This window comes from Enterobacter sp. E1 (assembly GCF_016809815.1).
GTDB lineage: Bacteria > Pseudomonadota > Gammaproteobacteria > Enterobacterales > Enterobacteriaceae > Enterobacter > Enterobacter adelaidei.
The window spans coordinates 57,672-173,014 of the sequence record NZ_JAFBJM010000004.1 but is presented as its reverse complement, the minus strand read 5'-3'; the positions used below and the strand labels follow the sequence as shown (position 1 = coordinate 173,014).

The 115,343-nt window shown below is 53.2% G+C and carries 106 protein-coding genes and 2 pseudogenes (1 of these 108 only partly in view); 61 read left to right on the top strand and 47 right to left on the bottom strand.

All coding sequences use genetic code 11. From position 1 onward, the window contains the following. From JGF26_RS12570 to JGF26_RS12545, 6 genes are all read left to right on the top strand, one after another. On the top strand, positions 1 to 385 hold the 3' portion of the coding sequence (locus tag JGF26_RS12570; protein ID WP_108089799.1) for a VOC family protein. It extends 71 nt beyond the left edge of the window; the window shows 385 of its 456 coding nt (coding positions 72-456); its start codon lies off the left edge, out of view; the stop codon is at positions 383 to 385. A gap of 10 nt (positions 386 to 395) precedes the next feature. Continuing rightward, positions 396 to 944, top strand: coding sequence for a GNAT family protein (locus JGF26_RS12565; RefSeq protein WP_134708218.1), 549 nt, complete (start codon positions 396 to 398; stop codon positions 942 to 944). Between the two features lie 125 nt (positions 945 to 1,069). Then, a complete protein-coding gene (locus tag JGF26_RS12560; RefSeq protein ID WP_134708139.1) occupies positions 1,070 to 1,519 on the top strand; it encodes a hypothetical protein in 450 nt (149 codons plus the stop codon). A 267-nt stretch (positions 1,520 to 1,786) separates the two neighbouring features. Beyond that, positions 1,787 to 2,818 carry a methyltransferase gene (locus JGF26_RS12555; RefSeq protein WP_128347605.1) on the top strand — a complete coding sequence of 344 codons (1,032 nt, stop codon included), beginning with the start codon at positions 1,787 to 1,789 and terminating at the stop codon, positions 2,816 to 2,818. A 91-nt stretch (positions 2,819 to 2,909) separates the two neighbouring features. Further along, positions 2,910 to 3,107 carry a hypothetical protein gene (locus tag JGF26_RS12550; RefSeq protein ID WP_028018848.1) on the top strand — a complete coding sequence of 66 codons (198 nt, stop codon included), beginning with the start codon at positions 2,910 to 2,912 and terminating at the stop codon, positions 3,105 to 3,107. 3 nt (positions 3,108 to 3,110) lie between these two features. After that, a complete protein-coding gene (locus JGF26_RS12545; RefSeq protein ID WP_134708140.1) occupies positions 3,111 to 3,518 on the top strand; it encodes a GFA family protein in 408 nt (135 codons plus the stop codon). 290 nt (positions 3,519 to 3,808) lie between these two features. On the opposite strand, the gene ompC is transcribed toward JGF26_RS12545, so the two are convergent. Both ompC and nifJ read right to left on the bottom strand, forming a co-directional pair. Beyond that, positions 3,809 to 4,918, bottom strand: a complete 1,110-nt coding sequence (ompC, locus tag JGF26_RS12540; protein WP_028018850.1) for a porin OmpC — start codon at positions 4,916 to 4,918, stop codon at positions 3,809 to 3,811. 389 nt (positions 4,919 to 5,307) lie between these two features. Then, a complete protein-coding gene (gene nifJ, locus JGF26_RS12535) occupies positions 5,308 to 8,832 on the bottom strand; it encodes a pyruvate:ferredoxin (flavodoxin) oxidoreductase (protein WP_134708141.1) in 3,525 nt (1,174 codons plus the stop codon). Positions 8,833 to 9,103: 271 nt separating this feature from the next. On the opposite strand from nifJ, the gene JGF26_RS12530 reads away from it, so the two are divergent. After that, on the top strand, positions 9,104 to 9,370 hold the full coding sequence (locus JGF26_RS12530; protein ID WP_025759109.1) for a DUF333 domain-containing protein: 267 nt from the start codon (positions 9,104 to 9,106) through the stop codon (positions 9,368 to 9,370). On the opposite strand, the gene hslJ is transcribed toward JGF26_RS12530, so the two are convergent. The 4 genes from hslJ to JGF26_RS12510 all read right to left on the bottom strand — a co-directional run bounded on the left by hslJ (position 9,371) and on the right by JGF26_RS12510 (position 12,474). Continuing rightward, positions 9,371 to 9,808, bottom strand: a complete 438-nt coding sequence (gene hslJ / locus JGF26_RS12525) for a heat shock protein HslJ (protein ID WP_028018852.1) — start codon at positions 9,806 to 9,808, stop codon at positions 9,371 to 9,373. 127 nt (positions 9,809 to 9,935) lie between these two features. Continuing rightward, positions 9,936 to 10,064: a DUF2474 domain-containing protein gene (locus tag JGF26_RS12520; RefSeq protein WP_032666970.1), complete on the bottom strand. Its 129-nt coding sequence runs from the start codon at positions 10,062 to 10,064 to the stop codon at positions 9,936 to 9,938. Further along, positions 10,064 to 11,074: a cytochrome d ubiquinol oxidase subunit II gene (gene cydB, locus JGF26_RS12515; protein ID WP_134708142.1), complete on the bottom strand. Its 1,011-nt coding sequence runs from the start codon at positions 11,072 to 11,074 to the stop codon at positions 10,064 to 10,066. The genes JGF26_RS12520 and cydB overlap by 1 nt, the downstream gene beginning before the upstream one ends. Beyond that, entirely contained in the window at positions 11,074 to 12,474 is a 1,401-nt protein-coding gene (locus tag JGF26_RS12510) for a cytochrome ubiquinol oxidase subunit I (protein WP_128347616.1), read from the bottom strand. Before JGF26_RS12510 ends, cydB begins: the two co-directional genes overlap by 1 nt. A 393-nt stretch (positions 12,475 to 12,867) precedes the next feature. Here JGF26_RS12510 and JGF26_RS12505 point away from each other — a divergent pair, with 393 nt between their 5' ends. The 9 genes from JGF26_RS12505 (at position 12,868) to JGF26_RS12465 (ending at position 21,386) form a co-directional block, all read left to right on the top strand. Further along, a complete protein-coding gene (locus tag JGF26_RS12505) occupies positions 12,868 to 13,056 on the top strand; it encodes a hypothetical protein (protein ID WP_032666971.1) in 189 nt (62 codons plus the stop codon). A gap of 82 nt (positions 13,057 to 13,138) precedes the next feature. After that, on the top strand, positions 13,139 to 14,548 hold the full coding sequence (locus JGF26_RS12500; protein WP_134708143.1) for a PLP-dependent aminotransferase family protein: 1,410 nt from the start codon (positions 13,139 to 13,141) through the stop codon (positions 14,546 to 14,548). 273 nt (positions 14,549 to 14,821) lie between these two features. Then, positions 14,822 to 15,967: a putative ABC transporter substrate-binding protein YdcS gene (ydcS, locus tag JGF26_RS12495; protein ID WP_028018856.1), complete on the top strand. Its 1,146-nt coding sequence runs from the start codon at positions 14,822 to 14,824 to the stop codon at positions 15,965 to 15,967. Between the two features lie 17 nt (positions 15,968 to 15,984). Beyond that, complete coding sequence (locus JGF26_RS12490; protein WP_028018857.1) at positions 15,985 to 16,998, top strand: ABC transporter ATP-binding protein; 1,014 nt, start codon at positions 15,985 to 15,987, stop codon at positions 16,996 to 16,998. 1 nt (position 16,999) lies between these two features. Beyond that, on the top strand, positions 17,000 to 17,944 hold the full coding sequence (locus tag JGF26_RS12485; protein ID WP_134708144.1) for an ABC transporter permease: 945 nt from the start codon (positions 17,000 to 17,002) through the stop codon (positions 17,942 to 17,944). Continuing rightward, positions 17,934 to 18,740 (top strand): ABC transporter permease, encoded by an 807-nt coding sequence (locus JGF26_RS12480; protein WP_108089803.1) that lies wholly within the window; start codon positions 17,934 to 17,936, stop codon positions 18,738 to 18,740. Before JGF26_RS12485 ends, JGF26_RS12480 begins: the two co-directional genes overlap by 11 nt. A gap of 24 nt (positions 18,741 to 18,764) precedes the next feature. Beyond that, complete coding sequence (gene patD, locus JGF26_RS12475; RefSeq protein WP_134708145.1) at positions 18,765 to 20,189, top strand: aminobutyraldehyde dehydrogenase; 1,425 nt, start codon at positions 18,765 to 18,767, stop codon at positions 20,187 to 20,189. A gap of 181 nt (positions 20,190 to 20,370) precedes the next feature. Further along, a complete protein-coding gene (locus JGF26_RS12470; RefSeq protein ID WP_013096478.1) occupies positions 20,371 to 20,544 on the top strand; it encodes a GhoT/OrtT family toxin in 174 nt (57 codons plus the stop codon). Positions 20,545 to 20,630: 86 nt separating this feature from the next. Next, positions 20,631 to 21,386 carry an alpha/beta hydrolase gene (locus JGF26_RS12465; RefSeq protein WP_134708146.1) on the top strand — a complete coding sequence of 252 codons (756 nt, stop codon included), beginning with the start codon at positions 20,631 to 20,633 and terminating at the stop codon, positions 21,384 to 21,386. A gap of 31 nt (positions 21,387 to 21,417) precedes the next feature. On the opposite strand, the gene JGF26_RS12460 is transcribed toward JGF26_RS12465, so the two are convergent. From JGF26_RS12460 to JGF26_RS12450, 3 genes are read right to left on the bottom strand one after another with little or no spacing between them, the layout of a single operon-like run. Continuing rightward, positions 21,418 to 23,595, bottom strand: a complete 2,178-nt coding sequence (locus JGF26_RS12460; protein WP_128347621.1) for a virulence factor SrfC family protein — start codon at positions 23,593 to 23,595, stop codon at positions 21,418 to 21,420. Further along, positions 23,592 to 26,573 (bottom strand): virulence factor SrfB, encoded by a 2,982-nt coding sequence (locus tag JGF26_RS12455; protein ID WP_129325158.1) that lies wholly within the window; start codon positions 26,571 to 26,573, stop codon positions 23,592 to 23,594. The genes JGF26_RS12460 and JGF26_RS12455 overlap by 4 nt, the downstream gene beginning before the upstream one ends. A 4-nt stretch (positions 26,574 to 26,577) precedes the next feature. Then, positions 26,578 to 27,930, bottom strand: coding sequence for an SrfA family protein (locus JGF26_RS12450; RefSeq protein WP_134708147.1), 1,353 nt, complete (start codon positions 27,928 to 27,930; stop codon positions 26,578 to 26,580). Between the two features lie 283 nt (positions 27,931 to 28,213). Between JGF26_RS12450 and JGF26_RS12445 the strand changes: the two genes are divergently transcribed. Together JGF26_RS12445 and JGF26_RS12440 are read left to right on the top strand one after the other, a co-directional pair. Next, a complete protein-coding gene (locus tag JGF26_RS12445; protein ID WP_049007332.1) occupies positions 28,214 to 29,812 on the top strand; it encodes an ABC transporter substrate-binding protein in 1,599 nt (532 codons plus the stop codon). 56 nt (positions 29,813 to 29,868) lie between these two features. Further along, on the top strand, positions 29,869 to 30,102 hold the full coding sequence (locus tag JGF26_RS12440; RefSeq protein ID WP_028018866.1) for a YdcY family protein: 234 nt from the start codon (positions 29,869 to 29,871) through the stop codon (positions 30,100 to 30,102). Between the two features lie 3 nt (positions 30,103 to 30,105). Here the strand turns inward: JGF26_RS12440 and JGF26_RS12435 are convergent, their stop codons facing one another. Then, positions 30,106 to 30,555 carry a DMT family transporter gene (locus tag JGF26_RS12435; RefSeq protein WP_028018867.1) on the bottom strand — a complete coding sequence of 150 codons (450 nt, stop codon included), beginning with the start codon at positions 30,553 to 30,555 and terminating at the stop codon, positions 30,106 to 30,108. Continuing rightward, on the bottom strand, positions 30,552 to 31,070 hold the full coding sequence (locus JGF26_RS12430; protein ID WP_028018868.1) for a GNAT family N-acetyltransferase: 519 nt from the start codon (positions 31,068 to 31,070) through the stop codon (positions 30,552 to 30,554). Before JGF26_RS12430 ends, JGF26_RS12435 begins: the two co-directional genes overlap by 4 nt. A 148-nt stretch (positions 31,071 to 31,218) precedes the next feature. Here JGF26_RS12430 and JGF26_RS12425 point away from each other — a divergent pair, with 148 nt between their 5' ends. From JGF26_RS12425 to JGF26_RS12415, 3 genes are all read left to right on the top strand, one after another. After that, the gene (locus JGF26_RS12425; protein WP_134708148.1) at positions 31,219 to 31,794 is read left to right on the top strand and encodes a helix-turn-helix domain-containing protein; all 576 of its coding nucleotides are present in this window, start codon (positions 31,219 to 31,221) and stop codon (positions 31,792 to 31,794) included. Between the two features lie 65 nt (positions 31,795 to 31,859). Beyond that, the gene (locus tag JGF26_RS12420; RefSeq protein WP_129325155.1) at positions 31,860 to 32,900 is read left to right on the top strand and encodes an NADP-dependent oxidoreductase; all 1,041 of its coding nucleotides are present in this window, start codon (positions 31,860 to 31,862) and stop codon (positions 32,898 to 32,900) included. Between the two features lie 252 nt (positions 32,901 to 33,152). Next, complete coding sequence (locus tag JGF26_RS12415; protein ID WP_128347626.1) at positions 33,153 to 33,821, top strand: GntR family transcriptional regulator; 669 nt, start codon at positions 33,153 to 33,155, stop codon at positions 33,819 to 33,821. A 119-nt stretch (positions 33,822 to 33,940) separates the two neighbouring features. Here the strand turns inward: JGF26_RS12415 and pqqU are convergent, their stop codons facing one another. Then, positions 33,941 to 36,049, bottom strand: a complete 2,109-nt coding sequence (gene pqqU / locus JGF26_RS12410) for a TonB-dependent receptor PqqU (protein ID WP_128347627.1) — start codon at positions 36,047 to 36,049, stop codon at positions 33,941 to 33,943. A gap of 242 nt (positions 36,050 to 36,291) precedes the next feature. On the opposite strand from pqqU, the gene JGF26_RS12405 reads away from it, so the two are divergent. Continuing rightward, a complete protein-coding gene (locus JGF26_RS12405) occupies positions 36,292 to 37,353 on the top strand; it encodes a YncE family protein (protein ID WP_134708149.1) in 1,062 nt (353 codons plus the stop codon). Positions 37,354 to 37,394: 41 nt separating this feature from the next. Here JGF26_RS12405 and ansP read toward each other — a convergent pair whose 3' ends face one another. Then, a complete protein-coding gene (gene ansP, locus JGF26_RS12400) occupies positions 37,395 to 38,891 on the bottom strand; it encodes an L-asparagine permease (protein ID WP_028018874.1) in 1,497 nt (498 codons plus the stop codon). Between the two features lie 401 nt (positions 38,892 to 39,292). Between ansP and JGF26_RS12395 the strand changes: the two are divergent. Beyond that, positions 39,293 to 39,452 (top strand): annotated as a pseudogene (locus JGF26_RS12395) (cupin domain-containing protein); the annotation flags it as partial. On the opposite strand, the gene JGF26_RS12390 reads toward JGF26_RS12395, so the two are convergent. Next, the gene (locus JGF26_RS12390; protein WP_128347629.1) at positions 39,449 to 40,984 is read right to left on the bottom strand and encodes a PAS domain-containing methyl-accepting chemotaxis protein; all 1,536 of its coding nucleotides are present in this window, start codon (positions 40,982 to 40,984) and stop codon (positions 39,449 to 39,451) included. The pseudogene JGF26_RS12395 and the gene JGF26_RS12390 sit on opposite strands and share 4 nt — an antisense overlap. A gap of 487 nt (positions 40,985 to 41,471) precedes the next feature. Here JGF26_RS12390 and JGF26_RS12385 point away from each other — a divergent pair, with 487 nt between their 5' ends. From JGF26_RS12385 to JGF26_RS12335, 10 genes and pseudogenes are all read left to right on the top strand, one after another. After that, complete coding sequence (locus tag JGF26_RS12385; RefSeq protein ID WP_128347630.1) at positions 41,472 to 42,473, top strand: LLM class flavin-dependent oxidoreductase; 1,002 nt, start codon at positions 41,472 to 41,474, stop codon at positions 42,471 to 42,473. Beyond that, positions 42,470 to 43,591, top strand: a complete 1,122-nt coding sequence (locus JGF26_RS12380; RefSeq protein WP_028018877.1) for an amidohydrolase — start codon at positions 42,470 to 42,472, stop codon at positions 43,589 to 43,591. The genes JGF26_RS12385 and JGF26_RS12380 overlap by 4 nt, the downstream gene beginning before the upstream one ends. A gap of 16 nt (positions 43,592 to 43,607) precedes the next feature. Next, positions 43,608 to 45,871: pseudogene (locus JGF26_RS22410) on the top strand (NtaA/DmoA family FMN-dependent monooxygenase). 9 nt (positions 45,872 to 45,880) lie between these two features. After that, positions 45,881 to 46,390, top strand: coding sequence for a GNAT family N-acetyltransferase (locus JGF26_RS12365; protein ID WP_028018880.1), 510 nt, complete (start codon positions 45,881 to 45,883; stop codon positions 46,388 to 46,390). Between the two features lie 9 nt (positions 46,391 to 46,399). Further along, positions 46,400 to 47,326, top strand: coding sequence for an amino acid ABC transporter permease (locus tag JGF26_RS12360; RefSeq protein WP_134708151.1), 927 nt, complete (start codon positions 46,400 to 46,402; stop codon positions 47,324 to 47,326). Beyond that, positions 47,310 to 48,083, top strand: a complete 774-nt coding sequence (locus tag JGF26_RS12355) for an amino acid ABC transporter ATP-binding protein (protein ID WP_134708152.1) — start codon at positions 47,310 to 47,312, stop codon at positions 48,081 to 48,083. The genes JGF26_RS12360 and JGF26_RS12355 overlap by 17 nt, the downstream gene beginning before the upstream one ends. 9 nt (positions 48,084 to 48,092) lie before the next feature. Beyond that, entirely contained in the window at positions 48,093 to 48,980 is an 888-nt protein-coding gene (locus tag JGF26_RS12350; RefSeq protein ID WP_134708153.1) for an ABC transporter substrate-binding protein, read from the top strand. Positions 48,981 to 49,029: 49 nt separating this feature from the next. Further along, positions 49,030 to 49,647, top strand: a complete 618-nt coding sequence (locus JGF26_RS12345; RefSeq protein ID WP_134708154.1) for a glutathione S-transferase family protein — start codon at positions 49,030 to 49,032, stop codon at positions 49,645 to 49,647. A 37-nt stretch (positions 49,648 to 49,684) separates the two neighbouring features. Next, on the top strand, positions 49,685 to 49,915 hold the full coding sequence (pptA, locus tag JGF26_RS12340) for a tautomerase PptA (protein ID WP_134708155.1): 231 nt from the start codon (positions 49,685 to 49,687) through the stop codon (positions 49,913 to 49,915). Positions 49,916 to 50,098: 183 nt separating this feature from the next. Next, positions 50,099 to 51,100: a Kdo(2)-lipid IV(A) acyltransferase gene (locus JGF26_RS12335; protein ID WP_128347633.1), complete on the top strand. Its 1,002-nt coding sequence runs from the start codon at positions 50,099 to 50,101 to the stop codon at positions 51,098 to 51,100. Positions 51,101 to 51,147: 47 nt separating this feature from the next. Here the strand turns inward: JGF26_RS12335 and JGF26_RS12330 are convergent, their stop codons facing one another. Together JGF26_RS12330 and JGF26_RS12325 are read right to left on the bottom strand one after the other, a co-directional pair. Continuing rightward, complete coding sequence (locus tag JGF26_RS12330) at positions 51,148 to 52,833, bottom strand: NAD-dependent malic enzyme (RefSeq protein WP_129325144.1); 1,686 nt, start codon at positions 52,831 to 52,833, stop codon at positions 51,148 to 51,150. A gap of 32 nt (positions 52,834 to 52,865) precedes the next feature. Then, positions 52,866 to 53,813 (bottom strand): AEC family transporter, encoded by a 948-nt coding sequence (locus JGF26_RS12325; protein ID WP_134708156.1) that lies wholly within the window; start codon positions 53,811 to 53,813, stop codon positions 52,866 to 52,868. Between the two features lie 409 nt (positions 53,814 to 54,222). Between JGF26_RS12325 and JGF26_RS12320 the strand changes: the two genes are divergently transcribed. Further along, complete coding sequence (locus JGF26_RS12320) at positions 54,223 to 55,548, top strand: 2-hydroxycarboxylate transporter family protein (protein ID WP_028018889.1); 1,326 nt, start codon at positions 54,223 to 54,225, stop codon at positions 55,546 to 55,548. A 34-nt stretch (positions 55,549 to 55,582) separates the two neighbouring features. On the opposite strand, the gene JGF26_RS12315 is transcribed toward JGF26_RS12320, so the two are convergent. After that, positions 55,583 to 56,044: a helix-turn-helix domain-containing protein gene (locus JGF26_RS12315; RefSeq protein WP_028018890.1), complete on the bottom strand. Its 462-nt coding sequence runs from the start codon at positions 56,042 to 56,044 to the stop codon at positions 55,583 to 55,585. Positions 56,045 to 56,104: 60 nt separating this feature from the next. Here JGF26_RS12315 and JGF26_RS12310 point away from each other — a divergent pair, with 60 nt between their 5' ends. Then, a complete protein-coding gene (locus JGF26_RS12310; protein WP_028018891.1) occupies positions 56,105 to 56,341 on the top strand; it encodes a tautomerase family protein in 237 nt (78 codons plus the stop codon). Positions 56,342 to 56,436: 95 nt separating this feature from the next. On the opposite strand, the gene JGF26_RS12305 is transcribed toward JGF26_RS12310, so the two are convergent. Beyond that, on the bottom strand, positions 56,437 to 57,915 hold the full coding sequence (locus tag JGF26_RS12305) for a PLP-dependent aminotransferase family protein (protein ID WP_134708157.1): 1,479 nt from the start codon (positions 57,913 to 57,915) through the stop codon (positions 56,437 to 56,439). 148 nt (positions 57,916 to 58,063) lie between these two features. Between JGF26_RS12305 and JGF26_RS12300 the strand changes: the two genes are divergently transcribed. Beyond that, positions 58,064 to 58,519: a GNAT family N-acetyltransferase gene (locus JGF26_RS12300; protein WP_049007310.1), complete on the top strand. Its 456-nt coding sequence runs from the start codon at positions 58,064 to 58,066 to the stop codon at positions 58,517 to 58,519. A 53-nt stretch (positions 58,520 to 58,572) separates the two neighbouring features. On the opposite strand, the gene JGF26_RS12295 is transcribed toward JGF26_RS12300, so the two are convergent. Then, positions 58,573 to 58,872 (bottom strand): helix-turn-helix transcriptional regulator, encoded by a 300-nt coding sequence (locus tag JGF26_RS12295; protein ID WP_028018894.1) that lies wholly within the window; start codon positions 58,870 to 58,872, stop codon positions 58,573 to 58,575. Between the two features lie 159 nt (positions 58,873 to 59,031). Between JGF26_RS12295 and fusA the strand changes: the two genes are divergently transcribed. Then, positions 59,032 to 61,134: an elongation factor G gene (fusA, locus tag JGF26_RS12290; protein ID WP_028018895.1), complete on the top strand. Its 2,103-nt coding sequence runs from the start codon at positions 59,032 to 59,034 to the stop codon at positions 61,132 to 61,134. A gap of 40 nt (positions 61,135 to 61,174) precedes the next feature. On the opposite strand, the gene JGF26_RS12285 is transcribed toward fusA, so the two are convergent. From JGF26_RS12285 to JGF26_RS12275, 3 genes are all read right to left on the bottom strand, one after another. Continuing rightward, on the bottom strand, positions 61,175 to 61,627 hold the full coding sequence (locus JGF26_RS12285; RefSeq protein ID WP_108089822.1) for a DUF3828 domain-containing protein: 453 nt from the start codon (positions 61,625 to 61,627) through the stop codon (positions 61,175 to 61,177). Position 61,628: 1 nt separating this feature from the next. Then, on the bottom strand, positions 61,629 to 61,988 hold the full coding sequence (locus JGF26_RS12280) for a CHAP domain-containing protein (protein WP_108089823.1): 360 nt from the start codon (positions 61,986 to 61,988) through the stop codon (positions 61,629 to 61,631). 126 nt (positions 61,989 to 62,114) lie between these two features. Further along, positions 62,115 to 62,687 (bottom strand): flavin reductase family protein, encoded by a 573-nt coding sequence (locus tag JGF26_RS12275; protein ID WP_108089824.1) that lies wholly within the window; start codon positions 62,685 to 62,687, stop codon positions 62,115 to 62,117. A 108-nt stretch (positions 62,688 to 62,795) separates the two neighbouring features. Here JGF26_RS12275 and nhoA point away from each other — a divergent pair, with 108 nt between their 5' ends. Continuing rightward, positions 62,796 to 63,641, top strand: a complete 846-nt coding sequence (nhoA, locus tag JGF26_RS12270; protein WP_128347639.1) for an N-hydroxyarylamine O-acetyltransferase — start codon at positions 62,796 to 62,798, stop codon at positions 63,639 to 63,641. A gap of 37 nt (positions 63,642 to 63,678) precedes the next feature. Here nhoA and JGF26_RS12265 read toward each other — a convergent pair whose 3' ends face one another. Further along, positions 63,679 to 64,608, bottom strand: coding sequence for a LysR family transcriptional regulator (locus tag JGF26_RS12265; RefSeq protein ID WP_049007304.1), 930 nt, complete (start codon positions 64,606 to 64,608; stop codon positions 63,679 to 63,681). 154 nt (positions 64,609 to 64,762) lie between these two features. Between JGF26_RS12265 and JGF26_RS12260 the strand changes: the two genes are divergently transcribed. The 12 genes from JGF26_RS12260 (at position 64,763) to JGF26_RS12205 (ending at position 78,043) form a co-directional block, all read left to right on the top strand. Then, entirely contained in the window at positions 64,763 to 65,851 is a 1,089-nt protein-coding gene (locus JGF26_RS12260) for a 4-oxalomesaconate tautomerase (RefSeq protein ID WP_134708158.1), read from the top strand. Between the two features lie 76 nt (positions 65,852 to 65,927). Beyond that, a complete protein-coding gene (locus tag JGF26_RS12255; RefSeq protein ID WP_108089827.1) occupies positions 65,928 to 67,172 on the top strand; it encodes an MFS transporter in 1,245 nt (414 codons plus the stop codon). Positions 67,173 to 67,243: 71 nt separating this feature from the next. Further along, entirely contained in the window at positions 67,244 to 68,107 is an 864-nt protein-coding gene (locus tag JGF26_RS12250) for a fumarylacetoacetate hydrolase family protein (protein WP_128347641.1), read from the top strand. Between the two features lie 18 nt (positions 68,108 to 68,125). Further along, positions 68,126 to 69,193, top strand: a complete 1,068-nt coding sequence (citC, locus tag JGF26_RS12245) for a [citrate (pro-3S)-lyase] ligase (protein WP_134708159.1) — start codon at positions 68,126 to 68,128, stop codon at positions 69,191 to 69,193. 24 nt (positions 69,194 to 69,217) lie between these two features. Further along, on the top strand, positions 69,218 to 69,508 hold the full coding sequence (gene citD, locus JGF26_RS12240; RefSeq protein WP_108089830.1) for a citrate lyase acyl carrier protein: 291 nt from the start codon (positions 69,218 to 69,220) through the stop codon (positions 69,506 to 69,508). After that, the gene (gene citE, locus JGF26_RS12235) at positions 69,508 to 70,383 is read left to right on the top strand and encodes a citrate (pro-3S)-lyase subunit beta (protein ID WP_108089831.1); all 876 of its coding nucleotides are present in this window, start codon (positions 69,508 to 69,510) and stop codon (positions 70,381 to 70,383) included. Before citD ends, citE begins: the two co-directional genes overlap by 1 nt. A 30-nt stretch (positions 70,384 to 70,413) precedes the next feature. Continuing rightward, positions 70,414 to 71,934, top strand: a complete 1,521-nt coding sequence (gene citF, locus JGF26_RS12230; protein ID WP_134708160.1) for a citrate lyase subunit alpha — start codon at positions 70,414 to 70,416, stop codon at positions 71,932 to 71,934. Positions 71,935 to 71,939: 5 nt separating this feature from the next. Beyond that, the gene (gene citX, locus JGF26_RS12225) at positions 71,940 to 72,479 is read left to right on the top strand and encodes a citrate lyase holo-[acyl-carrier protein] synthase (protein WP_128347645.1); all 540 of its coding nucleotides are present in this window, start codon (positions 71,940 to 71,942) and stop codon (positions 72,477 to 72,479) included. Continuing rightward, positions 72,454 to 73,329 carry a triphosphoribosyl-dephospho-CoA synthase CitG gene (gene citG, locus JGF26_RS12220; protein ID WP_134708161.1) on the top strand — a complete coding sequence of 292 codons (876 nt, stop codon included), beginning with the start codon at positions 72,454 to 72,456 and terminating at the stop codon, positions 73,327 to 73,329. The genes citX and citG overlap by 26 nt, the downstream gene beginning before the upstream one ends. A 20-nt stretch (positions 73,330 to 73,349) precedes the next feature. After that, the gene (locus tag JGF26_RS12215) at positions 73,350 to 73,898 is read left to right on the top strand and encodes an alpha/beta hydrolase (protein WP_108089835.1); all 549 of its coding nucleotides are present in this window, start codon (positions 73,350 to 73,352) and stop codon (positions 73,896 to 73,898) included. Between the two features lie 17 nt (positions 73,899 to 73,915). Then, the gene (locus JGF26_RS12210) at positions 73,916 to 76,510 is read left to right on the top strand and encodes a bifunctional aconitate hydratase 2/2-methylisocitrate dehydratase (RefSeq protein WP_134708162.1); all 2,595 of its coding nucleotides are present in this window, start codon (positions 73,916 to 73,918) and stop codon (positions 76,508 to 76,510) included. Positions 76,511 to 76,603: 93 nt separating this feature from the next. Continuing rightward, positions 76,604 to 78,043, top strand: a complete 1,440-nt coding sequence (locus tag JGF26_RS12205) for an anion permease (RefSeq protein ID WP_134708163.1) — start codon at positions 76,604 to 76,606, stop codon at positions 78,041 to 78,043. A gap of 97 nt (positions 78,044 to 78,140) precedes the next feature. Here the strand turns inward: JGF26_RS12205 and JGF26_RS12200 are convergent, their stop codons facing one another. Further along, positions 78,141 to 79,109 (bottom strand): alpha/beta hydrolase, encoded by a 969-nt coding sequence (locus tag JGF26_RS12200; protein ID WP_065422676.1) that lies wholly within the window; start codon positions 79,107 to 79,109, stop codon positions 78,141 to 78,143. A gap of 311 nt (positions 79,110 to 79,420) precedes the next feature. After that, a complete protein-coding gene (locus JGF26_RS12195; RefSeq protein ID WP_134708164.1) occupies positions 79,421 to 79,996 on the bottom strand; it encodes a TetR family transcriptional regulator in 576 nt (191 codons plus the stop codon). 115 nt (positions 79,997 to 80,111) lie between these two features. On the opposite strand from JGF26_RS12195, the gene JGF26_RS12190 reads away from it, so the two are divergent. After that, the gene (locus tag JGF26_RS12190; RefSeq protein ID WP_134708165.1) at positions 80,112 to 81,599 is read left to right on the top strand and encodes an MFS transporter; all 1,488 of its coding nucleotides are present in this window, start codon (positions 80,112 to 80,114) and stop codon (positions 81,597 to 81,599) included. An 89-nt stretch (positions 81,600 to 81,688) separates the two neighbouring features. After that, positions 81,689 to 83,572 carry a KUP/HAK/KT family potassium transporter gene (locus JGF26_RS12185; RefSeq protein WP_134708166.1) on the top strand — a complete coding sequence of 628 codons (1,884 nt, stop codon included), beginning with the start codon at positions 81,689 to 81,691 and terminating at the stop codon, positions 83,570 to 83,572. A 39-nt stretch (positions 83,573 to 83,611) separates the two neighbouring features. On the opposite strand, the gene JGF26_RS12180 is transcribed toward JGF26_RS12185, so the two are convergent. The 7 genes from JGF26_RS12180 to JGF26_RS12150 are packed head-to-tail and all read right to left on the bottom strand — an operon-like array spanning position 83,612 to position 90,063. Beyond that, entirely contained in the window at positions 83,612 to 84,838 is a 1,227-nt protein-coding gene (locus JGF26_RS12180; RefSeq protein ID WP_134708167.1) for a Zn-dependent hydrolase, read from the bottom strand. Next, positions 84,835 to 85,317: an L-2-amino-thiazoline-4-carboxylic acid hydrolase gene (locus tag JGF26_RS12175; protein ID WP_134708168.1), complete on the bottom strand. Its 483-nt coding sequence runs from the start codon at positions 85,315 to 85,317 to the stop codon at positions 84,835 to 84,837. The genes JGF26_RS12180 and JGF26_RS12175 overlap by 4 nt, the downstream gene beginning before the upstream one ends. Positions 85,318 to 85,335: 18 nt before the next feature. After that, positions 85,336 to 86,493, bottom strand: a complete 1,158-nt coding sequence (locus JGF26_RS12170) for a branched-chain amino acid ABC transporter substrate-binding protein (RefSeq protein ID WP_108089843.1) — start codon at positions 86,491 to 86,493, stop codon at positions 85,336 to 85,338. Between the two features lie 28 nt (positions 86,494 to 86,521). Further along, positions 86,522 to 87,241, bottom strand: a complete 720-nt coding sequence (locus JGF26_RS12165; protein WP_134708169.1) for an ABC transporter ATP-binding protein — start codon at positions 87,239 to 87,241, stop codon at positions 86,522 to 86,524. Beyond that, on the bottom strand, positions 87,234 to 88,001 hold the full coding sequence (locus tag JGF26_RS12160; RefSeq protein WP_028018908.1) for an ABC transporter ATP-binding protein: 768 nt from the start codon (positions 87,999 to 88,001) through the stop codon (positions 87,234 to 87,236). The genes JGF26_RS12165 and JGF26_RS12160 overlap by 8 nt, the downstream gene beginning before the upstream one ends. Beyond that, positions 87,998 to 89,104 carry an ABC transporter ATP-binding protein gene (locus JGF26_RS12155; RefSeq protein WP_049007294.1) on the bottom strand — a complete coding sequence of 369 codons (1,107 nt, stop codon included), beginning with the start codon at positions 89,102 to 89,104 and terminating at the stop codon, positions 87,998 to 88,000. The genes JGF26_RS12160 and JGF26_RS12155 overlap by 4 nt, the downstream gene beginning before the upstream one ends. A gap of 8 nt (positions 89,105 to 89,112) precedes the next feature. Next, positions 89,113 to 90,063 carry a branched-chain amino acid ABC transporter permease gene (locus tag JGF26_RS12150; RefSeq protein WP_108089847.1) on the bottom strand — a complete coding sequence of 317 codons (951 nt, stop codon included), beginning with the start codon at positions 90,061 to 90,063 and terminating at the stop codon, positions 89,113 to 89,115. 170 nt (positions 90,064 to 90,233) lie between these two features. Here JGF26_RS12150 and JGF26_RS12145 point away from each other — a divergent pair, with 170 nt between their 5' ends. Continuing rightward, positions 90,234 to 91,172 (top strand): LysR substrate-binding domain-containing protein, encoded by a 939-nt coding sequence (locus tag JGF26_RS12145; protein WP_028018911.1) that lies wholly within the window; start codon positions 90,234 to 90,236, stop codon positions 91,170 to 91,172. On the opposite strand, the gene JGF26_RS12140 is transcribed toward JGF26_RS12145, so the two are convergent. The 3 genes from JGF26_RS12140 to yddG form a co-directional block, all read right to left on the bottom strand. Further along, on the bottom strand, positions 91,167 to 91,607 hold the full coding sequence (locus JGF26_RS12140) for a GFA family protein (RefSeq protein WP_049007291.1): 441 nt from the start codon (positions 91,605 to 91,607) through the stop codon (positions 91,167 to 91,169). The two genes, JGF26_RS12145 and JGF26_RS12140, sit on opposite strands and share 6 nt — an antisense overlap. 79 nt (positions 91,608 to 91,686) lie before the next feature. Next, on the bottom strand, positions 91,687 to 92,769 hold the full coding sequence (locus tag JGF26_RS12135) for a porin OmpD (RefSeq protein WP_028018913.1): 1,083 nt from the start codon (positions 92,767 to 92,769) through the stop codon (positions 91,687 to 91,689). A gap of 631 nt (positions 92,770 to 93,400) precedes the next feature. Further along, on the bottom strand, positions 93,401 to 94,279 hold the full coding sequence (yddG, locus tag JGF26_RS12130) for an aromatic amino acid DMT transporter YddG (protein ID WP_134708170.1): 879 nt from the start codon (positions 94,277 to 94,279) through the stop codon (positions 93,401 to 93,403). 221 nt (positions 94,280 to 94,500) lie between these two features. Here yddG and fdnG point away from each other — a divergent pair, with 221 nt between their 5' ends. Genes fdnG through fdnI form a run of 3 tightly spaced genes read left to right on the top strand, consistent with a single transcriptional unit; the run spans position 94,501 to position 99,090 of the window. Then, positions 94,501 to 97,548, top strand: a complete 3,048-nt coding sequence (fdnG, locus tag JGF26_RS12125) for a formate dehydrogenase-N subunit alpha (RefSeq protein WP_167587197.1) — start codon at positions 94,501 to 94,503, stop codon at positions 97,546 to 97,548. An 11-nt stretch (positions 97,549 to 97,559) separates the two neighbouring features. Then, positions 97,560 to 98,441 carry a formate dehydrogenase subunit beta gene (gene fdxH, locus JGF26_RS12120; protein WP_108089851.1) on the top strand — a complete coding sequence of 294 codons (882 nt, stop codon included), beginning with the start codon at positions 97,560 to 97,562 and terminating at the stop codon, positions 98,439 to 98,441. Then, on the top strand, positions 98,434 to 99,090 hold the full coding sequence (gene fdnI, locus JGF26_RS12115; RefSeq protein WP_028018918.1) for a formate dehydrogenase-N subunit gamma: 657 nt from the start codon (positions 98,434 to 98,436) through the stop codon (positions 99,088 to 99,090). The genes fdxH and fdnI overlap by 8 nt, the downstream gene beginning before the upstream one ends. 51 nt (positions 99,091 to 99,141) lie before the next feature. Here the strand turns inward: fdnI and JGF26_RS12110 are convergent, their stop codons facing one another. The 3 genes from JGF26_RS12110 to ppk2 all read right to left on the bottom strand — a co-directional run bounded on the left by JGF26_RS12110 (position 99,142) and on the right by ppk2 (position 100,574). Further along, complete coding sequence (locus JGF26_RS12110) at positions 99,142 to 99,465, bottom strand: CcdB family protein (RefSeq protein ID WP_128347660.1); 324 nt, start codon at positions 99,463 to 99,465, stop codon at positions 99,142 to 99,144. Further along, a complete protein-coding gene (locus JGF26_RS22535) occupies positions 99,465 to 99,653 on the bottom strand; it encodes a type II toxin-antitoxin system CcdA family antitoxin (RefSeq protein ID WP_049006512.1) in 189 nt (62 codons plus the stop codon). Before JGF26_RS22535 ends, JGF26_RS12110 begins: the two co-directional genes overlap by 1 nt. 102 nt (positions 99,654 to 99,755) lie before the next feature. Continuing rightward, positions 99,756 to 100,574 carry a polyphosphate kinase 2 gene (gene ppk2, locus JGF26_RS12100; protein WP_049006511.1) on the bottom strand — a complete coding sequence of 273 codons (819 nt, stop codon included), beginning with the start codon at positions 100,572 to 100,574 and terminating at the stop codon, positions 99,756 to 99,758. A 159-nt stretch (positions 100,575 to 100,733) separates the two neighbouring features. Here ppk2 and JGF26_RS12095 point away from each other — a divergent pair, with 159 nt between their 5' ends. From JGF26_RS12095 to araJ, 5 genes are all read left to right on the top strand, one after another. Then, positions 100,734 to 101,102 carry an NlpC/P60 family protein gene (locus JGF26_RS12095; protein ID WP_128347661.1) on the top strand — a complete coding sequence of 123 codons (369 nt, stop codon included), beginning with the start codon at positions 100,734 to 100,736 and terminating at the stop codon, positions 101,100 to 101,102. Next, positions 101,102 to 101,620 (top strand): YbjP/YqhG family protein, encoded by a 519-nt coding sequence (locus JGF26_RS12090; protein ID WP_128347662.1) that lies wholly within the window; start codon positions 101,102 to 101,104, stop codon positions 101,618 to 101,620. The genes JGF26_RS12095 and JGF26_RS12090 overlap by 1 nt, the downstream gene beginning before the upstream one ends. A 271-nt stretch (positions 101,621 to 101,891) precedes the next feature. Continuing rightward, positions 101,892 to 102,083: a hypothetical protein gene (locus JGF26_RS12085; RefSeq protein ID WP_238934216.1), complete on the top strand. Its 192-nt coding sequence runs from the start codon at positions 101,892 to 101,894 to the stop codon at positions 102,081 to 102,083. Between the two features lie 18 nt (positions 102,084 to 102,101). Next, on the top strand, positions 102,102 to 102,608 hold the full coding sequence (locus JGF26_RS12080) for a YbjP/YqhG family protein (protein WP_134708173.1): 507 nt from the start codon (positions 102,102 to 102,104) through the stop codon (positions 102,606 to 102,608). 155 nt (positions 102,609 to 102,763) lie between these two features. Beyond that, the gene (gene araJ / locus JGF26_RS12075) at positions 102,764 to 103,939 is read left to right on the top strand and encodes an MFS transporter AraJ (protein WP_134708174.1); all 1,176 of its coding nucleotides are present in this window, start codon (positions 102,764 to 102,766) and stop codon (positions 103,937 to 103,939) included. Positions 103,940 to 103,944: 5 nt separating this feature from the next. Here the strand turns inward: araJ and JGF26_RS12070 are convergent, their stop codons facing one another. The 9 genes from JGF26_RS12070 to tssD form a co-directional block, all read right to left on the bottom strand. Beyond that, positions 103,945 to 105,036 carry an alkylhydroperoxidase domain protein gene (locus JGF26_RS12070; protein ID WP_134708175.1) on the bottom strand — a complete coding sequence of 364 codons (1,092 nt, stop codon included), beginning with the start codon at positions 105,034 to 105,036 and terminating at the stop codon, positions 103,945 to 103,947. A gap of 10 nt (positions 105,037 to 105,046) precedes the next feature. Next, positions 105,047 to 106,036, bottom strand: coding sequence for a putative FMN-dependent luciferase-like monooxygenase (locus JGF26_RS12065; RefSeq protein WP_134708176.1), 990 nt, complete (start codon positions 106,034 to 106,036; stop codon positions 105,047 to 105,049). Then, positions 106,033 to 107,640, bottom strand: coding sequence for an ABC transporter ATP-binding protein (locus JGF26_RS12060; RefSeq protein WP_134708177.1), 1,608 nt, complete (start codon positions 107,638 to 107,640; stop codon positions 106,033 to 106,035). The genes JGF26_RS12065 and JGF26_RS12060 overlap by 4 nt, the downstream gene beginning before the upstream one ends. Then, complete coding sequence (locus tag JGF26_RS12055) at positions 107,637 to 108,488, bottom strand: ABC transporter permease (RefSeq protein ID WP_134708178.1); 852 nt, start codon at positions 108,486 to 108,488, stop codon at positions 107,637 to 107,639. The genes JGF26_RS12060 and JGF26_RS12055 overlap by 4 nt, the downstream gene beginning before the upstream one ends. Next, positions 108,485 to 109,429, bottom strand: coding sequence for an ABC transporter permease (locus JGF26_RS12050; RefSeq protein ID WP_134708179.1), 945 nt, complete (start codon positions 109,427 to 109,429; stop codon positions 108,485 to 108,487). The genes JGF26_RS12055 and JGF26_RS12050 overlap by 4 nt, the downstream gene beginning before the upstream one ends. Positions 109,430 to 109,439: 10 nt before the next feature. Further along, the gene (locus JGF26_RS12045) at positions 109,440 to 111,059 is read right to left on the bottom strand and encodes a TIGR04028 family ABC transporter substrate-binding protein (protein WP_108089859.1); all 1,620 of its coding nucleotides are present in this window, start codon (positions 111,057 to 111,059) and stop codon (positions 109,440 to 109,442) included. A gap of 151 nt (positions 111,060 to 111,210) precedes the next feature. Next, positions 111,211 to 112,221: an alcohol dehydrogenase AdhP gene (adhP, locus tag JGF26_RS12040; protein WP_134708180.1), complete on the bottom strand. Its 1,011-nt coding sequence runs from the start codon at positions 112,219 to 112,221 to the stop codon at positions 111,211 to 111,213. Between the two features lie 197 nt (positions 112,222 to 112,418). Further along, positions 112,419 to 114,128, bottom strand: coding sequence for an ABC-F family ATP-binding cassette domain-containing protein (locus JGF26_RS12035; protein ID WP_134708181.1), 1,710 nt, complete (start codon positions 114,126 to 114,128; stop codon positions 112,419 to 112,421). Between the two features lie 632 nt (positions 114,129 to 114,760). Beyond that, the gene (gene tssD, locus JGF26_RS12030; protein ID WP_134708182.1) at positions 114,761 to 115,240 is read right to left on the bottom strand and encodes a type VI secretion system tube protein TssD; all 480 of its coding nucleotides are present in this window, start codon (positions 115,238 to 115,240) and stop codon (positions 114,761 to 114,763) included. Positions 115,241 to 115,343: the final 103 nt, after the last annotated feature.

Sequence of the window (115,343 nt, the reverse complement as noted above, 5' to 3'; positions counted from 1 at the left end):
CTATCGTCGTTACGCAGGTATGGAGATTATTCACTCCCGTGAACCCGATATTCCTGATGCCCGTAAAGTGGCGTGGTTAAGCGACCATACCCGTCCTTTCGCCCTGGTGCTGGTACAGGCGGATAACGTAACCGATACACCGCTGGGTAACTTTGGTCATCTGGGCATTGCCTGCGCCACCCGTGAAGAACTCGACAGGAAAACGGAGATGGCAAGGGCTGAAGGTGTGTTAAGAAAAGCGCCGGAAGAGCTGGGGGATCCCGTCGGTTACTATGTATTTTTTGCCGACCCTGACGGTAACACGTTAGAACTGTCTTTCGGTCAGCGCGTTGGGCTTGAAGCAATCCGAACGGCTCATCCAGAAAACAAAGATAACGGGAGATAAGAGAGAAATAATGGAATACAGATTGCCATTACAAACCTCGCGTTTGTTACTGCGTCCACTGGCATCCGCCGATTTGCCGGAAATTTCGTGCTACCGCAACCAGCCTGAGGTGGCCCGTTTTCAGAGCTGGGATCGTTTTACGATGCAGGATGCGGAGAAATTATATGCTCAGCAGAACACCCTTGCGTTTAACTGCGATGACACGTGGTACCAGATTATCGTTGAACGGCAAATGGACGGGGCTGTGATTGGGGATATTGGTGTTCATTTTTTTGACGAGGGCAGGCAGGCTGAACTGGGTATGACCTTTGATGTGAAATATCAGAATCAGGGTTATGCCCGGGAAGCTATCAATGCCATAATCACTCTGCTATTTACGCACTATAACAAGCACCGGCTTATCGCCGTTGTGGATACACGCAATATTCGCGCTGCAAGCCTTTTGCAAAAACTCCATTTTCGACGGGAAGCCCATTATCGGCAGAACATCTTTTTTAAGGGAGAATGGGGTGATGAATATTGTTATGCCTTGCTGAAAGAGGAACACCTCCGGCATTAACAGAGCGTCAAAAGTTTCTCAATACAGACACCGGCACCGCTAATAGTAGTAGGTTTATTCTCAATGGCTTGCTGTTTTTTGCACAATCTGAATAATAAGTGCAACAACACATAAGACAACATCCCATGAAAATTCAATCTATTACACTGGCGATGCTGGCATTCATTGCTGCACCTGCCTGGTCCGCGTTTCAGGAGCGGGAATATAATACATGGTATATAAAAAATGCCGTTCTTTATGACATGACACAAACTTCAGAGGGTTTTCCTGTCATGGTGAGTATATCCCAACCGGAGCGGCGGTCTGCCAATCTACTGGTGTCCTATATTTCTGAAGGACAATGTGGTGGAGACAGGAAAGAGCTTAACGTCAATGGCAAAGCACTGCCTGCACAATATCACTGTGTTCAGGTGGGCCTGAGCAAAATTGAACATTTTTCTGTGATTGATGCTGATAGTGTTAATGGCATGGTGACGCATCTTAAGTCTGATTTCACCATACTGCTTCAAAACGACATAAAGATATGGGCGGCAAATATTAAAACACCAAAATACGGACTGACTCCCAGATTCTAAATACTGAAATCCCGTCTTTTTACGGGGTTTTAGCAAGCATCAACAATTATTTTCTCTATAATAATTTCATTATTTTATTATTCCAAAAAATGATAAGTGGACTTGTTTTTTTACGTATTGAAAATTCTGTACTTAAAGCGATACGAAATTGTATGAGTTAACTTTGCTAAATATTCTTTTCATGATGGATAAAGCTCACTTCCAGTCTTACGCTTGCTAACAGCTTTTTAGTTGTTCAACACGTCTGTACTGGTTAAGGAGCAGAATATGACACAGCTTAATAGTCTGGATTCACTCAGCCGTAAAGAAGGGATGTGTTTATTAGAGCAAAGTATGGGTTTTGTCTGGCAGGCAGCACTTAGGGCAGTTGCGGTGTTAGGCGTCGCGGACCATCTGATCGAAGGGAAAAAATCAATTAAGCAACTGGCCCTGGAGCTTAATGTCGATCGCGACTATCTGCATAGGATCATGCGATTATTATCCTCCCGTGGGGTGTTCAACGAATTAACTGAAGACGAATACAGTCTTAGCCATTCAGCAAAATTCCTTTGTTCTGAGTATGAATTTTCCTTGCGTGCAGCGGTACTTATGCTGACCGATCCCACTTTCTGGCAGCCAGCGTCCAGAATGGATGAAATATTACAAGGCAAACCTGTTTTCAATGAATTGTTTGGTAAGCCTTTTTACGAATACTGGCAGCATGATGACACGGTTACGGGCAGCAATATTTTTCATGCCGGTATGGCATCTATGTCATCCGTGGAAAATGAAGTCATTGTGGATTGTTATGCGTTCCCTCATCATGCCGTCGTTGCAGATATCGCCGGGGGACTGGGGAATCTATTACTGGCTGTTTTACGTCGAAATCCTGGCCTAACCGGGATCCTTTTTGACCAAAAGGATGTGCTTGCGCGGAACCGACTGCATTTGCTGAATGACGATCGCCGGTGGAGGACGGTAGAGGGTAGCTTTTTTGAGACCTGTCCTGATGCGGATATTTATCTCCTTAAATACATCTTGATGGATTGGCCAGACGCGAAAGCCGTTCAGATACTGCAGTGCTGCAGAAAGGCAATGAAAGAACGTTCACGATTATTGGTTTTTGAACCCCTTATCAAAGACGAAAATAATGAGCAGGGACGGTATGAGATTGACCTGCTTCTTTTAACAAGCTTTGACGGAGGGCGGGCAAGGACAAAATCTGAATATCAAAACTTGTTTGAACAGGCGAATCTTAAGTTAAATACAATAATAAACACCCGCTCGTACCTGTCGATACTGGAAGTCGTACCTGTTTGAACCGCTTTCATGGTATTAACAGAGCAGTTGAACACCATTCCGTTTTAACATATTCCTGCTACGCTTTTCTGTTGTAAAAGGGAGCTCGAATATGCAAAACAAAGATGAACAAACAGGTTTAGTTGGGCTGGCGATCGGTGCCGCCGTCATTGGGCTGGTTTCAGCGCAGAAACCGATCGATCGCGATAGCATCGTCAATGAGCTGGTCAGGCTAGGCAGGCAGAAGGGAGACGGCGTTGAAGATGAGGTTTTCGTTAAGGCTGCTGCGCTTGTGAGGAAAGGGGTGTAACCGATGGGTGAACTTCGTCATGCGCAGTGCCATTGTGGCGCGGTGGTATTTACCGTCGCACTGTCTGATGGCTTTAATACTGCGCGGCGCTGCAGCTGTTCTTTTTGCCGAATGCGGGGGGCTGTGGCGGTATCCGCGCCGTTATCGGGGATTACCGTAACCAAAGGTGAGGATAAGCTCACGGAGTACCGATTTAACACGGGTACGGCCCGGCATTTCTTCTGCTCAATATGCGGGATTTATACGTTCCATCAGCGGCGTTCCAACCCGAACGAATACGGTGTGAATGTTGCCTGTTTTGAAAACGTATCGCCGTTCGACTTCCCGGAGGTTACGGTGATGGACGGGGTTAACCATCCTATGGACGGGGATAGTGGGGTTTTTGGCTATCTCTTTTTCCGCAAAAAATGAGTGTTTTCAGGATTAAGGCTAACCGCCATCCAGGTGGTTCAGAAGAGTGCTGAGGTGACCAACGATATCACCAAAATCAAAAATTAGCGCCATCCACAGAAGCGCTAAAAGAGTAAGTACTGCAACGGATACACGACTTAACAACGCTGTTGTCCTTAGTGATGAAAGGGCTAAACCGTAAGTGTAACCAGCTTTCTTTCAACTTACTCTCAACCAGTTCGTCAGAAACTCTCCATTTTGTGACGTGGTTCAAAAAAAATGGGCCCGCATAATTTTACGGGCCCGGACAATTAGAACTGGTACACCAGGCCTAACGCAACAACATCATCGGTACCGATGCCGTTGTTCTTGTAGAAACTTTCATCTTCGTCCAGCAGGTTGATTTTATAATCAACATAGGTGGACATGTTTTTGTTGAAATAATAGGTCGCACCTACTTCAGCATATTTAACCAGATCCTGATCGCCCTGGCCGTTGCCCAGGTCTTTACCTTTAGACTGCAGGTAGGACAGGGTTGGACGCAGACCGAAGTCGAACTGGTATTGCGCGGTGATTTCGAAGTTCTGAGTTTTGTTCGCCACGGCGTCGGTATTATCACCATAAGGCGTCATGTTACGGGTTTCAGAATACATTGCCGCCAGGTAGATATTATTGGCGTCATATTTCAGACCAGCAGTCCAGGCATCGGCTTTGTCACCACCAGCCGTGGTATTCATGACCTGCTCGTTGGTACGGTCAGAAGAGGTATAGGCCGCACCTGCGCTGATCCCCATCCCAAAGTCATAGGTGGTAGAGATACCGAAGCCGTCACCGTTTTCATGGCGTGTGTCACGGCCATTGTTGGTACCTTCCTGGTTGTTGCTGGCGTCTTCATTCTTACCCTGATACTGCAGAGCAAAGTTCAGGCCCGGTACCAGACCATAGAAGTCGGTGTTACGGTAGGTTGCTACACCGTTCGCACGACCGGTCATAAAGTTGTCAGCTTTGGTGTAGGAGTCGCCACCGAACTCTGGCAGCATATCTGTCCAGCCTTCAATGTCATACAGAACACCATAGTTACGGCCATAGTCGAAGGAACCGTAGTCACCGACTTTTACACCCGCGAAGGCCAGACGTGTCCAGGACTGGTTATCTGAGCCTTCAGTGTTGTTCGCCTGAATGTTGTATTCCCACTGTGCGTAACCGGTCATCATGTTGTTGATTTGTGTTTCACCTTTGAAACCCAAACGCATGTAGGTCTGATCGCCATCAGCGCCTTTATCGTCGGAGAAATAGTGCAGGCCATCTACTTTTCCGTACAGATCTAATTTGTTGCCGTCTTTATTATAAATCTCTGCTGCATGCGCAGCACCAGCCATTAACAGAGCCGGAATCATCAGAGCCAGTACTTTTCTTTGCATTGTGATATTCCTTTGCAGTTGTTTTTATTTAATTACCTGTTGAACTTTCCGAATGAGAAAGTTGTCCCATGCTAAATCACTCCAGTGTAAGAGTAATAAAGTATAATTGTTACGAACTAAGTAAAATCTAAACTGAATAAAACGACGGAAATGATCATTGGTTTCATGAATAATTCGTGATGAATTATATAAAATAAAAATTATTAATAAGGGATTAAGTAAGCTAGTCTCTGTGCTGTTATATGCCTTTAAGATTATTTATCCATAATTTAAATGAATGCTATTTAGTTTTCTAAATAGATATTTATTAATTAACTGGATTGGCCCGATGTGATTACATCGGGCTTTTTTTATGGCAAAAAAATGCCCGGGTTAACCGGGCGGGAGGATTAATCGCTGGTTGATTTTTCGGCTTTACCTGCCATTTGAGCCAGGAAATCATACCGTTTTTGCAGGTCTGCGGCGGCATCTTTCCACAACTGTTCAGCTACCTCAGGCTGTTGCGCATTAAGGCGGCGGAAGCGTTGTTCCTGCATTAACGTTTCGGCCAGGGCATCTGACGGTGGACGCGAATCCAGCGCCAGCGGTAACTTGCCCTCGTCCGCACGGCGCGGGTCGAACCGATACAGAGGCCAGAAGCCAGTAGCCGTCAGCTGACGCATCTGATCGTGGCTGAGTGCCAGGTCGTAGCCATGCTCTTCGCATGGGCTGTAAGCAATAATCAACGACGGGCCTGGATACGCTTCCGCCTCCTGAATGGCTTTCACCGTCTGGTTAAGTTGCGCACCCAGCGAGATTTGCGCGACGTAAACGTGACCGTACATCATCATGCTCACACCGAGATCTTTGCGCGCCTTACGTTTCCCGTGTTCACCAAATTTTGTAACGGCGCCCAATGGCGTAGCCTTCGACGCCTGGCCGCCAGTATTGGAATAACACTGTGTATCCAGAACCAGAATGTTGACGTTTTCAGTCAGGCTCAACACGTGATCCAGCCCGCCAAAACCAATATCGTAAGCCCAGCCGTCACCACCAATCAGCCAGATCGATTTTTCAACCAGGGCGTCAGCGTCAGTCAGAAGTTGTTCTGCACCTGCCACCCCCTGAAGGGCATGCCGCAGCTCAGCAACTTGCTCGCGACGAACTTCTGGTGTGGCTTCTGCGCGTAGTGCCTCATTGAGCTCAGCAGGGATCTGCCCGGCAAACTGTTCCAGCAAACGCATCACTCGAGCGCGATGCTGGTCGACGGTCAGACGGAAGCCGAGACCAAATTCGGCATTATCTTCGAACAATGAGTTTGCCCATGCCGGGCCTCGACCATTCGCGTCGGTGGTGTACGGCGTGGAGGGCAGGTTACCGCCGTAGATAGATGAACAGCCGGTGGCATTGGCAATCAACATCCGGTCGCCGTAGAGCTGAGTCAGCAGCTTAATATAAGGCGTTTCACCGCAGCCAGAGCAGGCACCGGAGTACTCGAATAACGGCGTGATGAGCTGCGACGTTCGAATATCAATACGTTCCAGCTTGCTGCGATCGATTTCCGGTAAGTTCAGGAAGAAGTCATAGTTTACTTTTTCTTCTTCAACGTGCTCCAGACGCGACATCATATTGATGGCTTTGATATTCGGGTCCTGTCTGTCTTTCGCCGGGCACACCTCAACGCACAGATTACAACCGGTACAATCTTCAGGTGCGACCTGCAGAACGTATTTCTGTCCGCGCATATCACGCGATTTCACATCCAGAGAATGCAGGCTGGCCGGGGCATCCGCCATTGCTTCCGGGGAAACCACTTTGGCGCGAATGGCCGAATGTGGGCATGCCGCTACACAGTGATTGCACTGGGTACACAGATCTTCTTTCCAGATGGGTATCTCTTCGGCGATGTTGCGTTTTTCCCACCGCGTGGTCCCCATTGGCCAGGTCCCATCTGGCGGCAGGGCAGAGACGGGAAGGGCATCGCCCAGCCCGGCCAGCATTGCCGCCGTCACGGTCTTGACGAAATCAGGCGCCGCATCAGATACCACCGGAGGACGATTTGGACTTGCAGCATTTACCGGTTGCAGCGCTACTTCAAACAGAGATTCGCGAGCGAGTGCCAGCGCCTGCCAGTTGCGTTCGACCAGTTCCTGCCCCTTGCTGCTGTAGCTTTTGGCAATTGCGCCCTGCAGTTCCATGAGTGCGCTGTCGCCAGGCAGGATGTTGGTCAGATGGAAAAAGGCCATTTGCATAACGGTATTAATACGCGCGGCCAGACCACATTCGCGGGCAATTTTCGCAGCGTTAACCACATAAAAACGGGCTTTCTTCTGGTTGAGGACCGCCTGTACCTCCTGCGGCAGACGCGCCCAGACTTCGTCTGCACTATATGGCGTATTCAGCAGGAAAATACCGCCGGGTTTCAGGCGCTCGGCCATCTGGTATTTATCAATAAACTGCAGCTGGTGGCAGCCAACAAAATCAGCCTGCGAAATAAGATAAGCCGAGCGGATGGGGTGTTCGCTCACGCGCAGGTGGGAAACGGTCAGACCACCTGCTTTTTTGGAGTCATAGACGAAATATCCCTGGGCATACCACGGGGTAGAATTGCCGATGATTTTGATGTTGTTTTTGGTCGCCGAGACGCTGCCGTCGCTGCCCAGACCATAGAACAGCGCCTCAAGTTTGGCATTCGATGGTAATGTGTTTTCTGGCAAAGCCAGGGAAAGGTTAGTCACATCATCATAAATACCGACCGTAAAGCGAGGCTTCGGTTTCGCTTCATTTAACTCGTTAAATATCGCCAGCACGCAGTCCGGTCCAAACTCCTTGGAGGACAAACCATATCGGCCGCCGATCACGCGCGGCAGCGTTTCACGTTCGCCGTTATTAAATGCTTCTGCCAGCGCGGTCATGACATCCAGATACAGGGGTTCCGCGTGTGCGCCGGGCTCTTTGGTACGGTCGAGCACCGCCACAGCGCGCGCGCTTTCAGGTAGAGCAGAAAGCAGATGTTTAGCCGAGAACGGACGATAGAGACGCACTTTTAGCACGCCAACTTTTTCGCCGCGCGTCAGTAGCTCGTCAACCACCTCTTCACAGGTTCCAATGGCGGATCCCATCAGCACAATCACGCGTTCTGCCTGCGGGTGGCCGTAGTACTCGAACGGTTTGTATTCTCGACCGGTTGCGGCGGCAAAATCAGTCATCGCCTGTTCAACATAGTCGTAAACCGCGTTGTACCATGGGTTCGTGGCTTCACGGGACTGGAAATAGGTATCTGGATTCGCGGATGTCCCACGGATCACCGGATGCTCCGGGTTAAGGGCGCGGGCGCGATGGGCATCGATTTCCGCCTGCGGCAGAAGATTCAGAATAGTGTCGTCCGCCAGCGGGACAATTTTGTTGATTTCGTGAGAGGTGCGGAAACCATCAAAGAAGTGAATAAATGGGACGCGACTTTTCAGCGTGGCGATATGCGAAATTAAGGCAAAGTCTTGTGCTTCCTGTACGCTGCTGGCACAAAGCATCGCGCAGCCCGTCTGGCGCACGGCCATTACGTCGGAGTGGTCACCGAAGATGGAAAGGGCGTGGGTGGCAATGGTTCGTGCCGCAACATGCAGAACGAAAGGGGTGAGTTGACCGGCGAGCTTGTACAGCGTCGGGATCATCAATAACAATCCCTGAGAAGAGGTAAACGATGTGGAGAGCGCGCCTGTCTGAAGCGCACCATGTACCGTGGCAATCGCACCGGCTTCAGACTGCATTTCAACCACTCTTGGGACATCGCCCCAGACGTTTTTTAATCCGTTACCCGCCCAGGCATCTGCCTGCTCAGCCATGGTAGAACTTGGCGTGATCGGATAGATGGCGATAACTTCGCTGGTGCGAAACGCGACTGAGGCAACTGCACCATTACCGTCAATAGTTTGCATAGGACGACACCCTTACATTGCGCAAAAATAGAGGGGCTGCCATTAGACGACAAGCCCTGAATATTATCTCTTTAGTCTAGCAAACAGGGGATTCGACGATTTTCGCTTTTGTGTCCTCGGTATTCTCGGCATCAATGAGTAGATCAAAGTTTTGCCAAAAAAATTGCGAGAAATTGTTTCCGGGACGCATAAATACGCACTTCCGCTCTCGACGACACGGGATGTGATGCCTATTATGCATAGGTTTCGCATTATTCATGGGGGAGAGAGCATGCGCTCAGCATTTTTGGTAGGGTGTGCGGCGTTATTATTGTCGGCATGTAGCAGTGAACCAGTCCAGCAAGCAACGGCGGCCCACGTGGCGCCTGGAATGAAAGCGGCGATGTCCAGCTCCGGCCAGGCCAACTGCGCGATGATTGGCGGTTCGTTGTCTGTTGCCCGCCAGCTTGACGGTTCTGCTATCGGGATGTGCGCCTTGCCAAACGGCAAACGCTGCAGCGAACAGTCGCTTGCCGTTGGAACTTGCGGTAACTACTGATTATTCTGCACGCTTAAACAACAGCGTTTTATCGGCTGTCGCCAGCGTTAACTGGTCTTCTGTCAGGTCGACCTGCGCCCCTTTGCGCAGCATGTCGCCGATAGCGCGATCCAGCTCGTTAAGCTGCGGTTCAGTACAAAGTTTACGCGTCATGGCCAGGCCGCTGACTTTCAGCTCGCCTTCGGATAATTTCCCCTGCCCGTTGAAGCGATTACACATCAGGCCTGAAACACGAATGTTATTAACCAGGCTAATATCTGGCAGGGCGCTAAAGCTGATCTCAGGTTGCGTTGCTGTGGCCTTCACGGCTTTACCGTCGACATTTTCCAGAACAAAGCGATGATTCTTCAGTTGCTCCGGCTGAACGGAAGCTTTCCCCGGATTAACGCAACCGGAGAGGACCAGGCTAATAACGCTTAACGCAATGAGCTTTTTCATTTTTCGTCTCAAACTATAAATACTGTGAATCTTTTTCCAGTGTAACGATACGCTGTCGTGCGTTAATGGGGTTTATCTGAAAGTGCGGGCAGGTGTCGGGCAACGAAGACGTTGCCCGATATGAAGATTAGTGAGATTTAAACCCTGCGGCCGTCATCAACATACGAAAGAACATACTGACCGCAGCCAGCGCCAGTACGCTTCCGCCCCAGATAATGGCCAGCCACATCAATCTTTTCCAGACAGGTTGTTGCATCAGTGATAACCCTCCCCATGCTGAATTTTTCCGCGAAACACGTAGTAACTCCAGAAGGTGTAGACCAGGATAATGGGAATGATCAACAACGCGCCCACCAGCATAAAGCCCTGGCTTTGCGTCGGCGCGGCGGCCTGCCACAGGGTGATTGACGGTGGAATGATATGCGGCCAGATGCTGATCCCAAGACCGCTAAAGCCGAGGAATATCAATCCTAACGTCAGGATGAATGGGCGATTATGGCTTGCAGGATTATTGAGGCAACGCCACTGATACAGACTCAGAAGCACCACCAGCACCGGAACAGGCAACAGGTAAAACAGATTCGGCAGCGTGAACCAGCGCGCGGCGATGGCTGGCTGCGCCAGCGGTGTCCAGATACTGATTGCGGCAATGAAGGCCAGAAGAATGATTAACAGCGTTCTGGATACCCCACGCATCCGCTGCTGAAGGGCATTTTCGCTTTTCATCACCAGCCATGTAGAGCCTAACAGTGCATAGGCCACCACCAGACCGGCACCGCAGAACAGGTTAAACGCGGTGAACCAGTCAAAGGGCCCGCCAGTATAGGCCCGGCCAGTCACGGTAAAGCCGTTGATCACTGCGCCCACCGTTACACCCTGGGTAAACGTAGCCAGAATTGAACCACCAATAAACGCTTTATCCCAGAAGGGACGGTGCGCCGGCGTTGCTTTAAAGCGAAACTCGAATGCTACGCCACGGAAAATAAGTCCGATCAGCATTAATGTCAGCGGGATGGTGAGGGCATCAATGATCACCGCATAGGCCAGTGGAAATGCACCGAACAGGGCCGCACCGCCGAGCACCAGCCAGGTTTCATTTCCGTCCCAGACCGGGGCGACGCTGTTGACCATCACATCGCGATCGTCGGCATTTTGTGTCGCCGGAAACAGAATACCTATCCCGAGATCAAAACCGTCCATCACGATATACATCAGTGTGGCGAAGACGATGATGACAAACCAGATAATGGAAAGATCGATACCCATTATGGCTGCTCCTTATGTTCAGTTGTGACGGCAGAGAGTGGGCGTGCCGGACGTCCGTCTGATTCGGTGGCATAAGATTCATGAGGCTGCGGACCTTTCCTGATAAGGCGCACCATATAGCTGTAACCCACGCCAAACACCGAGGTATAAACGACGAAAAAGGCCAGCAAACTCACGCTCATATGCAGGTCACCATGCGCTGAAACCGCATCTTTCGTTCGCTGCAGACCATAAACAACCCACGGCTGGCGGCCCACTTCGGTGGTGATCCATCCGGCCAGAATCGCAATCAGCCCGGATGGCCCCATCAACAGGGCAAACCACAGGAAAGGGCGAGAAGCGTAAACACGCTTTTTATAGCGTAACCACAGCGCCACAACGCCGAGCAGCAACATCAGCATGCCTAAGCCGGCCATAATGCGGAATGACCAGAAGACGATGGTCGAGTTCGGGCGGTCTTCCTTCGGGAACTCCTTGAGAGCCGGAACCTGTTTATCCAGGCTGTGCGTCAGGATAAGACTCCCCAGCGCAGGGATCTCCAGACCAAAGCGGGTGCGCTCCTGTTCCATATCCGGCCAGCCAAACAGCAGCAGCGGGGTGGGTTCTCCAGGCGGGTTTTCCCAATGACCTTCAATGGCGGCGATTTTAGCGGGCTGGTGCTTTAGCGTGTTCAACCCGTGCATATCACCGACCATGGCCTGGATGGGGGCGACAATTAGCGTCATCCACAGCGCCATAGAAAACATCGCGCGGATGGCAGGAGTATTATTCCCGCGCAGCAGATGCCATGCCGCGGAAGCGCCAACAAACAAGGCGCTGCTGAGGAACGCGGCTATCGACATATGCAGCAGTCGGTAAGGGAAGGAAGGGTTAAATACCACGGCGAACCAATCCACCGGCACGACCTGACCGTTGACGATCTCATAGCCTTGCGGGGTCTGCATCCAGCTGTTTGATGAGAGGATCCAGAAGGTGGAGATAATGGTCCCCAGCGCCACCATACAGGTAGAGAAGAAATGCAAACCAGGCCCGACTTTGTTCCAGCCGAAAAGCATCACACCAAGGAAACCTGCTTCCAGGAAGAAGGCGGTCAGCACTTCATAGGTCAGCAGCGGGCCGGTAATACTGCCCGCAAACTGCGAAAATCCACTCCAGTTGGTACCAAACTGGTAGGCCATCACCAGCCCGGAGACAACGCCCATACCAAAGTTAACGGCAAAAATTTTCGACCAGAAATGGTACAGCGAGCGCCAGACCGGATTTTTGGTTTTAAGCCACAGGCCTTCGAGCACGGCAAGATAGCTTGCCAGGCCGATGGTGATGGCCGGGAAAATGATGTGAAAGGATACGGTAAAAGCAAACTGTATCCGTGCAAGATGAAAAGCATCTAAACCAAACATGCACAACCTCAATGTCAAACGGTGTGCTGTTATGCTATAGGGGCAGAAATCAAACTATCAGAGGCAGAAAAGTAAAATTTATCTATAACAGTTGGAGGAATAATCAGGAATTGAACATCTGATATACATCGTGTTTTTGAATAAAAAATTTATTTTTATGAATTTTACGCATGAAACTGCTTGCTTTGTCTTCAACACCATGCGTTAATGACCTTCTGGTTTTGAGTCCAAAAAAATATCTGACGTAGTTTTATAAAGTAGTCCTCATCACGTTGTGCCTCTCCGCAGCCGCTCCTGGTTCTCTTTCTACACTCCGATTAGTTTTTGTTTCAAACCACTATCGCCTGAAAGGCCCATTAGCAATTTACGTTTTAACGTTCACAGGAGAATCCTATGACTTCTTACATTCATTTCCGCTGCCCATGCTGTCATGGTTCGCAGTACCGTACCTCAGTCTTTGATGTGTCTGAGAAAAACCCGTTTGGCGCGAAATGCATTTTTTGCAAATCGTCGATGATTACGCTCGATCACCTGACCGTTGCACATTCAGCCCAGAGCCACGTTATCGAGTACCGCAAGTAATCAACACCGCTTTTCATAACAGTTAGCAAAAACTTCTCTTTTTCTCCTGCTGATATACACTGTCGGCATTAAGGAGAATCTGATGAAAAAATACCAGCGTCTGGCGCAACAAATTATCTCGCAGATTGAGCTTGGCGTATGGTTGCCGGGCGATAAGTTGCCTTCTCTGCGCGAGCAGGTGGTGAGCAGCGGCATGAGTTTTATGACCGTTGGCCACGCGTACCAGATGCTGGAAAGTCAGGGGCGCATCGTCGCCAGACCGCAGTCGGGCTATTACGTTGCCTCGCGCCCGACGACACAACAGCCTGCTCCGCCTGCCCAGGTGATGCGTGACGAAGCGGTCGATATCAACACCTATATCTTCGACGTATTGCAGGCCAGCCGCGATCCATCGGTTGTTCCTTTTGCTTCCGCGTTTCCCGATCCCCGACTTTTCCCGCTTCAGCAGCTCAACCGTTCGCTGGCGAATGTCAGTAAAACGGCGACCGCAATGAGCGTCATTGAAAATTTACCTCCGGGTAATGTTGATCTCCGCCACGCCATTGCTCGTCGCTATGCCCAGCAGGGGATGAACATCTCACCGGAAGAGATCGTCATTACCGCTGGCGCACTTGAAGCGCTGAATCTCAGTTTGCAGGCAGTGACTGAACCCGGGGATTGGGTGATTGTCGAGAATCCCTGTTTCTACGGCGCATTGCAGGCGCTGGAACGCCTGAAACTCAAGGCGCTGTCGGTTGCGACGGATGTCCGCGAGGGGATCGACCTGAATGCGCTTGAGCAGGCGCTGAATGAATACCCGGTAAAAGCCTGCTGGCTCATGACCAATGGGCAAAACCCGCTTGGCTTTACGCTGAGTGCCGAGAAAAAAGCGCATCTGGTGGCGCTGTTAACGAAACATAACGTCACCCTGATTGAGGATGATGTCTATAGCGAGCTTTACTTCGGCCGGGAAAAACCGCTTCCGGCGAAGGCCTGGGACCGGGAGGAGATGACGCTTCACTGCTCATCGTTTTCGAAATGTCTGGTGGCGGGGTTTCGTATCGGCTGGGTGGCGGCGGGAAAACACGCACGCCGTATTCAGCAGCTTCAACTGATGAGCACGTTATCGACCAGTTCTCCGATGCAACTGGCGCTGGTGGACTATCTGGCGACTAAACGTTACGACGCGCATCTGCGCCGCCTGCGACGCACGCTGGCCGAGCGAAAGCAGCAGGCCTGGCAGTCCCTTTTGCGGCATATGCCTGCCGGGGTCAAAATTCACCATAATGATAGCGGCTACTTTTTATGGCTGGAGCTTCCGGCGCAGCTGGATGCAGGGCTGCTTAGCGAAAAGGCCTTAATTCACCACATTAGTATTGCCCCCGGAAAGATGTTTTCCACCTCTGACGCCTGGACGCCATTCTTTCGTTTTAATACCTCCTGGGCATGGGGGGAGCGTGAAGAACAGGCGGTTATTCAGTTGGGGAAATTAATTAGCAGTATTCTGGAATAAACTTTTCTTACCTTCATTTAAATAATCATTCCTTATTCGTATGGCGGCACGGCGAATATTTCGTGGCGCCATATCCCAGGAAATCTGCATACCGTCTCCCATCGCTAACTCCTTGTCTATAATCCAGTTAACGGGGAATGCGCCCTCGGTCACACCTTGATGAAATTTCCTTAAGCCGCACGGTGCGGCGCATTTACGCGGTCTACGTTTAATAAGGGAGATATTTTTACGGCACGGCTGCCGCTAAATTCCATTGCGACAGGAGTAACCATTATGAGCAAAAAATTTGCCCGCAGCAGCCTGTGTGCGCTCGGCATGACTATCATGACAGCGCAAGCCGCAGAACCACCAAAGGCTATCGGTGACGGGGAAGGACGACTGGATATTATTGCCTGGCCGGGATACATCGAACGCGGACAGACGGATAAAAATTATGACTGGGTCACCCAGTTTGAAAAAGAGACCGGATGCGCGGTCAACGTCAAAACGGCGGCCACGTCGGATGAGATGGTGAGCCTGATGGCGAAAGGGGGATACGACCTGGTCACCGCGTCGGGTGATGCTTCCCTGCGCCTGATCATGGGCAAACGCGTGCAGCCCATTAATCCCGACCTCATTCCCAACTGGAAAACCCTCGATTCACGGATTGTGAAAGGAGAATGGTTTAACGTAGGTGGCAAAGTCTACGGCACTCCCTATCAGTGGGGGCCAAACCTGCTGATGTACAACACCAAAACCTTCCCGACACCGCCGGATAGCTGGGGCGTGGTCTTTACCAAACAGGATCTCCCGGACGGTAAAACCAATCAGGGGCGTGTGCAGGCGTATGACGGCCCGATTTACATCGCCGATGCCGCGCTGTTTGTCAAAGCTACTCAACCGCAACTGGGTATTACCGACCCGTACCAGCTCACGGAGAAACAGTATGCCGCCGTACTCAAGGTGCTTCGCGATCAGCACGCCTTGATCCACCGTTACTGGCATGACACGACCGTACAAATGAGCGACTTCAAAAATGAAGGCGTCGTCGCCTCCAGCGCCTGGCCTTATCAGGCGAATGCCCTGAAAGCTGAGAACCAGCCGATTGCCACCGTCTTCCCGAAGGAAGGGGTTACTGGCTGGGCGGATACCACCATGCTTCACGCGCAGGCAAAACATCCGATGTGCGCCTACAAATGGATGAACTGGTCGCTGACACCGAAGGTGCAGGGCGATCTGGCGGCATGGTTTGGCTCACTGCCTGTGGTTCCTGAAGGGTGTAAAGCCAGTACGTTGCTGGGTGATAAAGGTTGCGAAACAAACGGATATAACGAGTTCGACAAAATCATGTTCTGGAAAACCCCTATCGCTGAAGGCGGCAAATACGTGCCATACAGTCGCTGGACGCAGGATTACATCGCCATCATGGGCGGCCGTTAATCGCCCGGGAGCAGAACATGACGTATGCCGTAGAGTTTAATAACGTTTCTCGTCTGTACGGCGAGGTACGGGCGGTGGATGGGGTCACTATTGCGATTCGTGACGGAGAATTTTTCTCCATGCTGGGGCCTTCGGGCTCCGGCAAAACCACCTGCCTGCGTCTGATTGCCGGTTTTGAACAGCTCTCAGGCGGCACGATCGCTATCTTTGGCAAAGAGGCGAGCGAACTTCCTCCGTGGGAACGGGATGTGAACACCGTATTCCAGGACTATGCGTTATTCCCGCATATGTCGATCCTCGATAATGTCGCCTACGGGTTGATGGTCAAAGGTGTCGACAAGAAAAAACGCCATGCACAGGCCCGGGATGCCCTGGAAAAAGTGGGCTTAAGCTTTGCCGTAGCCCGTAAGCCCTCACAACTTTCTGGCGGTCAGCGCCAGCGCGTTGCTATTGCACGTGCGTTGGTCAATGAACCACGCGTCTTGCTGCTGGACGAACCTTTAGGCGCACTTGACCTCAAATTGCGCGAGCAGATGCAGTTCGAGCTGAAGAAGCTTCAGCAGGAACTGGGTATCACCTTTATTTTTGTCACCCACGATCAGGGCGAAGCCCTTTCCATGTCAGACCGGGTGGCGGTGTTCAATAACGGACGTATTGAGCAGGTCGATACACCCCGCGATCTCTACATGCGCCCGCGCACCCCGTTTGTGGCCGGTTTTGTCGGCACCTCCAATGTCTTTGATGCTGGCCTTGCGCAGAAAGTCTGTGGTCTGGAAGGCACTTACTCGCTACGTCCTGAGCATATTCGCCTCAATGAGAGCGGTGAAGTTCAGGTTCAGGGCGTCGTGCAGGCGGTACAGTATCAGGGGGCGGCAACACGTCTGGAGCTCAAACTCGCTGATGGGGCAAAACTGCTGGTGAGCCAGGCCAATCTCAGTGATATCACGATGCTGAGTGGCGTTGAGCCGGGGCAGGCAGTGATGGCGTCGTGGTCACGGGATGCCATGATCCGTCTGTCTGAGGAGAGGTGAAATGGATATGAGTGTCGCTCATCCTCCCGCACCACGCAGCCGCTTAAGCCGCATAACGGCTCTGTTCTGGCGAAAGCCATTGCTCGGCTTGTTCCTGCTCCTGCTTGCTCCGCTGATGTGGTTTGGCATCGTCTACTTAGGTTCGCTCCTGACCCTGCTGTGGCAGGGTTTTTACACCTTTGACGACTTCACTATGGCGGTCACGCCGGATCTGACGCTGGCTAATATTCAGGCACTCTTCAACCCGGCAAACTACGATATCATCCTGCGTACGCTGATGATGGCAATAGCGGTTACCATTGCCAGCGCAATCCTGGCATTCCCGATGGCCTGGTATATGGCGCGTTATACCAGCGGTAAGTGGAAAGCATTCTTCTATATCGCGGTGATGCTGCCGATGTGGGCGAGCTATATTGTTAAGGCGTACGCCTGGACTTTACTGCTGGCGAAGGATGGCGTAGCGCAATGGTTTCTCAGCCATATGGGGCTGGAGCCGATCCTGGCCTCAATGCTGACGCTACCGGCGATTGGCGGAAACACGTTGTCCACCTCAGGACTGGGGCGGTTTCTGGTCTTCGTCTACATCTGGTTACCGTTTATGATCCTGCCCGTACAGGCGGCGCTGGAACGGCTGCCCGCTTCATTACTGCAGGCCTCGGCCGATCTCGGTGCGCGTCCCCGTCAGACCTTTCGTTATGTCGTTTTACCGCTGGCGATCCCGGGCATTGCCGCAGGGTCAATATTCACCTTTTCCCTGACGCTGGGGGATTTCATTGTTCCGCAACTGGTGGGGCCGCCGGGCTATTTCATCGGGAACATGGTCTATTCTCAGCAGGGGGCGATCGGCAATATGCCTATGGCCGCGGCGTTTACTCTGGTTCCCATCGTGCTTATTTCTCTCTATCTGGCGTTCGTGAAACGTCTGGGAGCATTCGATGCACTCTGAACGCGCACCGTTGTTCCTGAAAGTGGCAGCGTGGGGAGGGGTAATCTTCCTGCACTTCCCGCTGCTGATTATCGCGACCTATGCCTTTAACACCGAAGACGCTGCGTTCAGTTTCCCGCCACAAGGGTTGACGCTGAAGTGGTTTAGCGTGGCGGCAGGGCGCGGCGATATTATTGAATCCGTGACGTTGTCACTTCAAATTGCCGCCTTATCAACCGCAATCGCCCTCGTGCTTGGCACGCTTGCTGCAGCGGCACTGTGGCGCAGTGAGTTTTTCGGCAAAAACGCGATCTCATTGTTGTTGCTGTTGCCGATTGCGCTACCGGGGATCATCACCGGTCTGGCGCTACTGACAGCATTTAAGGCTATCAACCTCGAACCGGGATTTTTCACCATCGTGGTCGGACACGCCACCTTCTGTGTGGTGGTGGTGTTTAACAACGTTATTGCCCGGTTCAGACGTACCTCCTGGAGTCTGGTTGAGGCGTCGATGGATCTGGGGGCTGACGGCTGGCAAACCTTCCGGTATGTCGTGCTGCCCAATCTAGGCTCAGCGCTATTGGCCGGGGGCATGCTGGCGTTTGCGCTGTCGTTCGACGAGATCATCGTCACAACATTTACCGCGGGACACGAGCGTACGTTACCGCTGTGGTTACTCAATCAGCTCGGGCGTCCACGCGACGTGCCGGTCACCAACGTCGTTGCACTGTTGGTGATGCTGGTGACGACCATCCCCATTCTGGGAGCCTGGTGGCTAACCCGCGACGGCGAGAACATTGCCGGTAGCGGGAAATAACTTTAATTTCAACAGGATAATGCTATGCAAAAACATCTGCTGATAAAGGGTGAACTGGTTGCCGGAGAAGGAGAAAAACAGCCGGTTTATAACCCTGCCACCGGAGAGGTACTGCTGGAGATTGCTGAAGCCTCACCTGCTCAGGTTGATGCGGCCGTTCAGGCTGCGGATCGTGCTTTCAGCGAATGGGGCCAAACCACACCTAAAATGCGTGCTGAGTGCCTGCTGAAACTGGCTGATGTCATTGAGGCGCATGGTGAAGAGTTTGCCCGGCTTGAGTCTCTTAACTGTGGCAAGCCGCTGCACTGTGTTCTGGGTGATGAAATTCCGGCCGTCGTCGACGTTTTTCGTTTCTTTGCCGGGGCTGCGCGTTGCCTGAACGGGCTGGCCGCCGGGGAATATCTTGATGGCCACACCTCGATGATCCGTCGCGACCCGATTGGTGTTGTCGCCTCTATCGCACCGTGGAACTACCCGCTGATGATGGCTGCATGGAAGCTGGCACCTGCGCTGGCGGCCGGTAACTGTGTGGTGATCAAACCCTCTGAAATTACGCCGCTGACAGCCTTAAAACTGGCAGAACTGGCGAAAGATATCTTCCCGGCAGGCGTTCTGAACGTGCTGTTTGGTCGAGGTAAAACGGTAGGTGATCCGCTGACCGGACATGAAAAAGTGCGTATGGTCTCACTGACCGGTTCGATTGCCACCGGGGAACATATCATCGGGCATACCGCGTCTTCGATTAAGCGCACCCACATGGAGTTGGGGGGCAAAGCGCCGGTTATCGTCTTTGATGATGCCGACCTCGATGCCGTTGTCGAAGGTGTTCGTACTTTCGGTTTCTACAATGCCGGACAAGACTGTACGGCAGCCTGCCGTATTTATGCCCAGAAGGGGATTTATGCCCGGCTTGTTGAAAAACTGGGGACAGCAGTAGCCAGCCTCAAAATGGGTGCCCCGGAGGATGCCTCTACCGAGCTTGGGCCGCTCAGTTCGTCCGCCCATCTTTCACGGGTCTGTAAAGCTGTTGATGAGGCGAAAGCGCTCGGCCATATCCGCGTTGTCACGGGAGGCAGTAAAAAAGAGGGGACGGGCTACTACTTCCAGCCAACCCTGCTGGCGGGTGCAAAACAGGAAGATGCCATTGTTCAGCGAGAAGTGTTTGGTCCGGTGGTGAGCGTGACCGAGTTTGACGATGAAGCGCAGGTGCTGGCATGGGCTAACGACTCGCAATATGGCCTGGCATCATCGGTCTGGACCAAAGATGTTGGGCGCGCCCATCGCCTGAGTGCGCGCCTGCAGTACGGATGTACCTGGGTGAACACCCACTTTATGCTGGTGAGCGAAATGCCACATGGCGGCATGAAATTGTCTGGATACGGAAAAGATATGTCGGTTTACGGGCTTGAGGATTATACGGTTGTCCGGCATGTCATGATTAAACACTGACCATCATGCCCGGTCGCTTGCGCGGCCGGGTGTACTCTCATTTCGCCACTAATGTTGCGTAAAATACCCAATTGTTATTAGCCATAATTTTTAAGTGGTTATTCTGTAACGAAAAAACTTGATCTGTATCAACATATGACGCATATTGCGTGCGGTTATTTTTTCGGCTCTGGTATACAGAATGACGTTGTATCAAAAGATGTTGGTTTTTTACGCAATCATGGCTTCCATCTGCGCATTAATTACCTGGTTCCTCTCTAAAGACCGTAAACGTATACGCCTGCTGAGTGCTTTTCTGGTGGGATCTACCTGGCCAATGAGCTTTCCCGTTGCGCTGCTGGTCTCGCTTTTCTGAAGCTCGCTTCCAGTTTTAAAAGATGAACATAGCATTCCAGATGTGATAACTGTATAAATACACAGTGCATCATAAAAGGAGTGCTTATGAACAGTTTTTACTCGCAACAGGCTGGTTGCACTGTGCGCTGGCATGATTTGCCCGGTGCTGACGATCCCGTCGTCTTCATTCACGGGTTGGGTTGCGCCTCTTCCTATGAATACCCCCGAGTCGTTCGTGATCCATCATTTGGCGCGCGCAGAGCCATTCTTATTGATTTGCCCGGCAGCGGTTATAGCGATAAGCCTGAGCACTACAGCTACAAAACCACCGACCAGGCGCACGTTGTGGCGGAACTGATTGACCATCTTAAACTGAATGCCTTCTGGCTCTATGGCCACAGCATGGGTGGCAGCATTGCTATCGAAGCAGCGGGTCTGCTGGCACCGCGCGTCAGAGGGGTGATGGTATCAGAACCCAATTTTCACGCAGGTGGCGGAATGTTCAGCCGGTCTATCGCAGCGCAAACCGAGCAACAGTTTCTGGAACGGGGTTATGGTGTCATGCTCAGCGCAGAAACGACGGCGTGGGCGGGGTGCCTGCAGAGTTATGCCCCTTATGCCGTGTGGCGGGGCGCATCAAGCCTGGTGGAAGGTGTGGAACCTGAATGGGAAGCACAATTCCTGTCTCTGACCTGCCCGGTGACGTTGATTTTCGGCGAGCTGTCGCTGCCGGATAACGATGTGGATAATCTGAAGCAGAAGGGCGTTGAAGTGAAAATCATCCCAGCAGCCGGGCATTCAATGTCCTGGGAAAACCCGTCCGCGCTGGCACAAGCATTAGCAGAGTGCGTGGCAGCGTGATAATAGCCCGCATTGCTGCGGGCTAAAAAGATCAGCGCAATAATGCCTGCAGCGCCTGGCGAGAGTCGGGCTGAACATCATGCGGATGCTGGTAATCAATGTTCTCTATCGCCCGGCTATAGAGCGCAACCAGCCAGTCGTAAACATACGCGGTAGCTGCATGTACGGGCTGTTCCCCCAGTCGGGTAAGACGAGGTTCCGCGCTACTCACCACCGGTGTGACAAAGATGGCATTACCCTTACGGATGCGGCTTGCCGGACGTGCTGTAACAGGTGTCTGGTCGTAACCCAACCAGCCAACAAAGTTACCCATCACAGCATGCAGCTGTGCGGCGCTACTTTTATCCGTTTCAACAATGCGCTGAAGTTGCTGAGGCAGGTTAAGCCGGTAGCTGGTTACCACCAGAACATCTGCGATTTGCTGCAACACCCCGGGCTCCAGTCCAAGACGGGCTGCCGTGGCATCATTGCGGCTCCATTGACGCAGATGATTTATCCACACTCGGTGTGCCAGACGCGCTTTGTCTTTGGTCTGGAACATGCCGGTACTTTCCTGTGCGTTATCGGCAAACAGGTCAATGGAATCCGTAAACAACCCGTTAACTTGCTCCTCACGGGGTTGCTGAACGGCCAGCAGGGTTTCAAAGGCTTTAAGCGGCGGCAGAAGACCCTCCAGCAGTTCACCGTGGCGGGCGGCGCAGCCCTGAAGGGTTCGCACCATACTTTCTGCACGGGTTCGTCTGGCTCCGGGGGCCTCAACCAGCGGCGCCAGATAGCTTTGCATCAGAGACGAAAGCTCCTGCCGCAGCAAGTTTTTCAGCGTACTAAGACGCTTCTGCCGCTGGGCAGGTAATGTAGCCTGAGACAACCACTCGATCACGCGCTGCATGCTGTGGCTGTCCAGTGCCTGGAGGGTGCCCCAGCGCAAACCCGGTTTACCGAGCAGATGCTGTACGGCTTCATCGAGATTCTGCCTGGTGGTAAAACGAGCGTCATGAGGGGTAATTGCCCACACCAGACCCGGCAGGGCAGATTCTTCAGCAGGCTGTGTCTCTTTGACCCAGTTCATTAACACTTTTGCTTTTTTGGCCGTCTGCTCGTGCTGTGCGGTGGCATTGCAAATAACCAGAACATCTGGCTGTAGCTGTTGACGGTAGTGCTCAAGCAGCCACTGTGATTTAGCCTGGTGTAACGGATCGGCATTATTTTCTTCAAATACAGGAATATCAATAATATCGACATTATCCAGGGCACTGTTCTCAACCGGTAACACCAGCTCGCGGGTCAGGAAGGCAAGCACATCGACGGGGATGCTGATGGCATTGAGCATCTCACCGTTATTCAGTGGATGAAGCAGCGTCTCCTGCGCTTCCTGAAGGGTTAACGTGCCGTCGTGCGTCAGGAACCCTTCACCGGGCAGGCCGAAGCTATCCACCAGCAGGCTAAGCGGCGCGGCAAGTTCGCTGGCATGGCTGGTCTGATGCAGCACATGGGCGAGTTTTAACCACTGCTGGGTCAACTCCTGTTGCTCACCCCACAACAGTGACCAGACGCTGGCTCGCGTGCTGAGATCAAGGGAGGGGACCAGTTGGGCAAACTGGTGCCACAGGGCATCATCAATTTGCTGTTTTGCGGCGGGTACCGTGTTCTGCCAGAAGCGGGCAATTGCCCCGACTTCCTGAGACGTGATGCCAGGCACGCCCTGCGGCTGACGCAGACCGCGCCATTTTTCCAGGCGCGTCTCAATGACGGCTTTATCCACGGCGCGCATCTGCGGGTGCTGCGTCGTGCGGGCAATAAACAGCTGTACCAGTTCGGCCTCGGTGATCAGACTCAGACGCAGAGGAAACGCCTCATCAATGACGTCTGCATGTCCCCGGGTGAAGCGGACGGCCATGTTTGTCAGGGCATGTCCCGGATTGATATGGGAAAAATAGTCAAAGGTGCGCTGGCCTGGTGTCACGTTCAGGCGTCCGTTGCCGCTACCGCACAGAGACAAAAGCAGGTGCGCTTTTGCACTCTGAGAATGACCGTAAAGCCCAATGCTGCTCTGGCGAGTCAGGGCATGTTCAATGGCTTGTTCCCGCGCCTGCACCGCGTTGATGCGAGCAAGCAGGGCGTCGGCATCGTTATCCAGCACCGGGGCGTTCAGGCGCGTCTCATTAATCCACCCGATTAGAGCCTGAGTGGTGGTCGTCGTCACTGTCATTTCAGGTATACGCTCCCGCTGTCGATCCAGTAGTGGCTACCGCTATGACGGCGATCGGCCAGAGTATTCAGTTTGAAGGTTAACGCGTCAGGGGCGACCGGGGTGCCGTCCTGGAGCCAGGCATCGCTCAGTTCGAAGGACTCCGGGCCTTCCTGCTTGCTGCCACCGCAGAGTTTAAGCCGCACGTTCAGCACGCCATCACCCGCAATCGCTTTGGCCAGTTCAGCCGAGTTGATGCTAAGTGTATAGAGCGGTGTGGCCGGCCAGCGTGCGTTTGCCAGCTGGCGGAAGCCGAGGGTGACGTTACCGCGCAGCGGGAAGTGCAGACGCGCGTCGAGTTTCGCACCGGGTTTATCGAGATCGATATCCTGATACCAGACGTTCTCTTCGCGCAGGGTGTTGACCGTATTATCCAGCACACCCAGATACCGCACGGTTGAATACGCACCAATATCTGCTGCCTTAAAGTTAAAGCGCGGCAGACGCAGATCAAGCGCCAGGCTGCAAAGCATCGCACCCACGGCGGCTGTTGATTTGGGGTTGCCAATGCGGCCCTGCTGGCTGAACGGATACCACTCATGAACCTGATACTTATCCAGCCAGACGATGCGATTGACCGGAACCGGCTGCAGGTGACGAATCAGTGCCTGAACGCCAGGCAGGCAGCCAGGACGCCCGGTGATCAGCAAAATATCGCAGCTGTAATGGGAAATCGCCTCACATACTGCATGGAGCGGCGAAGCCAGCGTAAACTGACCAGCCAGCATTGCATCCTGCATCTCACGGAAATTTACGTGCAGCGGAACGGTGAATAGATCGAACGTTTCAGAACCCGCAGGCAGGGCATGATCGATCGCCTGTTGCAGATAATTCATCACGTTGCGGGTCGGTTTCTGCGGCAGGAGATCGCCAAAGGTGGCATGCAGGCCAGCCAGCGGATCGTCAATATCGCTCGATTCCCACGCGGCAAGAATGGCATGGCCAATCGGCATAAAGAGCTGAAGCGCCGTTTGCTGGCGCAATACTGCCTGGGTGTCAATTCGGCCGGAGTCACCGAAGAGCGAAGCCATCAGCAGCGAGGCGTCCGCAATACCCGATTTCTGCAGTTGCGTTTGCAGGGCGGGCAGTACATAGCGCTGAATCACATCAAGCAGGGTATCGTCGCCCGCGACTTTAAACCCTTCACGGAACAGCAGTTGCGGCGTGATTTTAACGTTGTTACCCGAGCCATCATCAAGCTGATAATGGGTGATCGCCATATCCGTTGTGCCGCCACCAATGTCGATGGACGCGACGCGCAGTGAACGCCCAGGCTGAGCGCCGGGCTCAGGTTCACGATCCGGGCGGGCGAGGGAGGCAAAGAACGCCTCAGTCTGGCCGCCAAAACGAGAAATGGCTTCGTTATACAACCAGACCAGTTGACCGCAGCTGGCTTCATCCCACTCCATCTGGATTTCAGGAACCGGCACCACACTTTTTTCCTGCTGTTTGCGGGTGGCGAAATCTTCATCCTGCGGGTGCCATCCCATTGCTTTCCAGACAATGGCGATCGCTTCGAACATGCGACGACGGAAAATCTCCCGCTCCTGCTTTGGCATGGCCGACGGCAGGGTCAGGATCAGGGTTCGTAACTGGCGCGGAGACGCAGGGAAGCCCAGACGCAAGCGCGTGGCGACGCTATTGATCTGCCCCAGAGCCTGTGCCAGCAGCTCGCACAACATGTGTGTCATCAGCGTGCTACGGCTGTACTGCGGCGAGAAGACTGGCAGTCGCTCGTCCTGCGGCAGCGTAAAGAGCGGCTCACCGTCATCGTTCATCAGGTTCATCAGCGGAAACGCGGTAGCCAGAGGTTCACGCTGGGTTTTGCTGTTCATCTGGCTAAAGCGCCAGTCCTGTACCACCGGTGTTTCATCCCAGAGGTAGCGACGCGGGCTGGAGATGCCGCTGTTACCTTCGGTTCCCAGGCGCTGGGTAGCCAGTTTCCGTGCTTCATCGCCGACGCGGACAATCGACGGCCAGACAAAGGCATCTTCGCGACCGCTTTCAACCGAGAAGTGCTGCTTGCCAAAACGCGCTTCTGAGAACTCCAGGCGGCTGGTGAACAAGGGTTCATTGAGGAATTGTGGCTCGCTCAACGAACGTACCTGCAGCTCGGCAGTCTGGCGCAGACCATCGTTCGCATCCCCGTGGTCTTCAATAATCACGCCGCAGGTATGGGTATTGCCCACATCGAGGATCAGGTCGACCGGAATGGCAGGGGTACTGAGCGTATGAGTGACAAATTTCACTTCCGGCACGGTAAGCTGCTCACCGAGCATGGTCAGCAGGTTGAGCCAGTGTGCCTGATATTCAAAACTACGCATCGCCTGTTGCAGATCACGTTCAGAGCGGTTTTCAACACCGTCGGCATACTGGGTAAATGCCTCACGCAGCCAGCCGTCAATCCAGGTCTGGTCGAGGAAACTTTCCACTTCGTTATCCCGCCAGGCCAGAGCGAAACGGGTTCCGTTCAGAATGTCGTTTTCGACCGGGGACAGCGCGGACGTGGCATGTTCGGCAATCTGGCTGTCAAGCGCGAGGGTCACGCGGTGCGTATTGCCTGCCGTGTCGGGTTTATCAAGCTTGCGAACCTGAACGCGAGCCCAGTTATCCGGGCCGTCAACAAAGGTCCGTGGCGGGTTAAAGCGCAGGAACGGAACAGGAAGCCAGACACCATCAAGGACCGCCAGCGACTGATGTAGCGCAATGGTGGTTTCCGGTTTCACCACTTCAGGCTGCCCGCCGTTCAACCCGGGCAGAGTATAACGCCCGTTCACCAGGTCGAAATCGAGACGCAGAAGCGGGCCGTTCGCGGTTTTACGTACGAAGCGCCCGTTGCTGGCGGTGTCCTGCGGCGTCAGACCGAAATCAAGGAACTGCACGCCGCTGTTAGCGATAAGCGTGACGCTTTGTTTATAGTCGCAAAGATTTACCAGCATAGGATCAGGCACCTGCTTTCTTGAACGTCAGTGGGACGACGGTGTTTGCATCATAGCGAGCACGACATTCTGCGATATCGCTGGTGCCTGCTTTACAGGAAACCTCCGGCATCGGGTAGCGTGAACCGTCGGTGCAGCGGGCATTACCGCGACTCTTAATCATCAGTTCACCATTGCTGTGAAGCCCGGAGAAGATCTCTGCGCGGCAGACAATGTTGTCACCATGCACTACACGGGCGAAACCTTTATTGTTCTGGATCTGGTAGCGCAGTGACGGTGGCTTACCGGTCACCGGATCTTTCACATCGAGGATGGCGCGCCAGGTCCCGTTGAGGAAGCGCGTCGATCCCGCTTTCACTTGCTGACCTTCCATAACCATCGCATCTTTCGGAATCGCGACGATAACGACCGGGGCGGGCGCAGGAGCAGGAGCAGGAGCAGGTTCTTTTTCTTTGCTTGCCACTACCTCAGCCTGATGCAACGGTAGTTTCATCGCCAGTGGTTCCACTGCTTTGATCGGTTTCGGTGCAATTTCTACAGGTGCTGGCATAGGTGCAGGTGCTGGCTGCGCGGAAGGGGCCTGTTTTGGCCACAGCAGCGGTGCGGCAATGGCGGCAACGATCACGGCGGCAACGGGCAGCGTCCACAGCGGGATACGACGCTTTTTCACAACGGTTGTCGGGGTGGGTTCCTGAGCAGGTTGTGGTTGTGTCGCGACTGGAGCAGGTTCTGGCTCATACAGATCCTCCGGCGTAATGCGCACCACCGTTGACGGTGCAATCAGTGGCTCGTCTGCTTGTTCGAAGGTGATGATCGGTTCCGGCTCAGGTTCCGGTTCAGGATCTTCAATCACAACGGGGGCTGGCTCAGGGATCAGTGATTCACGCAGGCAGTCGAGAACATCGTCGCGTGCATTTTCGTTCAGGTTTACAAAGCCCCAGAAGCTAATGACCGGTTTCCCTTCGACCAGAAAGAGAAAGTTTTCGCCCGGAAACTGGAACGCTTTTGACAGCAGTGAACCAAAAAGCTGTTGTGCTGTTTTAGGTGACTGGAGGCACTTCTTACTCAACGACTCGACGCTGGCAAGCGTATTTTCCAGATAGCGCAGGGCGCGAAAACGGTCGTCTTCATCGGCCGCTTTCCAGCTGGTAACACTCCCCTCTATCGGGGAATACCAGTCTACACGGTCACCGCTATCGTTGACCTGTGGAATGGCCAGACAGTCGACAATGGCCTGTTGTTTGCGCAACCGGAGCGCTTCCCGGATTTGTAACGCTGATTCAAAAACGGCTTGTCCGCCGCCGCCAACGGCCTGAAAATCATCCAGATTACCGCTGCGTAAAAGAGTTTTTGCCACGATTTGATCCCATATACTTCTTCACACCGTTACTTTAACGAAATGAGGAAGCAAACAAACGGAGGAAGAGACGCTAAAAGCGCCGATTTCTTGCGGCATAGAAAGTGACGGTTGTGCTTGACGGATAATGGCACTTAAGGCAAATCATCTTTTTCTGCATTGACTGCAAAACCAGCGAAAAACGTGACTTTAGAATAACCTGATAGTGTTTCGTTATTTGCCAGGTCATTAAGCCTGTGCTGTTATTACTGTCCTATATAATAAAACATCCAGGGTTATAACCATGTCTACAGGGAAAACACTGCTCGCCCTTGCGCTGAGCACGCTTTTACCAGCCGGTGCCGCATTGGCGGCAAATAATGACACCATTATTTACTGCTCTGAAGCCTCACCCGAGTCTTTCAACCCGCAAATCGCCAGCTCCGGCCCGTCTTTCGTGGCCAGCTCTCAGGTGTTGTATAACCGTCTGATCAATTTCGATCCGGTGAAAAATACGCCGGTTCCGTCGCTGGCGGAGTCCTGGACAATCTCACCAGACGGTAAGACCTATACGTTTACCCTGCGTAAAGGGGTGAAGTTCAACAGCAATAAATACTTCAAACCGACCCGTGACTTTAACGCCGACGACGTCATTTTCTCCGTCATGCGTCAGAAAGACCCTAAGCATCCTTATCACAACGTCTCGCAGGGCAACTACGAATATTTTAATGACGTCGGCCTCGATAAACTGATTCAGGACGTTAAAAAGGTCGATGATTACCATGTTCAGTTCACCCTCAGTGAACCCAACGCTGCATTCCTTGCCGACTGGGGAATGGATTTTGCCTCTATTCTCTCCGCTGAATACGCTGACGTGATGCTGAAAAAAGGCACGCCAGAGAACGTGGATACCTGGCCGATCGGTACAGGGCCTTATGTGCTGCAGCAGTACAAAGTGGATTCACTGATCCGCTATGTCGCTAACCCGAACTACTGGGAGGGCGAGGTACCGACAAAACACCTGATCTTCTCCATCACGCCAAATGTGGAAACGCGTCTGGCGAAATTGCAGACCAACGAATGCCAGATCATTCCTGCTCCGTCCCCGGTGCAGTTTGATGTGATTAAAAATAACAAAGACCTGACGCTGCACTCTGTCGATGCGTTGAACGTCGGCTATCTGGCGTTTAACACCGAGAAAAAACCGTTTGATAATGTTCTGGTACGTCAGGCGCTAAACTACGCAACCGACAAGAAAGCCATCGTCAATGCGGTCTTTATGGGCTCGGGTACGGTGGCAAAATCACCAATTCCGCCAAACATGATGGGCTTTAATAAAGACCTGAAGGACTACAGCTACGACCCCGAAAAAGCGAAAGCCCTGCTGAAGCAGGCCGGGCTGGAGAAGGGCGCGGAAGTGACGCTGTGGTCAATGCCGGTGCAGCGTCCGTACAACCCTAATTCGCGCCGTATTGCGGAGATGATCCAGAGCGACTGGGCGAAAGTCGGTGTGAAGGCCAAAATTGTCTCTTACGAGTGGGGCGAATACCTCTCCGGCATGCGTAAAGGTGAGCATGACTCTGCGCTGTTCGGCTGGATGTCCGATAACGGTGACCCGGACAACTTTGCTGACGTACTGCTGGGGTGCAACAGCATTAAAACGGGTTCAAACGCAGCACGCTGGTGCGATAAGGGGTATGATTCCCTGGTGCAAAAAGCGAAGCTGACCAGCAACCCGGCTGAGCGCGCTAAACTCTACGGTCAGGCGCAGGAGATTTTCTACCAGCAGGCGCCGTGGATCGCGCTGGCGAACGGGAAAACGTTCTACGCTACCCGCAGCAACGTCACGGGTTACAGCGTGAGCCTGATGGGCAGCGATTTCTCAAAAGCGAAGCTGAACTAAGCGTATTACTGCCGGGTAAGGCGTAGCCGCCACCCGGCAATTCACAAGGAGTGACAATGTCACATTTAAACGATGTTATCGCCCGCGTCGATGCCGCCATCGAAGAGAGCGTAATTACCCACATGAATGAACTGCTGATTGAATTAAGCGATGATGCAGAGCTCAGCCGTGAAGATCGCTACACCCAGCAGCAACGTCTGCGCACCGCGATTTCACACCACGGTAAGCAGCATAAAGAGGAGCTGGAAGCGCGACAGGAACAGCTAACGAAAGGCGGCACCATTCTGTAGCGATCAAAACTGGCGTCGCGCGACCAGCCAGGCCCCCACGACCAACATCACCGCGCCGCACACCGGGCCGATCAGGGCGCGCAGCGGTATGCCGTTGCTTCTCAGCACGTCCATCACCAGCCCGCCGATCAACTGGCTTGCCACCAGCACAGCGATGGTCGTCGCCGCGCCTACGTTCTGGTATCCGCTGATACTGGCAAACACGAAAAACGAACCCAGCAGCCCCGGGATCAGCGTCCACCAGCGCACTGTAGCGGCCAGCTCGCTAAATCCGGCGAAGCCCTGTTTCAGCAGCAGAATGCTGACAAACAGCACAATGCCGACCAGTGAATTCAGCAGCATCGCGATAAGAATAGTGGAGGAGGACTGGGTGATGCGCACCATTAAGGTATTTTGCACCACCAGACCGATTCCCGCCGCCACCAAAAAAGCCAGCGTCATTGACTGATTCATGGGATGGCGTCCGGGTCGCTGCGCTCATCCAGCTGCAGCTGCATAAAGGTTAAGTCCAGCCAGCGGCCAAACTTGGTACCCACCTGCGGCATTTGACCCGTCGTCACAAAACCGAGCGTTTCATGGAGATGAATCGAGGCATGATTCTGCGCTTCGATGCCTGCGACCATCACATGTTTGCCGATGGCACGGGCTTCGTTAATCAGCGCTTTCATCAATGTGCGACCAATCCCTTTGCCCTGATGATCCGGATGAACATAGACCGAATGTTCTACCGTATGACGAAAACCGTCGAAGGCACGCCAGTCACCAAAAGAGGCATAGCCCGTGATAACACCGTCTTCTTCACTGACCAGTACCGGATAACCTGCGAGGGTGCGTGCCTCAAACCAGGCGATACGATTATCGGTGTCGACGGTCTTATCGTTCCAGATTGCGGCAGTGTGCAACACCGCGTGGTTGTATATTTCTCCTATCGCAGCGCAGTCTTCTTTGCAGGCATGACGAACGATCATGATGAAACCTCTGTGTGTTGTTCACTATAGTATTACGATTTAACTACGATATTACACAACTGTATCGCCAGATAGCTATGACATAAGCCATATTTTTTTGTTATCAAAAGCCCATTGAAATGCCGTTCATACACTATAGTATGACGTCATGAACACCATAACAGACACCATGAATCAACGGATTAGCGCAAGAGTTCGCCTTGAACGCGAGTCTCGCGGATGGTCTTTGAGCGAGCTTGCTGACCGGGCAGGCGTTTCGCGTGCGATGATCCACAAGATAGAACGTGGGGACAGTAGCCCTACGGCAACGTTGCTTGCCCGCTTGTCGGGGGCTTTTGGCATCAGCATGTCGACGCTGATTGCCAGAGCCGAGATGCAAGAGGGAAAACTACTGCGCCTCGCCAACCAGCCCGTCTGGCGCGATCCACAAACGCATTACCTTCGCCGCCACGTTTCTCCCCGCACAGATCTTCCTATTGACCTTGTTCAGGTTGAACTCCCGGCGGGGAGCGATGTGCCTATGCCTGCCTCTTCTTATGCGCTGGCTCGTCAGCTTATCTGGCTACAAATGGGTGAGCTGGTGTTCCAGGAGGGCGATACGCGCCACGAGATGCGGGCCGGGGACTGTCTGGAGCTGGGGCCGCCTAATGACTGTCGGTTCATCAACGAGACGAATGAAACCTGCATCTATCTGGTCGTACGGCTTAACCAATCTGGCTCGTAATGTTAAAGCGATAACGCCGATCGTGAGCCAGGCTGTAATGACATTTGAACCAGAAGGAGTTCCTGATGAATCAATCTGTTTCGCTTAATCGCCGCTGGGTACTGGCCTCCCGCCCACAGGGTGCGCCGGTCGCGGAGAATTTTCGTCTGGAGGAGCAACCTGTTCCTGCGCCAGTTGAGGGGCAGCTTTTGCTCCGTACGGTCTGGCTGTCGCTGGACCCTTACATGCGTGGCCGCATGAGCGATGCGCCATCCTATTCACCGCCGGTTGAGATCGGTGCGGTGATGGTGGGAGGAACGGTCAGTCGCGTTGAGCGGTCAAACCATCCCGACTTCAAAGCTGGTGAATGGGTGCTGGGCTACAGCGGCTGGCAGGAGTATGAACTCTCGGACGGCAGCGGCCTGGTCAAGCTGGGTGAAAATCCGTCTCATCCTTCCTGGGCGCTGGGTATTCTGGGTATGCCGGGCTTTACCGCCTATATGGGGTTGCTGGATATCGGGCAACCTAAAGCGGGGGAAACGCTGGTGGTTGCTGCCGCAACAGGCCCGGTTGGCGCGACCGTTGGGCAGATTGGCAAAATCAAAGGTTGCCGGGTGGTCGGCGTGGCCGGTGGCGCAGAAAAATGCCGCCATGCGGTTGAGGTCCTCGGGTTTGACCTCTGTCTGGATCACCACGCTGCGGATTTTGCCGACCAGTTGAAACACGCCTGTCCGAAAGGAATTGATGTCTATTATGAAAACGTCGGTGGGAAAGTCTTTGACGCCGTGCTGCCGTTGCTGAATACCTCCGCGCGCGTCCCGGTGTGTGGTCTGGTCAGTGGCTATAATGCGACGGGTCTGCCTGACGGCCCGGACCGTTTGCCGCTCCTGATGGCGACCATTCTGAAGAAACGCATTCGTATGCAGGGCTTTATCATCGGCCAGGACTATGGGCATCGCATTAAAGAGTTCCAGCAAGAGATGGGGCGCTGGGTGCAGGAGGGCAAAATTCACTATCGTGAACAGGTGACTGACGGCCTGGAGAACGCGCCTGAGGCGCTGATTGGCCTTCTGGAAGGGCGAAACTTCGGCAAAGTCGTGATTCGCGTCGTGGGCGACAATAAATAAACCACAATATGGCGGGGTTTCCCGCCATATTTATTTGTGAAGATACGATATATTGTCTTTAATTAACTGACATGGCTTTTCGCGCCATCATCCCGGATGAGCCCGAAAACGAAAAATACAAATTTTGCACGTTTTGATGTTTTTACGTACTTCCCACCACCAGGCATGACGATACAGGATATATCGGACCGGCGTCGTTTTATTAAACTGACGTTTAAAAATAGCATTGAGCTTTAGCTACAGGAATTGAACATGCTTGATTTGGATCATTTAGAAAAAGCGCAAAGGATCAGTCTTACCATGCAAGTTGAACTCAGTTTGAAAGGAGCGTTAATTACAGGCTCACTCAAACCTGGGGCACGACTGATTACGAAAGAGATCGCCGATAAATTAGGCACCAGTATTACCCCGGTTCGTGAGGCGCTTTTGCGTCTGGTGTCATCAGGAGCGTTACATGCCACGCCAGCACAGGCATTTCTGGTGCCTGAGGTGACGCTGGAGCGTTATAACGAGATTAATGCCATCCGAAAACAACTTGAGCCGATGGCGGTTGCCGCAGCATGTCAGAATATGTCTGACGGCAAGCTGGACGTGCTGCACAAATTGTCGGACGCCTTTCATGACGCCATGCGTAATGGTAACGTTCAGCAGGCCTTGCATGCGAATCGTGTCTTCCGGTTTACGCTTTATCAGTATGCGGAAATGCCTACGCTCAATGCCTTAATTGAACAGTTGTGGGTCCGCATCGGGCCGTGCATTAACTATCTGCACCAGGAACTCAACGACATCACGATGTCGACATATCACTATGATGAGCTACTTGCGGCCCTTGAGCGACGGGATGTGGGCGACTGCCAGAAGGCGATTGATAAGTTGATTGATGAAGCAAATTCTCTTTTACAGCGACAATATTTTAACTAAGAGATTATTTAACACAGCGACTATATACCGTAGCTAATTATTTATTCGGTGAATAACTCCTGATGGCTTATTGCCATCAGGAGGGTTATTTCATTAATAAAATAAACTTTTCTTTTTGCTTACTCGAAGCGATAAGAGATCGACATACCTACGCCATAGTTACGCCCGGGTGCAGGCTCGTAATAACGACCATTGGATTCGTTGACAATAACCGAGCCGACGTACTCTTTGTCGAACAGGTTATCTACGCGGCCAAAGACGTCCATTCCCCAGTTACCATAGTTGAGTTTATACCCGGTATTCAGCCCAACCACGGTGTACGACGGGGCTTTCGCCGTGTTTTCGTCGTCGGCCATGATATCGCTCATGTAGCGGACATCTGAACCTGCGTACCAGCCTTCCTCCGGCTGCCAGCCAAACGAGGCATAACCCATGTTGCGGGCGATACCTGGCATGCGGTTTCCATTACAGTCTGCGTCGCTGCATACGTTGGTACGGTAGGTGGCGTCCAGATAGGTCCACGCCATTTTCAGCTTCCAGTTTTCAGCAAACTGCTGGTCCAGGGAAACCTCCACCCCCTGACGACGGGTTTTACCGGCATTTTTATAGCTGGTACGGCCGCCGGAACTGGAATCGACCACGATCTCATCATCAGTATCTGTACGGAACAGCGCAGCCGTCAGCAGACCATTGCCGATACGGGTTTTGCTCCCCACTTCATACGTATTGTTGGTGGAAGGTTTCAGGCCAATATTCAGACCGCCCTGGTTATCTGAACGATATGAGAGTTCGTTGATTGTTGGCGTTTCGAATCCGCGCCCGGCAGCAGCATAGAGATTCCACGCGTCCGTCATGGCATATTTCACGGAGCCCGCCGGGAGCCACTTGTGATAGCTCGCGTCACCACTGTCATCCCCGTTGCCCGGCGTAATGTAATGATCGTTGGAGTCGAACCAGACCGAACTGTAACGCACACCCGCATCCACAGAGAGCTTCTGTGTCAGCTGCCAGCTGCTTTGCAGATAAGGGTCGACGTTCCACATCAGGTTACGCTCGTTACGGCGCTTATCACCCTTCACACCGTATTCCGGCACGCCGTTATTCATCACGAAGTTTTCATACCCGCGACGATCTTCGCTCAGGTTTTCATAGTTCAGGCCGGTGGTAAGGGTCACCGGCACCAGCAGCTCGCCACGGTGCGTCCAGCGGGTATCAACGCCCTGGTAATGGCGCTGCATATCAATCACACCACCAGAGTGAGATGGCTTAAGCTGCGGTTGATAAGGTATTGACTGATACTGCGTCATTTCACGCTCACCGGCATACATCATCACGCTAAGGTCGTCCTGGGCACTGAGCTGGCGGTCATAGCGCAGACCGGCCTGGGTCTGTTTGATGGTCTTACGGGTGTTGTACTGATCGCCGCGCGGAGACTGGCGCGGGTCATTCCGCCACTCCTGGTAATCGAGTCCACCCGGATCGTTAGCCTTCATGTCCACGCTATTAACGATCAGCGTGAGTTTACTGACATCATCTATACGCACACCCAGTTTGGCATTGGCGAGATTCTTCCGCGCACCGCTGTGGTCACGATAGCCTTTAGTGGTGAAGCGGGTGGTGGAAACGGTGTAATCCACATCGCCTGCGTGTGTCCCGTCACCCATTGCGCCCGTGGCTTTCATGCCATAGCGCCAGGTACCGTAACTGCCGTAATAGCTGCTGGCCTCAATGGTCGGCGGCTGCTGCCCGGTCTGGGTGTTGATGTTAATCACGCCACCCGAGGCGTTGCCGTACAGGGCAGAGAAGGGGCCGCGCAGCACTTCAACAGTGTCCACACTGGAAAGATCGATGTTGGAGGTTTGCCCTTGTCCGTCAGGCATGGTGGCTGGAATACCGTCGACATACATGCGGATACCGCGTACGCCAAAGGTTGAACGGGCACCAAATCCACGCATTGACAGCTGGAGATCCTGCGCATAGTTCTGGCGGTTTTGAATTTGCAGGCCTGGAACGCTACCCAGTGATTCAGACAGGTTGATGCGTGGCGTGGCCTGACGCATATCATCGCCATTCACGACGCTCACCGCGGCTGGAGTATCGAGTTCCGATACAGTTTGCGGTGTAGCGCTGACGATCATGGTCTGTTCATCCGCACTCATCGCAGTGAGAGGCGCAACAATAACAGGAACCAGCATCAGAGATGCCTTACGGGCGGAAATGATTTTCATGAGTAAAACCGGTTGTGGTATCTAAACGAACCAAATGGAACATGTGCCTATATGTTAAAGGTTTTGTAAATGTTTTGAAAACTTTAACCGCACGTTGCGTTAATGAATGTGGGCGAGGGAAAGAAAAACTCCACATTTTGTTGATTAATGATTACTATTCTCATTATCAAAAGGCAATGCCAGGACGTTGCCTGCCGGAAGTGATGTCAGCAGAAAACCCTCTTTTCAGAAAAGGAATTGTTATGTCTTTACGTCATCTGTGCTCGCCGCGACTGAGCCTTTCTCTGCTGTCTGCTACGTTACTGTTTGCCAGCACCTTCCAGGTGCACGCCGCCGAAGAGATCCTGCGTAAAGCGGTGGGGAAAGGGGCGTATGAAATGGCGGTAAGCCAGCAGGAGAATGCGCTGTGGGTTGCGACGTCGCAAAGCCGTAAAACCGATAAGGGCGGGGTTATCTATCGCCTTGACCCGGTCACGCTGGACGTGACGCAGGCGATTCATAGCGATCTCAAACCTTTCGGTGCTACCTTTGACAAGGCGAGCCAAACGCTGTGGTTCGGTAACACCATCAACGGCGCGGTGACGGCGATTGATGCCAAAACGGGCGACGTGAAAGGGCGTCTGGTGCTCGATAATCGCCAGCGCAGTGAAACCGTCAAACCGCTGCAGCCGCGCCAGCTGGTGGCTGATGACAGCACTAACACCGTCTATATCACTGGTGTGGGTAAAGAGAGCGTGATTTGGGTGGTGGATGGCGCAACGCTGAAGCTGAAAGAGACTATTGCTAATACCGGCACCTATAGCACCGGCCTGGCGCTGGATGCGCAGGCGAAACGCCTCTATACCACCAATGCCGACGGTGAGCTGGTGACGATTGATACGGCCACCAACAAAATCCTGAGTCGTAAAAAAGTGCAGGACGACGGGAAAGAGCACTTCTACCTGAATCTGAGCCTCGATACTGCCGGCCGGCGCGCGTTCCTGACTGATTCAAAACAGCCGGAAGTGCTGGTGGTGAGCCTGAAAGACGGCAGCGTGATCGAGAAAATCTCAGCACCAGAATCACTGGCCGTGCTGTTTAACCCGGTACGCAATGAAGCGTATGTGACGCACCGTGAAGCCGGTAAGGTGAGCGTGATTGACGCGAAATCTTACAAAGTGACGAAAACCTTCGACACGCCGGTCTACCCGAACAGCCTGGCGCTCTCTGCGGATGGCAAAACGCTGTATGTGACGGTAAAACAGAAATCTACCCGTCAGCAGGAAGCGACCCAACCTGACGACGTAATTCGTATCACGCTGTGATGTAAAAAAAAGGGAAGGCATCTGCCTTCCCTTTTTAATGATTAACGCGACGTTTCTTCAACCAGCGGCGCGTCGTGTTTTTCATCATCAGGATGAACCGGCGCGGTGCTGTGAATTTCGTGAACGCGTTTGCGCACGCCAAACCAGCCAGCAATCAGCAGTACAGCCAGCAGCGGTATAGTGGCGATGGTGTAGGTGCCGTTCGGGTAATCGAACGCCATCAGTACCAGCACGCTGAACAGGAAGAGCAGGGTGAGCCAGGAGGTCACCGGCGCGCCAGGCAGCTTAAAGCTCACGTCAGCGGCTTTACCTTCTTTAATGGCTTTACGCAGACGCATCTGGCAGACCACGATAAAGGCCCAGGATGCGATAATACCAAGCGCAGCAACGTTCAGAACGATTTCGAAGACCCGGGACGGGACCAGATAGTTCAGGAATACGCCGAATACATACACTACCAGCGTCGCCAGAATACCGGCATACGGCACGTGCTGCTTGCTCATTTTCGACATGAACTTCGGCGCAGAACCGCCCATGGACATGGAGCGCAGGATACGGCCGGTAGAATAAAGCCCGGAGTTCAGGCTGGAGAGCGCTGCGGTCAGTACCACGATGTTCATGATGCTGCCAACATAAGGCACGCCCAGCTTAGAGAAGAAGGTCACAAACGGGCTCTGACCCGCCTGATAGGCGTTCCACGGCAGTAACAGAACCAGCAGTACCACGGAACCAACGTAGAACAGACCGATACGCCAGATCACGCTGTTAATGGCTTTTGGCACCATCGTCTGCGGATCTTTACATTCACCCGCAGCAGTACCCACCAGTTCGATAGAGGCAAAGGCAAACACCACACCCTGAACCAGTACCAGCGCCGGCATCAGACCGTGCGGGAAGAATCCGCCGTTATCGGTTATCAGATGGAAGCCAGTGGCATTACCATCCAGTGGTTTACCGCTGCCGAGGAAGACAGTACCCACGATCAGGAACACGACGATGGCCAGCACTTTGACCAGTGCAAACCAGAATTCCATCTCCGCAAACCACTTCACGCCGATCATGTTCATGGTACCGACAATGGCCAACGCGCCAAGCGCAAAGACCCACTGCGGCACATCACCAAACGCGCCCCAGTAGTGCATATACAGCGCCACGGCGGTGATATCGACAATACCGGTCATCGCCCAGTTGACGAAGTACATCCAGCCTGCAACGTAAGCCGCTTTTTCACCGAGGAATTCACGGGCGTAAGAGACAAAACTGCCGCTTGAAGGGCGATGCAATACCAGTTCGCCCAGTGCACGAAGAATAAAGAAAGAGAAGATCCCGCACACCAGATAGACCAGGGCGAGAGCCGGGCCCGCCATCTGCAAGCGAGCGCCTGCACCTAAAAACAGACCCGTTCCGATAGCGCCGCCGATGGCGATCATTTGAACCTGACGGTTGCCCATCGCTTTGTGGTAGCCCTCTTCGTGGGAATTCAACCAGCGACGTTTAGCAGCATGATGATCGGCTGCGCTTTTATTGCTTGTTTTCATTGAGTTACCTGTTTGCCTGTCTGAACCATTATCGTGATAGTCCTGCCTGGCAGAGTGCAATACAAACGATTGCTTCTGCGCAAACACATGTCGCCTTCCCAGTGATTCTACGTATGGATAAGGCGAAACATGGCGAGGCATCCTACCTGCAATTCATAAGCGACGCAAAATATAACCGTGCCGAAAGTGATGCAGGTCGAAGGAAATCGTGTGGTCAGAGCAGACGTGGATCACAAGATGCTGAATCGTGATGATTTTTTAGACGAACCCATTAGTGACTTGATGATTTATTCATCAATATTGCTTAATGGTTGCGCAGTGAAATGAACTCATTGCAAACGCAACGCTTCAATCAGCAACGAAAAGGCGAGGGTATGCTGGCGACGGCTTGGGTAATAAAGATGATCGTGACGCAGGGTCGTGGCTGGTTACAGGAGTGGGGCAAAGAGGCTGAGCCGCTTAACCAGGGCGATGACGCACATTGCCATCGCCAAATCCGTAAACGGTAGCCCGGTAAAGTGGCTGGAAAAAGTTACTGACGAGCAGTGCCTGAACGACTAACCGCCAAAAACGGAAATTGCCTGCTGCAGGCGCGTTGTGCGCTGCGTCAGGTGATTAGCGGCCTGAGTGACATTATCCACCATCCCCGTATTGTTATGCGTCATTGCACCAATACGGGAGATGGACGCGTTGATAAGCGTCAGCGCCTGAGTCTGTTCCTGCGTGGCATGACCGATCTCCTTAATCAGGGAGGACATCTGCAGAACATTGTCGATCATGACCGTCAGCTGCGTTTCGGTTTGTTCCACCTTTTCCACACCCGCGTTCACACTGGAGACGTTTTTCTCAATAAGCGTTTTGATCTCTTTAGCCGCCGTCGCGGAGTGCTGCGCAAGGTTTCGCACTTCAGCCGCCACCACCGCAAAACCGCGCCCGGCTTCACCTGCGCGTGCCGCTTCAACGGCAGCATTTAGCGCCAGTATATTGGTCTGAAAGGCGATGCGATCGATAACGCTGATGATATCGACGATCTGACTGTTATCCTGCGAAACGGATTGCATCATGCCGATAGTCTCTTTCATCATCGCTTCACCGCAGTGGGCGCTGGCACTGGTGCGATCCGCCATCAGGATCGCTTCTTTTGCGGTTTCCGCCGTCTGCTTAACCGCACTGGCAATTTCTTCCACTGCGGCTGCGGTTTGCTGCAGAAAGTCTGCGGTCTCTTCAGAACGCGCCTGCAGATCCGCGCCCTCTTTGGCGACCTGCTGGCTGATAGTGCCAATCCCGTTAATCTGCGCCCCGACATCGTCGACCAGAGAATTCAGGTTTAAACCGGATTGGTTGACCAGACGCATCATCAGACCGATTTCATCGATCCTGTCAAAGTGGTAATACTCGGTTTTACGCCCTGAAACCACGCACTGCATCTGTTGAACAATGGATTTTACCGGCCGGGCAATTTGTGCATGAAGATAATATGCCAGGGTTATAAATAGCAGAACCAGACCGCCGAACTGTGTAAGCGTATTCGGGAATAATAAAATCAGCAAACAGGAAAACAGGGCCGTCACTGTAATACCGAGATAGATTCTTTTGCTGGTACTGAGTCGTTTAAAAAGAGACATGAAAGAAAATAAACCGCGACGAACCAATAATCCCTTATAAAAACGATGATGCGTTAATTCGTTATTGCGTACTTTCTCATAGAGTTTTTCACTGGCAGCGATCTCTTCGCGTGCTGGAATATTCCGCACGGAGATATAGCCTGTTAAGTTTCCATCCTGCCAGACTGGCGTCACATTAGCGCGTACCCAATAGTGATCGCCGTTCTGACGACGGTTCTTGACTAGCCCTGTCCAGGTTTCCCCCTGTTGTAGGGTAAACCACATGTCACCAAACGCCTCGGCAGGCATGTCGGGGTGGCGAATAATATTATGCGGTTCGCCCATAAGGTGTTCTTCTTTATATCCGCTAGCTTCAATAAAAGCGGAATTGGCATAGGTAATATGACTTTGCGTATTGGTGGTCGACATTAACGTCGAGCCTTCGTTAAGAAAATACTCGCTTTGTGTAACGGGACTGTTACGCCTCATGAGTAACTCCATGATGATGTGAAAGAATAAAAACCGCCCGGTAAACTCTCAGGCAAGATTGATGTGATTATTTTTATAGCTGTCTGCTGTGTATTCTCTATTAAATTCTGCTTGTCCGAAATACCTGGTGCTAATTATTTTTTATCTATTAAACTGAGTCAATGTAATAAAAATGAAAATAATTTCGAGCGCAGTTTCGTCATCCCCTGCAAATAAATGACATAAGCCAAATTAAAAGCGGGAGATCACCTCCGCGAGGTAAATTAAGATGTCGAAATAGCGTTTCGTTAACAGAATGAAAACGTGATGATTTGCGCGACCCTGTTGGCTCGGATGCGGGCAGAAAAGTGGTTGCACCTCAAAAGTCTTAGTCTTTGCATGGTTTTGGATATCTGATTTCCGGCAAACTAAATGTAAATTAATTGTTTCTCAGTAGTGAATTACGCCTTTAATAATGTCGCCATGTTAAGTCAAACGAGAACGCAACATGTCATGGCGAATCAGCATTCTGGATAAAAGCCCCATCGCTGAAAACGAAACCGCTGCCGATGCACTGGCGCGTACTTTGACGCTGGCGCAACAGGCAGAGAACCTGGGTTATCACCGCTTCTGGATTGCCGAACATCACAACACACCGCAGCTGGCCAGTCCCTCACCGGAGCTGCTGATTGCCTGGATCCTGGGACAAACAACGCGCATTCGAGTGGGGTCGGGCGGCGTCATGCTCCAGCACTATAGCCCGTATAAAGTTGCCGAGAATTTTAACGTTCTGGCCGCCCTGGCGCCGGGTCGCGTTGATCTCGGCGTCGGAAAAGCCCCGGGCGGGCTGCCACTCTCGACCCGCGCGCTGCAGCAGGGTCTGAATCAACAGGAAAAGGGCAGCTTTGCCGAACAACTGGCTCATCTTGACCACTGGATCCGCCCAGAAAACCAGGCTGCGGAAGAGGTTGTTCGCGCAACGCCGCTACCGCCCGTACCTGCACAGGGTTTTCTGCTGGGCGCAAGTGCTGAAAGCGCGCTGCTGGCCGCAAAACTCGACTGGCACTTTGTTTTTGCTGCGCACCTGAATGGCGATCCTGACCTGCTGCGCGAGGTGATCGCCACCTGGCGTGAAAACAGCGTCCGCGACGTGATGGTGGCGGTGCAGGCAATTGTTGCGCCGACGCAGGCTGAAGCGGACGCGCTTGCGCAGAAGGTCGAGGTGTGGGGCGTTGAGCTGGCAAACGGCCAGCGCGTGACCGTCGCCAGCGAAGAACAGGCTTATGCCTTTGCACGTCAGGCGGGCAGCGAACCGGTACGTATTGCCCGTCGGGCCCAGTCTCTGCTGGCCGGTACGGCTGAATCAGTCCTGGAACAACTGAACGCCCTGCATGAACAGTGGGGCATTGACGAATTCATTATTGATACCCCGGTTGCGGATGGCGTTGCGCGCGTGCAGTCCCTGCGTCTGCTGGCCCAGGAGCGGCTTAACAAGGAGGTCACGGTATGAGCTTTGGCGAACAACTGATTGCCTGGCGGCGCGAGCTGCATCAGAACCCGGAATTGTCAGGTCAGGAAGTAGAAACCACCGCACGCCTGCACCAGTGGCTGACAAAGGCAGGCATAACGCCGTTGCCTTACGCGCTGCCAACCGGTCTGGTGGCGGAAATCGGGACCGGTGACAAGCTGATTGCGCTACGGGCAGATATAGACGCTTTGCCGATTGAAGAGCGCAGCGGGGTGCCGTTTAGCTCACAGCGTGCGGGTGTGATGCATGCCTGCGGGCATGATATCCACACCAGCGTGATCCTTGGGGCCGCGTTAAAACTGAAAGAGCGGGAAGCCTCGCTCAACGGCCGGGTGCGAATCCTGTTTCAGCCTGCCGAAGAGAACTTTGGTGGTGCGAAAAGCCTGGTGCGGGCCGGTGCGTTGCGTGATGTCAGCGCGATTTTCGGCATGCATAACGAACCTTCGCTGTCGGTCGGCGAGTTCGCCACCCGTGGCGGGCCATTCTATGCCAACGTCGACAGATTTGTGATTCGCATAACCGGTAAAGGCGCGCATGCTGCCCGGCCACATGAAGGCAACGATGCGATTGTTCTGGCGAGTCAACTGGTGACCGCTCTGCAAAGCGTCGCCAGCCGTAACGTCAATACGCTGGATTCGGTGGTACTGAGCGTTACGCGTATTGCGGGTGGGAATACCTGGAACGTGTTGCCAGAAAGCGTCGAGCTGGAAGGCACACTGCGCACTCATCGTACGGAGGTGCAGCAGAATGTTAAAACCCGCGTGGAAGAAATTGCCGCCGGGTTTGCCAGCGCCTTCAGCGCACAGATTGATATTACCTGGTACGCCGGGCCCACCGCGCTGGTGAATGATGAACGTTGGGCAGATTTTGCCACCTCGGTCGCCCGGGAAGCGGGGTATGAGACCCGGCACGCCGAACTGCATATGGGGGGCGAAGATTTTGCCGTCTATTTGCAGCAGATCCCGGGGGCATTTGTCAGCATTGGCAGCAATAGTTCGTTTGGTTTACACCACCCGGCATTTAATCCGGATGAAGCCCTAATTGAGCCGGCTGCCCGCTATTTTGCACAGCTTGCGGAAAAAGCCCTGCAACACGTTTAATTCAGAAGAGGTAAATATGTCTGCAACCCGACAATTGCGGCTGGGGACCATTTTGCATGGTGCATCCGGGAATATGTCAGCCTGGCGCCACCCGGCGGCCACCGCTGATGCCAGTATTAATTTTGAATTTGTAAAAGCGACGGCATTAAAAGCGGAAGAGGGGAAACTCGATTTCTTATTCGTTGCCGATGGCCTTTATATCAACGAAAAATCGATCCCGCATTTTTTAAATCGTTTTGAACCGCTGACGGTATTGTCCGCGCTGGCAAGTATCACCTCGCGTCTGGGGCTGGTGGGAACTTTATCCACCTCTTACAGCGAGCCCTTTACCACGGCGCGCCAGTTCGCCAGCCTTGACCACCTGAGCAACGGGCGTGCGGGCTGGAACGTGGTGACCTCGCCGCTGGAAGGTTCTGCGAAGAACTTTTCCCGCGAAAAGCACCCGGAACATGCCCTGCGTTACCGGATTGCAGACGAGTATCTCGACGTGGTGAAAGGGCTCTGGGACTCCTGGGAAGGTGACGCCTTTGTACGCAATAAAGAGAGCGGTCAGTTTTTTGACCCGGCCAAACTGCATGCGCTGGATCACTACGGTGACTTCTTCCAGGTCGCCGGACCGCTGAATATTGGCCGTACACCACAAGGGCGTCCGATTGTCTTTCAGGCGGGCGCGTCGGATGACGGTAAAAGACTGGCGGCGAAACATGCCGACGCCATTTTTACCCATCACGATACGCTCGACGAGGCAAAAGCTTTTTACCGCGACGTGAAGCAGCAACTGGAAACTAACGGACGCCGCACGTCAGATCTGCATATTTTCCAGGGCGTCAGCGTGATTGTCGGAAAAGACGCCGATGATGTGGAAAACCAATATCAAACGACGGCGGCGCTGGTGTCGATTAATGATGCTTTGAACTACCTTGGGCGTTATTTCGAGCACCACGATTTCAGCCAGTATCCACTCGACGAACCGTTCCCGGATATCGGTGATTTAGGTAAAAACAGCTTCCGTAGTACTACCGATGAAATCAAACGTAATGCCCGGGAGCGCAACTTAACCCTACGTCAGGTGGCGCTCGAGGCGGCTTCACCGCGCCCGCGTTTTTCCGGTACGCCGGAGCAGGTGGCGGACGGTCTGCAAGCCTGGTTTGAGGATTATGCGGCTGACGGTTTCATCATTCAGGGCGGGACGCCGGACACCTTCCCGCGCTTTGTTGACCAGGTGGTGCCCGTTTTACAAGCCCGTGGCCTGTTCCGTACCGAATACCCGGGCACCACGCTGCGCGAAAGTCTGGGCTTAGACGAACCCCAAAACCAGTTCATAAAACAATAAAAGAGAATACCGCTATGCAGAAAAAAACGCTTATTCTGGCGCTTGCGCTGGCCTTTACCCCTGCCGTCTGGGCAGAGAATGTGAACATTAACGGTACTGGCGTCAGCATTGAGGCCAATAAAACGCCGATCAACACGACCAAAAACAGTGATGCAGTAGCAAAACTGCCTAAGGATTATCGGTTTGCCGTACCGGGCAAATTTACCGTCGCGGTGGCAGGGCTGAATCAACCGCCGCTGACGGTGTTTTCAGATGACAACAAAACGCTGCTGGGCAGCGAGGTTGATGTCGCCCGTCTGGTGGCCGACAGCCTGGGCCTGGAGCTGAACGTGGTGCCCACCTCCTGGGAGGACTGGCCGCTGGGCGTGGCTTCCGGGAAATATGACGCGGCCATCAGCAATATCACGGTCACTAAAGCGCGCAAAGAGAAGTTTGATTTTGCCACCTACCGTAAGGATTCCCTCGGCTTCTACGTGAAATCGACCAGCCCGCTGAAGTCGATAGAGAAAGCAGAAGATATTGCCGGGCTGAAAATTATCGTCGGCTCAGGCACCAATCAGGAGGCCATCCTGCTGGCCTGGAATGACGAAAACCTCAAGAAAGGGCTCAAACCCTTTACCCCTGTCTACACCAAAGACGATGCGGCGCAAACGCTGGCACTCCAGTCAGGACGTGCGGATGCCTATTTTGGCCCGAACGTAATAGGCGCGTGGAAAGCGGCGTTAACCGGTAAAACCAAACTGGTGGGCAGCGTCGACGGTGGCTGGCCGAAGGCGGCGCACATCGCGGTGACGCTGAAAAAAGGTAGTGGCCTGGTCGAGCCGGTGCAAACCGCACTTAACGGCGTCATCAAAAACGGTGATTACGACAAGGTGCTGAACCGCTGGGGAGAAGGAGTGGAGCGTATCCCGCAATCTGAAGTAAACCCGGCGGGTCTGGGTGACTAAGGAGGGGCTATGAGCGAACAATTCCGGGATGTGTCACCAGAAGATGCGGATCTTCAACCTGTTATCGAGGGGCTATTTGGAGAATATGCGGCCCGCTACGGTGACTACTTCTCTAAAGACGCTGAAGTGGAACTTACCGAGTGGTACTTAGCGCCGCAGGGGCTGTTCATCGTGCTGGAGCGCGATGGCGAGATTATTGCCACCGGCGCATACAAACCCTTTGACGAGCGTACCGCTGAAATTAAACGTATCTGGACAAATAAATCCCTGCGTCAGCAGGGACTTGCTGGCCGGGTAGTGGCGGAACTGGAGCGCAGGGCGGTGCTGGCTGGTTACAGCCAGATTTACCTCACCACCGGTTTTCGTCAGCCGGAGGCGGTCAGGCTCTATCTCAGCCAGGGGTACCAACCGCAGTTCGATCTCAACCGCAATCCGGAAGAGTACAGTCAGCCACCGTTTGACGGTCGGCTGCGTTTCACCAAAACGCTGGTACGCGAAGCGTTCAGTAAAACCGCATGAGGAACGACGATGAGCAACGTTGAAACCATTAAGGTGGTCCCGGCGCGTTACCCGCTGCGGACCGTTGGCGCCGCGGTAGCGCTGTTTGTGCTGGCGGTCGTGATTCAGTCCGTAGCCTTTAACCCGCGCTGGGAGTGGGCAGTGTTCGCCCGCTGGTTCTTTGACCCGGTGATCCTTGAAGGTGTAGGGCAAACGCTTCTGCTGACGCTGATCGGCACCGCGCTGAGCGTGGTGATTGGCGGCATGCTGGCCCTGGCGAGACTTTCTTCATCCTGGCTGTTGAGCAGCCTGGCGTGGGGGTACATCTGGCTGTTTCGGTCATTACCGCTGATCGTGGTGCTGATCATCCTGTACAACTTTTCCTATCTCTACGACACACTCTCGCTCGGCGTGCCGTTCACCGGCATCACCTGGGGCAGCTTTGAAACCATCAACGTGCTGGGGCAGTTTTCCACTGCGGTAGTGGGGTTAACCCTCGTTCAGAGCGCCTATACCGCAGAGATTATTCGCGGTGGATTTCTCGGCGTTGACCACGGGCAATATGAAGCTGCCGCTGCACTTGGTCTGCCTGCATGGCGACGCACGGTGCGCATCATTTTGCCCCAGGCACTGCGCACCATTCTGCCGTCGGGATTCAATGAAATCATCAGTCTCGCCAAAGGTACGGCGATGGTTTATGTCCTGGCGATGCCGGAACTGTTTTATACCATTCAGATGATCTACAACCGTACGCAGGAGGTGATCCCTCTGCTGATGGTGGGGGCTGCCTGGTATCTGGTGATTACCACCGTTTTGTCCGCTATACAGCATGTCGTTGAGCGCGGTCTTGCCCGCAGCGAACGCCGTTCTGCTGTTAATCAGAACCGTACGACCAACTGTACCCGGTCTGTTACCACCGCGCCAGCACAGGAGCCCATCCATGCAAGCCTCTCCTGAAGGACACATTTCCATTACCGGCGTCAGTAAGTTTTTTGGCCGCCACAAAGCGCTCGACAACGTCACGCTTGAGATCCCTCCGGGATCGGTCACGGTGATCCTCGGGCCGTCCGGCTCGGGTAAATCGACCCTTTTGCGCACCATTAACCATCTGGAGCGAGTCGACGAGGGTTTTATCCAGATCGATGGGGATTATATTGGCTATCGCCGTCAGGGAGACAAACTCTACGAGCTGAAGGAGAAAGAGATCCTCAAACAGCGTATCAACGTGGGCTACGTGTTCCAGAACTTCAATCTCTTTCCGCATCTCACGGTGCTGGAAAATTTAATTGAGGCACCTGTCGCGCATAAGAAACTCAGCAAAAAAGAGGCGGTAGAGCATGCCTGGAGCCTGCTTGACGTCGTGGGTTTACGCGATAAAGCGGATGCCTGGTCGCGTCATCTCTCCGGTGGTCAGCAGCAGCGCATTGCCATTGCTCGTGCGCTGGCGTTACGTCCTCGCGTGATGCTGTTTGATGAACCCACCTCGGCTCTCGACCCGGAGCTGGTGGGCGAAGTACTGGACGTGATCAAAAAACTGGCCCGATCCGGCACTACGCTGGTGGTGGTGACCCACGAGATTGGTTTTGCCCGGGAAGTGGCAGATCAGGTGGTGTTTATGGTCGACGGTAAAATTGTGGAGCAGGGCAGCAGTGACGAGGTTCTAAACCGCCCATCGCACCCGCGAACGCGCCAGTTTCTGTCAAAAGTGCTGTAAGGAGCGCAGATGAAATATGGACTTCTGGCGGGGCTGATCTTTTCGGCTGCCAGCCACGCCAGCTTAGATTTAACAGCAAACGAGCGACCTCTGCCCGTAACGGTCGATCCCCAGGCGGTGGCAAAGATACCTGCGGACTATACGTTCGTTGAACCGGGAACACTGACGGTGGCCATTTCGGCGCTGAACTCTCCGCCGCTGGCGCTGCTTGCCAGCGATAACCGAACGCGGATTGGCAGCGACCCGGATATTGCTCGTCTGCTGGCGGGCAGTCTGGGGCTAAAACTGAAGCTGGTACCCACGGCCTGGGAAGACTGGCCGCTGGGGATCACCTCCGGGCGCTATGACGTGGCGCTGGTGAATATTGCAGTAACCGAGCAGCGGAAAGAGAAATTTGATTTTGCGACCTATCGCGTCGATTCACTGGCCTTTTCGGTGAAATCCACGAGCGAGATTCAGTCAATCAAAAGTGCGGAAGATCTGGCAGGGAAAAAGGTGATCGTTGGCTCTGGCACGAATCAGGAACGTATTCTGCTGGGCTGGAACGAAGAGAACAAAAAGGCAGGGCGTGAACCTGCGCTACCGGTCTATCTGACCGACGATGCCTCGGGCAATCTCTATATTCAGTCCGGCAGGGCAGATGTCTTTTTTGGGCCGCAGTCGGTGTCGGCGTATAAAGCTGCACTGACCGGCAAAACCCGCGTGGTCGGTTTAGGGCCGAAAAAAGCCTGGGTTGCCACCACGACCAAAAAAGGGAACCAACTGGTTTATGCTCTGCAAGCCGCACTGGACGGGGCAATTAAGCGGGGAGATTACCAGAAGGTGCTGGCGCGCTGGGGAGAGCAGGGCGAAGCAGTGGAGCGCTCCGAGGTCAACCCCCCTGGGATAACCTACTAACCTACTAAAGGTGCTCTACACTTAGGGTTTTTATCCCTGAGGGGGCAACATGATTAAACTCTATGGCGTACCCGGCTGGGGCTCGGCAATCAGCGAAGTGATGCTAACCCTGGCTGATATCCCTTATCAATTTATCAACGTGGACGGGTTTGACCAGCCCGGTCCGCAGCGTGAGCTGTTGCACAAGCTGAACCCGCTGTGCCAGGTGCCCACGCTGGAGCTGGAAAATGGGACCATCATGACAGAAACCGCGGCGATTGCTCTGATGGTACTCGATAAATGTCCCGAGCTTGCTCCACCTCAGGAACAGGCCGAACGCCAGCAGTTTCAGCGTTTACTGATCTGGTTTGTCGCCAATGTTTACCCCACCTTCACGTATGCCGATTATCCCGAGCGCTGGGCGCCAGATGCGCCGGAGCAGCTGCAGAAAAATTGCATTGAGTACCGTAAATCGCTCTATCAGTGGTTCGACAGTCAGCTCAAGGCGTGCCCTTATGCGCTGGGTGAACGCCTGACGCTGCTTGATGTGTATATTGTGGTCACGCGCACCTGGGGGCCTCGTCATGAATGGTTTGCCGCGAATACCCCGAAGATAACTGCGATTGCGGATACAGTTACTCAGCTTCCGAAACTGCACAAGGTGTTAAAGGCAAACAATATTATCTGATAACGTGGAACCCTGGCTCATAACTGGAAACCTGCACATGCCACATGTAGATATCAAATGTTTTCCCCGCGATTTGAACGACGAACAAAAAACTGCGCTGGCGGCGGATATTGCCGACCTCATCATTCGCCATTTCAACAGCAAAGACAGTTCCGTGTCGGTTGCGCTGAACCAGGTAGCGCCGGAAGACTGGAAGGCCCAGGTCTGGGATACCGAGATAGGTCCGAAGCTGAATGAGCTGATTAAGAAGCCAGGGTATTCAATGTAAATCTTTTGCCGGGGAGCGGATAAGTCCTCCCCGGCTCAACTTCCCGTTTTTCGCAAAAAACGATAAAAATGCGTTTTGTCTTATCCGCTACACTTAACGTTTCTGACTGACTTATTATTAATCCTTAGGAAAGATCTCCAACAGAATCAATTAAGGACAGACACGTTAAAGGATAATTTTCTGATGACAAAATTACCCCGTTTTTCATTCGCCTTTCTTCATCCCCGTTACTGGCTAAGCTGGGCAGGCATTGCCGCGCTGTGGCTTATCATGCTGCTCCCTTATCCGCTTCTGTTCAGAATTGGTCATGGTCTTGGTCGACTGGCGATGCGCTTGCTTCCCCGCCGCGTCGAAATTGCCCGCCGCAACCTTGAGCTTTGTTTCCCGGAGATGAAAAAGGCGGAGCGAGAGTCATTGCTGCAGCGTAATTTTGAATCGGTAGGAATGGGGGTGATTGAAACCGGAATGGCATGGTTCTGGCCTGCGTGGCGGGTTAAGAAATGCTTTACCGTTAGGGGCTATGAGCACATGGAAACGGCGCGGGCGAAAGGTAATGGCGTGGTGCTGGTGGGAATGCATTTTCTCACACTTGAGCTGGGCGCGCGGATATTTGGCATGCTCAACCCCGGTATTGGCGTATATCGTCCTAATAATAATGCCCTGCTGGACTGGCTACAGACGCGAGGGCGTCTGCGTTCCAATAAATCTATGCTCGATCGTCATGATTTAAAAGGCATGATCCGCTCGCTGAAGCAGAATGAAATTTTGTGGTATGCCCCGGATCATGACTATGGCAAAACCAATAGCGTCTTTGTGCCGTTCTTTGCGGTTCCGGATGCCGCGACGACCGCTGGAAGCTATATGCTGGTCAAAAGCGCTAAGCCCGCCGTCATTCCCTTTGTGCCGCGACGCAGGGCGGATGGCAGCGGTTATGAACTGATTATTCTGGAGGATATCAGCGAGGCGTTGCAGGGGGGAGATAAAGAATCTGTTGCGACGCAGATGAACAGAGCGATCGAACAAGCGGTACGCATGGCACCAGAACAGTATATGTGGTTGCACCGGCGCTTCAAAACCCGCCCGGAGGGGGTGCCGGACCGATATGCGCGTGCAAAAGACGTGACGTCTTCCGTTAATATCTTATCCGCTGAAGAGATTTCTGAGCGGTCTGGCATACAGCACTGAGGCAAAAAACCATGCCCTCACTCTTGTGGTGAGGGCATAAATATCCCCTACAGGGCAGACCTGCGATAAGGTGCGTAATCTGCTTGCCACCAGGTCTGCTCGATGCGCGCCAGCAAGATTTCGTTGTCTATCGACGGGGCGACGCCCTGATCAATCGCCGCACGGGCAACGGCGAGGGCAATCTGGCGTGAAACCGTTTCAATGCGATCGACCGGCGGCAACAAGCCCCCTTTCTCGGTGGTAACCAGTGGAGACTGCGCGGCCAGGCTGCGGCTTGCCGCCATCAACATCTCTTCCGTCACACGGCGGGCGTTGCTGGCCAGGATCCCTAGCCCCAGACCCGGGAAAATATAGGCGTTGTTACACTGGGCGATGTCGTACTGCTCGTTTTGCCAGAACACCGGGGCAAACGGGCTACCGGTGGCCACCAGTGCGGCACCCTGGGTCCACGCGATAAGATCCTGTGGCTGCGCCTCTGCCCGTGATGTCGGGTTCGAGAGCGGCATGATAATAGGGCGCGGGCAGTGCCGATGCATCTCTTTCACAATTTCTTCACTGAAGAGTCCTGGCTGGCCTGAAACGCCGATCATCACCGTCGGATGTGCATTTTTTACCACTTCCAGCAGGGAGATATTATTGGCTTCTACCTGCCAGTGGCTAATCGCATCACGCGCGGTGAGAAGGTTTTTCTGGAAGTCGAGCAGGTTGGTCATATCGTCGGTCAGCAAGCCAAAGCGGTCGACCATAAAGATCCGGCTGCGGGCTTCGGACTCGGTCAGGCCGTCATCAACCATCAGGGCCACAATTTTTTCTGCTATTCCGCATCCGGCGGAACCGCTGCCCAGGAAGACCACACGCTGATCGCGAATGCGTGTACCCGCTGCATGGGCTGCCGCAATCAGCGTACCTGCGGTGACGGCTGCCGTTCCCTGAATGTCATCATTGAAGCAGCACAGCTGGTCGCGGTAGCGCTGGAGCAATTTAGTGGCGTTTTTCTGCGCGAAGTCTTCAAACTGCAGAAGAACATTTGGCCAGCGTGCTTTGACGGTGCTGACAAACATATCCATAAATTCAGCATATTGATCGTCGCTGATGCGCGGATGGCGCCAGCCCATATACATCGGGTCGTCCAGGTGCTGCTGATTATTCGTCCCGACATCCAGCATAATGGGCAGGGTGGAAGCTGGATGGATCCCTCCGCAGGCGGTATACAGCGACAGCTTACCAATCGGGATGCCCATTCCACCGATACCCTGATCGCCAAGCCCCAGAATACGTTCCCCGTCAGTCACTACAATCACTCGAATATCGTTGCGCGAGAAACTTTGCAGCATCTCATCAATACGATGGCGGTTAGGCCATGAAATAAACAACCCGCGAGCCCGGCGGTAAATGGTGGAGAAATGCTCGCAGGCTTCACCTACCGTCGGCGTATAGATAATTGGCAATGTCTCTTTCAGGTGCGAGCGTAAGAGATTGTAAAACAGGGTCTCATTGGTATCCTGAATATTACGCAGATACACATGACGGGAAATATCACTTTTAAAATGACAGAATTGTACCCAGGCGCGTTCCGTTTGTTCTTCAATGGTTTCAACGTTGTGAGGCAATAAACCATGCAGGTTGAAATTATCACGTTCTTCTTTTATGAACGCGAGACCTTTATTTAATAATGGGTTTTCCAGCAATACGGCTCCGTTATAGGGAGTGTACAGAACTTCTTTACGAGACATGGTTAACTCCTGAATTTTTTAAATAAAACAGATTAAGAGATTAAATAGATCATAATGCCTTCAGTCAGTACGCCGACGGCAGTGCCAATTAATATGGAGGATGAGGCAGTATCAATATAGGTGTCGCTGCGTATGGCAAACATACCTGCGGCGATAGCGGAAGGTGTCGCACCAATAATAACAACCTGCTGGAGTAAGGTATGGCTAAGACCAAATGCGATACCAGCTACGGCCATGATGGCGGGTTGAATGAGGTTTTTAATACTGATATTGGTAAATGTCTGCACATTAAATTTTGGACGTTCACCGTAAAATAACAGGCCGAGAGCAAACAGTGACAGTCCACCGGAGACTTTGCCAACCATCTCAATGGGCATACTGAGAATTGACGGGATCTGTACGCCAGCCAGGCTGAGCAATACACCGGAAACGGGTATCCAGACGATAGGATTACGTGCCGCTTTGATGAGGTTTTGTATCACCATCGCGCCAGGATGCAGCGATTCCAGACCATCATGACTGTTCTTATCTCCCATACGAATCAGGACGATAGTCAACGGGATCATGATAACGCTGGTGATGATATTGCCGATCAATACGCCAATGAATCCTTCTGGCCCAATCAACACAGCAAGCACGGGTGCCCCAAAGTAGGCCATATCCGGAAAGGCACAAACCAGAGACTGAATGGCACTGGTTTTTATATCGTGACGAAAAACAAAACGTGAAATAAATAATGTCAATAAATACGAACCCATTAAACCGACAACCAGGACCGCCATAAACGTCAGGTTCTTAATTTTACTCGGGTCGGTATGCAATGCGCCAATAAAAAGATGAAAGGGAAGTGCAAAACGAATCACCACGGTCGCCATAACGTTTGCATCTTCACGTCGGGAATACCCGAGTTTCCCGCTTAACCACCCAAGCAGCATTATAAAGACGAGCGGAAACAGCGACTGTAATAGTAATGAAGGCATAGTATTTCCTGTAGGGTATTTTATGTGTTTTGTTGCAGCGCTAATCTAGCGGTTAGATAGCACGGTAAGAGTGACAATGGTCACACTCTCTCTGGTTTTATTAATTTCAAAATGATTGCGTTAGTTGGATAAGTAATAGGGGTGGCAAAAATTGATTAGGCACAAGAAAACAGCAGTGCTTGCCTCAAATAACTTTAGTTACTTAATGGTGAATAAAGTTATTTAACGGGAAAGGGTTGTATTGTTCACACTTCTTTCAGGCCCCGCATGTTATTTTTTACACTGAGCCTGTTTTTAGAAAAGGCCACGTAAGTCTTTAATTGATATTAAATAACATTTATCCGTATTGGAATAATTCCGTGTTTATTCCTTTTCTTTGCATATCCGAACACAATTATCAGGTGATTATATGAAAGATAATCCTGTACCGACTTCTGAGTTGTCGTCCACGCGTTTTGCCTTTGGGCTTTACAATACCGAGGTTGGCGCAGTCCCGTTGATGCTATTCGTCGGGATCGCTGCCATTGTGGCGACCTCTGCCTGGGCAGGCTTGCTGCCGAAAAATATGATCGGCGGACTCGCAGTCATCATGACCCTTGGTTTTGCGTTTGCGAAAGTGGGGCGGCAAATCCCGTTGCTGAAAGACATCGGCGGCCCGGCAATCCTGTGTCTGATGGTCCCCTCCGTACTGGTCTATTTTGGTGTCTTCGAAAAACACACGCTGGATACGGTGCATCTGTTGATGAAAGAGGCAAATCTGCTCTATTTCGTCATCGCCTGTCTGGTGGTAGGGAGCATTCTGGGAATGAACCGGATACTGCTTATCCAGGGGATGATGCGCATGTTTATCCCGCTGGTGGCCGGGACTTTCATGGCAGTACTGAGCGGGCTCATCGTGGGTTCACTGTTTGGCTATACCCCGTACCACACCTTCTTTTTTATCATCGTGCCGATCATTGGTGGCGGGATTGGTGAGGGGATTTTGCCGTTGTCCCTGGCCTATTCGGCAATCCTTGGTCATACGCCGGACGTCTATGTTGCTCAACTGGCGCCTGCCGCGGTGGTGGGGAATATCTTCGCCATTATTTGTGCAGGCTCGCTGGCGCGTCTGGGAATGAAACGTCCTGCATTGTCGGGTAATGGCATGTTAACCCGTAGCAAAGAAGACAGCAGCCTCTTTGCGGGCGCGGACAGTGCTCAGCAGACAGATTTCCATCTGATGGGAGGCGGGTTACTGATGGTTTGCGCATTTTTCATTGTCGGCGGGTTGTTTGAAAAACTGGTACACATTCCCGGTCCGGTGCTGATGATCCTGATAGCCGTATTGTGTAAGTACTTCAAGGTGATCCCGGCTTCAATGGAACAGGGCGCGCACAGTTGCTATAAATTCGTCTCGGCTGCGCTCGTCTGGCCACTGATGATTGGTCTGGGAATGTTATACGTGCCGCTTGAGAGCGTGGTGTCAGTCTTCTCGGTGGGCTACGTGGTGGTATGTGGTTCGGTGGTGATTGCGATGGCGCTGAGCGGCTATTTTATTGCCTCGCGTCTGAATATGTATCCTGTGGAAGCGGCCATTGTCACCTGCTGCCACAGTGGTCTGGGCGGTACAGGGGATGTGGCTATTTTGTCTGCCTCTAACCGAATGTCGCTCATGCCGTTTGCACAGATTGCCACCCGTATCGGCGGCGCATCGACGGTGATCATCGCCACGCTGCTGATGGGCTGGATTATGTAACGTAGCAGGGGTAGGCCGGGTAACACCCCCGGGCTTACCCCTTTGTTGTCGGCACAATCTGAACATGGTTTTGTTTCACCTCATGACCCTGCGCATTCACATAACCAATATGCACCGGATCGCCGCTTTCTTTATCCACCAGGGTTAAATGCGGTGCGGTGTGTAAAACATGTTTGTGTCCCCATTCCATCAAAGATAAAAGCACCGGGGCAAGGGTGCGGCTTTTGTCGGTAAGCTGGTACTCATACCGTTCCCGTGCTCCCTCTTCCCGGTAAGGTATACGGGAAAGCAACCCCAGTTCTGTCATCAACTTTAAACGTGTCGCTAACGTCTGTTTCGTTATTCCGGTATGTATTCGCATGGTTTCGAAACGCGTCACACCGTAAAACGCCTCTCTCAGAATCAACAAAATCCATTGATCGCCCACGATTTTTGCCCCTTCAGCCAGACCGCACAGTTCGGGCGAGAGGTAAGGCAACAATTTATCTTTTGACACAGGATGTTTTCCTTTTTAATCTAAGTATGATTTTTAGACCTTGCTTATAGGGAGAATACAATGCCTTTTGTAAATGTACAAACGATTAAAGGGATCATGAATGCCGAGCAGAAGAGCGAGCTGTTGCGCCGAATGACGGACTTAATGGTGGAAATCGAAGGGAAAGGGGATCCGGAGTTCCGGCGCTCGGTCTGGATCCGTATTGATGAGCATGACCCGGAGCAATGGAGCCTGGGGGGATTACAGCCTACCGCTGAAATGATTGCGAAGAAATTCGCGTCGACGCAGGCGTCCTGATAAGAGGCCGGGAGGGACACAGTATCTCCCGGTGAAACCTTGTTTGCAGCCGGGTTCGCCCGCAATGAGTATCGACCGATGAACAGTCGACAGCTTCAAACAAGACGGAAAATTGCGGCCAGTTTTTTGACTGCGTCTTCTATTTCCCTCTCCGTATAAGCGGCAAAACCCATCAAAAAACCGCTGGTCAGGGGTTTGTCTGCATATAAACTGGTAAGCCCTAATATATCAACATTTGCGCGACGGGCGGCGGCGGCAATCTCCTTCTCGGAGATCCCGTGCCTGAGGTGACAAGGCATCTGCATTCCACCTGTTGGTATTACGCACTCAACATAATCAGAAAGATACTCATCCAACAGACTAGCCAGTTTGTTGCGGCGAGTAACATAAACGCTCCGCATCTTGCGAATATAGGCACCAAAATGCCCTCCCTCCAAAAATTTCGCCAGCGTCAGTTGGGATATTGAGGCGGTATGGCCGTCCATTAATGTTCTGGCCATGGTCATCGACTCTACCAGTTCTGAGGGAACAATCATGTACGCAATACGTAGCCCGGGGAACAGGGACTTGGTGAAGGTTCCGATATAAATTGTCCGGTTGTAAGCATCAAGCCCCTGAAGACAGGCCATAGGCTTCCCTTCATAGTGAAACTCACTGTCGTAGTCGTCCTCAATGATCCAGGCGGAGTGACGATTTGCCCAGTCAATGACAGCCAGGCGTCGGTCAAGAGAGAGCGTCACCCCGGTAGGATATTGATGAGAAGGGGTAAGGTAGATAGCCCTGGCAGGACTGGTCAGAGCATTCAGCGCGTCAATTGAGATGCCTTTATCGTCAAGAGGAACCGGAAGACAGTGCAGTCCGGCAGATTTAAACGCTTTGTATGCTCCTTGACAGCAGGGATCTTCAATGGCAATGCCATCCTCTGCGTCCATCAGCACGTGGGAACAGAGAGCAAGCGCCTGCTGAGAACTGGTCAGAATGATGATCTGTTCAGCCTTCGCACGCGTCCCGCGCTCAAGATTGACATATTCCGCGATTGCTCGCCGTAGGCGTTCCATGCCCTGCGGAGGGCTTTGCTCTAATATCTGGTGTTGATATTCCTTAAGAACCTGCCGCTGAAGTCGCTCCCAGGTTGGAATGGGAAACATGCGCGTCTCGGGGATACCCGGTGCCAGTGGGCGGGGCGAGGAAAATTCGCGGATCCCGCCACTTTCATAGATGATCTTTCCACGAGCGCTGAGTTTTGCCTTTCGTCTATCAGCGGCAGGATGCTGCTGCCGGGAATGCGGTTTTAAAAACCGTGCGCTGGAAGAGACAAAGCTTCCTCTGCCTGTTTGCCGCTCAATAAAACCTTCTGCATGCAGGCTGGAATAAGCTGCTTCAATCGTATCCCGGGAAACACTCAGTGAACTCGCCAGCGCGCGTGAAGCGGGAAGGGCCTTACCGTGAGATAAGATCCCTTCCAGTATCAGTGACCGTATTGCTCTCTGGATCCTTTCATGCAGGGGCAGCGATCCGTTGGAAGGATCAATAATCCATGCCTTAACCGTTTCAAGTTGTGCGTGCTTAAACATCTTTACCCACTCTCCCTCGTGTGGCCTCCATTATAAAACAACACGGCAAAATTGGTCTGCTTCACTTGCGAAAATTGGCGGGGCTAAACGTGCCATTTAGCGCATACACTCATCCCGAAACCGTGAATGAATAAACAAAGAGGTTGTTATGAATAATACGATTGTGACCATTGAGGCTGTTCAGGAAAGTGATTACGAGAGCTGGATGCCATTGTGGGGTAAATATCAAGAATTTTATAACGTTGATCTCTCCGGGGCAGTCACTCAGCGCACCTGGCAACGATTTTTCAGCCCCATTGAGCCACTATTTTGCTTAGTGGCAAGATATAACGGAGAGGTGGTGGGTTTTGCGCATTATCTTTTCCACCGTTCAACCTGGGCGGAGAGCGATTACTGTTATCTTGAAGATTTATATGTTTGCGATGCCGTCAGGGGCAAACACATTGGTAAACAGTTAATAGAATATGTTCAGCGAGAAGCGAGAAAACATCATGCGCGTCATCTTTACTGGCATACACATGAAACCAACTACCGCGGGCAACGATTGTATGACTGGGTCGCGAAAAAAAGCGGCATGATTGAATATCGTATGCACGTAAGATAAATCCCTTCGCTGACGTGATGCCCCCTCAAATGTTGACGGGGCGTTTCAACCTATTATTTAGCCTGTAACAGTATGTCCATCAGTCCCGGGAAACGGGCATCGAGATCGTCTCTACGCAAAGAAATCATATTCTCTCGTCCCTGCTGACGTTGCCAGATCACTCCGCTGTCACGCAATACGCGCCAGTGATGTGTCATTGTGGACTTCACCACATCTTCCGGGCGTAGTGCGTTACAGCTTAGCTCGCAACCATCGGCCAGCCTGCGGATAATCGACAGCCTGAGCGGGTTGCCGAGGGCAAACAACACATTTTCCAGCAGTATCTGTTCAGTTTCGGGGTGGTTTTGGATCATCGTTTTCCTGCGTCTGGTGTCAGATTGAGCTATATCAACAATAGGTCAATCGCTAAAAAATAGTTCGATAATACTCGTACAATAGGACTATTATAGCAAACGAACGAATACACGACCATCCTGGTCGTCACAAACTGTCTTACTGACTAAGGAAATATTATGCCCCGACCCATCCCCCTCGAACGTTATCGCAACATCGGTATCTCCGCGCATATCGATGCCGGTAAAACGACCACCACCGAGCGCATCCTGTTTTACACCGGGATGAGCCACAAACTGGGTGAAGTACACGATGGCGCGGCAACAACTGACTGGATGGCGCAGGAGCAAGAGCGCGGGATCACCATTACGTCCGCGGCCGTGAGTTGCTTCTGGCCGGGTATGGACAGAGGGTTTGAACCGCACCGGATCAACATCATCGACACCCCGGGGCACGTGGATTTCACCATTGAGGTGGAACGTTCCATGCGTGTACTCGACGGTGCCGTGATGGTGTATGACTCCGTTGGCGGCGTTCAGCCGCAGTCCGAAACCGTCTGGCGTCAGGCGAATAAATATCACGTGCCGCGGCTGGCCTTCGTTAACAAAATGGACCGTCCGGGTGCCGATTTCTTCCGCGTCGTACGCATGATGCAGGAACGTCTGAAAGCGAACCCAGTACCGATTGTTATTCCGGTTGGCGCGGAGGAACACTTCACCGGCGTGGTGGATCTTATCAAAATGCGTACCATTTTGTGGGACGATGCCACCCAGGGCATGGTGTTCACCTATGCGCCCGTGCCGGATGATTTACTGAGTACCGCGAAGGAATGGCGGGAAAAAATGGTCTCTGCGGCGGCGGAAGCCAGCGATGAGCTCATGGATAAATATCTGGAAACCGGCGATCTGGACGAGGCGGAAATCATCAGAGGTCTGCGTATTCGCACTATCTCGGGTGAAATCCAGCCTATGCTGTGCGGCAGCGCGTTCAAAAACAAAGGTGTGCAGCGCATGCTCGATGCGGTCATTGAGTTGATGCCGTCACCACTGGATGTGCCAGCCATTGATGGCGTGGATGAAAAAGGCCAGCACGCTGAGCGTCATCCCAGTGATGATGAGCCGTTCTCCGCTCTGGCATTCAAACTGATGAGCGATCCGTACGTCGGGCAACTGACCTTTATCCGCGTTTACTCTGGCGTGCTGCGCAAAGGCGACGCGGTGTATAACCCGGTTAAAGGGAAGAAAGAGCGCATCGGGCGTATTGTGCTGATGCATGCCAACGATCGCCACGAGGTGGATGAACTGCGCGCCGGTGATATCGCGGCCTGCGTTGGGTTGAAAGATGTGACAACCGGTGACACGCTCACCGACCCGAATGCCGTCATCACGCTTGAACGCATGGAGTTTCCGGATCCGGTTATCTCCCTTGCTATCGAGCCGAAAACCAAAGGCGATCAGGAGAAAATGGGGATCGCGCTGCAGCGTCTGGCGGCGGAAGACCCCTCTTTCCGCCTGCATACTGACGAAGAGTCCGGCCAGACGATTATCTCCGGGATGGGTGAGTTACACCTTGAGATTATCGTCGACCGCATGAAGCGTGAGTTTGGCGTCGAGGCGAACATCGGTCGTCCACAGGTGACCTACCGGGAAACCTTGCGTAAAGCGGTGAAGGATATCGAAGGTAAGTTTGTCCGTCAGTCCGGCGGTAAAGGACAGTACGGTCATGTGGTACTGAGCCTCGAACCGACAGAACCAGGCAGCGGATTTACGTTTGAAGATGCCACCAAGGGCGGCGTGGTGCCGCGCGAGTACATCCCGTCCGTTGAGAAAGGGCTTCGGGAAGCGATGAACAGCGGCGTGCTGGCGGGGTATCCGGTGGTCGATGTCAAAGCGACGCTGACGTTTGGTTCGTATCACGATGTCGACTCCTCGGAGATGGCGTTCCGCATGGCAGCGATCCTCGGATTTAAAGAGGGCGCTCGCAGGGCGGATCCGGTGATTCTTGAGCCGATCATGCATGTCGAGGTGGAAACACCGGAAGAGTACGCCGGCAACATTATGGGCGATCTCTCTTCTCGCCGTGGCATGGTGCAGGGGATGGAAGAGCAGTACGGTAGCCAGATTATTCGCGCTGACGTGCCGCTGGCAGAGATGTTTGGTTATGCCACCACGCTGCGCTCGATGTCACAGGGGCGTGCGACGTATACGATGGAGTTCCATCATTTTGCGGAAGCACCGCGAAATGTTGCGGATGAGATTATTTCACGGCGTGCTAAGAGTTAATTAATTGCACATGGTAGTCGTTGGGCTACCATGTGTTTTTCTATTTGAGATGTTCGTTGCGCTGAATTGCTTGTCCTGAAACAGACTGAATCTTCCAGATACCTTTTTCTTTAACCATACAATCGATGACCGTATATTCCTCTTTCTTCCCGAACGACACATAAATATTGGTGCAAACGGGATCGTATTCGGATGAAACCACAGTCACATTATCTGCCCAATCTTCCTCAATATCCTGCGACTTCAGAAAGAAATCAGCATCATAAAACTCTTCATCAGCAAAGCGAGGATCCTGAGCATGACGCAATTTTTTCATGGTGCTTGCTGTGACGTATTTATTTATTTCAGCATTGTCCGTGATGGGGAATTTGTTTGCAGCATATTGCGCAATGTACCATTTATTGAAATTTAACGCTGCTTTTGCCGCATTATCACTATAGCCTGCGCAGGCCGAGTAGGTTATTAATAAGGAAAGAATGGGTATGATTTTCATATCAATAATGCCTGTAAAGCTGATAAGAAGGGTGGGATTTTCTATATCCTGAACCAGGATACATAGTACGTTGCGCGAAGTCGCTTAGCCATTGATGGCCATCATAAATACAAACATGACCATCTGGATGGTTTGCTATGGACTGTATAACTACAACATCGCCTAACTGCGGGGCTCCGATAACTTTTTGGAACCCAACCTGAGACAAAGTTAGACCCATGTTCTTTGCCGAACCTATTCCATGAATAGGCAAGCCGCCAGCAATTATCGCGTTTTTCACAAAAAGCTCACACTTTCTGTGACTTTCTCGATAAACATGATTTTTGGCATATTCAACAGCGGCATATTTATTCCATGACATTGATATTTCCTTATTGAGAGATCGCTAATGCAACAGCCCTGGAAATATCCTCCGTTTTACCACGTCATGGTAAACTTAAAATGCCATAAAAATTTAATATAATTCAGCAGGATATAATTAATTAAATCAATCCAGCGCCTTCACTATCTTCCCGCTAGCCACAAACGTCCCCGCACCAAGATGATGCAGCGTATTCAGCTTATCTCCGTCAAACTGCCAGCGTCCGGCGAAGAACGCGCGTTCATCGGCTGCGGCAGAAACCACTTCACCAAACAGCGTGTCATATTTTTCAGCCGCTGCGGTCACCGGGAGTAAACGACACTCCATCCATGCCAGACATTTTTCTTCAATGACGGGCAAACCGAGTTCCGGACCGTTCACTACCGGGATCCCGTAGCAGTTAAATTTGTCTTCATCGCGCCCGCTAACGCTACCGACTGCCCAGGTCCAGTTTGCCGCCGCCACGCCGGGGATAACGATGCCGAACATCCCACTGCGTTCAATCAGCTCACGTGACCAGGTACTTTTATCCACGACGATCGCGATACGCGGCGGTTCAAACTCAACGGGCATTGACCATGCGGCGGCCATAACGTTGCGTCTGTCGAGGCTTTCATCCCGACTGGTGATAAGCACAGTAGGGCCGTGGTTCAGCAGACGGCTGGCATGATGTAATTCAACGGGGCGAAAGTAGCTCATAGGGTCTCCTCATGTACAACGATGAGTATGACGAAAAAGCACGTAAATCAAAGTGGGCGCGTAGAATTAGTTTATAAACAAAACATCACTATCAAAGGAAACTGATGCATGTCCCCATTTCTGACTGCCTATTTCGCCCGTATCGGCTGGAATCAACCGACCGGGGTTAATATCGACACGCTGCGCGCGCTGCATTTACACCACAACTGTGCGATCCCTTTCGAGAATATTGATGTCGTCCTGCCGCGTGAAATCCATCTTGACGATCGGTGTCTGGTCGACAAACTGCTAACAGCGCGACGTGGAGGGTATTGTTTTGAGCAAAATGGCTTATTCGAACGGGTGCTGCGCGAAGTCGGTTTTACGGTACGCAGTGTGCTCGGGCGCGTGGTATTAGCGAATCCACCACAAATGCCGCCGCGAACACACCGCCTGCTGCTGGTTGAGCTTAACGGTGAGCGCTGGATTGCGGACGTAGGCTTTGGCGGACAGACGCTGACGGCGCCGATTCGGTTGCTCGCTAACGAAGAACAGACAACGCCGCACGGGGCGTATCGTTTGCTGAGCGAGGGGAATGACTGGGTATTGCAGTTCCGGCACCACGAGCACTGGCAGTCGATGTACCATTTTGATCTGACGACGCAATATTTCAGTGATTATGTCATGGGCAACTTCTGGTCAGCACACTGGCCGCAGTCGCATTTCCGTCATCATTTGCTGATGTGCCGCCACTTGCCGGACGGTGGCAAGCTGACGCTGACCAACTTCAACTTTACCCACTGGCAGAATGGCCATGTGGAGGAGCAGATCCATCTTCCTGATGCTGCGGCGCTGTATCAACTGATGCAGACGCGTTTTGGGTTGGGCATTGATGATCCTAAGCACGGCTTTTCACTGGCGGAACTGACAGCGGTGATGGCAGGGTTTGAAACACATCCACAGGCAGGGAAATAAGGTGAAAAGGGGCTAACGCCCCTTTGCCGCATAAGGCTTACAGCTGGGTAAACTTGCTGATCCACGGGCTGTTTTTTTCACCAGACCACAGTTGAACAAGCATGTCTCTGAATTTTTCCGCCGCCGGGCTGAGAGGCGTTTCCCTGCGCTGTACAAGGCCTAACGTGCGCCGTATGACGGGTTCAATCAGCGGCCGGCTGACCAGAATATGATGCTCATCGGCCGGCATAGCCAGGCTGGGAACGACAGAGACCCCGAGACCCGCTTCCACCATCCCCAGTGACGTTGAAAGATGTCGAACTTCATAAAACCAGTTAGGCTTCCACGCCATTTTCTCAAACGCCTGATCGATAAGGGAACGGTTTCCGCTTGAACGCCTAACCCCAATCAGCTTCATTCCAGCCAGATCGTCCCATGTTACCAGCGGCTTTTTTGCCAGTTCATTGTCGCGGCGACATGCCAGAACAAAGGGTTCATTCACCAACGGCGCAAAATCGATATTTGGATGTGTGATGTTTATCATATTTATACCGAAATCTGCGTCGCCATTTAAAACGGCTTCGAGACAATCGCTGGCACTGTGCTCAAGTATGCGAATACGGATGTTTGGATAGGCATTGTTATAATCTCGTATCACTGAAGGCAGAAAATAGAACGCAGCAGTAGGGATACAGGAAACGGTAATAACACCTGCCTGATGTGTTGCCATCTCTTTAATACTCATAACTGAGCTTTCATAAAAATCTATTAAATTCTTTGCCTTAGGTAAAAACTCTCTGCCCACCGTCGTCAGCTTGACGCTGCGAGTGGAACGTTCAAACAGCGTGGTCCCCAGGCTCTCTTCCAGTTTCTGAATTCTGCGTGTTAAAGCAGGTTGTGAGATGTGAAGAAATTGCGATGCTTTTGTAAAACATCCAATTTCTGCAATTTTTACAAACGCTTGTATTCCCTGTAATTCATGCTGCATATCTGCACCCCATTCTCGCTTCATCTTAACCATGCTAACGCAGGGGGTATTAATGTGCAAAGCGTATTAATCCTTCTTTTTTTGACATTAGAGTTATCAACTGGAGTGTGAAAACCTTATTGCGTTCCTGATAAAAACGAAATGAGAAAAAGACATGTTAAAGATCCCTTGCGTATTAATGCGTGGCGGTACGTCAAAAGGTCCCGTCATTCTGGCCAGCGACCTGCCGGCGGAAACCGAAGCGCGTGACGCGGTATTACTCAGCCTAATGGGCGCAGGCCATGAACTCGAAATTGACGGCATTGGTGGCGGAAGCCCGCAAACCAGTAAGGTGGCGATCGTCAGTCCGTCCAACAGTCCAGACGCGGATGTAGATTACTTATTCGCACAGGTGATGGTGAACGAACGTCGTGTCGATACCACACCAAATTGCGGGAATATGCTCTGCGCCGTGGGGCCTTTTGCCATTGAAAAAGGGCTGGTGAAGGCGCAAAGCCCGGTGACGACGGTGCGTATCCGCAATCTCAACACTGGTACTCTGGTTGATGCTGAAGTTCAGACGCCAGACTATCGGGTTGAGTATGAAGGCGATACCCAAATCGACGGTGTGCCGGGTACAGCGGCACCGATTGGCTTAACGTTCCTGAATTCTGCGGGGTCTAAAACAGGGAAACTGCTGCCGACTGACAGCGTGACGGATGTATTCGATGGTATCGAAGTCACCTGTATTGATATGGCGATGCCGATGGTGCTGATTGAGGCATCAGCACTAGGGAAAACAGGAGGGGAGTCACCGGCAGAGTTAGATGCCGATCGTGAGTTTAAAGAAAGGCTGGAGAGGGTGCGGCGCCAGGCTGGCACGGCGATGGGATTAGGGGATGTATCGAACAAAGTGATCCCTAAACCGGTTCTCCTCAGTCGGGCATGTAAAGGCGGAACGCTCCAGGTTCGTTATTTCATGCCACATACATGCCATAAGTCGCTGGCCATTACCGGTTCGATCGGCATATCGACCGCGACGCTGATTGAGGGCTCAGTGGCCTGTAAAATCATCGCCGACCGTCCAAAGGGGTTATTTACCAATATTATTGATATTGAACACCCCAGCGGAAAAATATCCGTTTCATTATTGAGGGAGGGTGACAAAATCGAAAACACCCGTGCGGCTGTTATTCGTACTACACGCAAGTTATTTGAAGGTGTTGTTTGTGTGCCTGAAAATATATTGTCTGAAGTTGATTGATGAAAATATTAATCAAATAAACAACCAGCATTAAAAAAATTACATTCTGTACCTTAACTATAATACTGAGGTTATTATGGCGTTAACTCATGCTAACAATACCCAGAGGGCTCCTGATCCTGTAAAAGCCAGTGCGCATATTCGCGTGATTCTGGCCCTGGCATTATCAGGGCTTGCTGAGCTTGCTTCTCTGTTCTTTATTCAGCCACTGCTCCCGACGCTTGCTGTGGAATATAACGTTCCTGTCAGTCAGGTGAGTATTATTCTGTCAGCAGAAACCGCATTGCTGGCAATTGGGTTGCTGTTTACCGGTACATTATCCGATCACTACGGCAGAAAACGGTTAATTATCGTCTCCCTTCTGCTGGGCGGCATTCTGACGCTGCTGTGCCCGCTGGTGGAATCCTGGGCGATGCTTGTTGCGCTGCGTGCGGTGATTGGTCTGGCGCTGAGTGGCATCGCGGCGGCGGCAACGGCCTACATCAGTGAAGAGGTTGCACCGGTGGCGGCAGGCATCGTGACGGGATATTTTGTCTTTGGGAACTCGATGGGTGGAATGTCCGGACGTATTGTTGCCAGCCAGCTGATCGACCACGTTTCAATCAATGTCATCTTCTACGGGTTTGCGGTCAGTTTGATTGCGGTTGCCATTCTGGTGAAGTTCCTGCTGCCAGAATCGAAAAACTTCACGCCTACGCAGAGTCTTAATGTAATGCGTATGGTGAAAGGGGCGGCATCGCATTTTAAAAACAAAAATCTGGCGCTGGCGTTTGTCATCAGCTTCATTATCTTCGGCGCATTCACCTCACTGTATAACTATCTGGCCTTCTTCCTGAAAGGTGAGCCGTTCCATATTTCACCGGCTAATGCAGGTCTGCTCTCCTTTAGCTTTGCCCTGAGTTTCTTTACGGCTCCGCAGGCAGGTCGCTTATCGGCAAAATATGGCGCAATGAAAGTGTTGCGCGTGCTGTTCCTGATCATGGCTCTGGGCATGCTGCTGACGCTGACGTCGAATGTCGTCACCTTTATTGTTGGCGCTGTGATTTTTACCGGCTGTTTCTTCGGCTGCCACTCTATCGGTTTAAGCTGGGTCAGTAAAAATGCAACTCATGCAAGAGGCCAGGCCGTCGCGCTCTATTTATTCTTCTACTACATGGGCGGTTCGGTTATTGGTTTTATCAACGGTTTCGTCTTCCATTCAATGGGCTGGCAGGGTATGACTGGATTTATTCTGGCATTACTTGGCGTAGGTGTTGTGGTGGCAACGTATCTGGCATCCGGCAATAAACAAGCACTGGTTCCAGCGCAGTCAGCTGAATAAATAGCATGGCAATGTGTTCACGCCTCAGGGCGTGAACACAGAATGAGTACGTATATCAAACGGGTATTATTATGAAACTAGCAAGTTATATTCATCAGGGCCGTAAAAGCTACGGGATTTATACACAGTCTGGAATTATCGATCTGGGTAATAAAATCGGCCACCACTATGCGACATTGAAAGACCTTCTTCAATGGGATGCGGTTGACGTCGCCAGGCAATATCACGATTGCCCTGTGGATATGATGCCAGAAGACATTACCTTCCTGCCCGTAATAGAAGAGCCAGGAAAGATTTTCTGCGTTGGGATGAATTACGCAGAAAAAAGAAAAGAATTTGCCGAGACGAATAATGCCCCGACGCTGTTTATCCGCTTTCCTGATTCACAAACCGGACATGCGCGGCCCGTTTTAAAACCAGTTCTCTCAAGCGAGTTTGATTATGAAGGTGAGCTGGCCGTAATCATTGGTAAACCTGGCACCCGAATTGACGCCAAAAATGCGCTCAGCCATGTCGCGGGCTACAGCTGCTATATGGATGGTTCCGTACGCGACTGGCAGCACGCCTGGTTCACCGCCGGTAAAAACTGGAAGCAAACCGGCGCCTTCGGCCCTTACATGACCACGGCGGATGAGATCCCCGATCCTCATGCGTTGACCATCCATACCTGGCTGAACGGCATGCTGGTTCAGAATGATTCCACCGGCAGCATGATCCACAAAGTAGCGGATCTTATCGCCTATATCAGCACATTCACCTCCCTCAGCGCCGGAGACGTCATTATTACCGGCTCGCCTGGCGGCGTCGGTAAAAAACGTAATCCACCTCTGTTTATGCATGATGGCGATCGGGTTGAAGTCGAAATTGAAAACATAGGTCGCCTGACGAACACCATCGTGGAAGCGCAACCTCAGCAACAAGAATTGACTGTCTAGACGCTCAGGAGAGAGAAGATGTACACCGCCAGAACGCCAGAGTTTGAGGTCATTAAAACGGGTAACGCTCAGGCCAGAGAGGAGATTACCCGCTTCCTGGCCCACAACGGTTTGGGCATTGATGACGATATTGAGCAATTTATTGTTGCGCGCTATCAACGCCATCTTGTCGCCTGCACTGGCATTGCGGGTAACACGTTAAAATGCATTGCAGTAGACGCCGCGTGGCGGGGTACGTCGCTAAGCCTGACGTTAATTCATGAGGCCGAGCTTCTGGCAGCACAGAACGGTGAACATCATCTCTTTCTTTTTACCTGTCCTGATAACGTTAAGTCATTTCGCGGATGCGGGTTTTATCCGCTGGTGACGATCGAGAATTGTGCGGCATTAATGGAGAATACGCCGGTCGGTATTCATCGTTATTGCAGCCAGTTGCGTAGCCATCATTTCATGCCGGGGAAAGATATTGGCGCTATTGTGATGAATGCAAATCCGTTCACTCTGGGCCATCAATATCTGATTGAACATGCGGCAAGCCAGTGTGATTCGTTACATGTTTTCGTCGTTCAGGAAGATGTCTCCGCTTTTTCGTTTAAAGAACGGTTTGCGATGGTTAAGGACGGTTCGCGACACCTTTCTAATGTCACCGTTCATCCGGGGTCGGCATACATTATTTCACGCGGGACATTTCCGGGCTATTTTCTGAAGGATAAAAAGGTTATTGATAAAGTCTATGCCGCAATTGACCTCATGCTGTTCAGGAATTATATCGCCCCCGCGCTGAGTATAAATCATCGTTTTGTCGGCACCGAGCCATTCTGCCAGTTAACCGCTGAATATAACCGGGCGATGCACCGTTGGCTGGAAGATGAAACGAGTGTGTCGGCTCGTATCAGCGTACATGAAATAGAAAGAAAAACGGATGGAAATAATGTGCCGGTATCAGCCTCAGCCGTTCGTCGTTTATTAAATGAAAACAAAATCTCTGCCGCCAGCCGCATGGTGCCAGCCACCACGCGTGCGTATCTGAATAACGGGGTACAGCATCAGCCTTGTTTATCCAAACCGTTATCGGCAGCGGTTTAACCGCATTATCACAGGAAAATTAATATGAAAATTGTGCAAGCCGCGATGGCGGGAACGCTGGAGTCCAGCGACCTGATGGTGAAGGTTAGCCCCGTCGAGAGCGGGCTGGATGTGGTCATCCAAAGCGAAGTGTATAAGCAGTTCGGCGACCGAATTACAGAGGTCGTCAATGAAACCCTTTCTGCGTTCGGCATCAATCAGGGGCAGATCATTATTGATGATAAAGGTGCGCTGGATTGTGTGATCCGCGCTCGTGTTCAGGCTGCACTGCTCAGAGGTACAGCGCGGGAAGACATTTCATGGGAAAAGTTATAATGAAAAAGTTACGCCGCAGTATGTTATTTATTCCCGGTTCAAGTGCCGCCATGCTTTCGACGGCATTTATCTATAAACCTGACTCCATCATGTTTGATCTGGAAGATGCCGTAGCGCTAAAAGAAAAGGACAGCGCCCGTCTTCTGGTATTTCATGCCCTGCAACATCCGATGTACAACGATATTGAAACCGTTGTCAGAATTAATCCTTTGAATACGCCTTTTGGATTAAAAGATCTGGAAGCCGCCGTCAGGGCGGGTGTCGATGTCATTCGTCTACCCAAAACCGACACCCCGGAAGATATTCATCAGCTGGAACGTGAAATCGTCCGCATTGAAGAAACCTGCGGGCGTCCCGTTGGCTCAACGAAATTAATGGCGGCGATAGAATCTGCCGTTGGCGTGATTAACGCTGTCGCTATTGCGAAATCCTCCGACCGCTTAATGGGTATTGCGCTGGCCGCCTTTGACTATGTGATGGATATGCAAACCGAGCGAGGCGACGGAACAGAGCTGTTTTATGCCCGATGCGCCGTATTGCATGCTGCGCGCGGGGCCGGTATTGACGCCTTCGACGTGGTGTACGCGGATGTGAATGATGAGGCCGGTTTCCTGAAAGAAGTGGATCTCATTCGCCGGATGGGCTTCAACGGAAAATCGCTGATTAATCCACGACAAATTGAAATTCTTCATAACGCCTACGCGCCAACGCAGGAAGAGGTGGATTACGCAGAGCGCGTAATTGCTGCAGCAGAGGAGGGGGAACGTAACGGACTGGGGGTGATTTCGCTAAACGGCAAAATGATCGACGCGCCGATTATCAACCATGCCCGCGTGGTTATCGAACGCAAAAATGCCTCTGGCATTCGTCAGTAATTCCCCATATCGCAAGCGACAGGATGAATAATGAAAAACCAAACTGAAACCCTGCATTACATTCCTGGCTCTCGCCGTGAGTACGTCGCATTCAGCGGCGCTAACGCGATGACGCCTTATCTTGCTGACAGCCAGCAAAAATATCAGCGCAAACTTTTTGCAAGCGTCGACGATGTGCTGGCCCGCTGCGACCTGCATGACGGTATGACCGTGTCTTTTCATCACGCCTTCCGCGAAGGAGATAAGGTCATCAATTACGTGATGGATAAGCTCGCTCAGCGCGGCCTGAAAGGACTCACGCTTGCCTCCAGCTCCCTGATGACATGCAATGCACCGCTTATTGAACACATTCGTAATGGTGTGATCGGCAAAATCTATACCTCCGGGATGCGCGGCGAACTGGCGGACGCGATTTCGCACGGGCTGATGGACGAGCCGGTGCAGATCCACTCCCACGGTGGACGGGTGAATTTGATTCAGCAGGGCGAAATTACGATTGATGTTGCGTTTCTGGCGGTCTCCTGCAGCGACGAATACGGCAATGCCAGCGGTAACGGTGGTACATCGCAGTGCGGCTCCCTCGGCTACGCGATGGTCGATGCGCAATATGCCAAAAAGGTGGTCTTGCTTACCGAAACCCTGAAACCGTTCCCCAACATGCCGGCAAGCATTGTGCAGGATCAGGTGGATTATGTCGTGCAGATTGAGAGCGTCGGCGACCCGGCAAAAATCAGCGTAGGTGCCGCCAGGGTTACCAGTAATCCGCGCGAGCTGATGATTGCCCGCTCTGCTGCCGACGTTATTGAACACTCCGGCTATTTCCGCAGCGGCTTTTCGATTCAGACCGGCTCAGGGGCCGCGTCAACTGCCTGCACGCGGTTTATGGAAACCCGGATGCGTAAGCACAATATCGTCGCCCGGTTTGCGCTCGGCGGGATCACGGGCAGCATTGTCGATCTGCATCAAAAAGGGTTAATTGAAAAGATCCTCGATACGCAAAGCTTTGACGGCGCGGCAGCGGCTTCCCTGGCGGTCAACCCCGACCACGTGGAAATCTCTACTAACGTCTATGCGAACCCGGCTGCAAAAGCCGCCTGCTGCGACAGGGTAGACGTGGTCATTCTCAGCGCGCTGGAAGTGGACACCCAGTTCAACGTTAATGTCCTGACCGGCTCCGACGGCGTGATGCGCGGCGCGTCGGGCGGGCACTGCGACGTCGCCGCGGCGGCAAATCTCACCATTGTGGTTGCCCCACTGATCCGTAGCCGCATTCCTACCGTCGTCAGACAGGTCACCACCCTGGTGACGCCGGGCGAAAGTATTGACGTTTTGGTTACCGATCACGGTATTGCCGTGAACCCGGCGCGCCCGGAAATTCGTGAACGCCTGCTTAACGCCGGGCTGGCCGTTGTCGACATCGATGCGTTGTACCAAAAGGCGCTGCTCATCTCGGGTGAACCTAAGCCTGTCGAGTTCACTGACCGGATAGTCGGCGTGGTTCGCTACCGCGACGGCAGCGTGATTGATGTGGTTCGCCAGGTGAAGGAGTAATCCCCATGACGGATAAAGCCTCGAACGCGAAAGTCTCTCTGGAACAGGTGCTGAGTTCCAGAGAGCAGCGAGCCCGTCGGCAGCAGGCGTGGCTGTTTCAGTCTGAACATTCCGTGGTGTCCGTCACGCTGGTCTGGCCCGGGGAGGTGAAAGATACCGAACTGGCCAGACGGGTGATGGCCGTCGCGAATCAGGCGATTGCCGACGTATTTCTCGCGCATCAGTGGACGGTTTGTCGGCATCAGATCCTGCAACCGGTCACGGGACCAGAAGCGCTCTGGTCGGTATCGGCACCCGCGTGGATGATAAAACACGTCACGGCACACCTGGAAGATAACCATCCTCTTGGACGCTTATGGGATATCGACGTGTTTTGTCCTACGACGGGGCAGCTGAAAAGAAACGCCATCCAGCAACCGATGCGCAAATGCTTTATCTGCCATGAACCGGCCCACGTATGCTCGCGTGCGCGGCGTCATTCGCAGGCCGAACTCGCGAGCGTAATCGAGGAGTTAACCGATGACTACTTCGCTTGCCAGATGTAATGCGCCAGACATTCAGCGCACCTTCGCTGAGCTGGCTGCCGAGTCCATGTACCGGGAAATCAACTTAACCCCGAAACCGGGTCTGGTGGATCGCGTAAACAATGGTGCGCATTGCGACATGACCTTCGCGCTGTTCATGACCAGTATCGCGGCGATTGCGCCCTGGTTTTCAGTGTTCTTTAACGTAGGCAGAGAGACCGCCCGTCTTGCTGGCCCACAAACGCTGCGGGCCATAAGGCCGACGGGTCTGGCCTGTGAGCAGGCAATGTTTAACGCCACCGGTGGCGTGAATACCCATAAAGGGGGGATCTTTTCTTTGGGGCTGCTGTGTGCCGCGGCGGGACGTCTGACGCAAAGAGATGAAGCGCTCACGCAGCGCAGTTTATGCCATGAGACCCGCCTTATCTGTACAGGCATCGTTGAACAGGAACTGAAAACGACCGGTATCGCCAAAACGAAAGGCGAGCAGCAGTTCCAGAAATACGGATTCACAGGGGCGAGAGGAGAAGCTGCCCGTGGTTTCATCACGGTGCGCCAGGCAGGTCTCCCGCAGCTGCAAACTGCGTTACGTCAGGGCGAATCCGAAGACCTGGCGTTACTGAGAATGTTTCTGGGAATGATGGCAGTGAACCCGGATACCAATCTGGTTTCCCGTGGGGGAGTAAAAGGGCTGAATTACGCCAGGCGCTATTCCAGACGGCTATTAAAAATAAAACGCCTGACGGCAAATAAATTAGTCAAGGCGTTATGCAGAATGGACGCGGAATTTATCAAACGCAATTTAAGCCCCGGAGGTAGTGCCGATCTTATTTCCGTTGGATGGTTATTGTCGCAATTTCCAGCCGAATAATCGCGTAACAGGAAAACGTCATGATTGAACAACGCCTGCAGCAGCTCAGTAACGTTTATACCCTTATTCTGGTGCCGGGTCTGAGAGACAGCGATGAACATCACTGGCAAAGCTGCTGGGGGCGACGCTTTCCTTTCTGGAAACGGATCCAGCAGAAAAACTGGCTAGAGCCCGATATTGAAAACTGGGTCTCCGCCATTACCCGCGAGCTGGCAGTATGCCAGTTGCCCGCTATCCTCGTCGGCCACAGCTTTGGCGCGCTGGCGTCGTGCAGACTGCTGCAAACACGGCAGGCAAATGTCGCCGGAGTTGTGATGGTTGCACCGGCAGAACCTGCAATGTTCGGCCTTGACGAGGCCATTCAGCCAACCCCATTGCCGGTTCCCTGCATGATGTTTGCCAGCAGAAACGACCCTCTGATGCCTTTTTCTCGCGCTCAGTTTTGGGCTACGTGCTGGCGCGGTCATCTCATCGATATCGGTGAGGCCGGACATATTAATTCTGAGTCTGGCTTTGGCGAATGGCCATACGGACTCAAACGATTAACAGAATTTTGTGAACAACTTTAGCTTTAACAGGAGAACCTATGTTAGATGATTATAATCAGCACCTGAAAGCGCGAGCTGAAACGGGTATTCCGGCGAAACCGTTAACAGCGGAACAAACCGATGCAGTTATTCATCGTTTAATTAACGATGCGTCCGCACCTCATCCATTATTAATTGACTTATTAACCCACAGCGTACCGCCGGGCGTCGATCCTGCCGCAAAGTTAAAAGCCGCGTTTTTATTTAAGGTAGCGTTACAGGAATACCAGATTAATGGGCTTTCTCCCGAAAAGGCCACGATGCTGCTGGGGTCGATGCAGGGGGGCTATAACGTCCAGCCGCTGATTGAGCTTCTCGACCATTCGAGCCTGGCACCGCTGGCCGCTGAGCAGCTTTCTTCTACAATCCTGATCTTTGAAAAATTCAGCCAGGTGGAAGCTAAAGCGAAAAACGGTAACGTCCGGGCAAAGGAGGTGCTTCAGTCCTGGGCGAATGCCGAATGGTTTACCCGTCGTCCGGCCATGCCTGAAAAAATCACCCTGAAGGTGTTTAAGGTGCCCGGCGAGACCAATACCGACGATTTGTCTCCGGCACCCGAGGCGTGGTCACGACCCGACATTCCACTGCACGCGCTCTCCATGCTCAGTAACGCCAGGGAAGGGGTTGAACCCGATGAGCCTGGCGTGCGTGGCCCTTTGCGTCAGTTGTCAGAATTAAAATCGGCAGGCTGGCCGCTGGTGTACGTCGGTGACGTCGTAGGGACCGGATCCTCACGTAAATCCGCCACCAACTCCATCCTGTGGCACATCGGGAACGATATTCCGTACGTGCCGAATAAACGCAACGGCGGGTTTGTGTTTGGCGGAAAAATTGCGCCCATTTTCTTCAATACGCTGGAAGATTCCGGCGCGCTGCCGGTAGAGATGGATGTCTCCGCGCTGACGACAGGGATGCTGATCGATCTTTACCCCTACAAGGGGGAAATTCGTGAGACAGAAAGCCAGCGGCTGGTAACGACCTTTACCCTTAAAACCGATGTGCTGCTGGACGAAGTGCGCGCCGGCGGGCGGATCCCGTTGATTATCGGGCGCAGCCTGACGGCGAAAGCGCGGGAATCGCTGAAGCTTAAGCCTTCAGAGGTATTTCGCAAGCCCGCGTCACCCGCACCATCCGCAACAGGTTTTACGCTGGCGCAAAAAATGGTAGGTAAAGCCTGCGGTGTGGCGGGGATCCGTCCGGGGCAGTATTGCGAGCCGAAGATCACTACCGTAGGCTCTCAGGACACCACCGGCGGGATGACGCGTGATGAGCTGACCGATCTTGCCTGCCTCACCTTTTCAGCCGATCTGGTGATGCAGTCTTTCTGCCACACCTCTGCGTACCCGAAACCCGTGGATGTCCAACTGCATGAAACCCTGCCGCAGTTTATCACCAGCCGTAAAGGGGTTGCGCTCAAACCGGGCGACGGCATTATCCATTCCTGGCTTAATCGCATGCTGCTACCTGACACGGTGGGAACAGGTGCCGATTCTCATACTCGCTTCCCGCTGGGGATCTCCTTCCCGGGCGGCTCCGGGCTGGTGGCTTTTGCCGCCGCAACCGGCATTATGCCGCTGGATATGCCTGAATCGGTGCTGGTGCGTTTTAAGGGCGAGATGCAAAAAGGGATCACCCTTCGCGATCTGGTGCATGCCATTCCGCTTTACGCCAGAAAGCAGGGACTGTTGACGGTTGAGAAAAAGAATAAGCGCAATATTTTCTCTGGGCGAATCCTGGAAATTGAAGGCCTGAACAGGTTAAGTGCAGAGCAGGCGTTTGAACTGGCTGATGCATCCGCGGAACGCTCCGCTGCCGCTTGTGTCATGCGTCTGTCGGAAGAGAGCGTTATACAGTATCTGCGTTCCAATGCGGCACTGTTGCGCTGGATGGTTAAGCACGGCTATGAGAACGCTGCCACGCTTGAACGTCGTATCGCTGAAATCGAGGCATGGCTGGCTAACCCTTCATTGCTGTCTGCCGATCCTGACGCAGAATATGCCGCAGTGATTGAGATTGACCTTAATGAAATCATCGAACCGGTAGTATGCGCGCCAGACGATCCGGACGATGCCCGTTTACTTTCTGAGGTTGCGGACACTCCAATCGAAGAGGTCTTTATTGGTTCCTGCATGACAAACATTGGTCATTTTCGCGCAGCGGGTAAAATTATGGCCGGTGCCAGCGAAAATCAGGCGCGTTTGTGGCTCGCACCGCCGACTAAAATGGATGCCCAGCAACTCTCCCGTGAAGGCTATTTTAGTCAGTTTATTAAATCGGGGGCGAGAATCGAGCCTGCGGGCTGTTCCCTTTGCATGGGGAATCAGGCGAGGGTGCAGGAAGGAAGTCACGTTGTATCGACGTCCACCCGAAATTTCCCGCATCGTCTGGGGACAAATGCGAAAGTGTTCCTTGCCTCGGCTGAATTAAGCACCGTTGCTGCCATACTGGGTAGAATGCCAACCGTGGAAGAATATTTTAGCTATACGGCTAAACTCCATGACGCGAATGAAAATATCTACCGCTATCTCAGCTTTGATACTCTGACCGAATATACAACCGAAGAGGATGATAATATTCAGGTGGTTAACCTGTAGCGTTTTATTTGTTTTGTGAATGTGTTTCGTCGGCAGAGGCTTCTCTCAGGAGCTGCCTCTGCTATTCAGGGACCCTTTTCTCATGGGTGAGACATGCTTAAATCAAATGTTTTAAAAACAATCTTACTTGCCATAATAATATTGTTGGCAATATTTATTCCTCCGCCTGATGGATTAACCAAAGAGGCATGGATACTGGCTGGAATATATCTGTCTGCTATCGTTGGGTTGGTGATTAAACCTTATCCTGAACCTGTTATTATGTTGGTTGCGGTAGCATTAACCTGTTTTACCGTAACAAAATTTCCCCACTCACCCGTGAAATCAATGGATGTGCTGAGTGGATACGCTTCAGGCACGACCTGGCTGGTATTTAGTGCTTTTACGCTTAGCGCGGCATTTGTCACGACCGGTCTGGGAAAACGGCTTGCCTACTGGTTTATCCTCAGGTTTGGCAGCACGACGCTGAGACTGGGGTATGTGACTGCCTTACTGGATTTGGTGCTGGCACCCGCAACGCCCTCAAATACCGCGCGTGCAGGTGGCGTGGTTTTTCCTATAATTAACAGCATCGCCACGGTATTAGGTTCAACGCCAAAAGAGACACCTTGCAAAGCTGGCCGTTATTTAATGGTCAATGTCTATATGGTCACTAAAACGACCAGCTATATGTTTTTAACTGGCTTTGCCGGGAATGCCTTAGCGCTACAGTTAATTTCTGATATCTTCCATATCCATATTAGTTGGATAGGCTGGATGCTGGCAGGTGCTCCGCTGGGGTTATTGATGCTGTGTATCATTCCCTATATTTGCTACCGAGTTTCCTCTCCGGAAATTAAACACATTGATAATGTCGCTATCGCGACCAACGGGTTGCAAAGTCTGGGGGCAATGAGCCTCAAAGAAAAGGGGTTAGTGGTTATTTTTATCGCCGCATTATTAGGCTGGATTTTTTCACATCATCTTGGGCTGAATGAGTCCGCCGTTGCCATTATCGCGATGGGAGCGGCACTGCTGTTTAATATTATCGGATGGGGGGATGTGCAGAAAAACAAAGGCGGCTGGAATACCCTGATATGGTATGGAGGCATTATTGGTCTGAGCGCTACCCTTAGCAAGGAGGGATTTTTCCGCTGGCTGGCTGATTTCATGTCAGCACATCTCGATTTTCTCAGCGCGGGTAATATGACTGTCGTTATTATCGTGTTTTTCAGCGTGCTGGTGCGTTATTTCTTTGCCTCAGGCGGGGCATACGTCGCGGCGATGGTACCGGTCTTTGCAACCGTGGGGTTGGTCACCGGAACGGCGCCTGTTCTGCTGGCACTCGCCATTCTGTTTTCCAACTCCTATGGGGGTTGCATCACGCACTATGGCGGCGCAGCGGGGCCGATTATCTTCGCCGCTGGGTATAACGACATCAAGTCATGGTGGACCATCGGCACGCTCGTGGCGTTGTGCACGTTTTTAGTTCACATGTTCCTCGGCATTCCCTGGTGGGGTTTCCTGATGCAGCACGGCATGCTGCAGTCTTAATTGTCCGATGGCGGCTACGCCTTACCGGATCTGGAACAGATAAAACAGTAGGCCGGGTAAGGCGTAGCCGCCACCCGGCACCTGTCACAATTTCCGGTTAGCGTATCAGGATTGTTTTTCCTTCGCCGTCAACCGATCGGGTTGGAATAACATAGCGATCAATGCCAATCAGTGTGCAAAACAGATCTCGGGTAAATACTTTATTTCCGAAATACCACGAATGTGATGGCATTCCTTTAATCCCTGCGGGTTCATCCTGTACGAGAATAGCAGAGTCACTTTCTAGTTTTTCGTAATACTGTGTACAGTCTACATTTATTGCATTTGAAGGTGCGTTCTCAGGAAGACCCACACGCCCAACCCGAGGAGCAACGCCGACACGTTTCACATTCGATATATCCAGAGCCTGGTCACGACGGCTGGAATAATTAGTTAGACGAATACCATGACGGTAAATAGAATCACTTCGCGGGTCAGGGTTTGACATTACGCTGCTCGATACATCGCCTGCGACGAAAATGATCTGGCTCACTTTCCAGGCACTATTTGGCAGGTTGGTATCATCCGCATCATCAAATGCTTCAGTGAGCACATACGCCCCAGTAGAATGACCCAAAACATGAATATTAATCGGACAGTCGGGTTTTTGTTTTTCTGATACGTAGGAAATTCCTTCTGTCATAAGGCGCATTGCGGTAAGTTTTGCCTTGTGACGGTCAGGTAAATAGGCCAGCGCCTTATCATCACTTGGCCAGTCAAAGGAAACCACTATTCCTTTAAAACCAATATCAGACAATCCGTTTGCCAAAAGTCTGTGTCGCTCGATCACTTCACTCTCGCTCATGTTGTAACCATGCACAGAAAAAAGTAAATCCCCTCGCTTTTCGCCTTTCTCGTTTTTCCACTGTGCACCTTGTATAACTTGATCAAACCATTTTTGTTCAGGAATGGCATGGTCGGGACTGGGGTCCTCTCCGTCAGGAACAACCAAATAGCTTGTTCCACCAATATCGGAGGTAAATTTACCTCTTGATGCTTTACGAACAGACATAACATATGAAGGCATGATTTAATCCCACGTTGAGTAAAAAGTTGTCTTTGTTTGTAATGGAGGAAATCTATTCTAAAATTGTCTGATTCACTTTGCGGTTAAATTTTCCTTTTTATTGGAAGGGCAGTATGAAGTGTATATGAGAACGCAAGTGATTTAGTGCAATATGTTTCTTTTGTTAAGGAATTTGAGGTGGCTCGCATTATTTCTGATTTTGTGTTAACTATTCATGGCTTGAATGTGTGTGAAAGGATGTCTGCGCAGATTAAGAACCTGTACTCTACAGCAGGCTCTTAATGTATGGGTTAAATAACGTCTAACGATGATTAATTCAATTCAAGGTCGATCAATTTATCGAGATGCCTATTAAACGCGGCTTCGTTCATTTCGGGCATGTTTAAGATATACATCCCGTCCAGACCGCACACCAGCCCAATCAAACGCCAGGCAATGTTTTCTGACCGGTCATCAGGGCTAAATGCCCCAGCCTCAGTGCCTGCTCTGATAAGGGCGACCGTTTCCTGGTGCCACATCTCCATGGTCATAATATAGGCAGCCTTAATGTCAGCATCGCGGTTGGCCAGGATCTGCGCTTCACGCCACAGGCGAATGTAAGGTTCAAACTTGCCATCATCGCTCCCGAGCATGGCATGAAGCTGCTCCCGCCAGCCAGCCTGTTTGCCGACGACATCTGCATCCAGCAGTTCACGGATCAAGCGAACAAAAGCCAGCGATTTTAGCTCCCCGCCGGAGGTAAAATGATGGTGAACCTGTCCGGTCGCGACCCCGGCTTCAGCTGCAACGCGGCGTACCGTCATTGCCGCCAGTCCTTCGGACAGCGCCACGCGCATGGCGGCCTGTAAGATTTCTTCCCGCCGTTCATCCTTGCTCAGATATCGCATTTCGACTCACTCTCAATAGGAATGAAACGAGTGTAACAAAAAGCTGGACACGCGTTCAACTTTACGTAGGATCGCATTCTGGACATGTGTCCATGATTTAATTAAAAGGAAATTTATGTTTCGTCAGTGGTTAGCGTTAGTGATTATCGTGCTGGTGTATATCCCGGTCGCGATCGACGCAACGGTGCTGCACGTGGCGGCGCCGACATTGAGCATGACGCTGGGGGCCAGCGGCAATGAATTGCTTTGGATCATCGATATTTACTCGCTGGTGATGGCGGGGATGGTGCTGCCGATGGGCGCACTGGGTGATCGTATTGGTTTCAAACGGCTGTTAATGATCGGCAGTACGTTGTTTGGTTTGTCATCGCTGGCGGCCGCGTTTGCCCCGTCTGCTGGATGGCTGATTGCGGCGCGCGCCTCGCTGGCGATTGGTGCGGCGATGATTATTCCGGCTACGCTCGCGGGTATCCGCACGCTGTTTACTGAAGCGCGGGATCGTAATATCGCGCTTGGCGTCTGGGCGGCTGTGGGGTCCGGTGGCGCAGCATTTGGTCCGCTGATTGGCGGTATGCTGCTCGAACATTTTTACTGGGGATCGGTATTTTTAATCAACGTACCCATTGTATTGGTCGTGGTTTCGCTGGCCGCACGTTTTGTGCCGCGTCAGCAAGGTCGCCCGGAACAACCGCTTAATATTAGCCATGCCATCATGCTAATCGCGGCGATTTTACTGCTGGTCTACAGTGCGAAGACCGCGCTAAAAGGCGTCCTGGCACCAGGCGTCGTCGTGTCCGCGCTGGTTACCGGCTCGGTGCTGCTGTTTATCTTCGTGCGTATTCAGCTTCGCGCGCGCGTGCCGATGATCGACATGCGTCTGTTCTGCCACCGCATCATTTTGAGTGGCGTGGTAATGGCGATGACTGCGATGATTGCGCTGGTCGGGTTTGAGCTGCTGATGGCCCAGGAGCTGCAGTTTGTTCACGGCTTTACGCCGTTTGAAGCAGGGATGTTTATGCTGCCTCTGATGGTTGCCAGCGGCTTCAGTGGGCCGATCGCCGGTGTACTGGTTGGACATCTCGGGTTACGCATCGTCGCCGCTGGCGGAATGGGGCTGAGTGCCGTCAGTTTTATTGGTCTGTCGCTGCTCGACTTCAGTACCCAGCAGTGGCAGGCGTGGTGCCTGATGGTGCTGCTGGGCTTCAGTGCTGCCAGCGCGCTGTTGGCTTCAACCTCAGCGATCATGGCTGCTGCGCCAAAAGAGAAAGCCGCTGCAGCAGGAGCGATTGAAACCATGTCGTATGAACTGGGTGCCGGTCTGGGGATCGCCATTTTTGGTCTGCTGTTGACCCGCAGCTTCACGGCGTCGATCGAATTGCCACAGGGGCTGAATGATTCTCTCGTCGACAAAGCGTCGTCATCCATTGGTGAAGCGATGAAGGTGGCGCAGGATCTGACACCCACGATGGCGGAAACACTGATTGAAGCAGCGAAAAGCGCGTTTATCACTTCGCATAGCGTAGCGTTGGGGAGTGCTGGGGGAATGCTGCTGTTGCTGGCCGTTGGCGTTTGGTTTAGCCTGGCTAAGGTCAACCCGCGGTAAATAGATCCGGAAAACCAGGTTTATGGTTGGCGTCAGTGGGGCAGATGCACTATGTTTTTTAAAGGATTATCTGACTCTTGCTGGAAAATATGAGCCTGCTCCACCGCAGTGAATCGCACCAACCGTTCTCCCGGTTAACCCTGCTTGCCGGTGGTGCGCTGGGTGTCGTTTTTGGTGATATTGGCACCAGTCCGCTCTATACCTTCAGGACCGTGTTGTCGCTCTCTGAGCATGATCCTACGCCCGCAGTGGTTCTGGGACTGCTCTCGCTGATTACCTGGACACTCATCCTGGTGACATCCATAAAATATGCTGCATTCGCCATGCGAATTGATAATCATGGCGAGGGCGGCATCATGGCATTGATGTCACTTCTGGTGGAAAAAGGGAAAGGCGGGCGCTGGGTCATTTTTTCCGCACTTATCGGCGCTGCGTTGATTTACGGTGATGGCGCGATAACCCCGGCAATCTCCGTACTTTCCGCTCTGGAAGGGCTGGAAATTGTTTTTCCTGAATCTCAGCCGTATATATTGCCGCTCACGGTCATGGTTTTACTGGCACTTTTTCTGATCCAACCTTTTGGTACCGCTCGTATAGGAAAGATATTTGGTCCGATCATGGCGCTGTGGTTTTTTGCAATTGCAGCGTTGGGCGTATGGGGGATCATTCAGCACCCATCGGTATTGCTGGCGCTGAATCCTGCGTATGGCATCGCGTTTTTGTTTTCGAACGGGTACACCAGTTTTCTGGTCCTGGGGGGCGTTTTTCTCTGTGTGACTGGTGCTGAAGCGCTGTACGCCGATATGGGGCATTTCGGTAAAAAACCCATCTGGCTTGCCTGGTACGGTGTCGTATTTCCCGCATTGCTGCTCAATTATGCGGGGCAATCCGCGCTGATCCTGGCCGGAGCCGACAGTAAACAAAACCTTTTCTTTATGCTGTGTCCGCCTGTGATGCAGTTTCCGCTCATTATTCTTGCCGCACTGGCGACGATAATCGCCAGTCAGGCGATAATTACGGGCGCTTTTTCCATGACGCGGCAGGCTATTCAGCTCGGCTGGTTACCCCGTTTACGGATCAAACAGACGGCGGCAGAAAGCTACGGTCAAATCTATATAGGCACAATCAATTGGCTGCTTATGGTGGTAACGATTGGGCTGGTGGTGTTTTTCAAATCTTCCGACAAGCTTGCTGCTGCATACGGTATTGCCGTGTCATTAACCATGCTGATGACGACGGGCCTGCTGTTTGTGGCAATGCGGGAAGTGTGGCACTGGAGCCGGGTCAGCAGCGCGGTTATTGCCCTCTGTTTCCTGGTGATTGATGCCACCTTCTTGTTTGCCAATCTGATTAAGGTCCTGGAAGGCGGCTATATTCCGCTGCTGATGGCCGCAGCGATTTGTACGGTGATGCTGATCTGGCACCGCGGCGTTAAGGCGGTCTCCGCATCGGTGGGCGAGAAGGGCATCAGCGTGGATGCGTTCTTTAACCAGCTTCAGCAAAAGACGGTACCCAGAGTTGCAGGTTCCGCCGTTTTTTTGACCCGTACACAGAACAATATCCCCCCGGTCATGCGCTGGCATGTTGCGCGCAACAAGGTGCTACAGCGAGATGTGTTATCTCTGACCATTGACATCCTGAATGTGCCCTATGTGGGGGAAGAACAACGGATCAGGGTAGAGCAGCGCGCGCCAGGTTACTGGCACGGCGTGGCACAATACGGTTTTATGGAGCACCCGGATATCCCGCATTTGTTGCAGGGTGTCAGTGAAATCAACGTGCTGTTCGCGAATGATGATGCCACCTGGTATGTTGGACATGAAACTATCGTAGCCGGTGATGGAACAGCGGGTATGGCAGCATGGCAACGGCATATTTTTGCTTTCATGAAGCGCAACTGCACGCACGTCATCAACCACTATCACCTTCCCAGCGACAGAGTTGTCGAAATCAGCCGACGCGTTGCCGTGTAGACTCTGGCGAAAGCAGAGGTCCTCTGCTTTCACACCGTTCTATTTCTCAAGCGCCGCAGACAGGACGCTATGCAATAACACATTCGCCCCTTTATCCGACCATTCTGGCAGGATCCTTTCCGCTTCGTTATGGCTAATGCCTTTCACGCAGGGGATAAAGATCATGCTGGCGGGCGCAATTTTGCTGACATAGCAGGTGTCGTGACCCGCGCCGGAGACCATCGGTTTCGACGAATAGCCCAGTTTCGCCACGGCCTTCTCCGTACGAGCCAGGCATTCGGCATCAAACGCAATGGGCGCGTAGTCAAAAATACGTTCAACGAGAGCCGACACGCCGCGCAGGCTCAGGCTTTCAGCCACCTTATGCAGCGCCGCCTCCATGGTTTCCAGCGCCTGCTGATCCGGGTGGCGAAACTCAACGCTGCATTCCACGCGAGACGGCACGACGTTGCGCGAGTTTGGCGTAACCTGCGCCATACCGATCGTCGCGCGTCCGTCCGGCGCATGCCGATAGCCAATCTCTTCCACCTTCAGCGCCAGCTCTGCGAAGGCGGTCAGCGCGTCGCGGCGGCTGTGCATCGGCGTGGTGCCTGCGTGGGCGGCAAATCCGTCCAGCGTCAGGGTAAACCAGCGCTGGCCCATTGCCGCGCGGACTAAGCCGATATCGATGGCTTCATCTTCCAGGATCGGTCCCTGCTCGATGTGCAGTTCGTAGCAGGCGTGAACAGGAAACGCGCGGGCAGGGGTTTCACCCCGGTAGCCAATGCTATCCAGCGCTTCGCCCACGGTGATGCCATCGTTATCCGCACGGGCATGCGCGTACGCTTCGCTAAATTGCCCCGTCCAGACCCCTGAAGAGAGCATGGCTGGCGCAAAGCGCGCACCTTCTTCGTTAGTCCAGTTCACCAGCACAACGTCACGTTCAGTCTCAACGTGATGATCGTTAAGGGTTCGCAGCAGCTCCAGCCCTGCCAGCACGCCGTAAACACCGTCGTAGTTACCGCCCTGCGGCTGGGTATCCACATGTGAACCCGTCATGACCGGGGCAAGCTGCGGGTTTTTCCCCGGGCGACGGATAAACATATTGCCCATGCTGTCGACGTCGCAGGTGAAACCCGCGTCCAGCGCCCAGCCGCGCAGCAGGTTTCGCGCAATACGATCTTCCTCGCTCAGTGCCAGACGGGTGACGCCACCGGCAGGCGTGCCGCCGATCTGCGCCATCATCTCAAGCGTTGACCACAGTCGTTCGGCGTTGACGCGGATCATGTCTTGTCCTTACTGCAGCGGTAGCGGAAATCACAGCATGAACCGCCCTGCATGATGGTGGTGGTGCGGGTCAGTTCCACGTCCGGTGCATAGCCAACGATGAATTTTTCATCGCGCGCGCAGGAGAGCAGATGACCAATCTCGCCCAGCCCCATTTCGTGATACATCTCCGCGTAGCGGCAGCGGGTCACGTTGTAGTTGTACTGCTGGTCGTCGGCGTCAATCACCTTCACCTCAAGCGCGTTATCTTTCTCCCACAGATATTGCAGTGCGATAAAACTCTTTACGTCCGCGCCGTTGGGTTCTTTGCTGGCAAACGCTTTGCCTGCGTCAATCGCGGCCTGCTCAATGGCCTCACCAATGACCGCCTGGGCGCGGGTTTTCCCTATCTCGCGCACCAGGATTTCATAAATTGGCTTAATAATTTCTGCTTCAATTTTGCGGCGGGCGAGAATGCCCAGCTCGTTATTATTACTCATCACATTGCCCTCACTGCGTTACTTCGCTTTTGTGCCACCCAGCACGGTTTGCGGCTGCCATTTGCCATCGACGACCTTGTAAACGGTGAAAGACGGCGATTTCAGGTTACCTTCTTTATCAAACGCTATCTGGCCGGTGACGCCGGAGTAGCTGATGGCGCGCAGGGCGGGCAGATAGTCGGACGGCTCAACGGAATCTGCTTTTTCCATCGCAGCAACCAGCACGCGGGTGGCGTCATAGGCGAACGGGGCGTGCAGTTCGATATGGGTGTGGTAGCGGGCCTGATAGGCCTGTTCGAATGCCTTTCCACCCGGCATCTGGTCAACGGGCAGACCCGGCTCCAGCGCGACCACGCCTTCGCCTTCTTTCTGCGCCAGCTGCAGGAACGTCTGGCTGACAAATCCGCCTGCGCCCATCAGCGTGGCGTTCATGCCCAGCTGTTTGATACGACGCGCCAGCGGTGCGGCCTGGCTGTCGACGCCGCCGAAGAAGATCAGATCGGCGTTTTTACTCCGGATGGCGGTCAGTACGGCGCTGAAGTCTACCGTTTTGTCATCAACGTACTGACGATCGACAACCTTCACGCCCTGTGCTTCCAGCGATTTAATGAACTGGTCCGCCAGCCCCTGACCAAACGCGGTACGGTCGTCAATCACCGCAATGCGTTTCGCTTTCAGGGTATTTACCGCGTACTGTCCGGCCAACTGGCCGCCGTCATCGTCGTGGCCCATCACGCGGAAGCTGGTATCGAAACCCTGTTTGGTATAGGCGTGACCGGTCGCTACGGGCGCAACCTGAGCGATACCGGCATCGTGATACACACGCGCAGCCGGAATACTGGTACCGGTGTTCCAGTGACCGACAACGCCCGCCACGCCGCTATCCACCAGACGCTGCGCCACGGCGACGGCAGTGCGCGGGTCGGACTGATCGTCTTCGGACTGCAGTTTGAATGTCACCGCTTTGCCGCCGATGGTCGGGTGCTGCTTGTTGATGTCATCAATCGCCAGCTGTGCGCCATTCTCCAGATCTTTACCGATACGGGCCGATGGTCCAGTGAGCGGGCCCGCCAGACCGATAACCACGGTTTCACTGTCGGCGGCCCATGCGCCCGTTGAGGCAAAACCACCGAGCAGAATAGCGGCGCTGAGCGCGCTGATTTTTACTGTTTTCATTGTATTTCCCTGATGCTGGTTAGTGTTGTTAAGCGGGCATTTCGCCCAAATAAATCTGTGCAATCTGGTCGTCATTGAGCAGCGCTTTCGATTCGCCGTGATGAACAATGCTGCCACTGTCCATCACCCACGCGCTGTCGGTGACTTCCAGCGCCAGGCGGGCGTTTTGTTCGATGAGTAGCAGGGCAACGCCGCGCTCGCGCAGGCCGGCTATGACGGCAAAAATGTTTTCTACCATCTTCGGGGCAAGGCCCATTGAGGGTTCGTCGAGGATCAACAGGCGCGGGCGACTGAGCAGGGCGCGGTTAAGGGCCAGCAGCTGTTGCTCTCCGCCGGACAGCAACCCGGCAAGCTGATGCTGGCGCTCGCCCAGACGCGGGAAGCGCTCGAAAATCTCGTTCATCTCGCGCTTTACGGTGACAGTGTCACGCCTGAGCCAGGCGCCCATCTGCAGGTTTTCCAGCACCGTCATGCGGGAGAAGATTCCCCGGCCTTCCGGGACCATCACCAGTCCGTCACGGAGCAGGGTTTCGGGCTTGTGCTTACGCACCGCTTTACCGTTGAATTCAATACGACCGCTAAAGTTTTCCAGCCCGGTAATGGCGCGCACGGTGGAGCTTTTACCCGCACCGTTAGCGCCGATCAGCGTGGCCTGCTCGCCCTCGTGCAGGGTAAAAGAGACATCGCGTACGGCCTGAATACCGCCGTAATGCACGTCCACGCGTTCCACTTTCAGTAATTCAGACATGGGCGTTGCCTCCAAGCCAGGCGGCGATCACTGCCGGGTCGCGACGAACGCTCTCCGGCGTGCCGCTGGCGAGCGTTTTGCCGTAATCCAGCACCGTCAGGCGATCGCAGATGCCCATCACGAGCTTGACGTCATGTTCAATCATCAGCAGGGTTTTACCGTCATCACGTAGGCGGATGAGTAACTCGCCAAGCGCTACTTTTTCAGCTGCATTCATCCCGGCGGCGGGTTCGTCCAGTGCCAGCAGCAGAGGGTCGGTTGCCAGCGCTCGGGCGATTTCAAGTCGACGCTGATGGCCGTAGGCCAGATCGCAGGCTCGGTAGTGGGCGAACTTCGCAATGCCGGTGTATTCCAGCCAGTGCCAGGCCAGCTCACGGGTTTGCATTTCTTCTGCGCGGGCGCGTTTGTGGCGGCTCAGCGCGGCCCAAAGACCGTTACGGGTGCGCACGTGGCGACCCACCATTACGTTTTCCAGCACCGACATGTCGTTAAAGAGGCGCACGTTCTGGAAGGTTCGCGCAATCCCGGCGGCGGTGACCTTCTCAATGTGTCTGGGGAAATAGGGCTTATCGGCGATTGAAAATTCACCGCTGTCCGCCGGATAAAGCCCGGTGATCAGGTTAAAGCAGGTGGTTTTTCCCGCCCCGTTAGGACCTATCAGTCCGTAGATTTCACCCTTGTTCACGGCGATCGAAACGTCATCCACGGCGGTAAGCCCACCGAAACGTTTGGACATGTTGCGTACGGTTAACAGACTCATGTATTCACCTCCTTGTGGCGTACCGGCCAGATCCCGGCAGGACGAACCAGCATGACCAGCACCAGCGCCAGGCCGTAGAACAGCTGACGCAACACTTCGGGGTCAATCAGCACCGTACCGAACAGCGCCTGCTGAACCGGGGCTGCCTGACTGCGCAGCAGTTCCGGCAGGGCGGTAAGCAGTATCGCGCCGAGGATCACGCCCGGAATATGCCCCATACCGCCCAGCACCACCATCGCCAGCACGGCAATGGATTCCTGTAACGTGAAGGATTCCGGGGAGACAAAGCCCTGAAACGCGCCGAACAAGGCACCCGCCACGCCGCCAAATGAGGCACCCATCGCAAAGGCCAGTAGCTTATAGTTACGGACGTTGATGCCCATCGCGCGGGCCACATCCTCATCTTCACGAATGGCATGCCAGGCGCGACCAATACGCGAGTGTTGCAGGCGCAGGCAAACAAAAATAATGGCCACAATCACCAGCATCAGCAGGTAGTACCACAGCCATAGGGCAGGCACTTTAAAACCGAACCAGTGATACACACCGCTGAATTTCAGGCCGAAAAGATTCAGGGTATCGACGCCGGTAATACCTTTCGCACCGTTCGTGATATTCACCGGACGGTCGAGGTTACGCATCAGGATGCGGATGATCTCCCCAAACCCCAGCGTCACGATCGCCAGATAATCCCCACGAAGCTTTAACGTTGGCGCACCGAGCACGATGCCGCACACCGCTGCAACCAGTGCCGCTATGGGAATAATCAACAGATAAGACGTGTGCAGCCCGTCCGGGAACCAGACCGTGAGGATCGGGAACACTTCAAGCAGGTGCGGTGAAGCCAGCAGGGCGGCCAGATAGGCACCCACTGCGTAAAAGGCGATAAAGCCCATGTCCAGCAGGCCGGTGTAACCGACCACAATGTTCAGCCCCAGCGCCAGCATGATGTAGAGCAGGGCGAAGTCGATGACGCGCACCCAGTAATTTCCGCCGAGCTGGCTGGCAACCACTGGCGCAATCAGCAGCGCGAGGCAGAACAAACTCATACCGGACCAGAATTTGCGCGTAGCGGTCGGCGTTTGTAGTTGTACGGTTGTCATAGTATCCCTTACGCTCGGTTTGCCACACGCTCACCCAGCAGACCTGCCGGACGGAAGACCAGTACCAGAATCAGCACGATGAAGGCAAAGACATCCTGGTAATTGCTGCCGAACACTCCGTGGGTCAGTTCACCCAGGTAGCCAGCGCCCAGTGCCTCAATAATGCCAAGTAGGATCCCGCCAATCATTGCGCCGCGAATGTTGCCAATACCGCCCAGCACGGCGGCTGTGAATGCTTTAATTCCCGGCAGGAAGCCCATTGAGAAGCTGGCGTTACCGTAGTTGCTCGCCATCATGACGCCTGCCAGAGCGGCAAAGATGCCGCCAATGGCGAACGTCAGGGTAATAATGGCATTGGGGTTAACCCCCATCAGCGTGGCAACGCGCGGGTTTTCCGCCACGGCGCGCATGCCACGGCCCAGGCGGGTGTATTCCACCAGCAGCCATAGCCCTGTCATCACTGTAAGCGCCAGCACCACGGTAACAATGCCGGTGACGGTCACAATGGCGGGGGGATGCAGTTCACTTCCTGACGTCACGGCGATCGGTTCCATGGGCAGGATCTGAGGGAACATCAGAGGGTTGCGCGTCCAGACGATCATCGCCACGGTTTGCAGCAGCACCGAGACGCCAATCCCGGAGATCAGCGGTGCCAGACGCGGCGCGTTACGCAGGCGTCGGTAGGCAAAGCGCTCCACGGCCATCGCCAGCAGGGCACAAACGGACATGGCGATCAGCAAGGCAAAACCGAGCTGAATCAGAAGCGGCAGGTGCGGGAAAGTATTGTTGAGGCTGTTCATGGCAGAAAGTGTGGTTAACGCACCCACCATCAGAATATCGCCATGGGCAAAGTTAATAATGCGCAAAATGCCATACACCATGGTATAGCCCAGCGCGATCAACGCGTAGATGCTTCCCAGCATCACACCGTTGATCAGTTGTTGTATGAATGTATCCAACGTAGGTTCCTGCAAAGTGCTCTTTCTGCGGCTACCATCCAACAAATGAAATAAATTGTAAAATACACATATATTATTTCTTATGATAAACAGATATTGTTTTATCTTTATGATTTATATGAAAATATAAAAACTCCGTTTTCGGGTATAAAGACTAAAGAAATCAACATATGAATAAAACAGAACAGTCACCTGGCCTACCCATTTATGGAGAAAGTCGACTGGCCAATGATCCGCCGCTACGGGCTGTACGTGCTTTTGAAGCTATCGCCCGATTGGGCAGTGTTACGCTGGCGGCACAGGAGCTGGATATTTCACCGTCTGCTGTCAGTCACCAGCTCAAGGTGCTCGAAGGGTTCCTGCAAATGCCGCTGACGGAACGCCAGGGGCGCAGGCTGGTGCTGAGCCAGCACGGACGTGAATATTACCGCTCCATCCGTGCGGCTTTTAACGTGTTGCGCCAGGCAACGGAGCATCTGGCTGAACAGGCGCAAACGCGTCAGGTCACCATCAGCCTGATCCCGCTTTTTGGCATGGGGTGGTTTATCCCGCGTCTGCCTGCTTTTATGCGTGCCAATCCGCAAACCGAGATCAACGTAGTGTATGCCAATCATCGTAACTATCTGAGCGATGCGTCGGATATGTCGATTCGCTTCGGCAACGGGCAGTGGGCGGGATATCAGAGTGAAAAATTGATCTCCGGTCAGATGGTGCCTGTATGCAGCCGTGCATTTTTGCGCATTCATGGCCATATCGACACGCCAGAGCAACTGCTGCAAATGCCGTTGCTGCACGATGAGGAGCGCACCACATGGTCACAGTGGTTCCTGTTACAGGGAGTGAAACGCCCTCTGCGGCGCAGTGGCCCCCTGTTTGAGGACGGACTTTTGACGCTGGCGGGAGTACAGGCCGGGCTGGGCTGCGCGTTGATGCGTGAGCCGCTGATCGCGCCTTATCTTGAGAGTGGCGAGCTGGTGAAGATATTTGACTTACCCATTGATGACGGGCGCGACTATCACCTCTGCGTGCGTTCGGATTCAGAGATGACCGAGGACGGTAAGCTACTGCAAAACTGGCTTCGTCGGGCCGCGGGGGAGAATCTCTTATGAGGTAAGCAAACAGTGCTTATCCATGGCTTCAATTTCTGAACCGCTGTAGCGCGCATATTGTCCGGTCAGACCAAAGAATGCGGGCTGGGTTTCGGTATAGATTTCAGCGGCGAGCACCAGCCGACGTCGTTCATCTTCGCTCATCTCAAGTAATGTCCATGGAATAAAATAGCGTGCTGTTGAGGTCAGCTTGAACCACAGAGGACAACCACACCCCGGACAAAACCAGCGTTCTCCTCGCGCAGAGGACGAGAAGTGAGAAGGGGCAATCGAGTCTTGCTCCACAAGCGGTTTACCCGTGGCTTCCAGATACATGGCAATTCCACCTGACCACTTCTGACATTGCGTGCAGTGGCAGGCGTAGACGTCGAAATTGTTGAGGGAAACGCTGAATTGGCTCATCCCGCATAGACAGCGTCCTTTGAATATGTGCATGGCGTGCTCCTTTATTACGCCAGTCAAACGGTATAAAAAAAGCCAGCCACGAAGGCTGGCCTTTTTATACTGACAAATCTTAGAACTGGTAAGTCAGACCCAGAGCAACGATGTTGTCGGTAGCAATAGCTGCATCTTTGGTGAACTTGTTGTCGTCCAGCAGGTTGATTTTGTAATCAACGTAGGTAGACATGTTCTTGTTGAAGTAGTAAGTCGCGCCAACATCAACGTATTCAACCAGATCCTGGTCGCCATAAGTACCGATGTCTTTACCTTTGGATTTCAGGTAAGCAACGGATGGACGCAGACCGAAATCGAACTGGTACTGAGCAACAACTTCAAAGTTCTGAGCTTTGTTCGCGATATAACCTTTACCGAAGTTGGTCATATTGCGGGTTTCAGAGTAGGTGCTTGCCAGGTAGATGTTGTTTGCATCGTATTTCAGGCCAGCAGCCCAAACTTCTGCGTTGTCACCGCCAGCGTTCATGGTATTAGCCACTTCACCAGCACGAACCTGATTGTTGGTACGGTCAGATTTCGCATAGGTTGCACCCACGCCGAAACCGTCCATTTCATAGGTAGAAGACAAGCCCCAACCGTCACCGTTCGCTTCGGTGATGTCGCGCTTGTTGTTTTTGCCCTGGTACTGAGCGGCAAAGTTCAGACCGTCAACCAGACCGAAGAAGTCGGTGTTACGGTAGGTTGCAACGCCAGTGGCACGCTGAGTCATGAAGCCATCAGTCTGCGTCCAGGTATCACCACCGAACTCTGGCAGAACGTCAGTCCATGCGCCGATGTCGTAAGCAACACCGTAGTTACGACCGTAGTCGAAAGAACCGAATTCGTTGAATTTCAGACCAGCGAAAGCCAGACGCGTTTTGTTGCCTTTGTCGCCGTTGCTTTCATCGTTGTTGCCTTTGAATTCATATTCCCACTGACCGTAACCGGACATCTGGTCGTTGATCTGAGTTTCACCTTTGAAGCCCAGACGTACGTAGGTTTTGTCGCCGTCGTTGCTGGTGTCATCAGAGAAATAGTGCAGACCTGTTACTTTACCGTACAGATCCAGCTTGTTACCGTCTTTGTTATAAATTTCAGCAGCGTTAACAACGCCTGCTGCCAACATGGAAGTCACTGCCACTGCAACTAATTTAAGTTTCATCTTAAATATTCCTTATAATTTTCTTAAGTATTTCCTGAGCCACTTCGAACGATTTCTAAACGAGGCTGTTCGTCAATGGCATGCTATTTTTAAAAATGTTGTAGTTGCCTTTCAATAATAAGTTTCAAATTATTGCTAATAATTTCCTTTAGTGTGATCGAGATCGGATAAATGGTCGCTAAACAGAATGAAATGAAGAGTGTTTAACCGGGTTTTGTATATTTTCTTATCAGATCTATTATCCGCAATATAGTTTTTTAATGGTTTAATTTAGTTATGTTACTATCAATTTTATCGGTGCATTTTGTAGAATTAAGCTTAACTGTTTACCGTAAATCATTGTGTTAGGTTATTGAATGCACGTAATTACCGTGTTGTTTGCTGAAATATACAGAAACACACTATTGCACTTTGTGCTATTAAGGTTGTTAATATTCGCAGGAGAGTAATTGCGCTACGGTGTCAGTTTATGTCAAGAAGAGAGGAGGGGGGGAATGCAAAACAACGATAATATAAACAGAATTTAAACACATTCTCTAATGAGCTTATGAATATTTTGACGTGCGATCACATATTAAATTTATGTTAATTTTCTGCCGGGTTACAGGCCTCCCGGCAGAGCGACGGACCCTTATTTTCGTGTCGCGAACCAGCAAAGCAGCGACCCGGCGCAGACCATCAGCGCGCCTTGCCAGAACGAGAAAGAGAGTGGAGAGCTCAGCAGTGCGGCAGCCAGAGCTGCAGAAAGTACAGGGGTAAAATAGGATACGGCGGCAAGTACCGTGACGTTGCCATGGAGAATACCGATATTCCATGAGGCATAGCCAAAACCCAGAGCAACACCGCACATTAATAGCTTCACGACAACCGGGACACTGAATACCATTTCTGGCTGCTCGCTAAGGGTATATTTCACCCAAAGACTCAACGCAGTCAGCAAAACAAAAAGGGTAATACCGTTTTGCCCTTTGGCAAATTTGCTGGTTACGGTGCAGTAGGCCGCCCAGATAAATGCCCCGGCAAACGCCAGCGCGTAGCTCAGCGGGCTGGAAACGATATTGCGGGTGATCTCCTCAAGATGTAATCCCTGTTCACCGCCTAATACCCAGCAGACGCCCAGCAATGAGATAGTTAAGCCGGGGATCACCCACAGTGTTGATTTTTGCCCGTTGAACAAAATGGCAAATACAATCGTCAGGCTCGGCCACAGATAATTGACCATGCCGACCTCAATGGCCTGCGATCGCGTTGCGGCATAGCCCAACGAGAGTGCCAGGCAAATTTCATAGCTGACAAACAGCACGCTGCCTGCAATAAGATAGCGTGGGGAGAATTTGCGAATATCAGGAAATCCCACCGTCACCAGACACAATAATCCACTGACGGTGTAGATCATTGCCGCACCGCCTACTGGCCCTAACCCCTCGCTCACGCTGCGAATGAGCCCAACCATCGTGCTCCATAACAGTATTGCCGCCAGCCCAATAAGCGTTGCTTTTTTTCTGTCCATTACTTCGCCATTGCAATAAAAATCAAAGGAAAAATGTATCGCATTCATCCTGACGCTGTCGCCAATTATTCTCTTAAACCGTTAATCAAAAAGGGGTATTTAAATGTATCGGTGGTGACTATTAAGGGGGTGAAGACAGATGACCTTGATTTGACGCAAAAAAATCAGGGGAGTTACTGCTAGTTTGCGGCGCGAAGTCTTATTCGAAAAAGAGGACAACAATGGACGTCAGCCGCAGAAAATTTTTTAAAATCTGCGCGGGCGGTATGGCCGGAACAACGGCAGCCATGCTGGGGTTTGCTCCCAAAATGGCGCTGGCTCAGGCACGCAACTATAAGCTGCTGCGCGCAAAAGAGATCCGTAACACCTGCACATACTGCTCCGTAGGTTGTGGGCTTTTAATGTATAGCCTGGGCGATGGCGCGAAGAACGCCAGAGAAGCGATTTACCATATTGAAGGGGACCCGGATCATCCGGTGAGCCGCGGGGCGCTTTGCCCGAAAGGGGCGGGGCTGCTGGACTACGTTCACAGCGAAAACCGCCTGCGCTACCCGGAATACCGCGCGCCGGGTTCCGACAAGTGGCAGCGTATCTCCTGGGATGAGGCCTTCTCCCGTATTGCCAAATTAATGAAAGCCGACCGCGACGCCAACTTTATTGAAAAGAACGCCCAGGGCGTAACGGTTAACCGCTGGCTTTCCACCGGGATGCTGTGCGCGTCTGCGGCGAGTAATGAAACCGGCATGCTGACGCAAAAATTTGTGCGCTCTCTCGGCATGCTGGCGGTAGACAACCAGGCGCGCGTCTGACACGGACCAACGGTAGCAAGTCTTGCTCCAACATTTGGTCGCGGTGCGATGACCAACCACTGGGTTGATATCAAAAACGCTAACGTCGTGGTGGTGATGGGCGGTAACGCCGCGGAAGCTCATCCGGTGGGGTTCCGCTGGGCGATGGAAGCGAAAAATAACAACGATGCGACGCTTATCGTCGTCGATCCGCGCTTTACGCGTACGGCATCGGTGGCCGATATCTATGCGCCGATCCGCTCCGGTACGGACATTACGTTCCTGTCCGGCGTGCTGCTGTACCTGATCGAAAACAACAAAATTAACGCGGAATACGTTAAACACTACACCAACGCGAATCTGCTGGTGCGGGATGATTTTGCCTTCGATGACGGGCTGTTTAGCGGCTATGACGCCGAGAAACGCCAGTACGATAAAACGTCCTGGAACTATCAGTTCGATGAAAACGGCTATGCGCTGCGTGATGAAACCCTGACGCACCCGCGCTGCGTGTGGAACCTGCTGAAGCAGCACGTCTCCCGCTATACGCCGGACGTGGTGGAGAACATCTGCGGCACGCCGAAAGCGGACTTCCTGAAAGTCTGCGAGGTGCTGGCCTCAACCAGCGCCGCCGACAGAACCACCACGTTCCTGTATGCGCTGGGCTGGACTCAGCATACCGTGGGCGCGCAGAACATCCGCACAATGGCGATGATCCAGCTGCTGCTCGGCAACATGGGCATGGCCGGTGGCGGCGTGAACGCGCTGCGCGGTCACTCCAATATTCAGGGCTTAACGGATCTTGGTTTACTGTCGACCAGCCTGCCGGGCTACCTGACGCTGCCGTCCGAAAAACAGGCCGATCTGCAAACGTATCTGGCGGCCAATACGCCAAAAGCGACGTTACCGGATCAGGTGAACTACTGGAGCAACTATCCGAAGTTCTACGTCAGCCTGATGAAATCCTTCTACGGCGACGCGGCGCAGAAGGAGAACGACTGGGGCTTCGATTGGCTACCAAAATGGGATCAGGCGTACGACGTCATCAAGTATTTCAACATGATGGATAAAGGCAACGTCACGGGTTACATCTGCCAGGGCTTCAACCCGGTGGCCTCGTTCCCGGATAAAAACAAGGTTGTGCGCAGTCTGAGCAAGCTGAAGTACATGGTGGTTATCGATCCGCTGGTCACTGAGACCTCTAACTTCTGGCAGAACCACGGCGAGATGAACGATGTCGATACCGTATCCATTCAGACCGAAGTGTTCCGCCTGCCGTCCACCTGCTTTGCGGAAGAAGACGGGTCTATTGCTAACTCTGGCCGCTGGCTGCAGTGGCACTGGAAAGGCCAGGACGCTCCGGGCGAAGCGCGTAACGACGGCGAGATCCTGGCCGGGATTTACCATCGCCTGCGCGAAATGTACCGCACCGAAGGCGGCAAAGGCGCTGAGCCGCTGCTGAAGATGAGCTGGAACTACAAGCAGCCTGACCATCCTGAGTCAGAGGAAGTCGCCAAAGAGAACAATGGCGTTGCGCTGGCGGATCTCTATGACGCTAAGGGCAACCTGGTGGCGAAGAAAGGCCAACTGCTGAACAGCTTCGCGCTGCTGCGCGACGACGGCACGACGGCGTCTTCCTGCTGGATCTACGCCGGCAGCTGGACGGAGCAGGGTAACCAAATGTCCAACCGCGATAACGCCGACCCGTCCGGGCTGGGCAATACGTTGGGCTGGGCATGGGCGTGGCCACTGAACCGTCGTGTGCTTTACAACCGTGCCTCGGCGGATATCGACGGTAAACCGTGGGATCCGAAACGGATGCTGATTCAGTGGAACGGGACAAAATGGACGGGGAACGATATCCCGGACTACAACACCGCCGCGCCGGGCAGCAACACCGGGCCGTTTATCATGCAGCCGGAAGGGCTGGGACGCCTGTTTGCGCTCAACAAGCTGGCGGAAGGGCCGTTCCCGGAGCACTACGAGCCGATGGAAACGCCGCTCGGCACCAACCCGCTGCATCCAAACGTGGTCTCCAGCCCGGTGGTGCGTATCTATGAGGACGATGTGCTGCGTTTAGGTAAGAAGGATAAGTTCCCGTATGTGGGGACCACCTATCGCCTGACCGAGCACTTCCACACCTGGACCAAGCATGCGCGGCTTAATGCCATCGCCCAGCCGGAACAGTTTGTGGAGATAAGCGAAACCCTGGCAAAAGCGAAGGGCATTGCCAACGGCGACCGCGTGAAGGTGAGCAGCAAGCGCGGCTTTATTCGCGCAGTGGCGGTAGTCACTCGCCGCTTGCAATCTCTGAACGTGAACGGGCAGCAGGTGGAAACCGTCGGTATTCCGCTGCACTGGGGCTTTGAGGGCGTGGCGCAGAAAGGCTACATCGCCAATACCCTGACGCCAAACGTTGGCGATTCCAACTCGCAAACGCCGGAGTACAAGGCGTTTCTGGTTAACATCGAGAAAGCGTAAGGAGCGATTACATGGCGATGGAAACACAAGACGTTATCAAACGCTCCGCGACTAACCCGATAACTCCCGCGCCCCGCGCGCGGGACTACAAGGCAGAGGTCGCCAAGCTTATCGATGTCTCCTCCTGCGTGGGCTGCAAGGCCTGCCAGGTGGCGTGCTCGGAGTGGAATGATATCCGCGACGACGTTGGGCACTGCGTTGGGGTTTACGATAACCCGGCGGATCTGAGCGCCAAATCCTGGACAGTAATGCGCTTTAGCGAAACCGAGCAGAACGGCAGGCTGGAGTGGCTGATCCGCAAAGATGGCTGCATGCACTGTGAAGATCCGGGCTGCCTGAAGGCGTGCCCGTCTGCCGGCGCGATTATTCAGTACGCCAACGGGATCGTCGACTTCCAGCAGGATAACTGCATCGGCTGCGGGTACTGCATTGCGGGTTGTCCGTTTAATATCCCGCGCCTCAATAAAGAGGATAACCGGGTATACAAATGCACCTTGTGCGTGGACCGCGTCAGCGTCGGGCAGGAGCCAGCCTGTGTGAAGACCTGCCCGACCGGCGCTATCCACTTCGGCACCAAAAAAGAGATGCTGGACGTGGCGCAGGCGCGGGTAGACAAGCTGAAAGCTCGCGGTTACGACAAGGCCGGTATTTATAATCCGCAGGGTGTGGGCGGCACGCACGTGATGTATGTGCTGCACCATAACGACCAGCCAGAGTTGTACCACAACTTACCGAAGGATCCGGCGATCGATACGTCCATCAATCTGTGGAAAGGGGCGCTTAAACCGCTCTCAGCGGCGGGCTTTATCGCCACCTTTGCCGGGCTGATTTATCACTACATTGGGATTGGGCCAAACAAAGAGGTAGACGACGAGGAGGATCATCATGAGTAAGTCGAAAATGATCGTGCGCACGAAGTTTGTCGACCGCGCCTGTCACTGGACGGTGGTGATCTGCTTCTTCCTGGTGGCGGTGTCGGGGATTTCGTTCTTCTTCCCGACGCTGCAGTGGCTGACCGAAACCTTCGGTACTCCGCAAATGGGGCGTATTCTGCACCCGTTTTTCGGCGTGCTGATTTTCGTGGTGCTGATGTTTATGTTCGTGCGCTTTGTCCATCACAACATCCCGGACAAGCAGGATATCCCATGGGTGAAAGGGATCGTCGAAGTCCTGAAGGGTAACGAGCATAAAGTCGCCAAAGTGGGCAAATACAACGCAGGGCAGAAGATGATGTTCTGGACTATCATGAGCATGATTTTTGTGCTGCTGGTGACCGGCGTGATTATCTGGCGTCCGTATTTTGCACACTTCTTTCCGATTCAGGTGGTGCGCTACGCGCTGCTGATCCACGCGACGTCGGCAATCATTCTGATCCACGCCATCCTGATCCATATGTATATGGCATTCTGGGTTAAAGGGTCGATTAAAGGCATGATTGAAGGGAAGGTGAGCCGCCGCTGGGCGCAAAAACACCACCCGCGCTGGTATCGTGATGTGGAACGTCTGGAAGCGAAACAGGAAAGTACGGAAGGCATGAAGTAAGACCTGCGCCGTCGGCTTTGCCCGGCGGCGCTGCACTTGCGCGGGCCTACGTTATGTATTGGTCACTAACGCATCTATCGCCGCAATCACAGTACTCCTCGCGCTGCGAAGATTGCATACATAATTTTTATTATTTAGTTTCTTTTTCTCCACGTGTGTTATGCCAGCGGTGTTAAGAAAATATCGCTCAAAATCAATATTCACTAAAGGCGCCGCGGCGTTGATATGTCCACATAAATAATTGTGGTAACTTAATGGAATAATCAGTCTTGTTGATAAATCATCATAATAGTCATGTTGAATTATCATAAAATAAGGTTGATAGTCCCGGGTTCTCTCTGAAGGGTTACGGTAAACGTCAAACTGAAAGCACATTAAATCCCTCCAAAGAAAGGATCGTCTGATAATAGTCCCGCTTTAGCCGTAAATTCATTCATGGCTCTTATGAACTCTTTATCTTGCTGATGCTGTCGTCTTTGCGCCTCTTGTGTCTGGGCTTCACGGGAGACTCCACTTGCTACGCTCTCCCTTTTGCCATAGTCTTTGCTTCGGTTTGGTTTCATTTTAAGCTCCTTTGTTGGTGCGGTTATTATCAACCGCAGCCAACAAAAAACAATACTTTACCCCCTGGTAATCTACATTCTGCGAGGCGTATTCCAGTAATTTCAGAACCGCTCTTCCACATACCGGAACGGGTATTTGGTGGGTTTCACTTTGCCGATTTTACGTTTCGGTAAATCCACCTTGTCGACGTGAATTTCTTTATACGGGATTTGCGTAAGCAGGTGCGAAATAATATTCAGGCGCACGCGTTTTTTATCTTCTGAACGCGCCACAAACCACGGCGCCCAGGCGGTATCGGTGGCTTCAAACATTGCGTCGCGCGCAAGGGTATACTCGTCCCACAGGTTAAAGGATTTAATATCCATCGGTGACAGCTTCCAGATTTTACGACCATCGTTAATGCGGTCACGCAGACGGCGCTCCTGCTCTTTCGGCGTCACCTCCAGCCAGTACTTCAGCAGGATGATCCCTGCATCCACCATCGCTTTTTCCATAACCGGCGCACCATCAAGGAACTTCTCAACTTGCTCAGGGGTGCAAAATCCCATTACCCGCTCGACACCCGCGCGGTTATACCAGCTTCGGTCAAATATGACGATCTCCCCGGCGGCAGGCAAATGGGGAACATAACGTTGAAAATAGAGCTGGGTTTTCTCTTTTTCAGTTGGCGCGGGGAGGGCAACCACGCGGAACACGCGTGGACTGACGCGCTCGGTGATCGCTTTAATGGTACCGCCTTTGCCGGCGCCGTCGCGTCCTTCAAAAACAATACACACTTTGAGTCCTTTGGCGACAACCCATTGCTGGAGCTTAACCAGTTCAACGTGCAGGCGACGAAGCTCTTGCTCATACTCTTTGGTTTTTAGCGGTGCATTTTTTACGACATCAACAGTGGCACTGGTTTTCTTTTTGCTTCCCATGATTGTCATCCTCAGGTTATCCGGCGCGGGAAAAAAGCGAGGCCGCACTATGAAGTGTAATAGATCGTCGCGGACGCAACAAAATCAGCACTTTTAATACCGCTCACATTGTGTGGTTAATGGGATAATTTCATTCTTATTTACTTAAAGGAACTAAGAATGAGTTGGAATAAAGAAGCTGCAGTTTCACATCTTCGATCACGCGCTCTTGGTCGTTCACATAACGAATGTGCAACCTTTACCAGGGAAGCAATACAAGCAGGTGGCATCAGGCTGGAGAGAACCCTAAACGCAAAAGATTACGGGCCATCATTATTGCGAGCGGGGTTTCATGAAGTTCCACCGGGTTCAACATTATTGAGTGGTGATGTCGCTGTCATTCAACCCTATCCGGGTGGAAACTCAAGCGGGCATATGACAATGTATGACGGAACACAATGGATTTCTGATTTCCGACAGCACGGAATGTACCCCGGCCCTGGGTATCGCTCAGCTCAGCCATCCTTCAAAATTTACAGGAAGAATTGATGCGTGCTGCAATAGTGTTATGTGCATGCTTGCTATCCGCTTGCTCAGCTAAGCAGTATCAGTCTGCTCCGATGCGAGTACATTCTTTTTACTCTACTTATCTGATGTCTCTTACCAGCAGCGACAATAATTACTCTCCGTCCGAGCTGCGTGAATATGTCTCTGCCGACACGCTCAAAAGACTGGATAATATTGAGTCGATACCCGAACAAGACCTTATTGGATCTGATTACTTCGCTTATGCGCAGGACTATGATCCATCGTGGGTATCGGCACTCACTGTTGGTGACGCCAGGTCTTTTATGGGTGGCGAGATTTTGCCCGTATGGATTGGTAAGGAGCACGGAGGGAAGTTAGAGCTTCAGGTATATGTTCGGCGTGAGTCTGGTACATGGAAGATATACAGGGTCCGTGATGTAACCGATAACTACGAACATCCAATATTTAATGCAGGAGCCATCACGCGCGCGAAGTCTGCTGCTGAAAGCGGTTGTGCTGATTTCCGTCGTAAAACTTGAAAACAGGTCAGAAAGTTCGATAATCCTTTTATGCTTGGCAGAGTTGCGCCGCACGGCAGCGACGATAAGCTAACAATCTGAACATGACGAGAACCCCGCCAGCGCGGGGTTTTTGCTTTCCGGCGATCCGACAGGGGTATTCGCAAAGATGCATTGCATCAGTACCCCTGTCAGATCGTCGCAATAACTATCAATTTCAGCATTTTTAATCCCACAATTTATTACAGGTTAACGTAATAATTTCATTCTTACTTACTTAAAGGAACTAAGAATGAGTTGGAATAAAGAAGCTGCAGTTTCGTATCTCCGTTCACACGCTCTGGGGCACTCTCATAGTGAATGTGCTAAATTTACCCGACTGGCCATTCTGGCTGGAGGTGTTAAGGTACCGAACACAGATTATGCAAAAGATTATGGGGCGGAATTCAGGGCCGGGGTATCGCAAAATGCAACCAACCTTTAAAATTTACAGGATGCATTGATGAAAAGGATATTTATATTATTCGGTATGTTGTTGGTGGGATGTAGTTCGACAGCCAATCATGATCAGAGTGCGCAAGACACTACCAAATCATTTTATAAATCCTATCTTTCCGCATTCGGCAGTGATGAAGCCAGGCCTTACCCTGCCGACGAACTGCGTAAATATGTTTCTGCTGATACTATTGTTCGCATTGGTGCCATTCAGGAAATCTCTGAACAAGAGTTAATAGAGTCCGACTATTTTACATATACTCAGGATTACTCTCGCGAATGGATACCTGCGTTACGAGTGGAAAACGCAAGACCATTTTTAAACGGTGAAGTAGTCCAGGTCATTGAGGGGGCGGGTGGCGGGAGAAGCATACACCTTGAAGTATTTCTTCGTCGTGAAGGTGATGCATGGAAAATCTACCGCGTTCGTGACATAACGAACAATCACGAGCATCCAATTTTCAATACTGGCGCTATTACACGCGCTAAAGCAGCGGCAGAAAGCGCATTGTAAAAACTACACCTCAAACCCTCTCACCAGATTTAAAAAAATATTGGATAAAGCATCTGAATTAATGGATTAACGTGTCAGCCAGCTCATTTGAACTGGCTCACCATACAAGATTATTCAATAATGCCCGTCGCGAGTGATTAACCAGTGGTTGAGGTATGAAAAAGACAATTTTTTCGTTGGCGCTGAGCACCTTTGGTCTGGGAATGGCTGAATTTGGCATTATGGGCGTGTTAACCGAGCTGGCCCATGACACCGGGATTTCAATTCCCTCTGCCGGGAATATGATCTCGTTTTATGCCTTCGGGGTGGTGATTGGCGCGCCGATTATGGCGCTGTTTTCGGGCAAGTTCTCCTTAAAAACCACGCTGCTGTTTCTGGTGGCGATGTCCGCCGTCGGAAACGCCCTGTTTACCTTTTCAACGTCATATTTCTGGCTTGCGACGGGACGCTTAATTTCAGGATTCCCGCACGGCGCGATTTTCGGCGTCGGGGCAATTATCCTTTCTAAAATTGCGCCACCGGGGAAAGTGACGGTCGCGGTGGCCGGGATGATCGCCGGTATGACCGTAGCCAACCTGGTGGGCGTTCCGCTGGGCACCTGGCTGGGGCACGAATTCAGCTGGCGCTATACCTTTTTCCTGATTGCTGTCTTCGATGCGCTGGTGATCCTCTCGGTTCTGCTCTGGGTACCGGCTATCCACGACACATCAGAAATCAAATTGACCGAGCAGTTCCACTTCCTTAAAAAACCAGAACCCTGGCTGATTTTTGCTGCCACCATGTTTGGCAACGCCGGGGTTTTTGCCTGGTTCAGTTTCGTTAAACCATTTATGGTCAACGTCTCTGGCTTCACCGAAGGGGTGATGACAGCCGTCATGATGTTGATGGGACTTGGTATGGTGTTGGGCAATCTGTTGAGCGGCAAACTCTCGGGGCGCTTTAGCCCGCTGCGCATTGCTGCCACCACCGACATGGTGATTGTGACTTCTCTGCTGCTGCTTTTTGCCTTTGGAGAACTGAAAACGGCCTCGTTGGTCATGGGGTTTATCTGCTGTGCCGGGCTCTTCGCGCTCTCTGCGCCGCTGCAAATTCTGCTCCTGCAGAATGCGAAGGGCGGTGAGATGCTGGGTGCCGCAGGCGGTCAGATGGCATTTAATCTCGGCAGTGCGGTTGGCGCATTTTTCGGCGGCATGATGATTACGCTTGGCTTTAGCTGGAGTTATGTCACGCTGCCTGCCGCACTCCTTTCGTTTTCGGCCATGAGTTCGCTGCTGATCTACGGCCATCTGCGGGCCAGACAGGCTCAGGCTAACGCTCGCGCGCTAGCCTGATGGAGTCATGCTAGCCAGGGCTCTCCCAGCGTCAGCATCAGGCGGTTGGCCCAGGCGAAGAACGCGGCGGACTGCACCAGATCAAGCTGCGCCAGGGTATCCAGCCCCTCTTTTTCCAGCGCGGCAAAGTGCAGCGGCGTGGCGGCAGGCGGCGTAACCGACAGCGCCGCTGCAAAATTGATCTCCGCCTGCCAGCGCGCAGACTGCCCGTCGCTCAGGGATTGCCCGGGACGCACCGCCAGAAGCGCCTCTACCGCAGCGTCATCCTTTGACAGCTGGCTGGCTTTACGCGCATGGACAGATGCGCAGTAAATGCAGCCGTTGATTTTACTGGCGACCGTTGCGGCCAGCTCGCGCTCGGCGCGCGGTAATCCCCCCGATGTATAAAAAATTCCTTTATCGGTCAACGTGCGCTGTTCAAGTACCGGCAGGTTGCGCGCCAGCAGGCGGAAGTAGTCGGAATCGGTATGGCCAAATTTCGTCAGGATGGCAACCTCATCGTCACGGAAGTCCGCCAGCGGTTTGGCCGCTATCCACGGTTCCCATCCCAGCTCCTGCTGGGTGAACGCGACGGGTGCCGCCTTTCCGGTGACCGTGGTGGCGGTCGTGTGCCAGACGCCTGCCGCCACCGGGGCATCGCTTGTGGCGACGGGCCTGTCGTTCAGCAGCCGCAGCCCGGCAATCAGTCGGCTCTGGAAGCTGACAAAGGCGATCAGCTGCGCCAGGGTAACAATGCCTTCCTTGCTCCATCCCGCCTGGGTCAGCGCCTTTAACGCTGCAGGCGTCGCTTCGACGGGTGAGAACGTCAGCAGACGCGCGAAGCTAAGCGCCGGGGTCAGCCGTTCCGTGGTCGGATCGGCCAGGCCAAAGCCCGCGTAGTGCGCGGCCAGCGCCTCTGAGTTGTGCCATCTGGCAACTTTTGCTGCCACAGTGAAGCGTTCATCGAGTGGGAAATCGGTGTCCTGCTGGCTGAAGAGAATTTCGTAGCTGCCCTGCGCGTGTCGTGTGGCGGCATCACGCGTGGCGCGCGCCTCTGCAAGAGGGGAACCGGGTTTAATTTCCGCTAGCTCGGCGAGAATGTCCTGACTTAATGACATAGGTGTCTCCTCAAAGGATGTGGGGGGCAATATGTTTGGCGATCAGTTCGATGGAGCGCAGCGTGTCGCGATGCGAAGGCTCGACCGAATGGACCTGGAATGAGATATCCGTGGCGCGCCTGAGAATGGAGTCCGCATTAAGTGAACGCAGCACCGTATCAGGCGAACCGATATGGGCATCGAACTGACGACGATAATCAGTGACGTTGTCACCTTTGACCGTGTATCCGGCAGCGCGATGCTGCTGAGCTTGTTTCGCGAGACCCGGCGTTGCGACTCTGAGCGCATAGTCATCGCTGTCAGCGACGAAGGCTGTACGGGAGGCCAGAATACGCGGGGCGATGCCTGATGGCAGCGCATCGAGGTAGGCATCCACAATCGGGTTCTGGATCGCGTCGAGCGTTAAATCCAGCCGATCTGCCGGGCGCGGCTGCGTGCGGGAGAGCATTAAACCGTGTCCGGCCTGCGCGGCGCGAACGGCACCGTCAACTGAGAAGGTGGCTATCCAGATACGGTCGGCCAGCTGTGGCGCTGGCGGGTACAGGTGGTTATCCGGATGGGTAAGCGAATCACCGCGCCAGGCGCTTTGGATCACATGCAGGTTCTCGGCAAACGCGGTCGCACGTTCTTCAAACGTCAGGCCGAACGGCAGAAAAGAGGTCGGCGTGCCACCTGAGCCAAAGCCTACTTCCAGGCGTCCGTCTGCAAGCAGATCCAGCACGGCGGCATCTTCCGCCACGCGCAGCGGGTTTTCCATCGGCAGGGTAATGATGGCCGTGCCCAGGCGGATAGTTTCGGTATGCGCAGCGACGTGTGCCAGAAACAGCAGCGGCGACGGCAGGCCGCCTTCACTTTCATGGAAGTGGTGCTGAGCAATCCAGGCGCTGTCAAAACCGTGGCGGTCGGCGTGGCGGATCTGTTCAGTTGCCAGACGATAGCGCTCCTTCGGCGTAGCGTCGTCAAGCAGGCGGGTGAAAAATCCCAGGCGTTTTCGCGTCATGCGAACTCCTCCGTAGCGGTTGAAAAATGGGGAATGGCGGCAATCAGCTCACGGGTATAGCCGTTCTGCGGTGAGGCGAATAAGGTTCCGACGTCGCCCTGTTCGACCACCTGACCGCTGCGCAGCACCGTGACGCTGTGGGCGATTCGGCGAACCGTGGACAGATCGTGCGTAATAAAGAGATAGGTCAACCCCAGTTGCTGCTGTAACTGCTGAAGCAGAGCCAGGATCTGCGCCTGCACGGTGACGTCCAGCGCGGAGGTGGCTTCGTCCAGCACCAGAATGGTCGGCTCCAGGATCAGCGCCCGGGCGATAGCCACACGCTGGCGCTGCCCGCCTGAAAGCTCACGGGCAGTGCGGCTCAGAATATCGACGGGCAGGGCAACCCGCTGTGCCACGGTCTCCACCCGGACCTTTCGCTCCGCCTTACTGAGGCGAGAAAAGTTCTTCAGGGGCTCTTCGATGATCTCAAACAGCGTCTGACGCGGGTCGAGAGAGGCAAACGGGTTCTGGTAGACAAACTGGATCTTCTGGCGCAGCTGGCGACGGGCCTCGCGGCTAAGCGTGGTGGCATCAATATCATCAATAATGACCTGTCCGCTGTCTGCCTGTTCGAAACCCAGCAAAATACGGGCGAGGGTGGTTTTTCCGGAGCCGGACTCACCCACCAGCGCATGTGTGCTGCCGCGCCTGACGTCAAACGTTACCCGATCCAGCGCCTGAAGCTGATGGCCTTTGCCCAGGGAGAATTGTTTGCTGATGGCGCGGGCGCGAATGGCCGGTGGCGCGAGCGGCAGACCTGCCACCGGGGCAATGGTCAGGCGCTGGCCCTGGAGATCGCTTAACAGCTGGCGGGTGTAGGCGTGCTGCGGCGTGCGCACGATATCGGCAGTGTTTCCCTGCTCCTGAACCTCGCCATCGCGAAAAACCAGCAGCCTGTCCGCGCGCTCAGCGGCCAGCGCGAGATCGTGGGTGACAAACAGAACGGCGGTACCCGATTCCCGGCGCAGGATATCCAGCAGGTCAAGAATGCGTTTTTGCACCGTCACGTCCAGCGCGCTGGTAGGCTCATCGGCAATGATGACGTCCGGGCGCAGCGCTATCGCGATGGCAATCAGCACACGCTGTTTCATCCCGCCGGAGAGCTGATGCGGATACTGGGTCATGCGCTGTTCGGGGTGGCTCAGGCCGACCTTTGTCAGCAGGGCGAGCACCTGCTCGTCGCGCAGAGCGCGAGTCACTTTCTGGTGTAGCTGAATAATCTCTCCAACCTGCGCACCGATGGTCTTCACCGGGTTGAGCGAATTACCCGGGTCCTGCGGAACCAGGCTAACTCGCGCGCCGCGAAGGGTATCGAGACGCTTAGCGGACCACTGGCTTATCTCCTCGCCGTTGAGAATGATTTTTCCCGCATCGCGCCGGGCGTTATCGGCCAGCAGACCGATGATCGCCTGCGCCGTGGTCGTTTTGCCGGAGCCGGACTCGCCGACAAAGGCCAGCATTTCTCCTCGCCCGAGCGTGAAGCTGACGTTGTGCACCACCTCGCGCCACTGGCGCGCGGTACGGTAGCTGATGGTCAGGTTTTCTACCGAGAGTACGGTCATTTCAGGCCTCCGCTGAACTGTTGACTGATACGGTTGGTGGCCAGCACCACGGCGATGACGACCACGCCGGGGAAGGTGGTGAGCCACCAGGCGGTAGAGAGATAGTTACGGCCTTCTGCAATCAATAAGCCCCACTCCGGCACCGGCGGCGGGGTGCCGTAACCGAGGAAGCTCAGCGTGGAGAGCGCCAGGATGGCCTGACCAAACTGCAGCGTGGCAAAGGCGATGACGGCAGTTAAGGCATTGGGCAGGATGTGTCGCCACAGCACGGCGAAAAACGTCCCGCCGCTGCCAAACGCCGCTTCGACATAATCCGTGTGGCGGATGCGCACGACTTCACCGCGCGCGAGGCGGGCGAAGCTGGCTATTGAAGCCACGCCTACGGCAATCGCGGCGTTAACGGTGCCAAACCCGAGCAGAATAATCACCGTCAGCGAGAGCAGCAGAGATGGGATGGACAGCAGCACGTCGACGAAGCGCATCAGCAGAGACTCGACGCGTCCGGCGAACGCCCCGGCAACCACCCCTAAGCCGGTGCCTGCCAGCAGACCCATCGTCACGGCGGCCAGCGCCGCGCTCAGGGAGTGGGACGCACCATAAACAATACGGGTATAAACATCGCGACCAAGCTGATCGGTGCCGAGCCAGTGTCCCGCCTGCGGCGTCAGGCGCTGTGCACCGGCGATGCCCTCAATCGGGCTGTAGTGGGTTAACAGGCCGGGCGCCACGGCGGCAAAAAGCGCAATGATAATTACTGCCCATGCCAGCCACAGTCCTGGTTGCCACGTGACGCCCTGCCAGGCGGGAACGCGTTTTCGCGCGGCGGCAGCGTAATCGACCAGGCTCATGATGCACCTCCGGTAACGGTTTGCAGACGGGGATCCAGCAGCGGCATCAGCAGGTCCACCAGCAGATTGATCAGGACAAAACCGAGGGCGGAAATCATCACCACCGCCTGAAGTACGGCAATATCCTGGTTATTCACCGCCTGCTGGGTCAGTTGCCCGAGACCGCTGCGGCCAAAAACGGTTTCCGTGATCAGCGCCCCGGCAATCAGCTCGCCGAGCAGCAGCCCGGCAATATTTAGCACTGGCAGCAGGGCGTTGCCGGTCACGTGACGCCACAGGACAGCGGTTTCACTCAGCCCTTTGGCACGGGCGACGGCGACAAACGGCTGCGTCGCCACCTGGTCCAGACTGCGCATCAGAATTTGTGCCAGCGGGGCGGAGATTGGGATCGCGACGGTTACGATTGGCAGGATCAGCCCCTGCAGCGGCGTCGGGTTAATCACCGGGATCAGCCGCAGCTGGAAAGAAAAGAGCTGGATAAGGGCAATCCCCAGCCAGAACGTCGGTAAAGAGATAAACAGGACTGGCAGAGACTGGAGGGTATTACTCAGCCAGCGCAGACCCGGCAGGCGCGACGCAAAGGCCAGCGCAAATGCCAGCAGGACCGCGAGTAAAAAGGCAGGCAGGGCGAGGCTCAGGGTATCCGGCAGATTGCTGGCAATCAGCTCGCTGACCGGCACGCCTGCCTGTAGCGAATAGCCGAAATCCCCGCGCAGCATCGCCAGCAGCGTGTGGACGTATTGCTGCCACAGCGGGCTGTCCGCGCCGTAGGCCACGCGCATCTCCTCGATTTGCGCCGGGCTTAAGCCCAGGTCCGGGTTCTGAAATTTAATCAGCACCGCGTCGCCCGGCAGCACCTGGAGCAACACGAACGAGAGGGTAAAGGCGGCCCACAGTACCAGCAGCCCGTGCCCAAAGCGTTGAAGAAGTGCGTGGCGCATCGTCGGCTCCTCAGTGTTTCTCTATCCACGCGCCGTAGAACGACGGGCGGCCTACCGCTTCAAAATTGACGCCTTTCAGCCACGGCGCACCGGCAAAGACCTGCGGCTCCTCGAAAATCGGAATGACGTAGGCGTTATCCAGCAGGTAGCGCTGGGCGTCCCCCGTCAGCTGCAGGCGTTTTTGCGGATCGACTTCAGCAGAAATGTTCACCAGCAGTTCATTCAGCTTGTCGTCACGGAAGTTTTTGACCTTATCGCTGGATCCGCCTTTTTGCAGCAGCGCGTCGCGGTTAGCCGGGTAGAACATGCTTTTCACCACGTCAGGATCGGCGCGGCCCACTTCGGAGACGGTTAACGGGGTTTTCAGCGGGTCAAGGTTATCCAGCGTGCGGCTGCCTGCGTCACCGGCTTTGACGCTCAGCGCCACGCCCACCTGTCGCCACTGCTGGGCAACCAGTTGCAGCACCTCTTTGTTTTGCGGCTGCGGCAGGGATTCATACACCGTCAGCGCCAGACGTTGGCCGTCTTTGGTGCGGATCCCGTCACTGCCTGCTTTCCAGCCCGCGTCATCCAGCAGATGGTTGGCTTTAGCCGGGTCAAAGGCCAATTTGTCGCTGAGATCGACAAAACCTGCGGCGGAATCGGCAATCACTGACTTCGCCTGCGGATAGTTGGCCGAGAAGAGGGTCTCAACCACCTGTTTTGCGTTGGTGGCATGCAGCAGCGCCTGGCGCACGCGAATATCGGAGACCAGCGGGTTATCCGGACGGAAGCTGATGCTGTCGTTCACCCCGCGCGTCGGGGCAGCATAGATCTTATAGCCCTGATCTGTAGCTTGCTTTTCGTCATATGCCTGTACCTGGCGAATAAAATCAGCCTGACCGGCCAGCAGGGCGCCCACGCGCACGCTGTCTTCCTGAGTCACGATAAACTTGATGCCATCAAGATTGGCTGGCCCCTGTTGCGCCAGATTTTTGGGACCCCACTGGTAGTCCTTACGCGCTTCCAGCGTTACTTCGCGACCCAGCTTCTCGTCCTTTACCACAAACGGGCCGGAGCCAATGATATGACGGGCATCCCCCAGATCTTCAAAGTTGCGTTTCAGCGTGCTGAGCGAGACCAGACCCGAGCCAATGGTGGCGGTGCCTTGCAGGAACCCCGGTGACGGTTTTTTGAAGTAGAACTTCACGGTCAGCGGGTCGATGACTTCGCTGCGATCGTAGTTATTGATCACTTCTGACACCGGCAGGCGCTGCGCCTTATTGCCTAAACCGTAGGTATCAAAGTTTTTTGCCACGGCGTTCGCGTCCAGCGGCGTGCTGTCAGAGAAGGTGATGCCAGGGCGAATTTTAAAGGTGTATTCGGTTTTATCGGCGTTGGTGGTCCAGCTTTCTGCCACCCAGGGCTCCACCTGCAGCGTCCTGGGGTTCTGCCACGTCAGTTTGTCGGTGATCTGGTTCAGAATGCCGCCGTTCGGGTAGAAGCCACCGGCGGGCGGGTAGAGGTTGGTGTGTGCCTGTTGCTCCAGATAAATCAGCGTGCCGCCTTTAACAGGCGCATCCGCGGACCAGGCTGCGGTGGTCGTCAGAATCAGCGCCGTCAGCAGCGGCAGACGAAACGGGGTTTGCATGGTGAATTCCTTTGTTATCTTCTTGTTAGCGTCGGATTCATCATCGGGCGCGGGGGAAAACAAGGGAACAAAGGAATTAAGATAAGGATTGCCGGAAAATGGCTATAAAAAAAACCGCCCCTGTCAGGAGCGGTACTTGAACGGTGGGTGATTATGAACGCAGGTCAATCACCATACGGCCACGGATCTGACCCTGTTCCATTTCTTTAAAGATGGCGTTGATGTCTTCCAGCGGACGCATCGTGACTTTCGGCACGACCTTGCCTTCTGCCGCAAACTGGAACGCTTCCTGCAGATCCTGACGGGTACCGACCAGCGAACCGACAACCTGAATACCGTCCAGCACCAGACGCGGAATATCGAGGCTCATTACTTCCGGTGGCAGGCCAACCGCGACCACGCGGCCACCGGCACGCACGGCATCAACCGCTGAGTTGAATGCTGCTTTTGCGACGGCAGTGACGACTGCGGCATGCGCGCCGCCGGTTTTTTCCTGCACAATTTTAGCGGCATCTTCGCTGCGTGAGTTGATAGTTAAATCCGCACCCATGCTTGCCGCCAGCTTCAGCTGTTCATCGTTAACGTCAAGAGCGATGACTTTGGCGTTAAAGACGTTTTTAGCGTACTGCAGTGCGAGGTTACCCAGCCCGCCAAGACCATAAATTGCAATCCACTGGCCCGGTTTAATACCCGACACTTTTACCGCTTTGTAGGTGGTCACGCCGGCGCAGGTGATGCTGCTGGCAGCAGCCGAATCCAGACCGTCCGGCACTTTTACCGCGTAATCCGCGGTAACAATGCACTCTTCCGCCATGCCGCCATCCACGGAGTAACCGGCATTTTTTACATCGCGACACAGGGTTTCGTTGCCGGTATTACAGTATTCGCAGTGACCACAGCCTTCAAAAAACCATGCCACGCTTGCGCGATCGCCGACTTTAAGCGATTTCACGCCAGGACCAACTTCTTTTACGATACCAATCCCTTCATGGCCCAGGATAACCCCGGTTTTATCGCCGAAATCACCGTTCTTCACGTGGAGATCGGTATGGCATACGCCACAGCACTCCATCTTAAGCAGGGCTTCTCCATGCTTTAACGGTCTTAACGTTTTTTCGGTGACATTGACCTGGTGATCCTGAGTGACAACAGCAGCCTTCATGTGTATCTCCTTGTTCATGATTAGAATTTGCATAGCAGGTGTAATACCCCTTAAGGATTGATACATTAGCCTGGTAATGCAAGGCTACGGCAACATAATGTCATCATTTGATTCGATTTAAGATTAAGAATACGGCGATCCCTCTAATTATTAAGGGGGAAAAGACTGGCCCGGCGAGCAACTCGCCGGGCGCAGTTTTACAGCTGTGCTTCTATCTCCTTAATCTCTTTATGCCATTGCGCCTGAAGCTGCGGCTTCTGATGCTTCGGCTTACGCGCCAGATCGTCTTCCAGCAGCGTTTCCAGAGCGACCAGCCGTTCAAGCAAATCGTCATACGGCGAGGGTTGAACCGTCGCGGCGGCAGCGGGCGGCGCAGATGTCACTAGCCCAGCGCTTTCACGCAGACGCTCAAACACCGCTTCTGCATCGTGCCATTCGCTCAGTGTCCCATTCTCAATCAGCCAGAAACGATTACAACTTTGGCTGATCAACTGACGGTCATGGCTGACCAGCAGAACACCGCCTTCGAACTGCTGAAGGGTTTGCGCCAGCACCTCTTTGCCTTCCATGTCGAGGTGGTTGGTGGGTTCATCCAGCATCAACAGGCTATAGCGAGCAAGCGTCAGGCCCACGAACAACAGGCGTGAACGCTCGCCACCGCTGAGCGTGCTGACCGTTTGCCCGTGACGCGCCCACGGGAAACCTGCGCTTATCAGCGCCATTTTGCGGTTCTGCGGATCCGGCGCGAAAGGCTCCAGCGCGTCGAGCAGCGTGGCGTTGTCCGGTAGCTGATTCAGCGTCTGGTCGTAATAGCCTGGCGACACGCGGGGGTGCAGCTTCAGCCCGTCGTGGGTCAGTTCATCGGTAAACTGTCGCCAGATAAGCTTCATCAGTGACGATTTGCCGCAGCCGTTACGACCGACAATCGCCACACGATCGCCGCTTTTCAGGCGCGCTGTCTCAATGCTGAACAGGCTGGGTAGCCCAGGAGCAGGGGGGACGCCGAGATTTTCCATCTCCAGCAGACGGTCGGCCCGCAGCGCATCACCACGCAGGGTTAACGTCCACGGACTGCCTGCCGTGAGCGCCGTCTGGCTCTCCTTCAGCCGTTCGACCTGTTTTTCCATCTGTTTGGCTTTGCGGGCCAGGTCTTCGTTGTCGTAAACCTTGCCCCAGGTCGCCAGCCGCTTCGCGCTGGCGGTCACACGGTCGATCTCCTTTTGCTCCGCCTTGTGGCGCTGCGCGTCGCTTTCATCCTTTGCTTCAAGCGCCTTGCGGGCGGCCGTGCAGGGAAGGGCGAAGTAGTGCAGCGTTTTATCGCGCAGGATCCAGCTACCGTTGGTGACGGCATCAAGTAACTGTCTGTCATGTGAAACCAGTACGAAACTGCCTGACCAGTTCTGCAAAAATTGCTCAAGCCAGAGCATGGTGGGTAAATCGAGATGGTTACTCGGTTCATCCAGCAAAAGCAGATCCGGCTCGTGAATCAATGCCCGCGCCAGCAGCAAACGAGTGTGTTGCCCGCCACTGAGTGTTGCGGATTGCAGCATCATATCTTGCGGAGTGAAGCCCATGGACGCGAGCAACGTTTCGGCTTTCCAGCGCAGGCTGTCACGTTCAGCAGAAGGTAACTGCGCCAGCACGGCATCCAGCATGGTCAGCGGGAAAATGGCGTCCGGGAGGTGTTGTTCTACCCGTGCCATCAGGCAGTGCCCGGCCAGCGAAACCGTTCCTGCGGCAGAAGCGTCAGTGCCGTCCAGCACCTTCAGCAGCGTACTTTTGCCACAGCCGTTATCGCCCAGCAGGCCAATGCGGTCGCCTTTTTTCAGCGTAAAGGAGAGCGAGTCGAAGAGCGTGCCAAACGCCGTATCAACGCGTAAAGATTGTGCAGTGAGTAAAGTGCTCATTGTTGCTTACCCAAGAGTTACAGGCATGTTTATGCCTCGTCAAACATCGCTGACGATAACTCAGTAAGCCCGAGAGAAGGGATTTCAGGGGGTGGTGTCTTCGCTCAAGCAGAAGTTATCGCAGCACGATACCGATAACGCTTGAGCTGGTGCGATCACCAAATGTATGTGAAACATTGAAAATTTCACAGTACAGCATAATTGACCTCCTTATATGTTATGAGTTTGTAAGTAACTACCACTATACAACGTTTTCGAGTGTATACCAAGTAGAGGGGCAGCATTGCTGCCCAGGATTATATTTTCCGTATAAGCAAATACAGGGCTAGTGTAAGAGCTGAGGCAATGAATGCGGCTATACTGAAAAAAAGGTACAGCACAAAATCCATAATCAATTCGTCGCCATAGATTTCAAAATGCTCCGCAAAAGAGTACTGCGCATCTGGTGGAATAACTTTATATAATGTGATTAATGACAGAAATACTACGGTACACCATAGAATTACAAGGAGTACCACCTTCACTAATGGACAATCATATAGTTTCATTCTCACCACTTGTCGTTGCTCTGCGGTTAAATTAAACATTTTCTCTCTTAGTTAGAGGCGAAGCATCCTTTGCTTTCTTCGTCATCATGCACAACAACGATCGTTCCATGAATCACGATAGATAATATTACCCTCTGTATACCTCCAGGTAATCGCTTCATAACGTAATTCGAGCGTTTCAAGGTGCATACTGCTTATACCGTTAGGAGACAGGTAGGGTGCAACCGTTGTAAACTTGACGTTTTCCAGAATGATATTGAAATACTCGGCCTCAATACCTGATTCCAGAATACGGTACATTTTAATTGTGGCCTTCTTCATGGTTCGGCCTTCACAGACAGCACGGTACAAAAGTGGTGTTGTTTGATCAAATTCCTTCACTATTGTGATAGGGCGATGGACACGCGTTCCTGTTAGTTTTCCCCAGCTTGGATCGACCGGGATAGTGACACCGTGAGAGAAGGATTTTAACTCGATAGACCCCAGACGAAGTGGCATAAGGCAACTGCCAACGATCGGTGAACCATTTTCATCTTCAAGCCATAAGTGTGCGGGTATAGACATAATATTTCCTTATGCATAAATTTACGATAATGCTAACGTTTGAATCTTGCAATTTCATATATTGATAAAACAACCATCACACACACAAAGAATAAGGGGATCA

Coding starts and splice junctions, on each gene's coding strand:
- JGF26_RS12565 (WP_134708218.1), top strand. CDS start 396: ATGGAATACAGATTGCCATTACAAACCTCGCGTTTGTTACTGCGTCCA.
- JGF26_RS12560 (WP_134708139.1), top strand. CDS start 1,070: ATGAAAATTCAATCTATTACACTGGCGATGCTGGCATTCATTGCTGCA.
- JGF26_RS12555 (WP_128347605.1), top strand. CDS start 1,787: ATGACACAGCTTAATAGTCTGGATTCACTCAGCCGTAAAGAAGGGATG.
- JGF26_RS12550 (WP_028018848.1), top strand. CDS start 2,910: ATGCAAAACAAAGATGAACAAACAGGTTTAGTTGGGCTGGCGATCGGT.
- JGF26_RS12545 (WP_134708140.1), top strand. CDS start 3,111: ATGGGTGAACTTCGTCATGCGCAGTGCCATTGTGGCGCGGTGGTATTT.
- ompC (WP_028018850.1), bottom strand. CDS start 4,918: ATGCAAAGAAAAGTACTGGCTCTGATGATTCCGGCTCTGTTAATGGCT.
- nifJ (WP_134708141.1), bottom strand. CDS start 8,832: ATGCAAACTATTGACGGTAATGGTGCAGTTGCCTCAGTCGCGTTTCGC.
- JGF26_RS12530 (WP_025759109.1), top strand. CDS start 9,104: ATGCGCTCAGCATTTTTGGTAGGGTGTGCGGCGTTATTATTGTCGGCA.
- hslJ (WP_028018852.1), bottom strand. CDS start 9,808: ATGAAAAAGCTCATTGCGTTAAGCGTTATTAGCCTGGTCCTCTCCGGT.
- JGF26_RS12520 (WP_032666970.1), bottom strand. CDS start 10,064: ATGCAACAACCTGTCTGGAAAAGATTGATGTGGCTGGCCATTATCTGG.
- cydB (WP_134708142.1), bottom strand. CDS start 11,074: ATGGGTATCGATCTTTCCATTATCTGGTTTGTCATCATCGTCTTCGCC.
- JGF26_RS12510 (WP_128347616.1), bottom strand. CDS start 12,474: ATGTTTGGTTTAGATGCTTTTCATCTTGCACGGATACAGTTTGCTTTT.
- JGF26_RS12505 (WP_032666971.1), top strand. CDS start 12,868: ATGACTTCTTACATTCATTTCCGCTGCCCATGCTGTCATGGTTCGCAG.
- JGF26_RS12500 (WP_134708143.1), top strand. CDS start 13,139: ATGAAAAAATACCAGCGTCTGGCGCAACAAATTATCTCGCAGATTGAG.
- ydcS (WP_028018856.1), top strand. CDS start 14,822: ATGAGCAAAAAATTTGCCCGCAGCAGCCTGTGTGCGCTCGGCATGACT.
- JGF26_RS12490 (WP_028018857.1), top strand. CDS start 15,985: ATGACGTATGCCGTAGAGTTTAATAACGTTTCTCGTCTGTACGGCGAG.
- JGF26_RS12485 (WP_134708144.1), top strand. CDS start 17,000: ATGGATATGAGTGTCGCTCATCCTCCCGCACCACGCAGCCGCTTAAGC.
- JGF26_RS12480 (WP_108089803.1), top strand. CDS start 17,934: ATGCACTCTGAACGCGCACCGTTGTTCCTGAAAGTGGCAGCGTGGGGA.
- patD (WP_134708145.1), top strand. CDS start 18,765: ATGCAAAAACATCTGCTGATAAAGGGTGAACTGGTTGCCGGAGAAGGA.
- JGF26_RS12470 (WP_013096478.1), top strand. CDS start 20,371: ATGACGTTGTATCAAAAGATGTTGGTTTTTTACGCAATCATGGCTTCC.
- JGF26_RS12465 (WP_134708146.1), top strand. CDS start 20,631: ATGAACAGTTTTTACTCGCAACAGGCTGGTTGCACTGTGCGCTGGCAT.
- JGF26_RS12460 (WP_128347621.1), bottom strand. CDS start 23,595: ATGACAGTGACGACGACCACCACTCAGGCTCTAATCGGGTGGATTAAT.
- JGF26_RS12455 (WP_129325158.1), bottom strand. CDS start 26,573: ATGCTGGTAAATCTTTGCGACTATAAACAAAGCGTCACGCTTATCGCT.
- JGF26_RS12445 (WP_049007332.1), top strand. CDS start 28,214: ATGTCTACAGGGAAAACACTGCTCGCCCTTGCGCTGAGCACGCTTTTA.
- JGF26_RS12440 (WP_028018866.1), top strand. CDS start 29,869: ATGTCACATTTAAACGATGTTATCGCCCGCGTCGATGCCGCCATCGAA.
- JGF26_RS12435 (WP_028018867.1), bottom strand. CDS start 30,555: ATGAATCAGTCAATGACGCTGGCTTTTTTGGTGGCGGCGGGAATCGGT.
- JGF26_RS12430 (WP_028018868.1), bottom strand. CDS start 31,070: ATGATCGTTCGTCATGCCTGCAAAGAAGACTGCGCTGCGATAGGAGAA.
- JGF26_RS12425 (WP_134708148.1), top strand. CDS start 31,219: ATGAACACCATAACAGACACCATGAATCAACGGATTAGCGCAAGAGTT.
- JGF26_RS12420 (WP_129325155.1), top strand. CDS start 31,860: ATGAATCAATCTGTTTCGCTTAATCGCCGCTGGGTACTGGCCTCCCGC.
- JGF26_RS12415 (WP_128347626.1), top strand. CDS start 33,153: ATGCTTGATTTGGATCATTTAGAAAAAGCGCAAAGGATCAGTCTTACC.
- pqqU (WP_128347627.1), bottom strand. CDS start 36,049: ATGAAAATCATTTCCGCCCGTAAGGCATCTCTGATGCTGGTTCCTGTT.
- JGF26_RS12405 (WP_134708149.1), top strand. CDS start 36,292: ATGTCTTTACGTCATCTGTGCTCGCCGCGACTGAGCCTTTCTCTGCTG.
- ansP (WP_028018874.1), bottom strand. CDS start 38,891: ATGAAAACAAGCAATAAAAGCGCAGCCGATCATCATGCTGCTAAACGT.
- JGF26_RS12390 (WP_128347629.1), bottom strand. CDS start 40,984: ATGAGGCGTAACAGTCCCGTTACACAAAGCGAGTATTTTCTTAACGAA.
- JGF26_RS12385 (WP_128347630.1), top strand. CDS start 41,472: ATGTCATGGCGAATCAGCATTCTGGATAAAAGCCCCATCGCTGAAAAC.
- JGF26_RS12380 (WP_028018877.1), top strand. CDS start 42,470: ATGAGCTTTGGCGAACAACTGATTGCCTGGCGGCGCGAGCTGCATCAG.
- JGF26_RS12365 (WP_028018880.1), top strand. CDS start 45,881: ATGAGCGAACAATTCCGGGATGTGTCACCAGAAGATGCGGATCTTCAA.
- JGF26_RS12360 (WP_134708151.1), top strand. CDS start 46,400: ATGAGCAACGTTGAAACCATTAAGGTGGTCCCGGCGCGTTACCCGCTG.
- JGF26_RS12355 (WP_134708152.1), top strand. CDS start 47,310: ATGCAAGCCTCTCCTGAAGGACACATTTCCATTACCGGCGTCAGTAAG.
- JGF26_RS12350 (WP_134708153.1), top strand. CDS start 48,093: ATGAAATATGGACTTCTGGCGGGGCTGATCTTTTCGGCTGCCAGCCAC.
- JGF26_RS12345 (WP_134708154.1), top strand. CDS start 49,030: ATGATTAAACTCTATGGCGTACCCGGCTGGGGCTCGGCAATCAGCGAA.
- pptA (WP_134708155.1), top strand. CDS start 49,685: ATGCCACATGTAGATATCAAATGTTTTCCCCGCGATTTGAACGACGAA.
- JGF26_RS12335 (WP_128347633.1), top strand. CDS start 50,099: ATGACAAAATTACCCCGTTTTTCATTCGCCTTTCTTCATCCCCGTTAC.
- JGF26_RS12330 (WP_129325144.1), bottom strand. CDS start 52,833: ATGTCTCGTAAAGAAGTTCTGTACACTCCCTATAACGGAGCCGTATTG.
- JGF26_RS12325 (WP_134708156.1), bottom strand. CDS start 53,813: ATGCCTTCATTACTATTACAGTCGCTGTTTCCGCTCGTCTTTATAATG.
- JGF26_RS12320 (WP_028018889.1), top strand. CDS start 54,223: ATGAAAGATAATCCTGTACCGACTTCTGAGTTGTCGTCCACGCGTTTT.
- JGF26_RS12310 (WP_028018891.1), top strand. CDS start 56,105: ATGCCTTTTGTAAATGTACAAACGATTAAAGGGATCATGAATGCCGAG.
- JGF26_RS12305 (WP_134708157.1), bottom strand. CDS start 57,915: ATGTTTAAGCACGCACAACTTGAAACGGTTAAGGCATGGATTATTGAT.
- JGF26_RS12300 (WP_049007310.1), top strand. CDS start 58,064: ATGAATAATACGATTGTGACCATTGAGGCTGTTCAGGAAAGTGATTAC.
- JGF26_RS12295 (WP_028018894.1), bottom strand. CDS start 58,872: ATGATCCAAAACCACCCCGAAACTGAACAGATACTGCTGGAAAATGTG.
- fusA (WP_028018895.1), top strand. CDS start 59,032: ATGCCCCGACCCATCCCCCTCGAACGTTATCGCAACATCGGTATCTCC.
- JGF26_RS12285 (WP_108089822.1), bottom strand. CDS start 61,627: ATGAAAATCATACCCATTCTTTCCTTATTAATAACCTACTCGGCCTGC.
- JGF26_RS12280 (WP_108089823.1), bottom strand. CDS start 61,988: ATGTCATGGAATAAATATGCCGCTGTTGAATATGCCAAAAATCATGTT.
- JGF26_RS12275 (WP_108089824.1), bottom strand. CDS start 62,687: ATGAGCTACTTTCGCCCCGTTGAATTACATCATGCCAGCCGTCTGCTG.
- nhoA (WP_128347639.1), top strand. CDS start 62,796: ATGTCCCCATTTCTGACTGCCTATTTCGCCCGTATCGGCTGGAATCAA.
- JGF26_RS12265 (WP_049007304.1), bottom strand. CDS start 64,608: ATGCAGCATGAATTACAGGGAATACAAGCGTTTGTAAAAATTGCAGAA.
- JGF26_RS12260 (WP_134708158.1), top strand. CDS start 64,763: ATGTTAAAGATCCCTTGCGTATTAATGCGTGGCGGTACGTCAAAAGGT.
- JGF26_RS12255 (WP_108089827.1), top strand. CDS start 65,928: ATGGCGTTAACTCATGCTAACAATACCCAGAGGGCTCCTGATCCTGTA.
- JGF26_RS12250 (WP_128347641.1), top strand. CDS start 67,244: ATGAAACTAGCAAGTTATATTCATCAGGGCCGTAAAAGCTACGGGATT.
- citC (WP_134708159.1), top strand. CDS start 68,126: ATGTACACCGCCAGAACGCCAGAGTTTGAGGTCATTAAAACGGGTAAC.
- citD (WP_108089830.1), top strand. CDS start 69,218: ATGAAAATTGTGCAAGCCGCGATGGCGGGAACGCTGGAGTCCAGCGAC.
- citE (WP_108089831.1), top strand. CDS start 69,508: ATGAAAAAGTTACGCCGCAGTATGTTATTTATTCCCGGTTCAAGTGCC.
- citF (WP_134708160.1), top strand. CDS start 70,414: ATGAAAAACCAAACTGAAACCCTGCATTACATTCCTGGCTCTCGCCGT.
- citX (WP_128347645.1), top strand. CDS start 71,940: ATGACGGATAAAGCCTCGAACGCGAAAGTCTCTCTGGAACAGGTGCTG.
- citG (WP_134708161.1), top strand. CDS start 72,454: ATGACTACTTCGCTTGCCAGATGTAATGCGCCAGACATTCAGCGCACC.
- JGF26_RS12215 (WP_108089835.1), top strand. CDS start 73,350: ATGATTGAACAACGCCTGCAGCAGCTCAGTAACGTTTATACCCTTATT.
- JGF26_RS12210 (WP_134708162.1), top strand. CDS start 73,916: ATGTTAGATGATTATAATCAGCACCTGAAAGCGCGAGCTGAAACGGGT.
- JGF26_RS12205 (WP_134708163.1), top strand. CDS start 76,604: ATGCTTAAATCAAATGTTTTAAAAACAATCTTACTTGCCATAATAATA.
- JGF26_RS12200 (WP_065422676.1), bottom strand. CDS start 79,109: ATGCCTTCATATGTTATGTCTGTTCGTAAAGCATCAAGAGGTAAATTT.
- JGF26_RS12195 (WP_134708164.1), bottom strand. CDS start 79,996: ATGCGATATCTGAGCAAGGATGAACGGCGGGAAGAAATCTTACAGGCC.
- JGF26_RS12190 (WP_134708165.1), top strand. CDS start 80,112: ATGTTTCGTCAGTGGTTAGCGTTAGTGATTATCGTGCTGGTGTATATC.
- JGF26_RS12185 (WP_134708166.1), top strand. CDS start 81,689: ATGAGCCTGCTCCACCGCAGTGAATCGCACCAACCGTTCTCCCGGTTA.
- JGF26_RS12180 (WP_134708167.1), bottom strand. CDS start 84,838: ATGATCCGCGTCAACGCCGAACGACTGTGGTCAACGCTTGAGATGATG.
- JGF26_RS12175 (WP_134708168.1), bottom strand. CDS start 85,317: ATGAGTAATAATAACGAGCTGGGCATTCTCGCCCGCCGCAAAATTGAA.
- JGF26_RS12170 (WP_108089843.1), bottom strand. CDS start 86,493: ATGAAAACAGTAAAAATCAGCGCGCTCAGCGCCGCTATTCTGCTCGGT.
- JGF26_RS12165 (WP_134708169.1), bottom strand. CDS start 87,241: ATGTCTGAATTACTGAAAGTGGAACGCGTGGACGTGCATTACGGCGGT.
- JGF26_RS12160 (WP_028018908.1), bottom strand. CDS start 88,001: ATGAGTCTGTTAACCGTACGCAACATGTCCAAACGTTTCGGTGGGCTT.
- JGF26_RS12155 (WP_049007294.1), bottom strand. CDS start 89,104: ATGACAACCGTACAACTACAAACGCCGACCGCTACGCGCAAATTCTGG.
- JGF26_RS12145 (WP_028018911.1), top strand. CDS start 90,234: ATGAATAAAACAGAACAGTCACCTGGCCTACCCATTTATGGAGAAAGT.
- JGF26_RS12140 (WP_049007291.1), bottom strand. CDS start 91,607: ATGCACATATTCAAAGGACGCTGTCTATGCGGGATGAGCCAATTCAGC.
- JGF26_RS12135 (WP_028018913.1), bottom strand. CDS start 92,769: ATGAAACTTAAATTAGTTGCAGTGGCAGTGACTTCCATGTTGGCAGCA.
- yddG (WP_134708170.1), bottom strand. CDS start 94,279: ATGGACAGAAAAAAAGCAACGCTTATTGGGCTGGCGGCAATACTGTTA.
- fdxH (WP_108089851.1), top strand. CDS start 97,560: ATGGCGATGGAAACACAAGACGTTATCAAACGCTCCGCGACTAACCCG.
- fdnI (WP_028018918.1), top strand. CDS start 98,434: ATGAGTAAGTCGAAAATGATCGTGCGCACGAAGTTTGTCGACCGCGCC.
- JGF26_RS12110 (WP_128347660.1), bottom strand. CDS start 99,465: ATGTGCTTTCAGTTTGACGTTTACCGTAACCCTTCAGAGAGAACCCGG.
- JGF26_RS22535 (WP_049006512.1), bottom strand. CDS start 99,653: ATGAAACCAAACCGAAGCAAAGACTATGGCAAAAGGGAGAGCGTAGCA.
- ppk2 (WP_049006511.1), bottom strand. CDS start 100,574: ATGGGAAGCAAAAAGAAAACCAGTGCCACTGTTGATGTCGTAAAAAAT.
- JGF26_RS12095 (WP_128347661.1), top strand. CDS start 100,734: ATGAGTTGGAATAAAGAAGCTGCAGTTTCACATCTTCGATCACGCGCT.
- JGF26_RS12090 (WP_128347662.1), top strand. CDS start 101,102: ATGCGTGCTGCAATAGTGTTATGTGCATGCTTGCTATCCGCTTGCTCA.
- JGF26_RS12085 (WP_238934216.1), top strand. CDS start 101,892: ATGAGTTGGAATAAAGAAGCTGCAGTTTCGTATCTCCGTTCACACGCT.
- JGF26_RS12080 (WP_134708173.1), top strand. CDS start 102,102: ATGAAAAGGATATTTATATTATTCGGTATGTTGTTGGTGGGATGTAGT.
- araJ (WP_134708174.1), top strand. CDS start 102,764: ATGAAAAAGACAATTTTTTCGTTGGCGCTGAGCACCTTTGGTCTGGGA.
- JGF26_RS12070 (WP_134708175.1), bottom strand. CDS start 105,036: ATGTCATTAAGTCAGGACATTCTCGCCGAGCTAGCGGAAATTAAACCC.
- JGF26_RS12065 (WP_134708176.1), bottom strand. CDS start 106,036: ATGACGCGAAAACGCCTGGGATTTTTCACCCGCCTGCTTGACGACGCT.
- JGF26_RS12060 (WP_134708177.1), bottom strand. CDS start 107,640: ATGACCGTACTCTCGGTAGAAAACCTGACCATCAGCTACCGTACCGCG.
- JGF26_RS12055 (WP_134708178.1), bottom strand. CDS start 108,488: ATGAGCCTGGTCGATTACGCTGCCGCCGCGCGAAAACGCGTTCCCGCC.
- JGF26_RS12050 (WP_134708179.1), bottom strand. CDS start 109,429: ATGCGCCACGCACTTCTTCAACGCTTTGGGCACGGGCTGCTGGTACTG.
- JGF26_RS12045 (WP_108089859.1), bottom strand. CDS start 111,059: ATGCAAACCCCGTTTCGTCTGCCGCTGCTGACGGCGCTGATTCTGACG.
- adhP (WP_134708180.1), bottom strand. CDS start 112,221: ATGAAGGCTGCTGTTGTCACTCAGGATCACCAGGTCAATGTCACCGAA.
- JGF26_RS12035 (WP_134708181.1), bottom strand. CDS start 114,128: ATGAGCACTTTACTCACTGCACAATCTTTACGCGTTGATACGGCGTTT.
- tssD (WP_134708182.1), bottom strand. CDS start 115,240: ATGTCTATACCCGCACACTTATGGCTTGAAGATGAAAATGGTTCACCG.